Annotated in this window: 94 protein-coding genes, 1 tRNA gene and 4 pseudogenes (1 of these 99 only partly in view); 32 read left to right on the top strand and 67 right to left on the bottom strand. The window is 70.2% G+C overall.

The features are described 5' to 3' along the window. Positions 1 to 44 precede the first annotated feature (44 nt). The 4 genes from ACH492_RS03090 (at position 45) to ACH492_RS03075 (ending at position 4478) form a co-directional block, all read left to right on the top strand. The gene (locus ACH492_RS03090) at positions 45 to 776 is read left to right on the top strand and encodes a CDP-alcohol phosphatidyltransferase family protein (protein WP_398982149.1); all 732 of its coding nucleotides are present in this window, start codon (positions 45 to 47) and stop codon (positions 774 to 776) included. A 79-nt stretch (positions 777 to 855) separates the two neighbouring features. Then, positions 856 to 2718: an AMP-dependent synthetase/ligase gene (locus ACH492_RS03085; RefSeq protein ID WP_398982147.1), complete on the top strand. Its 1863-nt coding sequence runs from the start codon at positions 856 to 858 to the stop codon at positions 2716 to 2718. A 583-nt stretch (positions 2719 to 3301) separates the two neighbouring features. After that, entirely contained in the window at positions 3302 to 4228 is a 927-nt protein-coding gene (locus ACH492_RS03080; protein WP_398982145.1) for a trypsin-like serine peptidase, read from the top strand. Between the two features lie 22 nt (positions 4229 to 4250). Beyond that, on the top strand, positions 4251 to 4478 hold the full coding sequence (locus tag ACH492_RS03075) for a hypothetical protein (RefSeq protein ID WP_307660153.1): 228 nt from the start codon (positions 4251 to 4253) through the stop codon (positions 4476 to 4478). Positions 4479 to 4715: 237 nt separating this feature from the next. On the opposite strand, the gene ACH492_RS03070 is transcribed toward ACH492_RS03075, so the two are convergent. Together ACH492_RS03070 and ACH492_RS03065 are read right to left on the bottom strand one after the other, a co-directional pair. Further along, on the bottom strand, positions 4716 to 5711 hold the full coding sequence (locus tag ACH492_RS03070) for a zinc-binding alcohol dehydrogenase family protein (protein ID WP_398983271.1): 996 nt from the start codon (positions 5709 to 5711) through the stop codon (positions 4716 to 4718). Positions 5712 to 5826: 115 nt separating this feature from the next. Beyond that, complete coding sequence (locus tag ACH492_RS03065) at positions 5827 to 8757, bottom strand: ATP-binding protein (protein ID WP_398982143.1); 2931 nt, start codon at positions 8755 to 8757, stop codon at positions 5827 to 5829. Between the two features lie 327 nt (positions 8758 to 9084). Between ACH492_RS03065 and ACH492_RS03060 the strand changes: the two genes are divergently transcribed. Both ACH492_RS03060 and ACH492_RS03055 read left to right on the top strand, forming a co-directional pair. Continuing rightward, complete coding sequence (locus tag ACH492_RS03060; protein WP_398982141.1) at positions 9085 to 10203, top strand: isoafricanol synthase; 1119 nt, start codon at positions 9085 to 9087, stop codon at positions 10201 to 10203. A 765-nt stretch (positions 10204 to 10968) separates the two neighbouring features. Further along, on the top strand, positions 10969 to 12852 hold the full coding sequence (locus tag ACH492_RS03055) for a propionyl-CoA synthetase (RefSeq protein WP_398982139.1): 1884 nt from the start codon (positions 10969 to 10971) through the stop codon (positions 12850 to 12852). Between the two features lie 123 nt (positions 12853 to 12975). Here the strand turns inward: ACH492_RS03055 and ACH492_RS03050 are convergent. Further along, positions 12976 to 13060: transfer RNA gene (locus tag ACH492_RS03050), tRNA-Leu, on the bottom strand. 188 nt (positions 13061 to 13248) lie between these two features. Between ACH492_RS03050 and ACH492_RS03045 the strand changes: the two genes are divergently transcribed. Beyond that, complete coding sequence (locus tag ACH492_RS03045) at positions 13249 to 14559, top strand: DUF2254 domain-containing protein (RefSeq protein ID WP_398982137.1); 1311 nt, start codon at positions 13249 to 13251, stop codon at positions 14557 to 14559. Positions 14560 to 14567: 8 nt separating this feature from the next. Here the strand turns inward: ACH492_RS03045 and ACH492_RS03040 are convergent, their stop codons facing one another. From ACH492_RS03040 to ACH492_RS02940, 21 genes and pseudogenes are all read right to left on the bottom strand, one after another. Beyond that, positions 14568 to 16121: an aldehyde dehydrogenase family protein gene (locus tag ACH492_RS03040; RefSeq protein ID WP_398982135.1), complete on the bottom strand. Its 1554-nt coding sequence runs from the start codon at positions 16119 to 16121 to the stop codon at positions 14568 to 14570. A 220-nt stretch (positions 16122 to 16341) separates the two neighbouring features. Further along, positions 16342 to 16712, bottom strand: a pseudogene (locus ACH492_RS03035) (succinate--CoA ligase subunit alpha); the annotation flags it as partial. 65 nt (positions 16713 to 16777) lie between these two features. Next, positions 16778 to 17818 carry a sugar phosphate isomerase/epimerase family protein gene (locus tag ACH492_RS03030; RefSeq protein WP_398982133.1) on the bottom strand — a complete coding sequence of 347 codons (1041 nt, stop codon included), beginning with the start codon at positions 17816 to 17818 and terminating at the stop codon, positions 16778 to 16780. A 33-nt stretch (positions 17819 to 17851) separates the two neighbouring features. Then, the gene (locus tag ACH492_RS03025; RefSeq protein ID WP_398982131.1) at positions 17852 to 19252 is read right to left on the bottom strand and encodes a nucleotide pyrophosphatase/phosphodiesterase family protein; all 1401 of its coding nucleotides are present in this window, start codon (positions 19250 to 19252) and stop codon (positions 17852 to 17854) included. Beyond that, a complete protein-coding gene (gene eboE / locus ACH492_RS03020) occupies positions 19249 to 20436 on the bottom strand; it encodes a metabolite traffic protein EboE (protein ID WP_398982129.1) in 1188 nt (395 codons plus the stop codon). Before eboE ends, ACH492_RS03025 begins: the two co-directional genes overlap by 4 nt. A 12-nt stretch (positions 20437 to 20448) precedes the next feature. Further along, positions 20449 to 21297 (bottom strand): TatD family hydrolase, encoded by an 849-nt coding sequence (locus tag ACH492_RS03015; protein WP_398982127.1) that lies wholly within the window; start codon positions 21295 to 21297, stop codon positions 20449 to 20451. Next, on the bottom strand, positions 21297 to 21923 hold the full coding sequence (locus ACH492_RS03010; RefSeq protein ID WP_398982125.1) for an EboA domain-containing protein: 627 nt from the start codon (positions 21921 to 21923) through the stop codon (positions 21297 to 21299). The genes ACH492_RS03015 and ACH492_RS03010 overlap by 1 nt, the downstream gene beginning before the upstream one ends. Further along, positions 21917 to 22789 (bottom strand): sugar phosphate isomerase/epimerase family protein, encoded by an 873-nt coding sequence (locus ACH492_RS03005; RefSeq protein ID WP_398982123.1) that lies wholly within the window; start codon positions 22787 to 22789, stop codon positions 21917 to 21919. The genes ACH492_RS03010 and ACH492_RS03005 overlap by 7 nt, the downstream gene beginning before the upstream one ends. Beyond that, a complete protein-coding gene (locus ACH492_RS03000; RefSeq protein ID WP_398983269.1) occupies positions 22786 to 23754 on the bottom strand; it encodes an SCO3242 family prenyltransferase in 969 nt (322 codons plus the stop codon). The genes ACH492_RS03005 and ACH492_RS03000 overlap by 4 nt, the downstream gene beginning before the upstream one ends. A 326-nt stretch (positions 23755 to 24080) precedes the next feature. After that, positions 24081 to 25217: an inositol-3-phosphate synthase gene (locus tag ACH492_RS02995; RefSeq protein ID WP_398982121.1), complete on the bottom strand. Its 1137-nt coding sequence runs from the start codon at positions 25215 to 25217 to the stop codon at positions 24081 to 24083. A 70-nt stretch (positions 25218 to 25287) separates the two neighbouring features. Next, a complete protein-coding gene (locus tag ACH492_RS02990; RefSeq protein WP_398982119.1) occupies positions 25288 to 28977 on the bottom strand; it encodes a ThuA domain-containing protein in 3690 nt (1229 codons plus the stop codon). A gap of 340 nt (positions 28978 to 29317) precedes the next feature. Further along, positions 29318 to 30322 carry a sugar phosphate isomerase/epimerase family protein gene (locus ACH492_RS02985; protein WP_398982117.1) on the bottom strand — a complete coding sequence of 335 codons (1005 nt, stop codon included), beginning with the start codon at positions 30320 to 30322 and terminating at the stop codon, positions 29318 to 29320. Positions 30323 to 30331: 9 nt separating this feature from the next. Beyond that, positions 30332 to 31582 (bottom strand): Gfo/Idh/MocA family protein, encoded by a 1251-nt coding sequence (locus ACH492_RS02980; RefSeq protein WP_398982115.1) that lies wholly within the window; start codon positions 31580 to 31582, stop codon positions 30332 to 30334. A 46-nt stretch (positions 31583 to 31628) separates the two neighbouring features. Further along, positions 31629 to 32675, bottom strand: a complete 1047-nt coding sequence (locus ACH492_RS02975; protein WP_398982113.1) for a substrate-binding domain-containing protein — start codon at positions 32673 to 32675, stop codon at positions 31629 to 31631. 73 nt (positions 32676 to 32748) lie between these two features. Beyond that, a complete protein-coding gene (locus tag ACH492_RS02970) occupies positions 32749 to 33783 on the bottom strand; it encodes an ABC transporter permease (protein ID WP_398982111.1) in 1035 nt (344 codons plus the stop codon). After that, entirely contained in the window at positions 33780 to 35303 is a 1524-nt protein-coding gene (locus tag ACH492_RS02965; RefSeq protein WP_398982109.1) for a sugar ABC transporter ATP-binding protein, read from the bottom strand. The genes ACH492_RS02970 and ACH492_RS02965 overlap by 4 nt, the downstream gene beginning before the upstream one ends. Positions 35304 to 35421: 118 nt before the next feature. Continuing rightward, the gene (locus ACH492_RS02960) at positions 35422 to 36603 is read right to left on the bottom strand and encodes an ROK family protein (RefSeq protein ID WP_398982107.1); all 1182 of its coding nucleotides are present in this window, start codon (positions 36601 to 36603) and stop codon (positions 35422 to 35424) included. A 282-nt stretch (positions 36604 to 36885) separates the two neighbouring features. Then, on the bottom strand, positions 36886 to 38115 hold the full coding sequence (locus ACH492_RS02955; RefSeq protein WP_398982105.1) for an XdhC family protein: 1230 nt from the start codon (positions 38113 to 38115) through the stop codon (positions 36886 to 36888). Positions 38116 to 38154: 39 nt separating this feature from the next. Further along, positions 38155 to 39129 carry an FAD binding domain-containing protein gene (locus tag ACH492_RS02950; RefSeq protein WP_398982103.1) on the bottom strand — a complete coding sequence of 325 codons (975 nt, stop codon included), beginning with the start codon at positions 39127 to 39129 and terminating at the stop codon, positions 38155 to 38157. Continuing rightward, positions 39126 to 41711, bottom strand: coding sequence for a molybdopterin-dependent oxidoreductase (locus ACH492_RS02945; RefSeq protein WP_398982101.1), 2586 nt, complete (start codon positions 41709 to 41711; stop codon positions 39126 to 39128). The genes ACH492_RS02950 and ACH492_RS02945 overlap by 4 nt, the downstream gene beginning before the upstream one ends. Before the next feature lie 120 nt (positions 41712 to 41831). After that, positions 41832 to 41966 carry a hypothetical protein gene (locus ACH492_RS02940; RefSeq protein WP_398982099.1) on the bottom strand — a complete coding sequence of 45 codons (135 nt, stop codon included), beginning with the start codon at positions 41964 to 41966 and terminating at the stop codon, positions 41832 to 41834. Positions 41967 to 42105: 139 nt separating this feature from the next. Here ACH492_RS02940 and ACH492_RS02935 point away from each other — a divergent pair, with 139 nt between their 5' ends. Next, complete coding sequence (locus ACH492_RS02935) at positions 42106 to 42654, top strand: TetR/AcrR family transcriptional regulator (protein WP_398982097.1); 549 nt, start codon at positions 42106 to 42108, stop codon at positions 42652 to 42654. 76 nt (positions 42655 to 42730) lie between these two features. Next, positions 42731 to 45505 carry a LuxR C-terminal-related transcriptional regulator gene (locus tag ACH492_RS02930; protein ID WP_398982095.1) on the top strand — a complete coding sequence of 925 codons (2775 nt, stop codon included), beginning with the start codon at positions 42731 to 42733 and terminating at the stop codon, positions 45503 to 45505. 23 nt (positions 45506 to 45528) lie between these two features. Here the strand turns inward: ACH492_RS02930 and ACH492_RS02925 are convergent, their stop codons facing one another. The 3 genes from ACH492_RS02925 to ACH492_RS02915 all read right to left on the bottom strand — a co-directional run bounded on the left by ACH492_RS02925 (position 45529) and on the right by ACH492_RS02915 (position 47759). Beyond that, complete coding sequence (locus tag ACH492_RS02925; RefSeq protein ID WP_398983267.1) at positions 45529 to 46203, bottom strand: GntR family transcriptional regulator; 675 nt, start codon at positions 46201 to 46203, stop codon at positions 45529 to 45531. A gap of 92 nt (positions 46204 to 46295) precedes the next feature. Then, positions 46296 to 46772 (bottom strand): NUDIX domain-containing protein, encoded by a 477-nt coding sequence (locus tag ACH492_RS02920; RefSeq protein ID WP_398982093.1) that lies wholly within the window; start codon positions 46770 to 46772, stop codon positions 46296 to 46298. Between the two features lie 39 nt (positions 46773 to 46811). Then, positions 46812 to 47759, bottom strand: coding sequence for a beta-ketoacyl-ACP synthase III (locus tag ACH492_RS02915; RefSeq protein WP_398982092.1), 948 nt, complete (start codon positions 47757 to 47759; stop codon positions 46812 to 46814). A 210-nt stretch (positions 47760 to 47969) separates the two neighbouring features. Between ACH492_RS02915 and ACH492_RS02910 the strand changes: the two are divergent. Both ACH492_RS02910 and fdhD read left to right on the top strand, forming a co-directional pair. Then, positions 47970 to 48308, top strand: a pseudogene (locus tag ACH492_RS02910) (ketopantoate reductase family protein); the annotation flags it as partial. Positions 48309 to 48481: 173 nt separating this feature from the next. Further along, positions 48482 to 49321 (top strand): formate dehydrogenase accessory sulfurtransferase FdhD, encoded by an 840-nt coding sequence (fdhD, locus tag ACH492_RS02905; RefSeq protein ID WP_398982091.1) that lies wholly within the window; start codon positions 48482 to 48484, stop codon positions 49319 to 49321. 78 nt (positions 49322 to 49399) lie between these two features. On the opposite strand, the gene ACH492_RS02900 is transcribed toward fdhD, so the two are convergent. From ACH492_RS02900 to ACH492_RS02885, 4 genes are all read right to left on the bottom strand, one after another. Next, positions 49400 to 51079, bottom strand: a complete 1680-nt coding sequence (locus ACH492_RS02900) for a PHP domain-containing protein (protein ID WP_398982089.1) — start codon at positions 51077 to 51079, stop codon at positions 49400 to 49402. A gap of 31 nt (positions 51080 to 51110) precedes the next feature. Next, on the bottom strand, positions 51111 to 53015 hold the full coding sequence (locus ACH492_RS02895) for a LamG-like jellyroll fold domain-containing protein (protein WP_398982087.1): 1905 nt from the start codon (positions 53013 to 53015) through the stop codon (positions 51111 to 51113). A gap of 139 nt (positions 53016 to 53154) precedes the next feature. Next, positions 53155 to 53562, bottom strand: coding sequence for a (2Fe-2S) ferredoxin domain-containing protein (locus ACH492_RS02890; protein WP_398982085.1), 408 nt, complete (start codon positions 53560 to 53562; stop codon positions 53155 to 53157). A gap of 75 nt (positions 53563 to 53637) precedes the next feature. Further along, entirely contained in the window at positions 53638 to 54678 is a 1041-nt protein-coding gene (locus ACH492_RS02885; RefSeq protein WP_398982083.1) for a bile acid:sodium symporter family protein, read from the bottom strand. Between the two features lie 124 nt (positions 54679 to 54802). Between ACH492_RS02885 and ACH492_RS02880 the strand changes: the two genes are divergently transcribed. Both ACH492_RS02880 and ACH492_RS02875 read left to right on the top strand, forming a co-directional pair. Beyond that, positions 54803 to 55675 carry a LysR substrate-binding domain-containing protein gene (locus tag ACH492_RS02880; RefSeq protein WP_398982081.1) on the top strand — a complete coding sequence of 291 codons (873 nt, stop codon included), beginning with the start codon at positions 54803 to 54805 and terminating at the stop codon, positions 55673 to 55675. 340 nt (positions 55676 to 56015) lie between these two features. After that, positions 56016 to 57815, top strand: a complete 1800-nt coding sequence (locus tag ACH492_RS02875; protein WP_398983265.1) for an AMP-dependent synthetase/ligase — start codon at positions 56016 to 56018, stop codon at positions 57813 to 57815. Positions 57816 to 57960: 145 nt separating this feature from the next. Here ACH492_RS02875 and ACH492_RS02870 read toward each other — a convergent pair whose 3' ends face one another. From ACH492_RS02870 to pqqA, 11 genes are all read right to left on the bottom strand, one after another. After that, positions 57961 to 59079 (bottom strand): PQQ-dependent sugar dehydrogenase, encoded by a 1119-nt coding sequence (locus ACH492_RS02870; RefSeq protein ID WP_398982079.1) that lies wholly within the window; start codon positions 59077 to 59079, stop codon positions 57961 to 57963. A 267-nt stretch (positions 59080 to 59346) separates the two neighbouring features. Continuing rightward, positions 59347 to 61080 carry a CBM35 domain-containing protein gene (locus ACH492_RS02865; protein WP_398982077.1) on the bottom strand — a complete coding sequence of 578 codons (1734 nt, stop codon included), beginning with the start codon at positions 61078 to 61080 and terminating at the stop codon, positions 59347 to 59349. Then, on the bottom strand, positions 61081 to 63255 hold the full coding sequence (locus tag ACH492_RS02860) for a discoidin domain-containing protein (protein ID WP_398982075.1): 2175 nt from the start codon (positions 63253 to 63255) through the stop codon (positions 61081 to 61083). It lies immediately after the preceding gene. Then, the gene (locus ACH492_RS02855; protein ID WP_398982073.1) at positions 63252 to 65201 is read right to left on the bottom strand and encodes a glycosyl hydrolase family 28 protein; all 1950 of its coding nucleotides are present in this window, start codon (positions 65199 to 65201) and stop codon (positions 63252 to 63254) included. Before ACH492_RS02855 ends, ACH492_RS02860 begins: the two co-directional genes overlap by 4 nt. Positions 65202 to 65211: 10 nt before the next feature. Further along, positions 65212 to 65994 (bottom strand): heparin lyase I family protein, encoded by a 783-nt coding sequence (locus ACH492_RS02850; protein WP_398982071.1) that lies wholly within the window; start codon positions 65992 to 65994, stop codon positions 65212 to 65214. A gap of 6 nt (positions 65995 to 66000) precedes the next feature. Beyond that, positions 66001 to 67545 (bottom strand): glycoside hydrolase family 88 protein, encoded by a 1545-nt coding sequence (locus tag ACH492_RS02845; RefSeq protein WP_398982069.1) that lies wholly within the window; start codon positions 67543 to 67545, stop codon positions 66001 to 66003. Further along, positions 67542 to 68663: a pyrroloquinoline quinone biosynthesis protein PqqE gene (pqqE, locus tag ACH492_RS02840; protein ID WP_398982067.1), complete on the bottom strand. Its 1122-nt coding sequence runs from the start codon at positions 68661 to 68663 to the stop codon at positions 67542 to 67544. The genes ACH492_RS02845 and pqqE overlap by 4 nt, the downstream gene beginning before the upstream one ends. Next, on the bottom strand, positions 68660 to 68914 hold the full coding sequence (pqqD, locus tag ACH492_RS02835) for a pyrroloquinoline quinone biosynthesis peptide chaperone PqqD (RefSeq protein ID WP_398982065.1): 255 nt from the start codon (positions 68912 to 68914) through the stop codon (positions 68660 to 68662). The genes pqqE and pqqD overlap by 4 nt, the downstream gene beginning before the upstream one ends. Next, positions 68911 to 69609 (bottom strand): pyrroloquinoline-quinone synthase PqqC, encoded by a 699-nt coding sequence (gene pqqC, locus ACH492_RS02830; RefSeq protein WP_398982063.1) that lies wholly within the window; start codon positions 69607 to 69609, stop codon positions 68911 to 68913. Before pqqC ends, pqqD begins: the two co-directional genes overlap by 4 nt. Next, a complete protein-coding gene (gene pqqB / locus ACH492_RS02825; protein WP_398982061.1) occupies positions 69606 to 70502 on the bottom strand; it encodes a pyrroloquinoline quinone biosynthesis protein PqqB in 897 nt (298 codons plus the stop codon). Before pqqB ends, pqqC begins: the two co-directional genes overlap by 4 nt. Before the next feature lie 10 nt (positions 70503 to 70512). Continuing rightward, positions 70513 to 70623 (bottom strand): pyrroloquinoline quinone precursor peptide PqqA, encoded by a 111-nt coding sequence (pqqA, locus tag ACH492_RS02820; protein ID WP_307660192.1) that lies wholly within the window; start codon positions 70621 to 70623, stop codon positions 70513 to 70515. Positions 70624 to 70897: 274 nt separating this feature from the next. Between pqqA and ACH492_RS02815 the strand changes: the two genes are divergently transcribed. The 3 genes from ACH492_RS02815 to ACH492_RS02805 all read left to right on the top strand — a co-directional run bounded on the left by ACH492_RS02815 (position 70898) and on the right by ACH492_RS02805 (position 72991). After that, positions 70898 to 71734: an aldo/keto reductase gene (locus tag ACH492_RS02815; protein ID WP_398982059.1), complete on the top strand. Its 837-nt coding sequence runs from the start codon at positions 70898 to 70900 to the stop codon at positions 71732 to 71734. A 266-nt stretch (positions 71735 to 72000) separates the two neighbouring features. Then, on the top strand, positions 72001 to 72420 hold the full coding sequence (locus tag ACH492_RS02810) for a hypothetical protein (RefSeq protein ID WP_398982057.1): 420 nt from the start codon (positions 72001 to 72003) through the stop codon (positions 72418 to 72420). A 112-nt stretch (positions 72421 to 72532) separates the two neighbouring features. After that, entirely contained in the window at positions 72533 to 72991 is a 459-nt protein-coding gene (locus tag ACH492_RS02805) for an RICIN domain-containing protein (protein ID WP_398982055.1), read from the top strand. On the opposite strand, the gene ACH492_RS02800 is transcribed toward ACH492_RS02805, so the two are convergent. Genes ACH492_RS02800 through ACH492_RS02790 form a run of 3 tightly spaced genes read right to left on the bottom strand, consistent with a single transcriptional unit; the run spans position 72981 to position 75214 of the window. After that, on the bottom strand, positions 72981 to 73340 hold the full coding sequence (locus ACH492_RS02800) for a hypothetical protein (RefSeq protein ID WP_398982053.1): 360 nt from the start codon (positions 73338 to 73340) through the stop codon (positions 72981 to 72983). The genes ACH492_RS02805 and ACH492_RS02800 overlap by 11 nt on opposite strands. Before the next feature lie 20 nt (positions 73341 to 73360). Then, positions 73361 to 74224: a class I SAM-dependent methyltransferase gene (locus tag ACH492_RS02795; protein ID WP_398982051.1), complete on the bottom strand. Its 864-nt coding sequence runs from the start codon at positions 74222 to 74224 to the stop codon at positions 73361 to 73363. Positions 74225 to 74251: 27 nt separating this feature from the next. Next, positions 74252 to 75214: a cupin domain-containing protein gene (locus tag ACH492_RS02790; protein ID WP_398982049.1), complete on the bottom strand. Its 963-nt coding sequence runs from the start codon at positions 75212 to 75214 to the stop codon at positions 74252 to 74254. Positions 75215 to 75295: 81 nt separating this feature from the next. Here ACH492_RS02790 and ACH492_RS02785 point away from each other — a divergent pair, with 81 nt between their 5' ends. Further along, positions 75296 to 76132 carry an NmrA family NAD(P)-binding protein gene (locus ACH492_RS02785; protein WP_398982047.1) on the top strand — a complete coding sequence of 279 codons (837 nt, stop codon included), beginning with the start codon at positions 75296 to 75298 and terminating at the stop codon, positions 76130 to 76132. Between the two features lie 89 nt (positions 76133 to 76221). On the opposite strand, the gene ACH492_RS02780 is transcribed toward ACH492_RS02785, so the two are convergent. Next, a complete protein-coding gene (locus ACH492_RS02780; protein WP_398982045.1) occupies positions 76222 to 76527 on the bottom strand; it encodes a 4a-hydroxytetrahydrobiopterin dehydratase in 306 nt (101 codons plus the stop codon). 86 nt (positions 76528 to 76613) lie between these two features. On the opposite strand from ACH492_RS02780, the gene ACH492_RS02775 reads away from it, so the two are divergent. Then, positions 76614 to 77120 (top strand): FBP domain-containing protein, encoded by a 507-nt coding sequence (locus ACH492_RS02775; protein WP_398982043.1) that lies wholly within the window; start codon positions 76614 to 76616, stop codon positions 77118 to 77120. A gap of 14 nt (positions 77121 to 77134) precedes the next feature. On the opposite strand, the gene ACH492_RS02770 is transcribed toward ACH492_RS02775, so the two are convergent. The 3 genes from ACH492_RS02770 to ACH492_RS02760 all read right to left on the bottom strand — a co-directional run bounded on the left by ACH492_RS02770 (position 77135) and on the right by ACH492_RS02760 (position 79599). After that, a complete protein-coding gene (locus ACH492_RS02770; protein ID WP_398982041.1) occupies positions 77135 to 78670 on the bottom strand; it encodes an ATP-dependent DNA ligase in 1536 nt (511 codons plus the stop codon). A 168-nt stretch (positions 78671 to 78838) separates the two neighbouring features. Continuing rightward, the gene (locus ACH492_RS02765) at positions 78839 to 79075 is read right to left on the bottom strand and encodes an SDR family oxidoreductase (protein WP_398982039.1); all 237 of its coding nucleotides are present in this window, start codon (positions 79073 to 79075) and stop codon (positions 78839 to 78841) included. Beyond that, entirely contained in the window at positions 79072 to 79599 is a 528-nt protein-coding gene (locus ACH492_RS02760; RefSeq protein WP_398982037.1) for an SDR family NAD(P)-dependent oxidoreductase, read from the bottom strand. Before ACH492_RS02760 ends, ACH492_RS02765 begins: the two co-directional genes overlap by 4 nt. A gap of 313 nt (positions 79600 to 79912) precedes the next feature. Between ACH492_RS02760 and ACH492_RS02755 the strand changes: the two genes are divergently transcribed. The 5 genes and pseudogenes from ACH492_RS02755 to ACH492_RS02735 all read left to right on the top strand — a co-directional run bounded on the left by ACH492_RS02755 (position 79913) and on the right by ACH492_RS02735 (position 85371). Next, complete coding sequence (locus ACH492_RS02755) at positions 79913 to 80977, top strand: phosphatidylinositol-specific phospholipase C domain-containing protein (RefSeq protein ID WP_398982035.1); 1065 nt, start codon at positions 79913 to 79915, stop codon at positions 80975 to 80977. A 252-nt stretch (positions 80978 to 81229) separates the two neighbouring features. Next, a pseudogene (locus ACH492_RS02750) lies at positions 81230 to 81556 on the top strand (helix-turn-helix domain-containing protein); the annotation flags it as partial. Positions 81557 to 81964: 408 nt separating this feature from the next. Then, entirely contained in the window at positions 81965 to 83416 is a 1452-nt protein-coding gene (locus tag ACH492_RS02745; RefSeq protein ID WP_398982033.1) for a PHB depolymerase family esterase, read from the top strand. 28 nt (positions 83417 to 83444) lie between these two features. Beyond that, complete coding sequence (locus tag ACH492_RS02740; protein WP_398982031.1) at positions 83445 to 84845, top strand: tannase/feruloyl esterase family alpha/beta hydrolase; 1401 nt, start codon at positions 83445 to 83447, stop codon at positions 84843 to 84845. 88 nt (positions 84846 to 84933) lie between these two features. After that, positions 84934 to 85371 (top strand): hypothetical protein, encoded by a 438-nt coding sequence (locus ACH492_RS02735; protein ID WP_398982029.1) that lies wholly within the window; start codon positions 84934 to 84936, stop codon positions 85369 to 85371. 27 nt (positions 85372 to 85398) lie between these two features. Here ACH492_RS02735 and ACH492_RS02730 read toward each other — a convergent pair whose 3' ends face one another. The 5 genes from ACH492_RS02730 to ACH492_RS02710 form a co-directional block, all read right to left on the bottom strand. Then, the gene (locus ACH492_RS02730) at positions 85399 to 85560 is read right to left on the bottom strand and encodes a hypothetical protein (RefSeq protein WP_398982027.1); all 162 of its coding nucleotides are present in this window, start codon (positions 85558 to 85560) and stop codon (positions 85399 to 85401) included. 57 nt (positions 85561 to 85617) lie between these two features. After that, a complete protein-coding gene (locus ACH492_RS02725) occupies positions 85618 to 86001 on the bottom strand; it encodes a hypothetical protein (protein WP_398982025.1) in 384 nt (127 codons plus the stop codon). 102 nt (positions 86002 to 86103) lie between these two features. Next, a complete protein-coding gene (locus tag ACH492_RS02720; RefSeq protein WP_398982023.1) occupies positions 86104 to 87156 on the bottom strand; it encodes a zinc-dependent alcohol dehydrogenase family protein in 1053 nt (350 codons plus the stop codon). Positions 87157 to 87225: 69 nt separating this feature from the next. Next, a complete protein-coding gene (locus ACH492_RS02715; protein WP_398982021.1) occupies positions 87226 to 89331 on the bottom strand; it encodes a phage holin family protein in 2106 nt (701 codons plus the stop codon). 82 nt (positions 89332 to 89413) lie between these two features. After that, the gene (locus tag ACH492_RS02710) at positions 89414 to 89818 is read right to left on the bottom strand and encodes a hypothetical protein (RefSeq protein WP_398982019.1); all 405 of its coding nucleotides are present in this window, start codon (positions 89816 to 89818) and stop codon (positions 89414 to 89416) included. Between the two features lie 117 nt (positions 89819 to 89935). Here ACH492_RS02710 and ACH492_RS02705 point away from each other — a divergent pair, with 117 nt between their 5' ends. Both ACH492_RS02705 and ACH492_RS02700 read left to right on the top strand, forming a co-directional pair. Then, a complete protein-coding gene (locus tag ACH492_RS02705; RefSeq protein WP_398982017.1) occupies positions 89936 to 90718 on the top strand; it encodes an MBL fold metallo-hydrolase in 783 nt (260 codons plus the stop codon). Further along, positions 90715 to 91371: a DedA family protein gene (locus ACH492_RS02700; RefSeq protein WP_398982015.1), complete on the top strand. Its 657-nt coding sequence runs from the start codon at positions 90715 to 90717 to the stop codon at positions 91369 to 91371. The genes ACH492_RS02705 and ACH492_RS02700 overlap by 4 nt, the downstream gene beginning before the upstream one ends. On the opposite strand, the gene ACH492_RS02695 is transcribed toward ACH492_RS02700, so the two are convergent. From ACH492_RS02695 to ACH492_RS02680, 4 genes are all read right to left on the bottom strand, one after another. After that, positions 91351 to 92385: an MBL fold metallo-hydrolase gene (locus ACH492_RS02695; protein ID WP_398982013.1), complete on the bottom strand. Its 1035-nt coding sequence runs from the start codon at positions 92383 to 92385 to the stop codon at positions 91351 to 91353. The genes ACH492_RS02700 and ACH492_RS02695 overlap by 21 nt on opposite strands. Before the next feature lie 12 nt (positions 92386 to 92397). Continuing rightward, positions 92398 to 93615, bottom strand: a complete 1218-nt coding sequence (locus ACH492_RS02690; protein ID WP_398982011.1) for an aminotransferase class I/II-fold pyridoxal phosphate-dependent enzyme — start codon at positions 93613 to 93615, stop codon at positions 92398 to 92400. Positions 93616 to 93721: 106 nt separating this feature from the next. Beyond that, positions 93722 to 94210: a hypothetical protein gene (locus tag ACH492_RS02685; protein WP_398982009.1), complete on the bottom strand. Its 489-nt coding sequence runs from the start codon at positions 94208 to 94210 to the stop codon at positions 93722 to 93724. Between the two features lie 177 nt (positions 94211 to 94387). Continuing rightward, positions 94388 to 95674 (bottom strand): aspartate ammonia-lyase, encoded by a 1287-nt coding sequence (locus tag ACH492_RS02680; RefSeq protein ID WP_398982007.1) that lies wholly within the window; start codon positions 95672 to 95674, stop codon positions 94388 to 94390. Between the two features lie 361 nt (positions 95675 to 96035). Here ACH492_RS02680 and ACH492_RS02675 point away from each other — a divergent pair, with 361 nt between their 5' ends. The 5 genes and pseudogenes from ACH492_RS02675 (at position 96036) to ACH492_RS02655 (ending at position 100274) form a co-directional block, all read left to right on the top strand. Beyond that, positions 96036 to 97544 (top strand): bifunctional phosphatase PAP2/diacylglycerol kinase family protein, encoded by a 1509-nt coding sequence (locus tag ACH492_RS02675; protein WP_398982005.1) that lies wholly within the window; start codon positions 96036 to 96038, stop codon positions 97542 to 97544. 98 nt (positions 97545 to 97642) lie between these two features. Continuing rightward, positions 97643 to 98071 (top strand): annotated as a pseudogene (locus ACH492_RS02670) (GNAT family N-acetyltransferase); the annotation flags it as partial. Between the two features lie 69 nt (positions 98072 to 98140). Further along, positions 98141 to 98671, top strand: a complete 531-nt coding sequence (locus tag ACH492_RS02665) for a GNAT family N-acetyltransferase (RefSeq protein WP_398983263.1) — start codon at positions 98141 to 98143, stop codon at positions 98669 to 98671. Positions 98672 to 98776: 105 nt separating this feature from the next. After that, positions 98777 to 99586, top strand: coding sequence for a class I SAM-dependent methyltransferase (locus ACH492_RS02660; RefSeq protein WP_398982003.1), 810 nt, complete (start codon positions 98777 to 98779; stop codon positions 99584 to 99586). 334 nt (positions 99587 to 99920) lie between these two features. After that, positions 99921 to 100274: a VOC family protein gene (locus tag ACH492_RS02655; RefSeq protein ID WP_398982001.1), complete on the top strand. Its 354-nt coding sequence runs from the start codon at positions 99921 to 99923 to the stop codon at positions 100272 to 100274. A gap of 16 nt (positions 100275 to 100290) precedes the next feature. Here the strand turns inward: ACH492_RS02655 and aspA are convergent, their stop codons facing one another. The 5 genes from aspA to ACH492_RS02630 all read right to left on the bottom strand — a co-directional run bounded on the left by aspA (position 100291) and on the right by ACH492_RS02630 (position 107365). Next, the gene (gene aspA / locus ACH492_RS02650) at positions 100291 to 101739 is read right to left on the bottom strand and encodes an aspartate ammonia-lyase (protein WP_398981999.1); all 1449 of its coding nucleotides are present in this window, start codon (positions 101737 to 101739) and stop codon (positions 100291 to 100293) included. A 98-nt stretch (positions 101740 to 101837) separates the two neighbouring features. Beyond that, the gene (locus ACH492_RS02645; RefSeq protein WP_398981997.1) at positions 101838 to 102890 is read right to left on the bottom strand and encodes an asparaginase; all 1053 of its coding nucleotides are present in this window, start codon (positions 102888 to 102890) and stop codon (positions 101838 to 101840) included. A gap of 2 nt (positions 102891 to 102892) precedes the next feature. Then, a complete protein-coding gene (locus tag ACH492_RS02640) occupies positions 102893 to 104464 on the bottom strand; it encodes an amino acid permease (protein ID WP_398981995.1) in 1572 nt (523 codons plus the stop codon). Next, positions 104461 to 105198: a FadR/GntR family transcriptional regulator gene (locus ACH492_RS02635; RefSeq protein WP_398981993.1), complete on the bottom strand. Its 738-nt coding sequence runs from the start codon at positions 105196 to 105198 to the stop codon at positions 104461 to 104463. Before ACH492_RS02635 ends, ACH492_RS02640 begins: the two co-directional genes overlap by 4 nt. Positions 105199 to 105358: 160 nt before the next feature. Continuing rightward, complete coding sequence (locus ACH492_RS02630; RefSeq protein ID WP_398981991.1) at positions 105359 to 107365, bottom strand: DUF5107 domain-containing protein; 2007 nt, start codon at positions 107363 to 107365, stop codon at positions 105359 to 105361. Between the two features lie 372 nt (positions 107366 to 107737). On the opposite strand from ACH492_RS02630, the gene ACH492_RS02625 reads away from it, so the two are divergent. Both ACH492_RS02625 and ACH492_RS02620 read left to right on the top strand, forming a co-directional pair. Continuing rightward, on the top strand, positions 107738 to 108484 hold the full coding sequence (locus tag ACH492_RS02625; protein WP_398981989.1) for a GntR family transcriptional regulator: 747 nt from the start codon (positions 107738 to 107740) through the stop codon (positions 108482 to 108484). A 66-nt stretch (positions 108485 to 108550) separates the two neighbouring features. Continuing rightward, on the top strand, positions 108551 to 109666 hold the full coding sequence (locus tag ACH492_RS02620; RefSeq protein ID WP_398981987.1) for an adenosine deaminase: 1116 nt from the start codon (positions 108551 to 108553) through the stop codon (positions 109664 to 109666). A gap of 65 nt (positions 109667 to 109731) precedes the next feature. Here the strand turns inward: ACH492_RS02620 and ACH492_RS02615 are convergent, their stop codons facing one another. The 4 genes in view from ACH492_RS02615 to ACH492_RS02600 are tightly spaced (at most 12 nt apart) and all read right to left on the bottom strand, a layout consistent with a single transcriptional unit that may run on beyond the window. Then, positions 109732 to 110673 (bottom strand): LD-carboxypeptidase, encoded by a 942-nt coding sequence (locus ACH492_RS02615; protein ID WP_398981985.1) that lies wholly within the window; start codon positions 110671 to 110673, stop codon positions 109732 to 109734. Further along, complete coding sequence (locus tag ACH492_RS02610) at positions 110670 to 112685, bottom strand: prolyl oligopeptidase family serine peptidase (RefSeq protein ID WP_398981983.1); 2016 nt, start codon at positions 112683 to 112685, stop codon at positions 110670 to 110672. The genes ACH492_RS02615 and ACH492_RS02610 overlap by 4 nt, the downstream gene beginning before the upstream one ends. 12 nt (positions 112686 to 112697) lie before the next feature. Further along, positions 112698 to 114032, bottom strand: coding sequence for a M20/M25/M40 family metallo-hydrolase (locus tag ACH492_RS02605; RefSeq protein ID WP_398981981.1), 1335 nt, complete (start codon positions 114030 to 114032; stop codon positions 112698 to 112700). Then, a protein-coding gene (locus tag ACH492_RS02600; protein ID WP_398981979.1) for a M55 family metallopeptidase crosses the window boundary here: on the bottom strand, positions 114025 to 114266 show its 3' end. Its footprint extends 592 nt past the window's final position; 242 of the gene's 834 nt are visible here — the last part of the coding sequence; the start codon falls outside the window, past its right edge — the gene reads right to left on this strand; its stop codon occupies positions 114025 to 114027. Before ACH492_RS02600 ends, ACH492_RS02605 begins: the two co-directional genes overlap by 8 nt.

The raw sequence follows: 114266 nt of genomic DNA, 5'->3' as shown, positions 1-114266 counted from the left end.
ACGCGGCACCATTGACTCTGTCACGCAGCCGGAGGGCGGCAAGGGTGGCCCTGAACAACACGTATGACAGGCGGCTGCTGCGCCAGGAGACAGCCGCTGGAGCGGGCGCGCAGCTACTACTGCTGGCCCTTCTCGGCACGGCGATCGGCCTGGGGCCCGCGGGATGGCTGACAGGCCTGGCGTTCGCGCTCGTGACCTGGGCCGTGCTCACGCGCGCCGTGCACCGCTCGTGGCTCCGCTCCTTCGGGGCCGCCAACCGCGTCACCCTCGCGCGGGCGACGCTCGTCGGGGGCGTGACCGCCCTGGTCGCGGACTCTTTCGAGAGTCCGCCGCCGGTCACGCTCCTGGTCGCGCTCACGACGGTGGCGCTGATCCTCGACGCGGTCGACGGTCAGGTCGCCCGCCGCACCGGCACGGCTTCCCCCCTGGGCGCGCGCTTCGACATGGAAGTCGATGCCTTCCTGATACTCGTACTCAGCATTTATGTCGCCACGTCGCTTGGCCCCTGGGTCCTGCTGATCGGCACGATGCGCTACGCCTTTGTCGCGGCGGCCCGGGTTCTGCCATGGCTGAACGGAGCCCTGCCGCCGAGCACGGCCCGCAAGACGGTGGCGGCGCTGCAGGGGATCGTGCTTCTGGTGGTCGGCGCCGGAGTCGTCCCGCGCCTGCCGGCGTTCGCGGCGGTCTTCTCAGCGCTGGCCCTGCTCATCTGGTCCTTCGGACGGGACATCAGGTGGCTGTGGGGCGTGAGGGACCGGCTTACCCACGGAAACTAGGCAACACTCCCTCCAACAGGTACCTTTCGCTCCCTGAGTTGCACAGTGCGGCGCCCCAACACGGGGAGGGGAGAGCCCAATGCAAGGTTACGGTCCTCCATTCCGTGCCGAATCGCCGCGGTCGGGGGGTCTCGCCGACTCTGTGTACGAGACAGCTGAGCGCGATCCCTCTTTGGTGCAGCTCACCCGGACGGGGACAGGGCCGGAGGACTGGGAGCCGATCAGCGCGGAGCAGTTCCGCGACGAAGTCATGGCCGTGGCCAGGGGGTTCCTGGCCAGCGGCATCCGGTTCGGCGACCGGGTCGCGCTGATGTCCCGTACTCGCTACGAGTGGACGGTTCTGGCGTACGCCTTGTGGTCCGTCGGCGCCGAGGTCGTTCCGGTCTACCCCACGTCGTCCATCGAGCAGGTGCGCTGGATCCTGAACGACGCCCAGGTCCGGGCCATCGTGGTCGAGCACGAGAACCATGCGATGACCGTGGCGGCGGCCTCCGACGCGGTGACCCGGCTGTCCGCGATCTGGCAAATGGACCTGGGCTGTGTGGCGGCCCTGATCGACCAGGGCCTCGGCGTGGACGATGACCTGATCCACCGCCACCGCGCCGCTGTTCTGCCCAACCAGATCGCCGTGATCTGCTACACCTCCGGCACCACCGGAACACCCAAGGGCTGCCTCGTCACCCACGCCAATCTGGCCGCCGAGTGCGACATCCTGATCGAAGGCTGGGGCGGGATCCTCGCCGAGCCGGGTGTGCAGCCGTCGATCCTCAACTTCCTGCCCGTTGCCCATATTTACGGGCTGATGGTCGTGGTCGCCTGTCTGCGTGGCGGCATCCGCCTCGGCCACCAGCCCGATCTCACCCCCGAGGCGCTCCTCCCCGCTCTGGCGTCCTTCCAGCCCACCTTCCTCTTCGCCGTGCCGTACATCTTCGAGAGGATCTTCCACAGGGCCCGCCGCGTGGCCGAGGACGCAGGACATCTCGGCCTCTTCGACAAGGCCGCGGCCGTCGCGGTGCGCTACGCCGAGGCCGTGGAGCGACGCTCCATCGGCTCGGGCCATGGTCCGAGCCCGTCCCTGAAGGTCCTGCACGCTGTGTACGACCGCCTGGTGTACAGCAAATTGCGCGCCGTACTGGGCGGCCAGGTGCGCAACGCGGTGTCCGGCGGCTCGACGCTGCGAAGGGAGCTGGGGCTGTTCTTCGCGGGCACGGGCGTCACCGTCTACGACGGGTACGGCCTCACCGAGACCGCGGGTGCGATCACGGCCCAGCCGCCTGGATCAGTCAGATTCGGCACGGTGGGCCGGCCGATCCCCGGCTGCGCGCTGCACATCGCGGATGACGGCGAGGTGTGGGTCCGCGGCGACACGGTCTTCGCCGGCTATCTCAACAACCCCAAGGCCACCGAGGCGGTGCTGCGCGACGGGTGGTTCGCCACCGGCGACACGGGCCATCTCGACGGCGAGGGCTATCTCGTCATCACGGGGCGCAAGAAGGACGTCATCATCACCAGCGGCGGCAAGAGCGTGGCTCCGCTGCCCCTGGAAGAGCAGCTGCGCCACCATCCGCTGATCTCGCAGTGCCTGGTCGTGGGCGACGACCAGCCGTACATCGCGGCGCTCATCACGGTGGACCCGGAGGCGCTGGCGCACTGGCAGAGCCTCAAGGGAAAGCAGCCGGCGGACGTGTCTGCGATGACGGACGACGAGGATCTGCGGGCACAGATCCAGCGGGCGGTCTCCCGGGCCAACACCCAGGTCTCAAGGGCCGAGTCCATCCGCGCGTTCCGCATCCTGCCGAACGAGTTCAGCGTGGCGGAGGGGCTGATGACGCCGACACTGAAACTGCGGCGCCGGGCGATCACGGGAGCGTACGCGGCAGACATCGATGCGCTGTACGCACTCAGGAGGCCCTACGCGCCGGGGACATGGCCCAGCACCTGAGCTGTTTCGATCTGTTCTGGTCGCATGCTCTCACGAGAAACGACGCAACGCCCTTTCCGGAAGAGGCGGCTTTAGGTTTACGCCTCAACGTAATTAGAAATCTTCAGGCGTCGGGGGCATGAATCACTCGCCCGCAATGTGTCTCGTTTTCTGGCGGAATGAAAAACAAATCCTGCCACCGGCGGCGTATCAAGAGCATGCCCACAGGTCTGCCGGATTTCACAAAGTGCCACCAAGGCCGGAGAGTTGACCTGCCCCCCACCTGCTGACGCCGCGCCAAAGCCTCGTAAGCGACCTGCACTTGCCAGCATCCGGCACACAAGTATTCGGCAAGCAAGCGGCGGGCCGGACTGACCGAAATGCGACGCGGCACGGTGAGCGAATAGCGGAGGGACTCATTTCGGACTATCACGCGGGCACTTGCCAGACCTACGGTCGCTACTGCTCCGCACATTGACTGGCGAACTGCAGCAATGTGCGTCCGAATCGACCATTGGGGGTACCACTCGTGCGCAGTCTCAGACAGGCACTTCTACCGCTGGCCACTGCCGCAATGCTGGCATTGGTCGGGGCAACTCCCGCCATGGCGGGATCCGCGCCCAGCGGGCCCGGATCCGCCGCGGTCCCCGCCGGGGCCACCACCTCCAGCGCCACTCCGCGGCTCGCCAACGGTGCGCCGGTCGACTCGGCGTCCGCCGCCGCCGCGCTGGCCCGCTACTGGACGCCGGAGCGGATGAGGAAGGCCATCCCGCTCGACCGGACAGCCGGGTCGCAGCGCGCCGCCCAGAGCAAGGCAGGACCCACCGGAAAGCCGGGATCGACCCCGCCCGCCCAGGGGCGGGCGGACACCGTCAGGCCGCTGGTCACCGAATCCGCGGCGGTGGGCAAGGTGTTCTTCACCAACCCCAGCAACGGACTCAACTACACCTGCTCGGCCAGTGCCATCAACAGTCCCTCCAAGCAGATGCTGATCACCGCCGGGCACTGCGTACACGGGGGCCGCGGCGGCACCTGGATGACAAACTGGACCTATGCGCCGCGCTTCCGCTCCGGCGTCCGCCCCTTCGGCACCTACGCCGCCAAGCAGTTCCGCACCTTCAACGCCTGGATCAACAACAGTGACCTCGGCCGGGACGTGGCGATGGTGACCACCTGGCCGCTCAACGGCAACAAGATCGTCAATGTCACCGGCGGTCACGGACTGAGCTGGAACTTCTCGCGCACCCAGGCCATGACCGTGATGGGCTACCCGGGCAACCGCGACAACGGCCAGCTCCAGTGGGCCTGTCAGGGCACCACGCGAGCGGTCAGCGACGGCCGCATAGAACTCCAGTGTGACTTCGGCGGCGGATCGAGCGGCGGGCCGTGGCTGCGGGAGTTCAATGACTCCAACGGCCTGGGGTCCGTCAACGGGGCGATGAGCACGCTCGCCACAGGCGGCTGGAACCGGAGCTCGTACTTCGATGACTCCGTCAAGGCGATGTTCGACGCCCAGGGCAGCGTCACCTGACAACCTGACAAGGAGCAGTCCAATGCGTCGCAGTAGCTTGAGCCGATGGGGAACCGCCGCCGTCCTGCTCGCCGCTGTCGTGGCGGTGGCCGCATGGCGTACGGCCGCGGCCGCCTCGGCCCCCAAGCCGCAGCCGGACTCAGGGACCACCAGCAGCGATGTGCGGCAGGGCCCCGACGAGGTGCGGGACTACTGGACGCCGGAACGGACGAAGGGGGCCCGGCCGGCACCCATGCCGGAAGACAGCTGAGGACGGCAGGCCGGACCGGGTCACGCCCGGGTCAGAAAGCCGAAGAGACCCCACGCGAAGTGGGGTCTCTTCTGGTGTGCTGGTGTCCGAGGACGGAGTTGACCCAGAACCCCAACCGGTCGTGTTGCGGGCTGACCTGGAGTGTTCAGCTCATGTGGGTGTCCGGGCGCCAGGCCGCGAGCCCGACCACGAGCCCCGCCGCGAGTCCAATCGGAGCCTGGCGGCGCACCGCCGCCGTCAGGCGGGCATACACAGCACCGCTGCCCCGGTGATCCGGTCCGCCGCGAGGTCGTCCAGGGCGGTGTCCGCGCCCTTGAAGTCGTACGGGGTGACCGTGGCCCGGAGCCGGTGGCGGGCCGCCGCGGCGAAGAAGTCCCGTCCGTCCTGGCGGGTGTTGGCGGTGACGCTGCGCACGCTGCGTTCGCGGAAGAGATGCCGTTCGTAGTGCAGCGGCGGGATGTCGGTGAGGTAGATACCCGCGATGCTCAGTGTCCCGCCGCTGTCGAGTGCCTCCAGGGCTACGGGGACGAGGTCACCCACCGGGGCGAAGAGGATCGCCGCGTCGAGCGGTTCGGGCGGCCGGGCGTCGGCGTCACCGGCCGAGGCGGCGCCGAGTTCCAGGGCGAGTGCCTGGGCGGCCGGGGACCGGGTGAGGACATGGACGACGGCGCCCTCGGCGATGGCAAGCTGCGCGGTGATATGGGCGGAGGCTCCGAAGCCGTAGATGCCGAGTCGGCCGCCGGGAGGGAGGTCGGCCCGGCGCAGCGCCCGGTAGCCGATGATCCCGGCGCACAGCAGCGGGGCCAGCTCTTCGTCGGAGTATCCGCCGGGCAGCTCGTACGCGTAGGTCGCGGGCACGGTGGCGTACTGGGCATAGCCACCGTGCGCGTCCCAACCGGTGTAGAGGGACGAGGGGCACAGGTTCTCCTGTCCTCGGGCGCAGTACCGGCACACCCCGCACGTCCGGCGCAGCCAAGGAATCCCCACCCGGGTACCGGCCCTCGGCCCGGTGACCCGGGCGCCGACCGCGACGACTTCGCCGACGGCCTCGTGGCCCGGCACGACCCGCTCCCGGTGCGGCGGCAGATCGCCGTCGCGGACATGGAGATCGGTGCGGCACACTCCGCATACGTGCACCCGGACCAGCACCTCGTCAGCCTCGGGTACCGGGACGGGCAGCTCGACGGGCTCGATCGCTCCGCTGCGGGCGGCATCGGCCACCCATGCCCGCATCGTCGTAGGAATTCCGCCCACCCGGGCCACCTCCCTCCACACCATCAGACCGCGGACGGGGCCGATCCGTCGAGGCGAAGTACCGCCCGGGGACTTGAGCCGATCTACGATCGGTTCAGTCATGCGGTGTCGGCGACGTACCCCCCTGCATCCCGATCAGCCTCGGCAGTCCCGCCTGATCGGAGCCGACCTTGCGGTAGATGTCTGACAGCAGCCGGGTCACCACCTGGTCCTGGGCACCCAGAACCTCGGCGATGCGGGCGTTCGACCAGCCGCGAGCGGCCCATTCGGCCACGGTCCGCTCCTGCGCGGTGAGCGACTCGGTGGCTGCGGTGCGCAGCTGGAGCGGCCACAGACCGGCTGCGTCCAGTTCCTCGCGGGCCCGCGCCGCGAGGGCGTCGGCCCCGCCCTGCACGGCGCCTTCCAGTCCACGGTGAAGCTGCTCTGCGGCGTCCTGCGGCAGCCCGGCACGGCGCAGTGCGACGCCGTGGTCCACCAGTGCACAGGCCAGGTCGTAGCCGGAAGGGGAGCGCTCGAGGTGTACGACGGCCTCGGCGAGCAGGCTGACCCGCTCCGCACCGTGGGTCACCGACGCCTTGGCACGCAACGCCTGCCCGATGGCGGACTGGGTACCGAATCGGCGGGCCCTGCGAACACCTTCGGAGGCGAGCTCGAGGGCCCGTTCCGGATCGGAAACTTTCAGTGCCTGGGCCAGGTGGAGCTGCCAGGGGCACCAGGCGGGGTTGCGCATGCCGCGCGGTTCGAGCCGCTCGCCGACCCGGACGAGCTGCTGCTCGGCTTCCCGCCGCATGCCCAGGGCGAGCAGCAGCTCGCTGTAGACGGTCTGGGAGTCCGGGTACACCACGGCGCTGGGCACGACCTCGCCGTAGCTGTACATGGTGGCGAGTTCTTGGGCGTCCTGGGTGCGGCCGCGGGCGAGCAGGATCTCTATGAGGATGCCGATGGCGAAGTACTGTGCGGGCACCTGGTGCCCGACCCTGTCCGCGATCCGCAGTCCACCGCGGACAAGGGTCTCGGCCTCGTCAAGGCGTCCGCGACGATAGCGGATATAGCCCAGAAGCGTGTAACCGAACGAGAGATGGGCGCCGCGCCAGCCCTTGCTCTCGCATTCTGCGATGCCCCTGTTGAAGAGTTCCTCCGCTCGTCCGGGCTGGTCGCAGTACATGAAGGTGAGAGCAACCAGGACCGGGACCTCGAAACCCCACTGCTCGTCGGTCCACTTGAGGCCCTCGCCGAGGGCTTCTTCCGCGTAGTGGAGCGCGGTGGCCGCAGGCTCGCCGCGCACCATGGCGTCCCAGGCGCGCAGCCCCAGGATGTACCGCTCCGCCAGGCCCCGGCCGGTGAGGTGCTCGGCGAGCCGGGCCAGCCTGCGCGAGCGGGCGGGCGAGTCCTGTTCGTCGGCCCGGAAGGCGTTCCACATGAACTGCTCCGCCTGCATGCGCAGCCGCGTCCTTGTGTCGGTGGCCCCTCGGGCACCTTCGGCGACCGTCTCGGCGGCCTCGGCCATCCGGTCCGAGTGGCCGAGGGCCTGTGCCAGCCGGTAGACGATTGCCTCGCGCAGTGCCGGGTCGAGGACGGGCTCGTCCAGTGCGGCCCGCAGATGGTTGACCGTGGTCGCGGGTTCGGTCAGCAGGGCGGAGCAGCCGAGTTCGAACAGGAGGTCGGCCCGCTCCTCCAGGGCGGGTGGCTCGCGGAGCGCCCGGGCGAGGCAGCGCCGGGCGGCCTCGGGAGCACCTGCCCTGAGGTACTCGCGGGCGGCTTCACGGAGCTGTCGCACGGCCCAGGGATCGCTCTCGGGGTGCATCTCCAGCAGGTGCCGGGCAGCCGTGGTGGCGCCCAGGCCCGCGCTCGAGACGATCGCGGCGGCCTGGCCGTGCATGGCGACGCGGAACGCCGCGGGAATCGCCCGGTAGACGGCGGTGGCGACCAGTGGGTGGAAGAACTCCAAACGATCGTCTTCGGGGGCGTCCGGAGCTGCGTCGGCGAGGATGCGGGCCTCGCGCAGCCGGGCGACGGCGTCGGCGGACTCGGCCTCGCCCAGTCCGCCGACGCTCGCGGCCAGGCTCCGGGATGCTTCGGAGCCCAGCACGGCGGCACTCCAGGCGAACCGGACGGCGGAGGTGCCGAGCCGCTCCAGTCGCTCGACGAGCCCGTTGCCCTTCACCGCGGAGGCGAGCTCCCGCAGTTCGGGAACGTGTACGGTCTGCGGCTTCAGCCCGCGATCGGCGACCTTGGCGACCAGTTCGACGGTCTCGAAAGGGTTCCCTCCGGTGACCGCCCAGGTCTCGCGGCAGAACGCCTCATCGGCTTCCTCACCCAGAGTTTCCCGGACGATGCGGCTGACCCCGCTGGGGGTGAGCGGTACGAGGTCGAAGGGGCGCGATCCAAGGCGTTCGGCCAGCCTTCCGAACGCCACCGAGTCAGCGGGGAGTTCATCGGAGCGGTAGGCCACGACGAGCAGCATCGGGAGTTCGGTGACCCGCGGTGCGAAGCCGGTGAGCCAGGCCAGCGACTCGGCGTCGGCCCAGTGGGCGTCGTCCAGCATCACGACCAGCGGCGCTCGCTGCACGGCGAAGCGGGTGGCGATCCAGTCCAGGCCGTCCCGCACGCCCTGCGGATCGGGCGAGGCGTTGCCGTTCCCCGCCACCAAGCCCACAGCAGGGGCGACGATGTCGTACCAACTGCCAAGTATCTTGCGGTGTTCCTTCTCGGAACCCGCCGCAAGTACGGGCTGGACGAGCTGGCGTACGACATGGAATGCCACGCCCTGCTCCTGCTCTCCTCCGCAGGCGAAGAGCACTGTGCAGCCGCGGGCCACGGCCCTCCTGCGCACCTCGTTGAGGAGTGTGGTCTTGCCGAGTCCGGCCGGCCCGGCTAAGGCCACCAAGCCGCCCGTGCAGGGTGCGGCCGACCCTGTGAACGACGCGCCCAGGTCCGTCAACAGGGCATCCAGTGCCGCGAGTTCCGCGTCACGCTCCAGCAGCAGTCGGCGCGGTCGCCCCGGCCGGTCTCCTGTGTAGGCCACATCCGTTCCTTCGGCCGTGTGTCGGTCCCCGAGTATGCGAAGGGTACGCCCACGGAGACGGTCCGTAGTCCTTTGCGGAGGTCTTGCCCGCGGAGACGAATGGTTTCTGGTAATACCGGCGACCGCACGGCGGTTCCTCTGTCCCCACCTCCCGATGCGCCTCCCTAGGGGGCGCGTACGCGGTCGCGTACGCCGGTATCACGCCACATGACACCCGTCGCTCACGGTCGTTCGACTGATGCTGCGCCTAGCCTCGTAGGGCGGCGAGAACGCGTCACACCTGCACCGCCGAGCCGGCGGAACCGCCGCGACACCCAGGGGGTGCGTATGGCGAGAGCGATGGCTTCCGGCCTTCACCCGGGCCCGTCGGACCCAACCCGGCGTACCACGGCCATCAGGATTCCGTTCCCTGCCCGCTTCAGCCCGCACGCGGAGCGCGCACGGCGACACACACTGCAGTGGCTGCAAGGGACGGGCTTGCTGACGGGGGAAGCCGAGACGGCAGAGTACGACGCGCTGCGGCTCGAGCGGCTGATGGCGTATTTTTACCCCGACGCCACAGGCAACGACCTTGAGCTCGCGGCCGACTTCAACGCATGGTTCTTCATCTTCGACGACCAGTTCGACGGTCGGCTGGGGATGCGGCCCGAGGCGATCGAGCATGTGGTGGCCAGCCTCGTACGGACCATGACGGCGGATGGCGCGCCCTTGGTGCCCGGCGGGGCGGGCCCACCGCTCGTCCAGGGGTTCCGGGACATCTGGCGCCGGGCCACCGCCGGTACTCCGTACGGCTGGCAGCGTCGGTTCCGTACGCATTGGCAGGCCTACATGACCTCCTATCAAGCGGAAGCACACCACCGGAACGCGGACCGCCTGCCTTCTCTGGAGCAGTTCCTCAAGGTCCGGCGGGACTCCATAGGCGTACAGCCCTGCCTCGACTTGACCGAGCGCTGCGGCGGCTACACCTTGCCGGACGGGCTGCACGACTCTTCCCCGCTCCGGGAGATGTGTGAGATCACCGGCGATGTGGTGATCTTCGTCAACGACATCGTCTCGCTCGCCAAGGAACTGGCCGCCGGGGATGTGAACAACAGTGTCATCGTCCTCCGCGAACAGGAGGGTTGCTCCCTGGAGCGGTCCGTCGAGCACATCACCGCCCTCGCCAATGCGCGGACAGTCCGGTTCGCCCAGCTCACCGCCGCCCTCCCCAGGATGCTGAGCGAACGGGGTGTGCCTCCGGAGGTGCGCGGGCACATCGACCACTATGTCGAGGGCATGGGTCACCTGATGGCGGGCAACCTCGCCTGGTCCCTCGCGACCTCCCGCTACGACGAGGCCGGGATCGCCGCGGTCAGCGGCGGACGGCAACGGCCCTGGGCATACCTCGCCGCGGCAGCCGAGTCCTTGGCCGAACGCGTTACGCGGAAGGCGCCGACAGAGAGCTGAGCAGCCTCTTCGGCTACGTCGCAGCCTTCGCCGTCGCCCGAGACACCCCGGCCACCGTCGTGCAGAACAACGAGAAACGGGCCCCTACCAGGACTTTCATCACTGGTCGAGACCCGTTTCTTCGGTTTCTCTCTGTGTCCGAGGGGCGATCCGACCACTGACGATACGGTCATGATCGCGCAAGGACGGCTCGGGCTGCAATGTCCGCCGAGTGGGCCCACCGCCTCATCGTGAGAACGGACACGCAGCCACCACCGCACCTGTCAGCTCCAGGTATCCACCAAACATCGAAGTTGAGGGTTCATCGCCGGTTCCTGACCTGGCCAGAGTCGACGTGTGGGTCCGTCTGCACGAAGCGGTCCTGCACCGCCCGCCGCGGCCTCGACGACGCCAGCCTGATCAACGTGACCCGTGTGGTCCCGGACTCCGCCACGTCATGGCCAAGAGTGCCCTGACGGTCTTCGTCAAGCAGCCGCCGGAGTGAGCGTTTGACCGGCTGAGCACGTCTATCTGTACCTACCTGATCGCTTTCGCAAGTTCGCCGACGCGCCCCGGGCAGCTGATGGCGTCGATCGCACGAGCCACGCAGCTCGTGCAGTGTCCCCGGCGAAGTGTGCCCGTCCCGGGCCCGTTTCGGCCAATGGGCGTGTCGCGTGTCTGAGCCGTGTTTGAGTGTGAGGGAAATGGATCAAGCGGTACGCGTCACGGTCCCCGACCGCAGATGCGGCCACACTGGTCGTCAGGCCGAGTCATCAGGAGTGCGACGTGCCACGGTACGAGGACGCCCATCGCAGCAGTCTGAGCGACCCCGAAGAGTTCTGGCTGCGGGCCGCGGAGGCGATCGACTGGGAGAGGCCGCCCACACGGGCGCTGGACGCCTCGCGGCCGCCCTTCTACCGCTGGTTCGCTGACGGACAGCTCAACACCTGTCACAACGCTCTCGACCGGCACATCGCCGCGGGCCACGGCGACCGCACCGCGTTGATCCACGACTCGGCATACACCGGGGAGCGGTGTTCGTTCACGTACACCGAACTTCGGGACGAGGTGGCCCGGTTCGCCGGCGCGCTGCGCGGTCTGGGCGTTGGTGCGGGCGACCGCGTCGTGATCTACCTCCCCATGGTGCCCCAGGCTGTCGTCGCGATGCTCGCGTGCGCCCGGCTCGGCGCCGTCCACTCCGTGGTCTTCGGTGGATTCGCCCCCAAGGAACTGGCCGCCCGCATCGACGATGCGGGCCCCAAGGTCGTCCTCTCGGCGTCCTGCGGTATCGAGCCGGGCCGCATCGTGGAGTACAAGCCGATCGTCGACGAGGCGCTGCGGCTGTCCGCTCACCGGCCCGAGTCCGTCGTAATCCTCCAACGCGAACAGGCGCGCGCGAACCTCGGCGAGGGCGAGCTGGACTGGGACGCGTTGACAGCCGGCGCCGAACCGGCCGACTGCGTGCCCGTTGCCGCGACCGACCCGCTCTACGTCCTCTACACCTCCGGAACGACCGGACGCCCCAAGGGAGTAGTGCGTGACAACGGAGGCCATGCCGTCGCCCTGACCTGGTCAATGTCCGCGATCTACGACATCGGTCCCGGCGACGTGTGGTGGACGGCCTCGGACGTCGGGTGGGTCGTCGGCCACTCCTACATCGTCTACGCGCCCCTGCTGGTGGGCGCGACCACCGTGCTGTACGAGGGCAAGCCCGTCGGAACCCCGGACGCCGCGGCCTTCTGGCGAGTCATTGCCGAACACGGGATCAAGGCGCTCTTCACCGCCCCCACCGCACTGCGCGCGGTGAAGAAGGTGGACCCCCGGGCCGAGCTCCTCGCCGGCCACGACCTGAGCGGTTTCCGCACGCTCTTCCTGGCGGGCGAGCGCCTCGACCCCGAGACCTACCAGTGGGCCACGGACACCCTCGGCGTCCCGGTCGTCGACCACTGGTGGCAGACCGAGACCGGCTGGCCGGTGGCCGCCAACCTCCGTGGTCTGGAACCGATGCCGATCAAGCCCGGCTCCCCGACGGTTCCCGTTCCGGGCTACGACGTCCGGATCCTCGACGAGGCGGGCGCGGAGGTGCCGCGCGGCGGCGAGGGCGCCATCTGCATCAAGCTGCCGCTACCGCCCGGCACGCTGCTGACCCTCTGGGACGACGACCAGCGCTATGTGGACTCCTACCTCTCGCGCTTCGACGGCTACTACCTCAGTGGGGACGGCGGCTACGTCGACGAGGACGGCTATCTGTTCGTCATGGGGCGCATGGACGACGTGATCAACGTCGCCGGGCACCGACTGTCCACCGGTTCCATGGAAGCCGTCCTCGCCGCCCACCCGGCCGTCGCCGAGTGCGCCGTGATCGGAGTGGAAGACCGACTCAAGGGCCAGGTGCCGCGCGGCCTCGTCGTACTCAAAGCCGGAGCCGATACCGACCCGGAGCAACTGCGCGCCGAACTCATCGCGGCGGTCAGGTCCGACATCGGCCCGGTCGCCTCCTTCAAGGAGGTCGACATCGTCGCCGGTCTGCCCAAGACCCGGTCGGGGAAGATCCTGCGGAAGTCCATGCGGTCCATCGCCGAGGGCCGCGAGGAGCCGGTGCCGTCGACGATCGAGGACGCCTCCGTGCTGGACGCCCTGCGGCCGGTGCTGCGACCCGAGAGCGGGTGAGGCAGCGACAGCGGCAGGGTGCGATGACTGTACGAAGCCCTGGGCATCACCATCAGCTACGAAAACGCCACGAGGACCGCGACCGTAAGGTCGAGGCCCTCGCTTCCGTATCGTTATAGCGAGTGTCCGAGGGGGGACTTGAACCCCCACGCCCGATAAAGGGCACTAGCACCTCAAGCTAGCGCGTCTGCCATTCCGCCACCCGGACTAGGTGACCGCCCCGGTTTCCCGCGGCGACATGGACAACAATACCAGGGGATCGAGGTGCCCCTCACCTGCATATCCGGTGGTCAGTGGGGTGCAGCCGCCCCGATCGGGGTGTACGGTCCACGTCGCACCGGCGCCGGTGCAGCGTGTATCCACATGCAAACACACAGTGACGATACCTTCAGCTGTGTGAGTGATCGCAGGTATCGACGGCCCCGTGCGCTCTCCCCTCTGCGCGAGCATTTGCGGGACACCTTCTGGTTCGCGCCCACCCTGGCGCTCTTCCTCGTGTGCGTGCTGTGGAGCGCGGCGGACGCGCTCGACACCGCGATCCTGGAGGGGCTTCAGAAGGCCGGGGAGTACGACACCGTCCGGTCTCTCATCGGGGTCGCCGAGGACGCCAAGACCATCGTCACCACTGTCAGCGCGGCGATGATGACCTTCATCGGTGTGGTCTTCAGCATCTCGCTGGTGGCCGTCCAGATGGCCGCCGGGAACTTCAGTCCCCGCATCGTACGAATCTTCATCCGGAGCCGGATCAGCAAGCTCACCTTCTCCGTCTTCCTGGCGACGTTTCTGCTGTCGTTGCTGGTCCTGACGTCGTACGACAGCGAGACCAATCCGCGGCAGGTGGCCTCGGTCCCGCTCGTGCAGAGTGCGCTGACTCTCCTCATGGTGGGGCTCAGCCTGCTGCTGTTCATCGCGTATGTGACGCAGACGCTGCAGCTGATGAAAGTGGGGCCCGTGGCGGCGCGGGTGACCAAGGAGTCGTTCCATGTGCTGGCGAAGATGCCGGTGCAGAGGGCTGACGACACACCCCTGCCTCCCGAGGTCGCTCGCGTGCGTCATCAGGGACGGTCCGGGACGCTGCGGGATGTGCATGCCGCCCGGCTGATGCGGGTCGCGCGGCGCAAGGGGGTCGTACTGCGGCTGATTCCGCGGATCGGGGACTTCGTGGTGCCGGGCATGCCCGTGCTCGCCGTACACGGGGAGCCCGATCGGGTGCCGTCGCGGTGGGTCTTGCGGTCCACGGTGTCGGTAGGGGTGGAGCGTACGTTTCATCAGGACCTCGGGTTCGGGCTGCGCCAGCTGTCCGACATCGCGCTGCGGGCGCTGTCACCGGCCGTGAACGACCCGACCACCGCCGTGCAGTGCCTGGACCGGATCGTGCAGTTCCTGGCGGCGCTCGCCGCACGCCCGCTGGGGGCCGTGCACCATCGCGACGGCAAGGGCGACGTGCGGCTGATCCAGGACGTGCCCGAGTGGGGGGATCTCGTCGATCTCGGGTTCGCCGAGATCCGCGGGTTCGCCCCGGGGAACCCTCAGGTGTCCCGGCGCATGCTCGCCGGGATCGACGATCTGCTGGGGCTCGTACCGCCGGAGCGCCGCGAGCCGCTCGAGCGGCATCGGGCGCTGCTGGTGCAGGCCGTGGAGAGGGCCCTGCCCGAGGCGGCCGAGCGCGCTTTCGCGCTGGAGCCCGACCGCCAGGGCATCGGATAGGGACACAGTTACGCGTTGAGCTGGTACTCCGGGAAGTTGCCGGGCAGCCGCTCCCCCGCCGGTCCTTCCGTCACCGCGCGGACCAGCAGTTCGCCGCCGACGAAGGCGCCCCGCCAGGACGCGCCGAAGCCGCCGAAGAGTTCGTCGCGGTCACCGCGGGAGCGGGGCTTGCCGTGGCCGGTCTTGAAGGCCCGGATCTGGGGGGCCAGCCGCTCGTACGTCTCCGGTTCGTCCGTCGAGAGGGTCGCGACGAGCGCGCCGTTCGAGGCGTTCATCGCGGCGAGCAGCTCCGCCTCCGTGTCGACCAGGACGATCGTGTCGACTGGGCCGAACGGTTCCGCGTGGTGGAGGGGGGAACTCGGCGGCGGGTTGAGGAGGGTGACGGGCGGGAGGTAGGCGGAGGTGTCCTGGCCGGGGAGGAAATGGCCTTCGGCCAGCGTGCCCCGGTGGAGCGGGACCGCGCCGCGGTCGATCGCCTCGGCCACATGATCCCCCAGCTCCTTGGCCTTCGCCGCGTTGATCAGCGGGCCGAAGTCGAGGGTGGGCAGGGGGTCGGACGGGTTCTCGACGGCCAGGGGGTGGCCCGTACGGATGGAGCGTACGGCGGGGAGGTAGGCCGCCAGGAAGTCGGCGAACAGCTCGCGCTGGACGACGAACCGCGGGTATGCCGTACAGCGCTGCTTTCCGTAGTCGAAGAGCTTGGGGATCACGGCGGTGAGCGAGTCCCAGTCGCTGTAGTTCCACAGGCCCCAGGTGTTCAGGCCCTCCTGCTCCAGGATGTGGCGCTTGCCGAGGTCGGCGACCGCGGTGGCGATACGGGCCCCGGTGTCGCGGCCGCCGACGAAGGAGACGCAGCCGATCTCCGGGGAGCGGACGAGTGCCTCGGAGAGTTCGCCGCCGCTGCCGCTGACCAGAGTGATCGGGATGCCCTCGCGGGCGGCGAGGGCACTGGCCAGGGTGAGACAGGCGACGCCGCCGTCGGTCGGGGTCTTGGCGATCACCGCGTTGCCGGCCAGGGCCTGCACCAGCATGGCGTGCACCAGGACGGACATCGGGTAGTTCCAACTGGCGATGTTGGAGACCGGGCCGTCCAGCGGGGAGCGGTCGGTGAGCATGGGCTCGATGCCCTCGACGTACCAGCGCACTCCGTCGATCGCACGGTCGACGTCGGCCTGGGCGAGCCGCCAGGGCTTGCCGATCTCCCAGACGAGGAGGAGGGCAAGCAGCTCCCGGTGTTCGGTCAGGGCGTCGAGGGCGGCGCCGACGCGGGCGCGGCGCTCGGGCAGCGGGACGTGCCGCCAGGCACGGTGCTGGTCGAGCGAGGCGCGTACGGCCTGCTGCGCGGTGGCCGCGTCCAGACGGGGCGGTCCCGCGATGGGGCTGAGGTCGACGGGGCTGGTGGCGGGCAGGGCGCGGCCGTCGGCGTGCCACTGCGCGGCCCAGAGGTTGAGTACGCGGTCGTCCTGGAAGGACTCGGGCGCGGCGGCGATACAGCGCTGCCAGGCGTCGGACCAGGCGGTGCCCGGCTTGAGGGTGAGGTTGGGGGTGAGGGTGGGTGCCATGAGCTGGTCTCCGCTCGTCAGGGGCGGGAGGGTCAGGCCGTGTGGTGGGTGGGGCATCGGCCCGGAGTCATGGGCCGTGAGTCATGAGCGCTTGGTGGCAGTGAGTGTCCATGAGCCCTTGGTCTCGAGCCGTACACCGCGGGCCATGCCTCGTGAGCATGCCCGCCGAAGGGTGGGCGGCCGGCTCGCACACGCCGGTCGCCCCCATAGATGGTCGGTGTCAGCCGTCTGCCTCCGCAAGACGAGCCAGTACCAGCCCGGATGTCTCGGTCGGCGTCGCTCCGACGCGTACACCTGCCGCTTCGAGGGCCTGTTTCTTGGCGTGCGCGGTTCCCGATGAGCCGGAGACGATGGCGCCGGCTGGCCCATCGCCTTGCCCTCCGGAGCGGTGAAGCCTGCGATGTATCCGATGACAGGTTTGGTGATGTGGTCGGCGATGTACGCTGCGGCGCGCTCCTCTGCGTCACCTCCGATCTCCCCGATGAGCACTATGAGTTCGGTGTCCGGGTCCTTTTCGAAGGCGGCGATGCAGTCGATGCGGGTGGTGCCGACGACCGGGTCGCCGCCTATGCCGACCGCGGACAAGAACCCTGTCCTGACATGGTGGCAGCCCCGGGTGTTCGGCCCGGGGCTGCCACCATGTTTCAGGGCGGCCGCTAGCAGCCCTCACGCAGCGAGTGCAGGTGCTCACTGGACTTGCGGGCGAACGCGAACGACTCGACGGGGTTGTCGTGTTCGGCCTGCCAGTGGTGGTCGCGGTAGCCGCCGTGGGTCTTGTTCACCGCGGAGATGAAGCGCTTGTAGTCGATGTCTCCGTCCCCGACGTCGACCATGCGGTAGCCGTCGCGGGCGGACGCGTCCTTTTCGCCGTCCTTGACGTGGAAGAGCGGGTAGCGATGGGGCTGCCCCAGGACATAGCGCAGCGGGTCGAACGAGGCAGGGGTGCCGTCGGCGCGCTTGGAGAAGCGGAACTGGCCGGCGTACGCCCAGTAGATGTCCATCTCCAGGAAGACCAGGTCGGGGTCGGTCTCGGCGAGCAGGACGTCATAGAGGCGGACGTCGGGCTTGTCGGTGGCGAAGGAGAACTCCTCGGCATGGTTGTGCTGGTAGAACTTCATGCCGCGCTTCCTGGCGGCTGCTCCGTAGGTGTTGAACTCCTCGGCGGCCCGCTTCCAGCCGTCCACGGTGGAGCCGTAGCGGAAGGGTCCGGACGCGGTGCCGATGTGCTTGAGGCCGAGCGCCTGGGCGTCGTCGAGGACCTTGTCGAGGTTCTGGGCGAAGGTGTAGGCGTTCGGGTCGCCGGAGTAGTAGCCGACGTGACTGCCGATGGCACGCAGCCCGTGGTCGCGGGTCAGCTGCCTGAGCTGGGCGAGGGTGATTGCGCCCGCGGAGCCCTGGGTGTAACCGGCGTACTCGACCTCGTCGTATCCGTAGCGCTCCAGCTCGGCGAAGACCTTGGCGAAGCCGAGGGTGGAGACCTTGTCGCGCAGCGAGTACAGCTGGATGCCGAGGCGGCCGGGAGGAAGGACGGGGCGGCCGCGGCCCTTGGTCTGGGCGGCCTCCGCGGGGGCGGCGGAGGCGGGAGCGGCCGCGCCCAGGAGCGCGGCGGCGGTGGCACCGGCTGTGACGCCGAGCATGCCGCGTCTGCTGAGCCTGTCGGTGAGTTCGGGGTCGCTGTTCTTGCTCGTGCGGCTCATGTGGATAACTCCTCGTTGTCAGTGGCGTCTGGTTCAGTGGAGACCGGCGAGTTGAAGCAGCAGGGACTTCACATCGGTGGCCGCGACGCGGCCGCTTACAGCGCGGGGGGTGGAGCACAGGATGAGCGGCCCGTTCTCACAGTCGTCGCTAGCGGGGAGGCGGCCATGGCTGCCGCGAATAGGTGAGGGGTCGAGAGGCACGACCGCGAGGCGGTAGCGCATGCCGAGCTTCTTGCGAGCGATCGCCTTGGCCGCCTTGACTCGTACGTACGGATCGAGGGGATCCATGAAGAGCTCGACGGGGTCGTAGCCGGGCTTGCGGTGGATCTCGACGAGCTGAGCGAAGTCGGGGGCCCGGGCGTCGTCGAGCCAGTAGTAGTACGTGAACCAGGCGTCGGGTTCGGAGACGGCGACGAGTTCGCCGGAGCGTGGGTGGTCGAGGCCGTGGCTCTTCTTGCCCTCGTCGTCGAGAAGCTGCTCGACTCCGGGGAGGTCGGCCAGCGCTTCGCGGGTGGCTTCGAGATCCTCCGGTCGGCGTACGTAGACATGGGCGAGCTGGTGGTCGGCGACGGCGAAGGCGCGGGAGGCCATCGGGTCGAGGTACTCCATGCCGTCCTGGGTGTGCACCTCCAGGAGGCCGGCGCGACGCAGTGCACGGTTGATGTCGACGGGGCGGCTGACGCGGGTGATGCCGTACTCGGAGAGGGCGACGACCGTGCGCCCCTCCTGCTTTGCGTCGTCGAGGAGCGGGGCCATGGCGGCGTCGAGCTCGGCGGCCGCCCGGTAGGAGCGGGGGTCGTCGGGGCCGTAGCGCTGCAGGTCGTAGTCGAGATGCGGGAGGTAGCACAGGGTCAGATCGGGGTTGCGGGTGCGCATGATGTGGCGGGTCGCGTCGACGATCCACTGGCTGGAGACGATGTCCGCGCCCGGGCCCCAGAAGTGGAACAGGGGGAAGGTGCCGAATCTCTCGGTGAGTTCGTCGTGCAGAGCGGGGGGCCGGGTGTAGCAGTCGGGCTCCTTGCGGCCGTCGGCGTAGTAGACGGGACGGGGGGTGACGGTGATGTCGGTGTCCGCGCCCATGGCGTACCACCAGCAGATGTTGGCGACCGTGTAGCCGGGGTGGGCGCGGCGGGCGGCGTCCCAGATCTTGTCGCCGGAGACGAGGCCGTTGTGCTGGCGCCACAGCAGGACGTCGCCGAGCTCGCGGAAGTACCAGCCGTTGGCGACGATGCCGTGCTCGGCGGGCAGCGCGCCGGTGAGGAAGGTGGACTGGGCGGCGCAGGTCACGGCGGGCAGCACGGTGGACAGGGGGGCCTGGGAGCCGGACCGGGCCAGGGACTTGAGGTGCGGCATGTGGTCGAGGAGCTGGGGGGTGAGGCCTACGACGTCCAGGACCAACAGGGCAGTGGGTGTGGGGTGTGTGGCGTCGGTCATGGCAGCTCCTTGAGGCCGAGGTCCACCAGCAGGTCGCGGGCGAGGGTGAGTTCGGCGGCGATGCCGTCGGCGAGCTGGGTGCGGTTGCGGGGGCGCAGCTCGTGCGGCAGGGCCTGCCAGGTGTAGGTCTCGACCTCGAGATGGCGGGTGTGGGGGGTGGGTCCGCCGACGAGCTGGGTCAGCGTGTCCTGGAGTACGGGGAGGGTGGAGGTGAGCGGCGGGGCGGGCGGGGAGTGAAGGGGGACGTGGAAGTGGGCGCGCCAGGGTGCGCCGTCGGGCAGCGCGTCGCCGGCGAGGGCCTCGCCGAGGTCGTCGGTGCCGCGCAGTCCCGCGGCGGTACGCGTGCGGGTCTGGTGCAGGAAACGAGGCTCGGCGAAGGCGGCGAGCGCGGCGCGTACTTCGGGGAGGTGGGGTTCTTCGGCGTGGAGTGCGGCGGACAGCTGTGCTTTGGGGATGGTGACGCCTGCCGCTGTGAGGGCGGCGAGGGCGGTGTGCGGGTCTTCGAAGGAGGTGGCGAGATGGCAGGTGTCGATGCAGATGCCGATGCGGTTTCCGGCAGTTGCCGCGGAGACGTCGGTGAGCGGGGCGATCGCGTCGGCGGTGGTCTCGACGGTACAGCCGGGCTCGGGTTCGAGTGCGATCCGGATCGACTTGCCGGTGAGTTCCTCGAGGGCGTCGAGGCGCTCGGCGAGAGTGGTCAGCGCGGCGTGGGCGGTGGCGGCCGCGTCCGGGTCGCTGTCGAAGGGGGTGCGCCAGGCAAGCGGGAGGGTGGAGATGGTGCCCTCGGTGGCGTCGTCGGGCAGGAGGGCGGCGAGCAGGCGGGCCAGGTCCGTGGTGTGGGCGAGGCGTTCGGGGTCGGTCCAGTCCGGCTTGTAGACACGGTATTTGACCTCTTCGGCGCCGAACCCCTCATAGGGGAAGCCGTTGAGGGTGACGACCTCCAGCCCGCGGCGGTCGAGTTCGGCGCGCAGGCCGCGCAGCGCCGCCGGGTCGGTGATCAGCGCGTGGGCGGCGTCCTTGGCGAGCCAGAGGCCGATGCCGAGACGGTCGCGGCCGAGTCGTTTGCGTACCGGTTCACAGTGGTCGCGCAGTTGGGCGAGGACGCCGTCGAGTGTCTCCGCGGGGTGGACGTTGGTGCAGTAGGAGAGGTGGACGGTGGTGCCGTCGGGGTGGCGGAAGCGCATACGTCTGCCTCCTCATTCCCCGCCGCGGAGGATGGAGTTGCCCTCGTGCAGGGGATCCGGTTCGGCGATGGCGAGCTGGAGACGGCCGCTGAGGCCGTAGAAGGCGACGGGGTTGCGCCACAGGACCAGGTCGACGTCGTCCTCGGTGAATCCGGCGGCGAGCATCGCGTCAGCGACCTTGCGGGTCTTGAGGGGGTCGCTCTTTCCCCAGTCCGCGGCCGAGTTGACCAGTACCTTCTCGGTTCCGTACGTCTTCAGGACCGTGACCATGCGGTCCTCGTCCATCTTGGTGTCGGGGTAGATGGAGAAGCCGAGCCAGCAGCCGCTGTCAGCGGCGTGCTTTACGGTCGCCTCATTGAGGTGGTCGAGCAGGACGCGTTCCGTGGGGAGGGCGGATTCGCGGATGGCGTCGACGGTGCGGTGCAGGCCGGCCAGCTTGTCGCGGTGCGGGGTGTGGACGAGGGCGGGCAGGCCGTGTTCGGCGGCGAGCTGGAGCTGGGCGGCGAGCGCGGTGTCCTCGGCGGGGGTCATCGAGTCGTAGCCGATCTCGCCGACGGCGACGACGGAGTCCTTTTCGAGATAGCGGGGCAGGGCAGCGAGAACGGGTGTGCAGCGGGGGTCGTTCGCCTCTTTGGGGTTGAGGGCGATCGTGCAGTGGTGAGCGATGCCGTACTGCGCGGCGCGGAAGGGCTCCCAGCCGAGCAGCGCGTCGAAGTAGTCGAAGAAGCTGGCGGGCGAGGTGCGCGGCTGGCCGAGCCAGAACGCCGGTTCGACGACGGCGCGGACGCCCGCGGCATACATCGCCTCATAGTCGTCGGTGGTGCGGGAGGTCATGTGGATGTGGGGGTCGAAGATGCGCATCAGGACTCCTCGGACTGCTCGCCGGTCAGGGTCAGCACGCGATTGAGATCTGGAGGGACGTCGCGGCCGGCGGCGGTGCGCTCGGCGGCGTAGTCGGCGAGCATCCTGGCCAGCTCACTGTCGCCCGCGGCGCGGCTGCGCAGTCCGGCGACGGCGTCTACGGGCACACCGGTGAACAGGCACTTGAGGACGGCGTGCCGCCAGGAGTGCGGATCGAGGTGGGCCGCGGCGTACGGTCCGACGGCCGCGGCGACGAGCCGGGTGTCGTTGGTGCGCAGGGCATCCTCGACGAGGGGCAGGGCTGCGGGGCTCTCGACGAGGGGGTGCAGGGCGAGGAGCACGGCGCGGCGTTCGGCGGCGGTGCCCTGGTGGTAGAGGCGGGTGAGGGTGGCGCTGTCGGCCCGGGCCTCGGCGAGGAGCAGGGTTCGTACGGCGTCGGCGCGGTCCTGGCCGCAGTGGCGGCCCGCGGCCGCGAACCGGAGCTCCCAGGCGGGTGCGGCATACGGCGACGGGGCGGCCTGGGGTGCGTCGGCGGCGTGCGCGGCATCGGCGAGGGCCTCGTCGAGCCAGGCGCGGGCGGCGTCGGGGAGCTGTGCATCGAGTTCCTTGCGGGTCGGCGTCACCATGCCGGTGCTCCCTTCAGCGGCGTCTGCGAGCGGAGGAACTCGATGGAGACGCGGGCGAGTTCGGGGCCCGCGTGTGAGTGGCGGGGCAGTTCCACGACGGTCAGGCCCTGGTAGCCGGTGGCGGCGAGGGCTTCGAGTACGGGCGGGAAGTGGATCTCCCCGTCTCCGAACGGGAGGTGTTCATGGACGCCGCGGCGCATGTCCTCGATCTGGACATGGCGCAGCCAGGGTGCGGCCTCGCGTACGCATTCGGCGGGCGGCGCGGGTTCCAGGCATTGGCAGTGGCCGATGTCGAGGGTGAGCCCGAGGGGTCCGGGATCGCCGAGGACGGCGCGGAGGTGGTGGAAGTCGGCGAGGGTGGCGAGGAGGTGGCCGGGCTCGGGTTCGATGGCGACAGGGACGCGGGCGTCGTCGGCGGCGTCCAGGACGGGGGTGAGTGACTCTTCGAGCCGCTTCCAGGCGGTGTCCCGGGCGGTGTCGGCGGGGGTGATGCCACTGAAGCAGTGCACGGCGTGGGCGCCGAGGTCGGCGGCGACCTGGACGGCTGTGGTCAGCAGGGCGGTGCGGGCGGCGCGGCCGTCCGGGTCCCGATCGAGGAGGGAGGGGCCGTGCTTGCGGCGGGGGTCGAGGACGTAGCGCGCGCCGGTCTCGATGGTGACGTCGAGGTTCAACTCGAGGAGTCGCTCGGCCACTTGGCGGGTGCGGGCGGGGAGGCCGGGGGCGAGGGGGTCGAGGTGCATATGGTCGAGGGTCAGTCCGACACCGTCGTAACCGAGGTCGGCGAGGAGGGCGAGGGCATCGGTGAGGCGAAGGTCGGTGAGGCCGTTGGTGCCGTAGCCGACGCGGAGGGGGGCGGCGGGGCTCATGTCGGGCTCACCTTCCGTGCGAGCTTGCGGGCGAGCGGGACGAGTCCCATCACCGCGAGGGCGGTGGCGTCGGCGCCCGCGCGGGCGGCGAGGGTGGCCTGGAGCGGGATCATGGCCCGGATGCCGCCGCCGACAGCGCGCTGCGTGAGCGGGGGGGAGGGGTTGAGGGCGGCGTGGAGGAGGGGGGTGGCGGCGGTACGGATGTAGGTGGCGGCGAGGAGACGGGCGGGGGTGAGCGCGAGCCCGGGTGCGGATCCGGCTGCGGGTGCGGGTGCGGGTGCGGGTGCGGCTGCGGATCCGGCTGCTCCGGGGGACCGTTGGGGGCTCTCCCCTGCGCCGTCCCTTCCTGAAACCCGCCGCTCGCGGGCCGCGAGTGCGCCGAGCCCGAGGGTCGCTGCGAGGGCGGCGAGCGGTGCGATGGTCGAGCCGCCCTGCGCCTCGTGTCGCGAGACGGTGGTGACGGCGTAGGTATGCGCTGCGAGCACGGCGGCGGACGGCAACGCGACAAGCACTGCCCCGCGCGCGCCCGCGCCGCTCGCCGACTCCTGCAAGGGCCCGCGCCCCAGGCCCCCGCGCCGGAGCGCCGTGCCCGTTGCCACCGCTCCCAGGACCAGGTCAAGGCTCCGCGCCGTAGCCATCGCCGCTGGGCCACCGGGCGTGTGTTTGAAGTGGAGGTCGTACGACCAGACCGTCGCTGACAACGCTGTCGCCACCGCCAGGGCCGGGCGGCCCGCGCGGGACGCGAGGGCCAGGCCCGCCGCCGTCAGCGCGCCGGCCGCCGTGAGCGCGGCCGCCGGGGTAATGCGGCCCGAGGGGATCGGGCGGTGCGGGCGGTCCACCGCGTCCTCCCCGCGGTCCGCCCAGTCGTTGAGGGCCATGCCCGCCTCGTACAGGCACAGGGATGCGCCCACCGCGAGCGCCGTGCCGCGGTTGGGGCGGTTGCCCAGGGTCGCCGCGCCGGCCATGGCGTCGCCCGGGACGGTGAACAGGGCAGAGACGCGCAGCAGTTCCGTCCAGGCCTGGAGCACCCCGCCCCCGTCTCCGCCGACGGACGGAGTCCGTCGCAGTGACTCGAAGCCGGGAAGGCGCCCCAGCGCCGAGCCGCGCGAGAGGCACATCGAAAAAGGTGCGCGCAGCAGTTCCGTCCAGGCCCGGAGCACCCCGCCCCCGTCCCCGCCGACGGACGGAGTCCGCCGCAGTGACTCGAAGCCGGGAAGGCGCCCCAGCGCCGAGCCGCGCGAAAGGCACATCGAAAAAGGTGCGCGCAGCAGTTCCGCCCGAGCCCGTAGGGTCACTTGGTCTCCCGCAGCCGGTCGGCGAACGACAGCAGTTGCTCGAACTGTTCCGAGAGCCCCGCCGGGCCGCCGTCCGGGTCCTTGAAGTAGAAGCCGAGTTCGGGCAGCGGTCCCGACAGGCCCGCCTCGTGGGCCCGGGACACCAGTCGCGCCAGGTCCAGGACCAGCGGCGCCGCGAGCGCCGAGTCGCAGCCCTGCCAGATGGTCTGCAGGATCATCCGCGAACCGAGGAAGCCCTCGAACGCGATGTGGTCCCACGCGGTCTTCCAGTCGCCCAGCGCCGGTACCTCGTCGATGTGGACCTCGCCCTCCGGGGTGTGGCCCAGCGTGTCGGCGAGGACGCGTTCCTTGCCGGCGTTCTTCGCGGCCGCCGCGGCCGGGTCGGCCAGCGCCGCTCCGTCCCCGCCCCCCAGCAGGTTGGTGCCCGACCATGCCCGTACGGACAGGGCACGTTGCACGAACATCGGGGCGAGTACGGAACGGAGCAGCGTCTGGCCTGTTTTGCCGTCGCGGCCCGCGTGGGGAAGTCCACTTGCCGCGACGGCGTCCTTGAGGGCCGCGGTGCGCAGCCCGGTGGAGGGGGTGAAGTTGACGAAGGGGCAGCCGACCCGCAGTGCCGCGGCCGCGTACAGGGAGCTGGGCGGCAGCCGAACGGCGTCCGGCGCGGGCTGCGGCTCGGTGGAGGAGACATTGACGACGACCACCCGGGCAAGAACCCTCCGCGCCCGGAAGTCGACCAGGTCCGCGGCGAAGGCGGCGATCAGCTCTTCGTCGGTCCGCGTGTCGCCGGACTGCGGCCCACCGGGACGTATCTCACTGTCCGCGGCGGTCAGTTCGCCACGCACCGCCGCCGCCAGACCGTGCGGAAGCACCCCAGCCGCGGTGAGTTCCTCGGCCCGCTTGGGCAGCGGACAGTGCCCGGTGTCGTGACCGCCGAAGACCAGCGACGACAGGGCAGGGAGTCCGGATTCGGCAAACGGCGCCGTCTCGGTGACCATGCCGGTCGGCGGATGCAGCCCGGCGGTGACCGCCGCGCACCCCGCGACAGCCGTGGTGGCCACGGAGCCGCGGCCTCCGACGAACCAGACTCCGGTGCGTACATTCCCATTCGTCACGGACTGCCTCCCTGCCATTTCGGTGTGGTGGAGGACGGCGGGCGGGGGGTACGGCGCCACCCCGCCCGCCGTCGTCTGACGGGCGCGCCTAGGAGGGCAGCTCCCTGAGTTGGATGTTCCGGAAGGACACCTGGTCGTCGGCACCGTGGTTCTGGATGCCGATGTAGCCGTCCTCCAGGCTGCGTACCGGGTCGGTGTTGGTGAAGTCGTTGATCTTCACGCCGTTGAGGAAGACCTGGAGCCCTTCACCCTGCACCCGGATTTCGTAGCTGTTCCACTGGCCCGGCGGCCGCAGGACGCGGTCGCGTGCCTCGATGTCGGCCGACTTGAAGCCGTAGACGGCGCCGGTGGTGCGGTCGGCTGCATCCGTCGCGTCGATCTGCACCTCATAGCCGTTGTTCACCGCCGACCAGGGGTCGTCGGAGGCCGGGAAGCCCACGAAGACACCGGAGTTGTCGTCGCCCGCCAGCTTCCAGTCGAGCTTCAGCGAGTACGACTTCAGTTCTTTGGCCTGGTACCAGAGCATGCCCATGCCGCCCTCGGTGCGCAGTTCGCCGTCGACGACGTTGAACTTTCCGGGCCCGGCCTGCTTCCAGCCTTCCAGCGTCGTGCCGTTGAAGATCGGCCGATACCCGGTCTGCGGCTTGCAGTCGGCCTTGACCTGGCCCGTTGCGTAGCGCAGGCCGCCCAGCAGATGCCGGCGGAAGGCCTGCTCGGCGTACGACTCCTTGGTGTGGCCACCGCCGGTGTAGAAGGCGCGGCCGCCCTCGTACGTCTGGCACCAGGCGATCGGATGGTCGCCCTTCATCGTGCCGCCCTGATAGGTGGTTTCGTCCAGGGTCGCCAGCACCCGGGCCTTGCCACGCGGGTTGGTGCGGTAGTTGTACCACTCGTCGGTGCGCTCCCAGGCGTCTTCCAGGTGCGTGGTCGACGGGTGGGTGTGATCCTCGACCCGCACGGTGGCGGGCTGGATCTGCGGGTGGGAGGCGAAGTACGCGCCGACGAGCCCGCCGTAGAACTTCCAGTCGTACTCGGTGTCGGCCGCGGCGTGCACGCCCATGTAGCCGCCGCCGGTGGCGACGTAGTTCTCGAATGCCTTCTGCTGCTCGGCGCCCAGCACGTCACCGGTGGTGGACAGGAAGACGACCGCGTCGTACCGGGCCAGGTTGCTGGTGGTGAACTGGCCCGCCTCCTCGGTCGCGTCGACCGTGATGTTGCCGTCCTTGCCGAGTTCCTTGAGTGCCGCGACGCCGGCCGGGATGGAGTCGTGGCGGAAGCCGGCGGTCTTGGAGAAGACCAGGACGCGCTTGGCGGTCCGGTCGGGTGCGCTGTTGGAGAGCTCGAAGTCGTCCACGTCGTAGAGCGCTCCGTCGCCGCCCTTGAAGACCAGGAACAGTTCGGTGGTCCGCTTCGGCACCGCCCGCAGCGGTACGTCGATGTCCTGGAAGTTGTCCCAGCTGCCGGTGACTGGCACCGGTGCGGAACCGAGGATCTGGCCGTCCGCGGATCCGGTGCGCACCTCGAGGAAGCCGCCGACGCCTCCGGAGGAGATACGGGCGGTGAGCTTGGTGGACCCGGTCAGGTTGTAGGGCTTGAAGGAGATCCAGTCGTTGTTGTGGATGTCGCCGACCGTCTTGCCTCCGTGGGCACTGCCCTTGTTCTGGAGCGTGACGCCCGAGGAGTTGTTGTAGTGCTCGGCCTGCCGGTGGCGCGGCTGGAGCTGGGCCTGGTCGTGGCTGGTGAGCGCGGCCTGGCCGCCGCCCCCGCCGTCGGTGTACTCGGCGTCGAAGACTCCGAAGATATTGGCGTTCGGGTCGTGGCCGCCGTCGGCCGAGGTCTTGATGGTGCCGGTGCAGCCGTTGGCCGAGGTGACCGGGTGGCCGTGGCTGTCATGGCCGAGGATGTACGTCACCTTCACCTTGGCGCAGTCGATCGTCCCGTCCTCCGGGTCGGTGACCTTCACCTTGAAGGGGATCTCGTCGCCGAAGCTGAACAGCGCTCCCTCTGCCGGGAGTTCGAGGGTCACCTCGGGGGCGGTGTTGCCGACGACGACGTGGACGCCGGCGGAGCCGGTGCGGCCGCTGGGGTCCTTGGCGGTGACGGTCGCGGTGTAGGTGCCGTTCTTCTTGTACGTGTACGTGGGGTTGGCCTCGGTGGACCTGCCGCCGTCGCCGAAGTCCCAGGCGTAGGTCAAGGCGTCTCCGTCACCGTCGGTGGTGCCTGCCGAGGAGAACGCGACCCGCAGCGGGGCCTTGCCGGAGGTCTTGTTTGCGGCTGCCTCGGCGACCGGGGAGCGTCCGCCGGTGGCATTCTCGATGCGGTAGAGGCCGGAGTTCTCGTCGCCGCCGAACCAGGCGGTGCCGTAGTCGAGTACGTACAGCGCGCCGTCGGGTCCGAAGGCCATGTCCATGATCTGGGTGCCGGTCCACGGCACGGGGTTGATGGACTGGACCGCGCCGTCGGCGCCCTGCTCGATCCGCTTGATCCAGCGACGGCCGAACTCACCGGCGAAGAAGTCTCCGTCGTACGCCTCCGGGAACTTCACCCGGGACGGAGAGGCCGCGTCAAAGCGGTATACGGGTCCGCCCATCGGGGACTCTGAGCCGGTGCCGAACTCGGGCACGGAGCCGCCGTCGTAGGGGATCCAGGCCGGCTGCGCCGGCGGCAGGTCGACCAGGCCGGTGTTGTACGGCGATTCGTTCCTGGGGGCCGCGCAGTCGAAAGTGGTTCCGGACGTCTTGGTCGCGAAGTCGTAGTCGACGTAGGCGTTGTTGTTTCCGGTGCAGAAGGGCCAGCCGAAGTTGCCGGGCTTGGTGACCCTGGCGAACTCGACCTGGCCGCCCGGGCCGCGCTTGAGGTCGGCCGTGCCCGCGTCGGGGCCGTAGTCACCGACGTAGACGATTCCGGTCTTCTTGTCGACGCTGAACCGGAAGGGGTTGCGGAAGCCCATGGCGTAGATCTCGGGCCGGGTCTTGGCGGTCCCGGGCGCGAAGAGGTTGCCGTCGGGGACGGAGTAGCTCGCGTCGTCGTTGACCTTGATCCGCAGGATCTTGCCGCGCAGGTCGTTGGTGTTGCCCGAGGTGGGGCGGGCGTCGTACGCGGGGTTGCGGCCCGGCCGGTCGTCGATAGGGGTGTATCCGTCGGAGGCGAAGGGGTTGGAGTCGTCGCCGGTCGACAGATAGAGGTTGCCCTGCGCGTCGAAGTCGATGTCGCCGCCGACATGGCAGCAGATGCCGCGGGTCGCCGGGATGTCGATGATCTTCTTCTCACTGGCGTTGTCGAGGGTGCCGTCGGCCTTGAGCACGAAGCGCGACAGCCGGTTGACGCCGTCGAACTTCGCGAAGTCCTCGGCGGTGCCGTCGTTCGGGGCATCGCCCGCGGGGGTGCTCAGCGGGGGCGCGTAGTACAGGTAGATGAAGCGGTTCTCGCCGAACTTGGGGTCGAGGCCGATGCCTTGGAGGCCTTCCTCGTCATGCGAGTAGACGGGGATGGTGCCCACCACACGGGTGTTGCCCGCGCTGTCGGTCATCCGCAGCTCGCCGTTGCGTGAGGTGTGCAGCACGCTGCGGTCGGGCAGTACGGCCAGAGACATCGGTTCGCCGGTCTCCTCACCACCCTTGGCGAGGGTGACCTGCTGGAACTCCTCGGCTTCCGCGGCCGGCCCGGGGTCGGCGGCGGCCGCGAACTGCGGCGCGGTGAGGGCGAGCGAGGTCGCGGCGAGAAGACTGCTGGTGAGGAGTGCGAGTGCCTTGCGGGCTCTGAGCCTTTTCCTGTGCACGAATGTCCTCCGGGATGGGCCGGTCGAACGGGCGGGGCGGTGTTCTGCCCTCAATCGCCGGTCGGGCTGGGGGTGGAGCGCGTTCGTTCCGCTCTCTGGGCGGTGCTCGTCCTGCACCGCGCACCGGGCTGATCGCCGTGGGAACCGGAGTGCGCCGTCACACCGGGGACCACCTATGTCCTGTACACCTCATGGACCGTATCGGGGTTCGTCCGGGACGGAAAGCCCTTGTGCAGCAGGGAACTTCAACTTTTCCCTACCGCAGGACAAAGCCGTCACCGGGCAGGCCGGACCTGCCCGGCGGCGGATCCACCACCGGGCTCGGAGCTGGACCGATGCCCTAGTCGCCACCTCCGAAGGCCGCGTCGAAGGATGCCGTGGGCGGGTCGAAATCGAATCGCTTCAGATCGGCAAGCGCTTGTGGGGCGCCCGCCAGGCGGTCCATACCCGCGTCCTCCCACTCCACCGAGATCGGGCCGTCGTAGCCGATCGAGCGCAGCATCCGGAAGACGTCCTCCCACGGCACGTCACCGTGTCCGGCCGAGACGAAGTCCCAGCCGCGCCGGGGGTCTCCCCACGGCAGATGCGAACCGAGCCTGCCGTTGCGGCCGTCGAGGCGCTTGCGCGCCTCCTTGCAGTCCACGTGGTAGATCCGGTCCCGGAAGTCGTACAGGAATCCGACCGGGTCCAGGTCCTGCCAGACGAAGTGGCTCGGGTCGAAGTTGAGCCCGAAGGCCGGCCGGTTGCCGACCGCCTCCAGCGCGCGCTTGGTGGTCCAGTAGTCGTACGCGATCTCGCTGGGATGCACTTCGTGTGCGAACCGCACACCCTCCGCGTCGAAGACGTCGAGGATCGGGTTCCAGCGCTCGGCGAAGTCCTCGTACCCGCGCTCGATCATCCGCTCGGGCACCGGCGGGAACATCGCCAGCAGATGCCAGATCGACGATCCGGTGAAGCCGATGACGGTACGCACCCCGAAGGCGTCCGCAGCCCGCGCGGTGTCCTTGATTTCGGCGGCTGCCCGCTGCCGTACGCCTTCGGCCTCGCCGTCGCCCCAGATGCGGGCGGGCAGGATCGCCTCGTGGCGTTCGTCGATGATGCTGTCGCAGACCGCCTGGCCGACCAGATGGTTGGAGATCGCCCAGCACGTGAGGCCGTACTTCTCGAGCAGCGCGTGCCGCCCGTCGAGGTACGAGGGGTCGGCGAGCGCCTTGTCGACCTCGAAGTGGTCGCCCCAGCAGGCGAGTTCGAGGCCGTCGTAACCGAAGTCGCGGGCGAGCCGGCAGACCTCCTCCAGCGGCAGATCGGCCCACTGGCCGGTGAAGAGCGTGAACGGACGTGGCATTCGGACCTCCTAGACCTGTGCCTGTACGGATGCCTGTACGGACGTCTGTGCGGATGCTGGTACGGATGTCGGTACGGGTGTGTAGACGGCGCTCTTCTTCGCGCTTTCCTCCACCGCGGCGAGCACTCGCTGCACCTGCAGCCCGTCCGCGAACGACGGGGCGGGGTCGGTACCCGTGGCGATCGCCACGACCAGATCGCGCGCCTGATGGGCGAAGGTGTGCTCGTAGCCGAGCGCGTGGCCGGGCGGCCACCACGCCTCCAGATACGGATGCTCCGACTCGGTGATGAGGATCCGCCGGAAGCCGGACGAGGCGGCGGGCTCGGTGTGGTCGTGGAAGGACAGCTCGTTGAGCCGCTCCAGGTCGAAGGCCAACGACCCCAGCTCGCCATTGATTTCGAGCCGCAGCGCGTTCTTGCGGCCGGACGCCATCCGAGTGGCCTCGAAGGAGGCGAGCGCACCCGACGCGAGCCGCCCGGTGAACACGGCCGCGTCGTCGACGGTGACCGGCCCCCGCTCGGCGCCGCCCGAGGCGGAGAGACCGGCCGAAGCGCCGGCGAGCAGCGGACGCTCCCGTACAAAGGTCTCCGAGAGCGCCGAGACCCCGGTCAGCGGCTCCCCCGCCAGATACTGCGCCAGGTCCACGATGTGCGCACCCAGATCGCCCAGCGCGCCCGAGCCCGCGTGCTCGCGCTTGAGCCGCCAGGTGAGCGGGAACTGCGGGTCGACCAGCCAGTCCTGGAGATAGGTGAAGCGCACATGTCGCAGGATGCCGAGCCTGCCATCGGCGATCAGCCGGCGCGCGTAAGCGATCGCGGGCACCCGCCGGTAGTTGAAGCCCACCATCGCCAGCTGACCGCGTTCCCTGGCACGTTCTGCCGCCGTGACCATCGCCTCGGCCTCGGCGACGGAGTTGGCCAGCGGCTTCTCGCACAGGACGTGCTTGCCCGCCTCCAGTGCCGTGATCGCGATCTCCGCATGGCTGTCACCCGGTGTGCAGATGTCGACGAGCTGCACATCGTCCCGGGTCACGAGGTCGCGCCAGTCGGTCTCCGCCGAAGCCCAGCCGTGTCTGTCGGCCGCGGCCCGCACGGCTGTCTCGTCACGGCCGCCGATCGCGGCGAGGACCGGCCGCAGCGGCAGATCGAAGACGCGTCCGACGGTGCGCCACCCCTGTGAGTGGGCGGCGCCCATGAACGCGTATCCGACCATGCCGACGCCTAGTGTCGGCACAGCGGCCTCACTGTCCCTCTGTTCCATACGGGTTCCTCCTCGTCGGTCTGCTCGGTGGGGGCGGGCGCGCCCGTCAGCTGAAGCCGGTGGGCAGGTACTCGTCGACGTTCTCCTTGGTCACGACGGCCGAGTAGAGGGTGATCGAGGCGGGGATCTCCAGCTCGGACATCCCGCTGACGCCCTTGCCCTGCCCGAGCGCGCGGGCGAGATCGATGGCGGAGGCAGCCATGGTCGGCGGGTAGAGGACGGTGGCCTTCAGAACACTGTTGTCTGCCTTGATGGCGTCCATCGCGGACTTGGCTCCGGCACCGCCGACCATCAGGAAGTCCTTGCGGCCGGCCTGTGCGATGGCGCGCAGCGCGCCCACTCCCTGGTCGTCGTCGTGGTTCCACACTGCGTCGAACTGGCTCTGTGCCTGGAGGAGTTGAGCCATCTTCGCCTGGCCGGACTCGACGGTGAAGTCGGCAGCCTGGCGGGCCACTTTCTTTATGTTGGGGTAGTTCTTCAGGGCGTCGTCGAAGCCCTGAGTGCGCTGCTTGGTGAGCTCCAGATTGTCGAGCCCGGCCAGTTCGATGACCTTGGCGTTCGGCTTGTCCTTGAGCTGCTCGCCGATGTAGTTGCCGGCGTTGAGGCCCATGCCGTAGTTGTCGCCGCCGATCCAGCAGCGGTACGCCTGCGGGGAGGCGAAGATCCGGTCCAGGTTGATGACGGGGATGCCCGCCTTCATGGCCTGCAGGCCGACCTGGGTCAGCGCCTTTCCGTCGGCGGGCAGAATGACGAGCACGTCGACCTTCTTGTTGATCAGCGTCTGGACCTGGCCGATCTGGGCGGCGGTGTCGTTCGAGCCCTCGGTGATCTCCAGCGTCACCTCGGAGTACTTCTTGGCACGCGACTTGGCGTTCTCGTTGATGGCGTTGAGCCAGCCGTGGTCGGCCTGGGGTCCGGCGAAGCCGATGGTGACGGCCTGGCCGGGCTTGTCGTCGGCGGCCGGGGCATTGTTGGTGGCCGCCTCCGACTTCTTGGGCTCGTTGCTGGTGCAGGCGGTCAGCAGCGCGCCCGCCGAGACGGCGGCGGTGCCGAAGAGCAGGCCTCTGCGGCTCGTGGCCGGGATTTCTGGCATGACGGATCAACCCTTCAGCTGGGCGGTTCGAAAGATGGAGAAGTGGAGGGGTGGAGCGGGGGTGGGGCGGGGGTCAGGCCTCGCCGCCGCGCAGTGTTCGGTGCTGGACCAGGACGGCGGCGACGATGATCGCGCCCTTGGCGATCTGCTGGACGGCGCTCTCCAGGTTGTTGAGAGCGAAGATGTTGGTGATGGTGGTGAAGACGAGGACGCCGAGCACCGAGCCGACGATGGTGCCCCGGCCGCCGCTGAGCAGGGTGCCGCCGATGATCGCCGCGGCGATGGCGTCGAGTTCGTAGAGATTGCCGTTGGTGTTCTGTCCCGAGCCGGCCAGCACGATCAGCATGAAGGCGGCGATTCCGCAGCACAGTCCGGAGAGCAGATACAGATAGAGCCGCTGGCGGCGTACGTCGATGCCGGCGAGGCGGGCGGCTTCCGCGTTGCCGCCGACCGCGACGGTCCGCCGCCCGAAGGTCGTACGGTTCAGCAGCAGCCAGCCGATGACCGTGACCGCCGCGAAGACCAGGACCAGTGGCGGGATGCCGAGGATGTACGCGTCGTTGATGCCCAGGTCCAGTACGGAGTTCACGGTGACCATCTGGGTCTTGCCGTCCGTGATCTGCAGGGCGAGTCCGCGGGCGGATGCCAGCATGGCCAGGGTCGCGATGAACGGCACCATCCCGCCGTACGCGATGAGCAGTCCGTTCACCAGACCGCAGCCCAGTCCGACGATCACCGCGGTGAAGAGGATGCCCGCGAAGCCGTACTCCTGTGTGGCCACCGTCGTCGCCCATACCGAGGCCAGCGCCACGATCGCGCCGACCGACAGGTCGATGCCGGCGCTGGTGATCACGAAGGTCATGCCGACGGTGACGACACCGATGATGGAGGCCTGGGTGAGGACGAGTTGAAGATTGCTGATGGCGAGGAATTCGTCGGGCTTGGTGATGCCGCCGACCGCGATCAGTACGGCGAGGACGCCGAGGAGCGAGAGATTGCGGACATCGGCGCGCAGTCCGAGCGGGCGACGCCAACCTCCGCCTGCCGGTGCGGACTTGGCGGTGGGTATCGGCGCGTCCTGCCGCGCCGGAGAGGCTGGCTGCGTCATGCCGTCGGGCTCCCTTCCAGAACAAGGTCGAGTACGCGGTGCTCGTCGAGCTCCCGGGCGTCGGCCGTGTGCACGACGCTGCCCTCGCGGAGCACCAGCACACGGTCGGCGAGGCCCAGGACTTCGGGCACTTCGCTGGATACGAGAAGTACGGCGAGGCCTTCGTCGGCCAGCCGGCGGATCACGGCGTACAGCTCGGCGCGGGCACCGACGTCGACGCCGCGGGTGGGCTCGTCGAGGAGCAGCACCCGGCAGCCGCGCAGCAGCCAGCGGGCGAGCACGGCCTTTTGCTGGTTGCCGCCGGAGAGGGTGCGGATGCGGGCGTCGGGGTTGTCGGGGCGCAGCGAGAGTTCCCTGGTCGCCCGCTGTGCGGCGGTGCGCTCCTGGCTGTGGTCGAGCCAGCCGCCGCGGGAGAAGCGGGAAAGGGAGGAGACGGAGACATTGCGGGTGACGGACTCCAGCATCAGCAGGCCCTGCGCCTTGCGCTCCTCGGGGGCGAGTCCGACTCCGGCGCGGACGGCCGAGCGGACGCTGCCGGGGCGCAGCGGGCTGCCGTCGACGAGGACGCGTCCGGCGCTGGGCTTGCGGGCGCCGTAGATCGTCTCCAGGATCTCGGAGCGTCCGGAGCCGACGAGTCCGGCGAGCCCGACGATCTCGCCGGGTCGCAGTTCCAGGTCGACGGGCGCGAACTCCCCGTCTCTGGTGAGCCCTTCGACCCGCAGCACCGGTTGCTGGTCCGCCGCGCGGGCCGGGTCGGGACGATCGGGGAAGACGTACTCGACATTCCGTCCGGTCATCATGGCAACGATGTCGCGGGTGGGGGTGTCGCGTGCGGGCAGGCCGACGGCGACCGCCCGGCCGTCCTTGAGCACGGTGACCCGGTCGCCGATGCGGCGGATCTCTTCGAGCCGGTGGGAGATGTAGACGACGGCGACGCCCTCGGCGGTCAGATTGCCGACGATACGGAAGAGGTTGTCGACCTCGTCGGGGTCGAGGGCGGCGGAGGGTTCGTCCATCACGATGAGGCGTACCTCGTGCGAGAGCGCTCGGGCCATGGAGACGATCTGCTGCTGGGCGGCTGAGAGGTCGCCGACGTGGCGGGACGGGTCGATCTCCGGGTGCCCAAGTCGCTTGAGTATCACGGCAGTTGTCGACCGGGCTTCTTTGCCGCGTACAACGAAACCGGCCGAGGTCGGCTCGTGCCCGAGGAAGACGTTCTCGGCGACGGACAGCCCTTCGACCAGGTCGAGTTCCTGGTAGATGGTGGCGATGCCGAGGCGCATGGCGGCGATGGGCGATTTGAGGGCTACCGCGTCGCCGCGCCAGGTGATCTCTCCGGTGTCGGGTTGATGGGCTCCGGCGAGCACCTTGATCAGGGTGGATTTGCCGGCGCCGTTCTGGCCGAGGAGGCAGTGGACCTCACCGGCCTGGACCTCGAGGTCCACACCGTCGAGGGCGCGGACGCCCGGGAAGGACTTGGTGATGCCGGACATCGTGAGCAGGGGTGGTTCTGGTGCCATGACGAATCCCCTCGGCGGGTGCGGCCGGTGAGCGGGCAGGGCGCTGTGCTGTGCTGTTGCGGGTGGTGCTCACGCCTTGCGGCGCGCCTGGCGTGGTGCGATCGTCCGGCCCGGTGTGTCAGGCCGGCGAGAACAGGTGGTCGCTGATGAGTCTGGCCGCGCCGATCACTCCGGCGGTCGGACCCAACTCGCCCAGCACGATGGGGAGATTGCCGGTCGCGAGCGGCAGCGACTGGCGGTAGACCTGAGTGCGTACGCTCGCCAGCAGCGTGTGGCCGAGGCCGGTCACCCCGCCGCCGATCACCACAAGACCGGGGTTGAAGAAGCTGACCAGTCCGGCGATGACCTGTCCGACGCGGTTGCCGCCCTCGCGGATGAGGTCGAGCGAGGTGGCGTCGCCGGCGGCAGCGGCGGCCGCCACGTCGGCGGCGGTGAGCCGTCCCGCGCTCTCGAGCCGGGCGGCGAGCTCGTCCGACCGGCCGGTGCGGGCCGCGTCCTCGGCGTCGCGGGCCAGCGCGGCACCGCTGAAGTGGGCTTCCAGGCAGCCCTTGTTGCCGCAGGCGCAGGCGCGGCCGTCCGGTTCGACCTGGATATGGCCGATGTCGCCGGCGCTGCCCGTCGTACCGCGGTAGACCTCACCACCGACGACGATGCCGCAGCCGATGCCCGTACCGATCTTGATGCAGAGGAAGTCGCCGACGGAGCGTGCGACGCCCGCGTGCTGCTCCCCCATCGCCATCAGGTTCACATCGTTGTCGACCATGACCGGGCAGCCCAGGTCCTGGCTGAGCGCCTCACGCACCGGGAAGCCGTCCCAGCCGGGCATGATCGGCGGCGCGACCGGGACGCCTTCGGGGTAGCGGACCGGGCCGGGGACGCCGATCCCGGCGCCGTCGAAGCCTTCGGCGAGTCCGGAGGCCCTGAGCTTGGCCGCCATCGACAGCACCTGCTCGAAGACGGCGACCGGACCCTCGCGTACGTCCATGGGGTGGTTGAGGTGGCCGAGAACTTCCAGCTCGGCGTTGGTGACGGCCACGTCGATCGAGGTGGCGCCGATGTCGACGCCCAGGAAGCGCAGCGCGGGGGCGAGGCGGATGTTGTGGGAGCGCCGCCCGCCGCGGGAGGCGGCAAGGCCGTCCGCAACCACGAGCCCGGTCTCAAGGAGCCGGTCGACCTCCACGGCGAGCTTGGAACGGGACAGGTCCACCTGATCGCCGAGCTGGGCACGGGAGTTGGGCCCACCGTCGCGCAACAGCCTGAGCAGTCGCGCCTGGTGCGCGTTCGCGGGTCGAGCGGTCATGCGTCTCACGTGCCTCTCCCCGCCATTCCAGGCCGTCTCCGTCGGGCTTTCGAGGGGAACGTAGCAGCGCTTTCCCCGAGTGGGAAGAACTTGCGCAGTGTTCCAGCACAACTTTCTCCACACCCGGGACAAAGGTCGACGCCTTCTTCAGCTTCTACTCCTACGGCACGCTCGACGAGTCGCGGGTGCTGCCGACAGTGCGGGAGGTGGACGGGCAGGGAACCGCGTACGTTCCGGCAGTGGGCGGAGGCCAACGCGGCCGCGTTCGCCCAGGTTCCGGCATCAGCGGGCCGCTGTGTACACCGCCTCCGGACCGTTCCCGGCGGCGTCGGCATGGACGGCTTCGGCGGCTGTGGGGACATGCCGTACTCGGTGGATGGGGCCGACGCCACCGGTGAGCGGCAGGCAGCCTCCGCCGCGGTTGCGCGCGACGATCTCCGCCGCGATGGCGACGGCGGTTTCCTCAGGCGTGCGGGCACCGAGGTCCAGGCCGATGGGCGAGTGAAGTCTGCCGATCTCGGATTCGGTGAGGCCGGCCTCGCGAAGCCGGTCGAGGCGGTCGTGGTGGGTGCGTCGGGAACCCATGGCTCCGACGTAACCGAGCGGCATCCGCAGGGCCCGCTCCAGCAGCGGGATGTCGAACTTGGGGTCGTGGGTGAGAACGCAAACCACGGTGCGGCCGTCCAGCGTGCCCGCGGCGGCCTCGCGGTCGAGGTAGAGATGCGGCCAGCTGACCACGACCTCGTCGGCGTGCGGGAAGCGCGCCTCGGTGGCGAAGACCTCCCGGGCGTCGCAGATCGTCACCCGGTAGCCCAGGAAACTTCCCAGGCGTGCGACGGCGCCGGCGAAGTCGATGGCGCCGAAGATCAGCATCCGGGGTGCGGGCACGTGGGACTCGACGAAGAAAGTGACGGTCTGTTGCGTGTGCGGGTCGCAGGACCGGCCGTCCGGCGCGAGCTCGAATGTCGCTGTCTTTCCTGCTCCGAGGAAGGCGCGGGCCTGCGTCACTGCGGCGTGTTCGAGAGCGCTGCGCTGCACGGCCCGGTCGAGGCCGTCGGGGAGGCTCCCGACGTGGCGGCCGGGCTGAACCACGACTGCGGCCCCCAGCAGGAGGGCCGGGCCCTCGATGACCCGCAGCAGAGCTACGGGCTCGTCCCCGGTGATGGAGTCCAGTGCGGCGTCGAAGGCCGGCTCCGGGGCCGGCGGCACCGGCTGGACGAAGATGTCGATGATCCCGCCGCAGGTCAAGGCGGCCGCGAAGGCGTCCTCTTCGCTGTATCCGAAGCGCTGCAGCACCGGCTGTCCGGTGCGGAGCGCTTCGAGACACAGCTCGTACACGGCCGCCTCCACGCATCCTCCGGAGACACTGCCCACGGTCTGGCCGTCCGTGCTCACCGCCAGCGCGGCACCGGGCGGGCGAGGCGCGCTGCCCGAGACCGCCACCACGGTGGCCACGGCGAAGCCGCGGCCTGCGGCTCGCCAGGCGTGCAACTGCTGGGCAATGTCATGCATCGACGAACTCCGGCTCTCGGGACCAGTTCTGAGTGGTTGTCAGGTGCTTTTGGCCCCGATCGGGGGCTCGGCCCCGATCGCCTTTTCCAGCACGTCGAGCACGGTGTCGCGGAGCAGCTCCACCTTGTAGCGGGTCTGCGGCAGGGGCGAGCAGCGTTCAGTGGCCGCGGTCGCGGCGGTGAACAGGTTCTCGGGGGTCGGCTCACGCCCGAGCAGGCCCTCCTCGACTTCCGGCAGCCGCAGGGGGGTGTGGGCGATGCCGCCGGCAGCGACCGCGACCGAGGTGACGATGTCGTCGGAGACGGTCACGCGGGCCACCGCTTCGACCAGCGGCCATTCCGCCTTGGCGCGGCTGATGGCCCGGTTGTAGGCGGCCCGTTCGCCGGGGAGCGGAGCCGGCAGGGTGACGGCGGTGAGGATCTGCTGCGGGGCGAGCAGATGGTCCCGGGTGGGGTCGGATCCGTCGCCGTACAGGTCGGCGACGCTCAAGATCCCGAGTTCATGTACGTCGATCCGGGCGTCATAGCTGAGCAGGGCGATCGCGATCGATGAAGGGTTTGGAGCGATACAGGGCCCTTGGTCGATCACCGCGGCGTGCAGGTGGATCCCGGTGCGTGCGGGACAGCCATCGCCTCCGTCGCGGTAGCAGCTGAAGTGGGGATTGCGGTAGTACCAGCAGCGGTTGTGCTGGAGAAGGTTGCCGCCGAGCGTGCCGGCGGTACGGATCTGCGGCGTCGCCAGGGCACCCGCCGTGTGGGTCAGGGCGGGGTAGTCCGCCTGCAGCCCGGGGTCGGCGGACAGCTCCGCGATACCGGTCAACGCTCCTATTCGCGTGGTCCCGTCGGCTTGGCGGGTGGTGCCGTGCAAGGCGGGAAGCAGTGGAATCTGGACGGAGGCGCTGCGAGTGACTCCGCCGCGTCGGCGGGCGGTGGTGTCGGTGCCGCCGGCCCGCAGTTCCGCACCGTTGTCGAGAACGACGGCCGCGGCCTCGTCGAGAGTGAGGGGCTGGTTCACGGGCGCAGTCCTTCCAGAAGGCGGTCCGGTCGGATCGGCAGGTGACGGGGGCGCCAGCCGGTGGCGGCGTGGACGGCGTTGCCGACGGACGCGGCCACCGGCATCGTGCAGACCTCTCCCAGGCCGACGCCGCCACCGTCGACGTGATCGAAACCCTCCTCATGGAAGTGGATGTCGATCTCGGGAATGTCGCCGATCCCGGGGATGCGGTAGTCCTCCAGGTTGTCGCTCAGCACCACACCGGTTGCCGGGTCGGTGATGCGCTCCTCGTACAGGGCGTATCCGATGCCCTGGACGACACCGCCATGGCACTGACTGAGGGCCAGAGCCGGCGAGTAGAGGCGTCCGGCGGCGATCCCGCCCCAGACGCGCGTGACGCGTGTCTGGCCGAGGCGGGTGTCGACCTCGACCTCTGTGACATGAACGGCGCCGGTGAAGCCCCTGCCGATGATCACGCCGCCGACTCGTACGGGAGTGGCGTAGCCACGGCGGTCCCGTCGGCGTTTGCCGACAACCCGAAGGCCTTCGGCGTCGGCGAGAAGCTGTTCCACGGTGCCGCCGGTGCCCTGCGCCGGAGTCTTGGCGGCCAGCGCGGAGCGCAGGCGAGCGGCGGCGTCGAGGGCGGCGGGCGCGATCGAGGGGGTGGTCCGGCTGCCGCCCGAGGTGGGTCCGTGGACGGTTCCCGTACGGCCGATGTCGACGCGCACCCGATCCGGAGGCAGGCCCAGTTCGGCGGCGATCACGTCGGCGATGACGGACCGGGCGCCCTGGCCCATGTCCTGGGTGGCCGTGCGGGCTACCACGATGCCCTCTTCGACGGTGAGCTCGACCTGCGTACCCGGGTCGAGGAAGTACATCCAGTTGGCGGCGGCGACTCCCACACCGCGCCGGAAGCGGCCGGTCTGGGAGCCGACGGCGGGCCGCCCGGTCCACAGCGGCAGAGCCGCTGCCACGTCGTACAGGGCTCGCCGCTTGGAGTTGCCGTCCCAGCGGCGGCGCAGCGCGATGGGGTCTTCGCCCCGGCGGTGGGCCGTTTCGTCGACGGCTTGCTCCAGCACCCATGCAAGGGGCGGTCCGCCGGGTCCGCGGAACGGGGCCGCGGGAGGCCGATTGGTGACGATGTCGAAGTCCCGTAGCCGCCGCGGAGCGTTCCCGTAGATGAACCGTGCCAGCGAGGCGACGCCCGACCCGACGGACACGCCACCGTCTCCGTGCACATCGAGGGTCAGCGCGGCCAGATTTCCGTCTTCGTCGGTGAGCATGGCTATGTGGGCCCGGGTACCGGGGCGGTGGCCGCCGTCAGTGAGTTCCTCGGCCCGGCTCAGAAGGACCCGCACCGGGGCGGCGTGCAGCCTGGCCAGTTCCGCCGCGGCGACGATGTCGCTGGTCAAGTTGAGTTTTGAACCGAATCCGCCGCCGACGTGCACCGCGGAGGCATGCACCTGCTCGGGCCGCAGACCGAATCGCTCGGCGGCACGCTCGGCAACCTCGGCAACAGCCTGGGTGGATACCCAGAGATGAAGGTCGCCGGCTTCGTCCCACGACGCCAGGCACGCGTGCGGCTCCAGCGGTGTGTGCACCTGCGGTTCGGCCGTGAACGTGGCCTCGACCAGACGCCGGTCCTCGCCGTGCGCGCGGGCCTGCTCGATCCGCTTCAGAGCGAGAGGGCCACGCCAGTTCATCCGAACAGGGCCTCGTACGTTCCCGTTCCACTTGGCGGGCATCACAAGCCCCTCGGCAGAGGCGGGGGCCTGCTTCCGCTCCTCCTTGGTGGGATAGACCACCGGACTGTCCGGGAGCTCGGCCCGGCCCAGATCGACGGCAGCCGGCAGAACCTCGTAGTTCACTTGGACCCGCTCGGCGGCAGCCTCGGCTGCGGCCGGAGTCCCGGCCGCGACGGCGGCTATCGGCTGGCCGACGTATCGGACCGTACGGTCCGCGGGCAGCAGGTCGACCAACTTGTCGCCACCGGTCACGGATGTGACTCGGGCATGCGCGTGCCGGGAACGGATGATGACCCCGTCGAGGAGGCCGTCCGGCTGGACGTCCGTCGTGTAGAGGGCCTGGCCGGTGATCTTCTGCATCGCTTCCACGCGGGGCGGCGGAGCGTCGTCCGTGTCGTGTGCGCCGGTGCACGCCGCAGCGACAGCCGCGTAGATCCCCTCGTACGCACCGCAGCGACACAGGTGTCCCGCCAGAGCAGCGGCGATCTCGGCCCGCGACGGGGCGGTGTCTGAGTGCTCGGCCCGCCACCGGTCCACGAAACTCGAGGCTTCCATGACGAACCCGGGCGTGCAGTAGCCGCACTGCAGCGCGTCATGGGCCGCGAAAGCACGTTGCACCGGGTGCTTGCCCTGCAGACCCTCCACGGTGGTGACGGCCTTGCCCTCCAGGACTGCCGCCGGGGTCAGACAGGCGACCTTCGGGACACCGTCGATGTGCACCGTGCACGCCCCGCACACACCCGCCCCGCAGACCAGTTTGGTCCCCGTGAGGCCCAACGTCTCGCGCAAGAGCTGGACCACGGTGGCGTCTGGTTCACTCCCGACCTGACGCGCAGATCCATTGACCGTTACATCCATTTGTGAAAATCCTTGGAAGAGGGGCCGGTTACCTGCCGCTTGTCGCTGCCGTGCAGCCCGCTTGCTGCAGTCGAGACAACCCTGGTGGCTCGGGAGCGCAACGAGATGAGTAAAAACTGCTCATTTCCCGTTCCGGCGCGGCACTCGCATCAGCTTCGACTGCCACTTGCTCTTGAGTGTCAGTTTGCTGCCGCAGAGGGTTTCCGGCACGCCGCGCACAAGGTGAGCGACCCGTTGCACAATCTGACGTTTCATGCATAGAGTGTCAGTATGACAAGTCGGCAGCGGGAACGTCGCGAGTGCCCCACACCGAGGCCTACCGGAACCTGTTCACCTGTCAGAACCCGGCTTCGTCCAGTCCTGTCGCCGATCTGATGCTCAGCACAATGGAGCCATGAACTCCCGACTCGATCAGGTGCTCGACGCGGCGTACGCGACCTTCACCAAGCACGGCGTGCGCCGCACCACCATGGAAGACATCGCCCGGGCGGCGGGCATGTCGCGCGCCGCCGTCTACCAGTACGTACGCAACAAGGACGACGCCTTCCTTCGGCTCACCGAGCGCCTGCACGGGCAGGCGTTGGCCCAGGCCAAACAGGCCGCGGTCGCCGAGGGCACGGCCCATGAACGCGTCCGCGGGATCCTCGGCGCCAAGCTCGACCTCTTCCAGAAAGTCGTCGAGGACTCCCCGCACGCCTCGGAGCTGATCGACACCACCGACCGGCTCTGCGGGCCGACCGTTCAGCAGTTCACCAAGGACCTGCGCGACCTGCTCACCGAAGCCTTCGCCGCGGCCGGCACCACGACCGTGACCCCGGCGCAGGCCGCTGACATCGCCATCGCCCTTGTTCTGGGCCTGGAATTGACGCCGGACGGCGCCGCGCTGCTGCGCCCCGCCACCGAAGCCCTCATCGTCGGACTCACCGAGAGAGACACCCCATGAACGCATTGCCCGGGCCGCTCACACCTGATGCGCCACCCCATGCCGCCGCAGAGCGTCGCGGACCTTGAGGGGTGCTGTGACAGTGCATGGTTTTGCGGATGTGTTCGTTGGCCGGGGCGAACAGTTGGGGCTGTTCACCCAAGGGCTGGCGAATCGACGGTGCCAGGGATTCGTCGTGTCCGGGCCTGCGGGCGTGGGCAAGTCGCGGCTGGCCGAGGAGTGCCTGGCGCGGGCGGCGGGCAAGGGGTTCCGCGTTGCTCGGGCGACCGCAACCGCGGCGGCAGGGACGGTTCCGTTGGGCGCAATCGCTCACCTGGTGCCGACGGGGGTGGATTTGTCCGATCCGGTGACGGCCTTCGCCACAGTGGCACGGCAGTTGGCCAGTCGGGACGGGCGTGCGCTGGTACTGCTCATTGATGACGTACACCTGCTGGATGCCGTCTCGGCGGTACTTGTACGGCAGTTGATGGACGCGGGTGTGGTGCGACTGCTCGGGACGATCTGCTCCGGTGCGCCGGTGGGGGATGCGGTGGAGGCGCTGTGCCGCGGCGACGCAGTGGGGCGGGTGGATCTGGCGGAGCTGGACCGTGGCGACGTCGAGGAGCTGTTGAAGGCGGTACTGGGCGGGCCGGTGGCGCAAAGGACGCTGCGGGAGTTGTATGCGGCAAGCCGTGGCAATGCGCTGTATCTGCGGGAGCTGGTCATCGGGGCGCTGGACCGGGGTGCACTGGTCAGCGACGGGGAGATCTGGGAGTTGGCGACGGGCCCGGTTCGCGGGACAACCCGGCTCGTGGAGCTGATCAGTGCGCGGCTGGCCGCGGCCGGGGCCGAGGCCCGTCCGGTACTGGAGTTGCTGGCACTGTGCGAACCGCTGTCCCTGACCGACGCGGAGCAGGTCGCGTCACCTGAGGCGGTGACCGAGCTGGAGTACGCCGGGCTGGTGCGGGTGGGACAGGACGGACGGCGCACATCGGTGGCGCTGGCGCACCCGTTGTACGGGGAGGTGCTGCGAGCCGGCCTCCCCGTGACACGTCGGCGGGCGCTGCTGCTGCGGCAAGCCGAAAGGGTCGAGGTACGAGGCATGAGGCGTCGCGCCGACGCGCTGCACGTCGCGTCCTGGCGGTTTACGGCGACCGGCACGGCGGATCCTCCGGCGCTGACCGAGGCGGCGGCGCTGGCCCGGTACGCCCACGATTACGGGCAGGCCCGCGCGCTGCTGCAGGCTCTGCCCGAAAAGCACCACACCACCGCCACCCGCCTGATGCTGGGCGAGGCGCTGTTCGAGCTGGGCGAACCGCAGCAGGCCGAGACGGTGCTGGCCGCGGCCGTCGCGGGTGCCGGGAACGAGCAGGACAGGCTGGCGGTCACGATGGCGCGCACCTTCAATCTGTTCTGGGGGGCCGCGGAGGCGGACGCGGCACTGGCGGTCAACGACGCCGCCCGTGCCCAGGTCACGAGTGCTGACGCCCTGCGGATGCTGCAGTACTGCGAGGGGTCCATGCGGATCGCCTCCGGCGAGGCGGTACGCGGGCTGGCTCTGCTGGAGGACATGGAAGAAGACATCCACCACGCTCCCGACCCGGTGGCCTGGCTCACCGGCGCCCTGATGAAGCCACTCGGGCTGGAACTGGTCGGCCGCACCGGCGACGCAGTGGCCTGGGCGGAACGCGCCTACGCCGCCCACCTCACAGTCGACCACCACACCCTCTATCCCCACCCGGCAGTCCAGCTGATCTCGCTGAACCACGCTCTGAGCAGCCACGGACGGCTGGCCGAAGCCCGCGAGGTGGGCCGGCGCGGCTACGCCGAGCTCGCCCGGGTCACCTCGACTCCCGTACCCCAGATCTGGCTGGCCTTCAGTCTGGGCCGCACCGAGTGGCTGGCGGGGCATCCGGCCAGTGCCCGCCGCTGGTACGCCGAGGCCGCCGCCCTGGCCCGCACACATCACCACATCAGGCCCCTGGGCCCGGCGCTGAGCGGCCTGGCCGCCTGTGCGGCGGTACTCGGCGACCTCGAGGCAGCCGAACTTGCCTGCGCCGAAGCCCGGAACTACCTGTGGCCGGACGTCTTCGCGGCCGAGGAGTATCTGGGACGAGCCTGGCTGCATGCCGCCCGGGGCCACCTCGCCCAGGCCCGTACGGTCCTCACCGACGCCGCCCGGTGCGCCCGCACCGCCGGCCTGATCACTCCCGAGGCCCAGCTGCTCACCGACATCGCCCGCCTCGGCGGTGCCAAGAAGGTGGCCGGGCGGCTGGCCGAACTCGCCCGCCAGAGCGACGGCGCGCTCACCGGCGCCGGCGCCCGCCTGGCCGCCGCCCTGGCCGCCGACGCCCCCGACCGACTCCTCGCCGTCGCCACCGCATTCGAGCAGGCCGGCGCCGACCTGCTGGCCGCCGAAGCCGCGGCCGCAGCCGCGGCCGCATGGCAGCGCGCCGGTCAGGCCCGCCGCGCCACCGCCGCCACCAGCCTGGCCGCCACCATCGCCGGCCGCTGCGAAGACGCCCGCACCGCACTGCTGACCGCCGCCGCCCCCACCGCCCGGCTCACCGACCGGGAACGCGAAGTCGCCGTCCTCGCCGCCACCGGCACCCGCAGCAAGGACATCGCCGACGCCCTGCACCTGTCGGTGCGCACCGTCAACAACCACCTCCAGCATGCCTACGCCAAACTCGGCGTCACCACACGCCGCGAACTCGCCGGCGTCCTGGAACGATCCGAACCACAGCACGGACCCGCCCTCCGCCCCGCCGGACGGGACGCCCCAGGCCACCGCGACGACCTGTTGCTGGATCTCCGAAGCGAACGCCCCGGCGCCTGGGCCGAGTTCACCACGATCGGATCGCCCGGCTGAGCCGAGGGCGCGGGCGGCCCGCGCTACTGCTCGCGCTGGTGGTAGGTCTTGCGGGTGTGCTCCGTGTGCGCCCGCATGACCTCCGACGCCCGCTGCTCGTCGCGGGCCGAGATCGCCGCGATCAGCTCCCGGTGCTCGATCCACGACTGGCGGCCGCGCTGTCGCGCGACGGGCGTGTAGTACCAGCACACCCGGCGGTCCACCTGTGCCGCCAACTCGGCGAGTACGACGTTCCCGGCGAGCTCCATCACCTTGGCATGGAAGGCGGCGTTGGTGGCCACAGCGAGGTCGACGTCGTCGTCCGCGACGGCCTGTTCGCCCTGTGCGCACAGCTCTTCGAGCGCGGCGATGCCCGCGGAGCCGGAGTTCGCCGCGGCGAGCCGGGCAGCCTCGGTCTCGAGCAGCGTACGGACCGAGAGCAGTTGGTCCGCCTCCGCCTCGGCCGGCTCATGGACGAACGCGCCCTGCGCCGGGCGCAGATCGACCCATCCCTCGGTGTTCAGCCGCTGCAGCGCCTCGCGCACGGGCTGGCGGGACACCCCGAGATGGCCGGCGAGTTCACTCTCGACCAGATGCTGGCCGGGGCGCAGTGCGCGGGTCGTGATCAGTTCGAGCAACGCCTCGTAGACCCGCTCACGCAGCGGACCGGGGCGTTCCAACTTGGGCACGGTTCCCTGCGGCAGTCCTGCGGACAACATCACGGTCCCCCTCCTGGCCGGCAACGGTGAGCGACAATTGGCTATCGTCTACAGTCTACCGAGCGCAATCTCCTGGTGGGCCGAGATCCGCGTTACCTTCGGCCGGAATCGAGCAGCTCCTCCAGCCGGTCGAGGAAGACCCGCTGCCCCGTCACCAGCTTCTCCCTCGCCTCCGCCACGGAGATCCACTCGGCCCGGTCGATCTCGGGGAACTCCTGCATCCGGCCCGAGCCCCTCGGCCACTCCATGGTGAAGGTGCCCGGCACCACCAGGCCCGTGTCGAGGTCGCCGTCGACTGCCCAGACGGTGACAATCTTGCCGCCGCTCTGTCGTGCCTCGCCGAGCGGCAGCCATTCCCCGTCGGGCGGCGGGACACCGAGCTCCTCCACGAACTCCCGCCGGGCGGCGGTCACCGGCTCCTCGTCCGGGGTGTACTCACCCTTCGGCACGGACCAGGACCCGTCGTCGCGGGACTGCCAGAACGGCCCTCCCATATGGCCGATGAGCACCTCGGTGTCCGAACCCCGCCTGCGGAACAGCAACAGGCCCGCGCTTCGCTTCGCCGCCATGCGGTTCAGTCTGCCCCGGGGACGGCTGCACCGCCGCCCTCAGGGGCAGCGGACGACCTGACCCGCGTACGAGAGATTGCCGCCGAAGCCGAAGAGCAGCACCGGATCGCCCGACTCGATCTCGCCGCGCTCGACAAGCTTGGAGAGCGCCATCGGGATCGAGGCGGCCGAGGTGTTGCCGGAATGCACCACATCGCGGGCGATCACGGCGTTCACCGCACCGATCTTCTGGGCGACGGGCTCGATGATCCGCAGATTCGCCTGATGCAGGACGACCGCGGCGAGCTCCTCGGGGGTGACTCCCGCGCGCTCGCAGACCTTGCGGGCGATGGGCGGCAGCTGGGTGGTGGCCCAGCGGTAGACGGACTGGCCCTCCTGCGCGAAGCGGGGCGGGGTGCCCTCGATCCGTACGGCATGACCCATCTCCGGGACCGAGCCCCACAGGACGGGGCCGATCTCGCCGTCGGAGCCGGGACCGGTCGCCTCGATGACCGCGGCGCCCGCCCCGTCGCCGACGAGCACACAGGTGGTGCGGTCGGTCCAGTCGGTGACCTCGGCCATCTTGTCGGCGCCGATGACCAGGGCACGGACCGCGGCTCCGGCCCGTACGGCGTGGTCGGCCGTGGCGAGCGCGTGAGTGAAGCCCGCGCAGACGACATTGAGGTCCATGACTGCGGGCGAGCCCATGCCGAGACGGGCCGCGACGCGCGCCGCCGTGTTGGGCGAGCGGTCGATCGCGGTGGAGGTGGCGACCAGGACGAGATCGATGTCGTCGGGCACGAGTCCGGCGGAGGCGAGCGCCTTCGCGCCGGCGTGCGCGGCCAGCTCGTCGACCGGCTCGTCGGGTCCGGCCACGTGCCGGGTCTCGATCCCGACGCGGCTGCGGATCCACTCGTCGCTGGTGTCGACCATGGCGGCCAGGTCGTCATTGGTGAGCACCTTGGCGGGCTGGTAGTGCCCGAGCGCGACGATGCGTGAGCCGGTCATATGCGGTTCCCCCTCGATGCGGACAGTGGAATTACCCAGTCTTGGCTGCTACCACCCGGTACGACGGCATGTGATCCCACAGGTTCAGGGGCCGGACTTTGGAGCTTTCCCGAAGGATGTGACGACTCTTGAGCGCGAAAGGCATACTGTAGACAATATTCTGTCGACTCACCCCCCGGTGTCAACTCTCACCATCCCGCCCTCGCTCGGTCGCTCAACCGAACGGAGAGCCCTGTGAAAGTCGCAGTTGTCGGCGCCGGTGCCATCGGCGCATATGTCGGCGCCGCGCTCCATCGCGCCGGCGCCGAGGTCCATCTCATCGCCCGCGGACCGCACCTGGCGGCCATGCGCCGTGACGGCGTGCGGGTGCTCAGCCCGCGCGGCGACTTCACCGCGCGGCCGGCCGCCACCGACGACCCGGCCTCGGTCGGGCCCGTCGACTATGTCTTCCTCGGGCTGAAGGCCAATTCCTATGCGGCGTCGGGCCCATTGGTGCATCCGCTGCTGCACGACCGTACGGCCGTCATCGCCGCGCAGAACGGCATTCCAGGACTCCCGCACCGAAGCTGTGCGCCGTGCACGCGCTCGCCGATCGCTCGCGACGACCACCACCGCGACCGCGCCGCCAGGGACCACCGCAGCATGAGTCTGCCTGTGCAGGAGAATGAAGTCGTCAAAGGTCGCTTCGGCTTCCAACACGTACAGAATCGGAATTGATCGCCATGGGACGGGTCACCGAGCGCCGCCGCACCATCCGCATCAGGGACGGGGCGGTGTCGACCCGTCCCGACACCCTTGTGGCCGAGGAGCCGCTCGAGATCCGCCTCAACGGCAAGCCGCTCGCCATCACCATGCGCACCCCGGGCGACGACTTCGCGCTCGCGGCGGGCTTCCTGGTCAGCGAGGGCGTGATCGGGGCGGCCGCCGAGGTGCGGAACATCGTGTACTGCGCCGGGGCCACGGACGACGGATCGAACACCTACAACGTGGTGGACGTGCAGCTGGCGCCCGGCGTGCCCGTCCCCGACATCACGCTCGAGCGCAACGTCTACACCACGTCCTCGTGCGGGCTGTGCGGCAAGGCCAGCCTCGACGCCGTACGCACCACCACCCGCTTCCCGATCGCAGACACTCCACCGGTCCGCGTCGAGCCCGCCCTGCTCGCCCGCCTCCCCGACCGGCTGCGGGCGGCACAGCGGGTCTTCGACCGGACCGGCGGGCTGCACGCGGCCGCACTGTTCTCCGAGGAGGGCGAGCTGCTCGACATCCGGGAGGACGTCGGTCGGCACAATGCGGTCGACAAGCTGGTCGGCCGAGCGCTCCAGGACGGCCGGCTGCCGCTGTCCCGGGTGATCCTGCTGGTCTCGGGACGGGCGTCGTTCGAGCTGGCGCAGAAGGCGGTGATGACCGGAATCCCCGTGCTGGCCGCGGTTTCCGCGCCGTCATCGCTCGCCGTGGACCTGGCTACCGAGACGGGTCTGACCCTGGTCGGCTTTCTGCGCGGCGCCAATATGAACGTGTACGCGGGCGACGAGCGCATCGCCCTGAGCACCGGGGTCTGAAGCTCTCCCGCTGCACGGGATACGGGCCCGGGGCGGCGGGGAGCGCGCCCTGCGCCGGCCGGGCCCCTCCGTGACAGGTCAGTGGACCACGTCCACGAAGACCGGGTTGGTGTAACACCAGGTGTCCAGCCACGCATCGCCGTTGCCCGGCTCGTGCGGAATCGGCCCGTGCGGGTCGATCGCCGCACCCAGGAAGCCTGGGCCGTTGCGCCTGCCGTCGCTGCCGCGCAGCCGGACGTAGAAGGACTCCTCGGCCTTCCCCAGCGGGATGCGTAGCGTGTACCGGCCCGTGCGGCCCTCGACATCGGCCGTGTGCACGACCTTGGTGCCGGGTGCGCGCCACTCGTCACGGTCGGCGGCCGGGCCGCAAACCGCGCCGCGGATCACGTCGAGGTGGGCGAGGCGCGGCACTTCACCGTGATGGTTGGGGCGGGATGCGGTGGTGACGGTGACGTTGAGAACGATCTTCTCGCCGCGGCGTACGCGCAGTCGGCCGCCCAGCGTCACGCCACGGCCGATTCCGTGTTCCCTGTTCACGCGTACGTCGATGCCGTCGATCAGCTGGCCGTGGTCGACCCAGACCCGGCCTGCCCGCAGTCCGGCCATCACTTGCCGATAGCCGTAGCGGGTCACACCCACATGTGTACGGCTGAACTGGCCCGGCCAGAAGTCGCTGCCGGGCTGCGGCTCGGTGGTGTTGACGGGGTCCGGGAGGCGGCCGGTGTTGTCGAAGTTCTGGCCCGGCAGCCAGTCGCCGTTCTTCCAGGTGTCGAAGGTGACCCGGTGTACGTCCGAGTTGGACGTGACCGAGAAGAGTTTGCCCTCGGCGAGCATGGCGTCCCACAGTCCGCCGACGGTCGCGGTCGCCCAGTCGAATCCGCCGTGAGTCAGATAGGCCTCACGCGGATAGCCGGGAAAGGAGTTCGCCGAGGGAGAGTTCTCGTAGTCGCCGCGGATGCTGGTCGGGGCGTGCCGGCCGGGCGACGCGGCGGCCTGCGCGCCGGGAGCGCCCTCCATGCCGATCATGATGCCGGGAGCGGCGTCGCGCCAGGCGCGCATCTCGTGCGGGGAGTCGATACCCAGCCGCAGCGGGTGGTTGGCGAGGACGAGGACGTCGTCGACGTAGCCGCAGCGGCGCTGCTGGTCGAGCCACTGGAGGGCCTTGACGGCGTGGGCCTCGTTGCGCGCCGTGTCCGGATGGCCGGGGCCGCCCGAGGTGTAGCCGAGGAGTTTGCCGTCGTAGGCCTGCTCGAATTGGGTGAGCAGCTCGACCTCGTGGCGGCCGGGCGGGGAGAAGACGGTGGCGTGCTCGGCGCCGGGGATGTACCACTCCAGGCCCTGGAAGAGCAGCATGCGCCGGTTCTCGGCGCGGGCCTTGAGGATCTCCTCGTGCTCGGCCTGGGCGCCGCCCGCCTTGTGGTGGCCTATGTTGCTGTGCTCGGTGAGGACCATCCAGTCCAGGCCGTACTGGGAAGCCGCGGCTGCGAGCTGGGAGAAGGTGTACTTCGCGTCATGGCTGTAGACGGAGTGCACATGGTGGTCGCCGACGAGATACGAGAGGGCGGGGTCCCCCAGGGACGGGGTGTGCGCCTCGGCGGCGGTCGGCGCGAGCAGGGCGCCGCCGGCGAACGCGGCGCCGAACAGGCCCGCGCTGCGCAGCAGTCCGCGGCGGGAGAGTCCCTGCGGGTCGAGCGAGTCGGCGGGTACGTCGGGGTCCGCCCAGCGGGGCAGGTGCTGAATGGGTCTCTGGCTCGGCATGAGGTGCTTCTCCTTCGGCGGCGCCGGCAGGTCAGGCGATCATGAAGTCGCGTACGGGCAGGGCGCGTTCGACGATGCGCACATCGCCGAGCCAGCCGTGCAGCAGCTGGTCGAGGGTGCCGCCGTACTCGTAGCCGCCCACCAGCCAGGGCAGGCCGAGGGTGGCGAGGCCGCTGGTGCGGGTGGCGGGGTTACGGGCGACCGGGCAGCCGTCGACGTACATCGTGGTGTGCTTTCCGTCGTTGACGACGGCGAGGTGCCACCAGACCTCGCGATCCAGCTCATGGCCCCAGTTGGTGACGGCTCCGGGCTGGTTGAGCGGAGCGGCCGCCCACTGCGGGCCGGGTCCGTCGGACAGGGAGAGGGTGGCGACGGGCTCTTCCGGGTCGCCTTCGGTCTTTCCGGCGGCGCCGAGTGTGCCGCGGCGGCTGAGGATCGAACCCCAGGCGTGGTGCCCGGCGTCCCAGTCGGCGGGGAGCTTGATGAACGCCTCGATGGTGTAGCCGGAGCGGAACGTCTTGGCGTTGAGCGGTGCGTTGCCCGCCGTACGCAGATACGCGCCGCGCAGCGGGGGCTTGCCGCCGTCGAAGTAGAGGCTGCCGTGGCCCGGCTGGTCGGGGTGGTGGCTCTCGGACCAGCGCAGGGCATCGGCCGGGGTGCCGGGGACCGTCTCCCGCGTCAGGTCGTTGCGGTTGCCCGACAGGTCGGGGACGCGGAGCGCGGCGTCGGCCGGGGAGCCGTCCTGGTGCGGGCCGTCGAAGCGCCAGTAGGCGACGGTGCCGGGAAGGAGCATCTTCGCGGCGGGGCGGGGTCCCCGGGCGGGGACCGGCGCGAATCCGGCGAAGCGCTTCTCGAAGTCGATGGGGACGGAGAAGCTGTCCTGGGGGCCGGTCATTTCGATCTCGCGGCGCTCCAGTTCGTTGAGCCCGTCGCCCGCGCGGCCGAGGATCCACGGGGAGATCGTTTCCACGTCGATGGTGTTCCTGGCGAGGTCGAAGCGGTAGAGGCGGATCATCGCGCTGCCGCCGTAGTAGCGGTTCTGGTAGTTGGTGATGTGCAGATGCACGTGGTGGCCGGCGGTGTTCTTGCGGGTGGTGCGGGCGGCGGGCCAGTAGTGGCCGTTGAGCGTGAGGAAGATCTGGTCGTGGTCGGCTATCAGCTCGTCCCACAGGTGCTTGCCGTGCGGAGAGAACTCGGCCTCGTCGCCGTACTGGTCCGCGTACACCAGCTCGTGCGTGGTCAGGACGACCGGCGTCTTCGGGTGCTTGGCGATGACGTCCCTGGCCCAGGCGAGAGAGGCCGCCGACGGCCGCCAGTCGAGGGCGAGGACCAGCCACTCGCGGCCGGCGGCGCGGAAGAGGTGGTACGTGTTGTAGCCGTCGGGCGTGGCCCCGCCGAAGGTGGGCAGCCCGCGCATCCGCTGCGGGCCGAAGGCGTCCAGGTAGGGGGTGCGGCCGCGTTGGTCGTCGGTCGAGGACTTGATGTCGTGGTTGCCTGCGAGGACGCTGTAGCCGACGCGCCGCCGGTCCAGGAGCTCGAAGGCCTCGCTCAGCGGTCCGAATTCGCGCGGCTGCCCGTTCTCGGTGAGATCGCCCAGATGGGACAGGAAGACGATGTTCTCGTCGCGCCCGTGGTCGAGTATGTAGCGCAGGGATGCCTCGACGGGCGCGGAGTTGATGCTGGCGCCGTCGAAGAGGTACTGGGTGTCCGGCATGACGACGAGCGTGAATCTGGGACTGTCGGGATCGGGACGCCAACTGGCAACGTTGTCAGCGGACTTCTGCTGCGGCAGGGCCGCGGCGGGCGCCGCGGCGGCCAGTCCCCCGGCGGCTGCGGCAGCGGTGGCCGCGCCTGTGAGTCCGGTGGCACGCAGGAACGTACGACGGCTCGCGGCGGGTGCGAGGGGGCCGTTGGGCTGGTGGAGCGGACTGCACATGGACGTCTCCGCGGTGCGTTCGTCGGGGTGAACGTGTGCACGGTAGGCGAGGGTCCGGGGCGCGACGGGGCCGGGTCGGCGACGTCCCGGCGAAGAAACCATGAATGACTCAGGCCGCGCGGGGCGGGGTGACGGTGGCTCAGCGGGCACGGCGGCGCGCGTCGGAGGGCGGCGGGATCAGCTGGAGGGCCAGGGTGGCCGGGGGTTCGGCGAGTCCCGGGCCGCCGGCGATGACCCACGCAAGGACGTCGTCCGTGGCATCGTCGTCGAGCGCCCAGCCGACCCAGGCCGCGCGGGCCCCTCTGCGCCGGCCCTCGCTGGAGGGCTGGACCACGATCACATTGGCCTGCCCGCAGGGCCCGAGGCACTCACTGGTCCGGACGGCAAGCCGCCCTCCGGAGCCCGCGGCGGCGGCGCGCAGCCTGGCCAACTGCCCTTCGTGGTCGGTGCCGGGGTTCTTGCGGCCGTCGCCGCAGCAGCATCCGCGGCAGACGACCAGAGTGCAGGGGCGGGCATGGAAGGGGCGTATGGCGTACGTCGTCGTCACGGGGCGATCTTGTCAGACGAGGGGCGCGGTTGGCCGGGGTGCGTGGGCGGCGGCGCTCACTGGGGCACAGGGGCGTCAGCGCCCGCGTACTGCGGCCGGGGAGGGGGTCAGGGAGGGGATCGGGGAGGGGAAAGACACCGCCTCCGTATCCCGCGCCCGCCGCTTCGCGATCACCGCGCACACCATCAACTGCATTTGGTGAAAGAGCATCAACGGCAGCACGGCGAAGCTCGCCTGCGCCCCGAACAGCACGCTCGCCATCGGCAGCCCCGCCGCCAAGCTCTTCTTCGAGCCCGCGAACTGGATCGCGATCCGGTCCGCCCGCCCGAAACCGAGCCGCTTCGAGCCGTACCACGTCAGCCCCAGCATCGCCGCCAGCAGCACCGCCTCGACCAGCAGCAGCGCCCCCAGCCGCAGCGGCGTCACCTGGTGCCAGACGCCCGCGACCATGCCTTCGCTGAAGGCCGTGTAGACGACCAGCAGGATCGAGCCGCGGTCGACATACCCGAGCGCCTTCTTGTGGCGGGTCAGGAAGCCGCCGATCCACCGCCTCAGCAATTGCCCCGCCAGGAACGGCACCAGCAGTTGGAGCACGATCTTCAGCAGCGAGTCCGCTGAGAAGCCGCCCGCGCCGCCGCCCAGCAGCAGGGCGGCGAGCAGCGGTGTCACGAGGATGCCGGCGAGGCTGGAGAAGGAACCGGCGCAGATCGCCGCCGGGACGTTGCCGCGGGCCATCGAGGTGAAGGCGATCGACGACTGGATGGTCGACGGGACCAGGCAGAGGAACAGCAGACCGCTGTAGAGCTGCGGGGTGAGCACGAGCGGCTCGAGGCCCCGCGCCGCGAGGCCCAGCAGCGGGAAGAGCAGGAACGTCGCGGCCAGCACCGTCAGATGGAGCCGCCAGTGCCTGAGCCCGTCGAGCGCCTCGCGCGTCGACAGCCGCGCCCCGTACAGGAAGAACAGCAGCGACACCGCGCCGGTCGACGCCCCGCCGACCACATCGGCCGTCGCGCCCGAGGCCGGGAGCAGAGCCGCGAGGACCACGGTCCCGAGCAGCGCCATGATGTACGGATCGATCGGCAGCCAGGACGGGAACTGCAACGCGCGGCGGCTCATGTGCTCCACTTGCTCTCGGTTCAGATCGTGCCCTCCCCATGCTCCTCCGGATCGGCGCGATCGGGAATCCCACATACCACGCTGACTGTCATCACGAATCGCGATGGGCCGCTAACCTAGAAGAATGTACGACCCGGTCCAGCTCCGTACCTTCCTCGCGGTCGCCCAGACCCTGAGCTTCACCCAGGCCGCCCGCCGGCTCGGGCTGCGGCAGTCGACGGTGAGCCAGCATGTGCGGCGGCTGGAGGACGCGACCGGGCGGCAGTTGTTCACCCGGGACACGCACAGCGTGGAACTCACCGAGGACGGCGAGGCGATGCTCGGCTTCGCCCGGACGATCCTGCAGGCGCACGAGCGCGCGGCCGCGTTCTTCACGGGTACGCGGCTGCGCGGGCGGCTGCGTTTCGGGGCGTCCGAGGACTTTGTCCTGACCCGGCTCCCGGAGATCCTGGAGTCGTTCCGGCGTGATCACCCCGAGGTCGATCTCGAGCTCACCGTCGAGCTGTCCGGCACGCTGCACGAGCAGTTGGCGGCCGGCCGGCTGGATCTGGTGCTCGCCAAGCGCCGGGCGGACGAATCCCACGGCGAGCTGGTCTGGCGCGATCGCATGATCTGGATCGCGGCCGACGGCGTACGCATCGATCCGGATCGCCCGGTCCCGCTGATCCTCTTCCCACCGCCGGCCGTGACCCGGGCCCGTGCGCTCGACGTCCTGGAGCGGCACGGCCGCCCGTGGCGCATCGCGTGTACGAGTGGCAGTCTCAGCGGCCTGGTCGCCGCCGCCCGCGCGGGTCTCGGCGTGATGGCCCACACCCGCGGACTGGTCCCGCCCGGCCTGGTGCCGGTCCCCGACCGCGCCGGGCTGCCGGAGCTGGGCACGGTGGACTTCGTACTGCTGCACGGCCGCCGCCGGAACGCGGCGCAGGAGGCCGCGGACGCGCTGGCCGCTGCGATCCTGGCGAGCGGCGACCGACTGCACGGACCGGTCGGCCGCTGAGTACGACCATCGCCCGCACCGCCCGCACCGGTTGTCCCGCCCGCACCAGTTGTCCCGGTTGTCCCGGGCAGGTACGGACCAAGATCCCGTCCCCCGTACAGCGACAGTGATCGCACCGTACAGATTCGGTGGAGATTCTGGCGCAGCTTACTTACCCTACGGTCAGAAACTCGCCCGAGCCTTCCCCATGTGGCCGGATATGCGCCGCTGACCTGTGGTGATGCCATTCGTCCACAGTTCTGGAAGGCTCTCCCGCCCGGCGGCCCGGTGGGGTACCGTCACGGCGCTGTGCGGGGAGCGCCACAAGGAGCAGCCATTGCGCGAGTTCACTGTCCCACCCATGGCCGCGGCGCCTCAGGTAGGCGGACTTGCGGACGCGGTCTTCGACTACGCCGCGGACGATCCTGACCGGGTCGCGCTCGGCCGCAAGGACGCGGCGGGCAACTGGCAGAACGTGAGCTCCGCGCAGTTCCGCGACGAAGTGCTGGCGCTGGCCAAGGGACTGATCGCGCACGGTGTGCGGTTCGGGGACCGCGTCGCGCTGATGTGCCCTACGCGCTACGAGTGGACGCTCTTCGACTTCGCTCTCTGGACGGTCGGTGCCCAGTCCATCCCGGTCTACCCCACCTCGTCAGCCGAGCAGGTCTTCTGGATGCTGCACGACGCCGAGGTGTCCGCGTGCATGGTGGAGCACGAGGACCACGCCATGACCATCGGCTCGGTGATCGACCGGCTGCCGCAGCTGAAGCGGTTGTGGCAGCTGGACGCCGGGGCCGTCGACGAACTGTTCCAGGCGGGCGGCCACATCGACGACGAGGTGGTGCACCGGCACCGGCGGGCCGTGACCCCCGACTCGATCGCCACCGTGATCTACACCTCCGGCACCACCGGCCGCCCCAAGGGCTGTGTGATCACCCACGCCAACTTCATGTTCGAGACCGACACCCTTATCGACCGATGGGAGCCGGTCTTCCACTCCAAGCCCGGCGACGAGACAGCCACGCTGCTCTTTCTGCCGCTCGCGCATGTCTTCGGGCGGATGGTCGAGGTCGCGGCGGTACGCGGCCGGGTCAAGCTCGGCCATCAGCCGGTGCTCCAAGCGAGCGCACTGCTGCCGGATCTGGCGGCCTTCCGGCCGACGTTCATCCTGGCAGTGCCGTACATCTTCGAGAAGGTCTTCAACGCCGCCCGCCGCAAGGCCGAGGCGGAGGGGAAGACGGGCCCCTTCGACAAGGCGGTCGATGTGGCGGTGAAGTACGCGGAGGCGATGGAGCACCGGGCCTTCGGCCTCGGCCCCGGCCCGTCCGCCGGACTGCGGATACAGCACCAGCTCTTCGAGAAGCTCGTGTACGGCAAGGTCCGCGACGCGATGGGCGGCCGCGTCCGGCACGCGATGTCCGGCGGCTCCGGCATGAACCGGCAGCTCGGCCTCTTCTTCGAGGGTGCGGGCGTCACCGTCTTCGAGGGTTACGGACTCACCGAGTCGACCGCGGCGGCGACGGCGAACCCGCCCGAGCGCACGCGGTACGGCACGGTCGGCCAGCCGATCCCCGGCACCACGGTGCACATCGCGGAGGACGGCGAGGTGTGGCTGCACGGCGCCCATATCTTCTCCGGATATCTGGGCGACCCGAAGTCCACCGACGCCGTGCTGCACGACGGCTGGCTGGCCACCGGCGATCTCGGAGCGCTCGACGAGGACGGCTATCTGACCATCACCGGGCGCAAGAAGGAGATCCTGGTGACCTCGGGCGGCAAGAGCGTCTCCCCCGTGGGCCTGGAGGAGCGGGTGCGCAGCCATCCGCTGGTCGCCCAGTGCATCGTCGTCGGCAATGACCGTCCGTACATCGCGGCCCTGGTCACCGTGGACCAGGAGGCCGTCGACCACTGGCTCGCCATGCAGAACAAAGCGCCGCTTCCACCGGCCGAGCTGGTGCGGGACCCGGATCTGGAGAGGGAGATCCGCCGGGCGGTGGTGGCCGCCAACACCCTGGTGTCGAAGGCCGAGTCGATCCGTACGTTCCGGATACTGGCGCACCCCTTCAGCGAGGAGCTCGGTCTGCTCACCCCCTCGCTGAAGCTCAAGCGGAAGGCGATCGAGGCGGCGTACGCGGTCGAGGTGGACGCGCTCTACACCTGAGCACGCAGTGGCGCGGCGGCCGAGGTACGCGCCGACCCGAAGGACCTCGACACGTACCTCGACACGTACCTCGACACCTACCTCGACGCTTGCCTCGGTACGAACACCGCCCAGTTCTGTGCAGCAGGGCAGCAGGGCAGCAGGGCTAGCTGATCGTCACCCGGAAGATCTTGTCCGAGCCGGCCGGCTCACCTCCGTTCCCGTCCGCGTTGGTCGTGGAGAGCCACAGCTGGTTCGAGCCGGGCACCTTGGTGACCGCGCGCAGCCGCCCGTACGTGCCGACGTAGTGCGCCTTCGCCGTACCGACGTTCTCGTTGCCGGCGTTGATCGGGATCTGCCAGAGCCGCTCGCCCCGCAGCGCCGCCATGTAGACCGCGCCGTCGACGACGGCGATGCCGCTGGGCGAGGCCTCGGCGACGCCCCAGGTCTTCTTCGGGTTGGTCATGCCGGAGACGGAGCAGTTGCCCTCGCAGGTCGGCCAGCCGTAGTTCTTGCCGGACTTGATGAGGTTGAGCTCGTCCTTGGAGCTCTGGCCGAGCTCGGCCTCCCACAGGCGGCCCTGGGCGTCGAAGGCGATGCCCTGCGGATTGCGGTGGCCCAGGCTGAAGATGTGGTTGTTGAACGGGTTGCCCGGCGCCGGCTTGCCGTCCTTCGTCAGCCGGAGGATCTTGCCGTTGAGGGAGTTCTTGTCCTGGGCGAGGCTGGTGGTCTGGGCATCGCCAGTGGTGGCGTACAGATAGCCGTCCGGACCGAAGGCCAGCCGGCCGCCGTTGTGGTACTTCGCCTTCTTGATCCCCTGAAGGATGGCCTTGTAGCCGGTGAGCGACGTGCCGTCGTACGTCATACGCGCGATGCGATTGCCGTCGGACGAGGTGTGCATGAAGTACACGTAGTGGTTCGACGCCCAGTCCGGGTCGACGGCGACGCCCATCAGCCCGCCTTCGCCGCCTGTGGTCTGGGAGTTGGGGACGGAGCCGACCTGAGTCTTCGCGCCGGACGGCGTCACCTTGAAGACCTTGAAGGAATTGCGCTCGGTGACCAGGGCGGTGGAGCCGTCGGGCATCCAGTACGTGCCCCAGGGGATGGACCAGCCGGTGGAGATGGTGGTGATGGCGGTCGGCGCGCCGGCCGCGCCGACGTCCTTCGGCTCGGTGGTATTCGGCTCGGTGGCGCCCGCGGACTGGACGAGACCGGCGACGAGCGCCGCGGCACCTGCCGCGGCAGCCGTGCCGAACAGAGCCTTCTTCGACTTGCTGCGGTGCATGTATTCCTCCGTGGGGGGTGGGGGGTGTGTCGGCCCGTGCGGTGTCAGCCCGCGTACTGGGCGACGATCTTGGTGTAGGCGTACGGCTGCCGCGCGTAGGCCAGGATCGTCTTGAAGTCGTTCAGGGTGACCGTCTCGCCGGCCACGTCCGTCTTGCCGTTCATCGAGGAGACGCCGATGTGCTGGCAGGCGACGGTGTCGCTGTAGCCGTCCGCGCCGCGCCGAGCGCGGACCTGCGGAGCGCAGTGGTGGGGGGTCGCACGTCTGTTATCCCCTGTCGAGATAGTCGAGGTTGGGTGCGCCGTTGGCCGTGGTGGCGGTGACCCGGACGGTGTTGGCGCCTGCCTTGAGCGGGACGGTGAGGCTGGAGTCGGCCCAGGTGGTCCAGGCGCCCGTGCCGTTGAAGGCCCGGCCCGCAGAGACGACCGCGCCGTTGACGGAGACGTCCATCGGGCGGCCCGCCGTGGTGCCGTTGGCGTATCGGATGGTCAGTGCCGCGTCGCGTGCGGTCGCCGATTCGACCGTCCACTCCACATAGGCGCCCGCCGCGTTCGGGGTGTTGACGAAGCCGGTGCCGCTGAAGCCGCCGTGATCGGCGTCGACGGTCGATCCCGCGATGTACGAAGCGTTCTCGGCCTCGTACCGCGCGGTGGTGCCCGACTGCGGTGTGGCCCGGATCAGCCGGGTCTCCCCCGGCCGCAGGGTCACGCTGTAGGAACCGTTGACGGTGCCGCCGCTCTGGCCGGACCACAGGTCGGTGACGGCGGCGGCCCCGGAGAAGCCGACCTGCGGCCAGTTCACGCTGACGGTCTGGTTGCCCGAGGTGCCGGTGTTGAAGAGGGCAACGATGTAGTCACCGCCCGCCTCACGCTTGCTCCAGACCTGTTTCGGGCTGGAGTTGACGATCCGTTTGGCGGCGACGCCGTCCTGGTTGACCTCGATCAGCCGGTCGTTCGTCAGCATCGCCTTGTCGGTGGCGGTGAGCGTGGTGAGGTCGGTGCCGAGCAGCAGCGGGGACGCGGCCATCGCCCACAGCGTCATGTGCGAGCGCCGCTGGTCGGCGGTGAGGCCGACCTGGTCGCCGTTGCCGATCTCGAGGGAGTCCAGGTCGTTCCAGCCGCCCGGCCCCGCGTACTGCTGCCAGTTCGCGGCCGAGGTGAAGCGGGAGGTCACCTTGTCCCACGTGGTGAGCGGAAAGCCGCTGCCGTTGGGCCCCGGGCCGCAGTAGCACTCGACATCGCCCTGGGTGCGCCAGCTGTTGGCGAGCTGTCGCCAGGTGGGCGCGTCCGCGATGGCGAGGTTGTTGGAGAGCGCGTAGTTGATGGGCCGGCCCGAGGCGCGCAGAGCCTTGTCCCAGGCGCGGACGTCGGGGATGTCATGGCTGCCGACGCCGTCGATCTTGAGGTAGTCGACTCCCCAGGAAGCGAACTGGCGGGCCCAGGAGTTGATGAATTCCTGGGAGCCGGGCTTGCTGTAGTCGATGTAGTACATGTTCTTGCAGTTGTAGTTCTTCTCCTGCTTGGACGTGTCGGCGATGTCCTTCGCGCGGTACGAGGTCCCCTCGACCGGTGTGTTCCTGGTGACGGCGTTCTTGGCGATGCCGGGGGTGACGTAGAAGCCGAACTTCAGCCCTTTGGAGTGGATGTAGTCCGCGAGCGCCTTGATGCCGGAGGGGAATTTCGCCTCGTCGACGGCCCACCGTCCGTACTGGTCGACGACGAAGCCGTTGGAGTCGCACTTCTGGTAGAAGTCGTCGAGGTTGACATAGACGTAGCCGTGGTCCTTGAGACCGCTGCTGACCAGCGCGTCTGCCTGGGCCTTCATTTTGGCCTCGGTGGGCCAGCGGCGTACGAAACTCCAGCTGGACCAGCCCATCGCGGGCCGGACGGACAGTCCGTTGTCGGAGGCTGCAGCCTCCTGCTGCGGCGGTGCCATCAGGAATCCGGCCGTGGCGAGCGCGAGGCCGAGCGCCCCGGTGAGGAGAGTTCTCAGACGTTTCATCTACGGCTCCACGTCGAGGTGGTCGAGGTTGGGCGCGCCGCCCGCACTGGTGGCGGTGACCCGGATGGTGTTCGCGCCTGCCGTGAGCGGGACGGTGAGGGTGGAGCCGGTCCAGGTGGTCCATGCGCCGGTCGGGCCGAAGGATCTGCCCGCCTGGACGGCGCTGCCGTTGACGGACACGTCCATCGGGCGGTCGGTGGTACCGCCGTTGGCGTACCGGAGGGTCACGGCGGCGCTGCGCGCCGCCGTCGAGCTCACACTCCACTCCACATACGCGCCTGCCTCATTGGCTGTGTTGACGAAGCCGGTTCCGGAGTAGCCCGCGTGATCGCTGTCGACGGTGGACCCGGCGGAGTAGGTCCCGCTCTCCGCCTCGTACCGGTTTGGTGCGGGCGGCGTCCCGCCGCCCGCGTACGCGGTCCCGATCCACGCCTCGTCCATCCGCAGCCGCTTGTAGCGGGTCGAATCGCTTGACGCCGCATGGGTGTTGACGACTTCGAGGCGCACATGGCGGGCCGTGGTCGCCGGAATGCCGATGACGGCGACGCCTCGTCGGCTGGGCAGGCTGCCGCTCTTGACCGGGCTCCCCCAGTTGGCGCCGTCGCTGCTGACGTAGACGCGGTAGTCCCTTATCCGCGCGGACTGCTCGGTGCCGGAGCGTGCGTAACTCACCGAGTCCTCACGCTGGTTGACGCCGAGATACTGCACCCGCTTGGCCGATCCGAGATCGAAGCGGAGCGAGACCGGGGTGGTCTTGTTGCTGTCCCAGTAGGTGCGGTAGTCGCCGTCGGCCGCGGCCGCGGCGCCATGACCACTCGCCGACGCACTGGCGCTCATCGTGTACGAGGAGACGGGGATGATCCCTTCGCGGCCGCCGGTAGTGGTGACCTTGAAGACGGTGTCGTACGCATCCCAGCCGCCGAGGCCGGTCAGGCTGAGCGTGCCGCCGCCCTGGCTGTACGCAATGGGCGCGCCGGTACGGAGGTTGGTCACGCCCGTCACCCGGTAGCCGTTGTCCCGCAGCCGCAGGGTGGAGGTGGACGGTGGGGTCAGCACATGGATGTAGTGCTTGCCGGGGTCGGTCCTGCTGATGGTGGTGACGCCGTGCGCGCCGTCGTTCCAGAAGCCGGGCGCGAGACCGCCGTGCAGATAGCCGCCGCCTTCGGTGCCGTTCAGCGACTCCCAGATCTGGTCGAGATAGCCGTCGGCGAAGTTGTTGAAGCTCGCCTGGTTCGACGGGAATCTGCCGTTCAGCATCGCCGTCTCGGCCATCAGGGCCTTGACCGAAGACCCGGCGTTGGTGATCAGCCGGCCGAGGGTGAGCTTACGGTCGACGGACGAGTCGGAGCCGGTGTACCACCAGGAGCCGCTGGAGGGGAGCTTGAAGTCGGCCTCGATCAGCCGCGGGGCCGCTGTGTAGACCGCCTGCGGGTAGTCGTACGCCGGGGACATGCCGGTCTTCTGCTCATTGCTGATCATGTCCATGATCGGCGTGTCTTCGTTGTTGTTGCTGATGGTGTAGTTCGGTCGGCGCTCGTAGACCTTGGCGTAGAGGTTGTTCCGCTCCCAATAGGCGTTGTCGTTGTCGATCCAGAAGCCGCCGAGCTCCGGATAGCGGTCCATGACCTCGAAGAAGAGGTCGTAGGAGTACTCCCCGAAGCCGTCCCGGGTGTGCAGATCGACGGTGCGGCCCTTGTAGTCCGAGTACGCCTTGGAGTTGAGCCACTCGTTCCCGCCCTCGGCGTGCCACTGCGGGTCGTCGGTCATATAGAGGATCGTCTTGAGCCCCTTGGCCTTGGCCGCCGCGATCAGCTCACCGAGGAAGTCCCGTTTGGTGGCGCAGCTGCCAGGGACCTTGGACGGCCAGGGGCGTGCGTAGCCGAGCCGGCTGTGGAAGGTGGCGAGGACCAGATACTGCGCGTGCAGCTTCTGGGCCTCGGTCACCCAGTAGTCGGCGTTCCAGCCGCCGTTGGTCACATCCGTCTCCCAGCCGCTGCAACTGGTGTGGGAGGGGGCGGTGCGCTGGCCCCAGTGCAGGAACAGGCCGGATACGGAGGAGCGCAGGAAGTCCTGGCGCGGGTGCTGCAGGTCGGCGCGCGCGGGGCCCGGCAGGGTGAGCGCGCCGAGGAGAAGCGCGCCAACCAGCAGCAGACGCGCCCAGAGGCGTCTGGTCATGCCGGGCCGTCCAGGTAGTCGAGATTGGGTGCGCCGCTCGCCGCGGTGGCGGTGGCCCGTACGGTGTTGGCGCCCGCCTTCAGTGCGACGGGCAGGGTGACGGTTCGCCAGCTGGTCCAGGCGCCGGTGCCCGCGAAGGGGGAGGCGACGGCGACGGTGACGCCGTTGACGGTGATGTCCATCGGGCGCGCGGTGGTGGTGCCGTTGGCGTAGGCGAGGATGAGGTCGGCGGTGCCCGCCGTCGTGGCGTTCACCGTCCACTCCACATACGCGCCCACCGCGTTGGCCGTGTTGACGAAGCCCGTGCCGGAGAAGCCGGTGTGGTCGGAGTCGACGCTCGAGCCCGCGGAGTAGGCGGCGTTCTCCGCCTCGTACCGGGTCGGCGAGGGGCCGCCGCCGTCGCAGTTCTGGCTGGAGCCGGTCTGGCTGACGCGCAGCGCGCCGCCGCCGGTATTGGCACTGTTCGCGACGCAGTAGCCGTTCACGGTCTGGAAGAGGAGATCGGACGGGCTGTTGCTGCCGCGCTGGGCGGTGAAGCGGTCGAAGCGGATGCCGGTGCTGTTGTTGGCGATGACGGCGGGCCGGCCGTCGTTGGCCGCGAACCGCACCTCGCTGTCGGTGAAGCGGACGTTGTCGGCGTTCCGGATGTACCAGCCGTAGGCGGGGCGTGTGCCGATCGCCTTGGGGTTGTAGTCCTTGGGGTCGTTGCCCGGCGGGTTGGTGGACATGGTGCCGTTGCCGCCGGGCACGGTGATGTCGACGTTGGTGAAGGTGATGTCGTGGATGCGGCCGCTGCCGGACTCGCCCCACAGGGTCGGCGAGAAGGACGGGGTGGTGCCGTTGGCCTTGATGTTGGTGTACGTGATGTTGCTGATTGAGCCGACGCCGGGATTGTTCCCGCACCGTTTTCTCGTACCGACCTTCTGCATGATCGGCGAGCGGACATCGGTCATGGTGATGTCCTTGTAGTGGACGTCGGAGATCTTCGCGCCGTCCATGGAGACCAAACCGAGGCCGGACTTGTCCGAGCCCTTGATGGTGATCCGCTCGAAGCGGTAGTCGGTGAAGTCGCCGCAGGTCTCGGAGCCGAACATCAGCGCGTTGCAGCAGCCGGCGGAGAGATAGGAGTCGGTGACGGTGACATGCCCGTTGTTGAGCTTGGCGCCGAGCGCGTAGTCGCTCTTGAAGGCGAGCGCGTCGTCGTTCGCCTCCAGATGGGCATTAGTGATCTTGACGTTGGTTGTCGAGATGATGTTCCAGCCGTCGCGGTCCATGGCCGTGTCGATGACGAGCCGGTCGGAGACGACGTTGTCGCAGTTGTTGATGAGCGCCGCGAAGTGGCCGCCCTCGCGCAGGGTGATACCGCTGAGGGTGAGGTTCTTGCAGCGGGTGAGCGAGATGATCTTGTCGGCCTCGCCCGACTTCGGGTTGCCGGTGATCAGTGCGCCGTCGCCGTCGATGACGCCGGAGCCGGTGAATCCGATGTTGGTGAGGTTGTCGCCGTAGATCATGGCGTTGTGGAAGTGACTGTGGCCGTAGTCCTGGTAGTCGTCCCACTGGTTCGACTCGGGCGGGTCATAGGTGTCCGCGCCGTTGCCGCTGATCGTCGACCCTGCGTCCAGTTGCAGGGTGACATTGCTCTTCATCCTGATGGTGTTCTTGGACTCGTACGTCCCCGAGGGGAAGCGGACGATCCCGCCACCGGCCGTGTTGGCGGCGGTGATGGCCTTGTTGATGGCCGAGGTGTCGTTGGTGGAGCCGTTGCCCACCGCACCGTAGTCACGGACGTTGAATTCGGCCGCGGCGGGTGCGGGTGCCGTCGCGGCCGCCGGCGCGGCGAGCGGGGGTGGTGCGGCCGGTTCCGCCACGGCCGGCGGCCGGGCCACGCCCAGCGCGACCAGGAAGCCCAGTAAGGCGGTAGCGGCTGTTCTCCGTAATCTGGTCATGTCGTCCTCCTCAGACGAGCTGATAGCCGCGCAGATTGGTGAGGAGCATGTGGCAGTTCTGCAGGGAACCCGAACTGTCGCCGAGGGAGCGGTAGATGCCCCACTTGGGGCGCACCCGGTCCGCGAGGAAGGTGTCGACGCCCGACTTCGACTTGTCGATCACCGTGGTGCCGCCGCTCTTGAGGATCCAGCGGACGGAGCCCGAAGTGCCGTTGCCGATCTTGATCTGGAAGTCGACGTCGGTCCACTTGTTGTGCAGCGGTCCCAGGTTCGTACGGCCGACGAGGACATCCCCCTCGATGACCTTGAGCTCGATGGTCTGCACTCCGTTCACGCGTCGCAGCGACTGCACGACGATCGGCGACGAGCCGGTGCCCGGCTGCTTCATCTGCATGATGTGCGTGAAGCTGGTCGTCGCCTTCAGCGTGCTGGGTATGTACATGGAGTACGTGACCCGCCAGGTCTGGCCGGACTTCCACTGAAGGTAGGAGCTGCCGGTGCGGCAGCCGGTGACCTCGTGCCGCTGCCGGTCGGTGCTGGAGTCCCGGTCCTGGGTGTGCATGTTGAACCGGAAGTTGTCGCCCTCGGCGAAGATGTGCGGGGCCGCGGCCGGGTGGGAGTCCGCCCGGTCGTCCTCGATGGTCTCGAAGGCCTTGAGCTTGTCGCTGCTCGCGGACGGCGACCAGCGCAGTTGCCAGGAGGCGGCACTCGCCGGGGTCGCGAGCTGCGGCAGTCCCGCCGCGACGGCGCCGCCGATGGCTGCCCCCAGTACGGCTCTGCGTGATGCGGTCATTTCCCTCTACCTCGCCCGGAGTTGTTCGTTCATGATGAGAAAGGCGCCGAGACCGTGGAAATCATTGGTCTTCCGGTCGCGCTTGATGTAGTAGCTGTAGTTCCCGACATTCGTTCCGATGGAGATGTCGGTGAGATTGGTGCGGCCGTCGCCGCCGACCGAGATCTTTCCCAGCACACCCTGATATCCGCGCTGCGCGACCTGTGCGTAGCGCGCGTCGACATATCCCTGCCGCACCGAGCGGGACAGGGCGAAGGTGAACATGGAGGAGCAGGAGGTCTCGGTCCAGTTGTCGCCGTGCAATCCCTTGTCGACGACCTGGAACCAGCGGCCGGTGGCCGGGTCCTGGTACTTCTCGATGCCGGCCGCGAGATTCCGCAGCAGAGTGAGGAGCTGGGCGCGGCGCGGATGGTCCGCAGGCACGGCGTCCAGGACGTTGACGATCGCCATGGAGTACCAGCCGATCGCGCGGCACCAGTGCTCGGGCGCGACACCGGTCTTCGGGTCGGACCAGCTCGCGTCGCGCGATTCGTCCCAGGCGTGCTTCAGCAGCCCGTTCGCGACCTGCAGATGGCTTCCGTAGACGGCGAGCTGTTTGGTCGCCTCATTGCTCGCATACGCCGAGTCGCCGAATTCCTTTCCGTACTCGACGAGGAACGGATTCACCATGTAGACGCCGTCGGCCCACAGCTGGCTGCGCCGGGAATCCGATGTCGAATGCCAGAAGCCGCCCTCCGAGGTGCGCGGATAGCTGTTCAGCCGCTCCCGGATCTTCTTCGCCGCTTTCTGGTAGCGCGGCTGGCCCGTCTCGTGGTGGAGGATGTTCAGCAGCCGTCCCGCCTGCATGCTGTCGAGATTGTTGAAGCCCTGCCCGATGTTTCCGCCGCTGTCGACGAAGCGGTCGACATAGCTCTTGATGTAGGCGAGATAGCGGGCGTCGTGGGTGCGCTGATAGACGAGGTACTGGCCGTAGAGATACAGCCCGACCGGATAGGACCAGCCGCCGATGGAACTGGGTGAGTAGCGCGCCATCGTGGACTCGACCATCGCCACCGACCAGTCGGTGACGGACGGCCCGTCGCCGACGGTGAGCGAGTCGAGGTTGGGGCCACCGGTCGCACCGGCGGAGGTGGCTCGTACGGTATTGGTCCCGGCCTTCAGAGTGGCGGTGACGTTCCTGGTCTGCCAGCCGGTCCAGCTGCCGGTGGAGCCGAAGGCCAGGCCGCCTGCGACAAGTTGGCCGTTGACCGTGATGTCGAGGGGGCGGTCCGCCGACGTCCCGTTGGCGAATCTCAGGCCCAGCGCGGTGGTGCCCGCCCGGTCGGAGTCGACGGTGAATTCGACGTGACTCCCGGCCGTGTTCGCGTAGTTGACGAATCCGGATCCGGTGAAGCCGGTGTGGTTGCTCTCCACGACGCCCTGGTGGACGACGGCGTCCTCGGCTTCGTACCGTACGGCTGCTGAGGCGGCGGGCTCCGCCGCCGCGGGCACGGCGGACAGCGTGCTGCCGGCCAGCGCGGCCGCCAGCACCAGGGGGGCTAATCGCTTCATGGTCCTTCCTTGCGGTAGGCGTACGCGGGCGCGGCCACCGGCTCGGGGGTCCGCGTGCGGTCGACGAGGTCGCGCACGAGCGCGTGGTCCGGCGAGAGGTGGCAGGCCGGGTCCGTGCGGGTGGCGTCGCCGGTGAGGGCGTACGCCTGGCATCGGCAGCCGCCGAAATCCTTGGTGCGCAGCTCGCAGCTGCGGCACGGGTCCCGCATCCACTCCTCGCCGCGGTAGATGTTGAAGGTCTTCGACTCGCGCCAGATCCACTCCAGGCAGTGGTCCTTGACGTTCGGCGCGTCCAGTCCCGGCAGCGCGGCGGCGGCCGGGCAGGGATAGACCGTGCCGTCGGGCGCGACGGTGAGCGAGAGCGCGCCCCAGCCGCCCATGCAGGGTTTGGCGGTGCCGTCGACGTAGTCGGGCGCGACCCACACCAGCTCCATCCGGCCGGCCAGCCGTTCCCGCCACCGCTCGACGCCTTCGCGTGCCCGCGCGATCTGTTCGCGGTCCGGCAGCAGGGCATCCCGGTTGCGCAGGGCCCAGCCGTAGAACTGCGTGTTGGCGAGCTCCATCCGTTCCGCGCCCCAGGCCAGGCCGAGTTCGACGAGGTCGTCGAGCGCGTCGAGATTGGTCCGGTGGAGTACGACGTTGAGGCCCAGCGGCAGCTCCGCCTCCCGTACGAGCCGGGCCGCACGCTCCTTCGCGGCGAAGGAGCGGGCTCCCGCGATGAGCTCCGAGGTACGGGGGTCGGCGTGCTGGACGGAGAGCTGCACGCTGCGCAGACCCGCCGCCGTCAGAGCAGCGAGCCGCTTGACGTGCAGCCCGACACCGCTGGTGACGAGCTGGGTGTGGATGCCCGCTCCGTCAGCGGCTGCGACGATCTCGGTCAAGTCACGGCGCAGCAGCGGCTCTCCGCCGGACAGATGGGACTGTACGACGCCCAGGTCAGCGGCCTGCCGGAACACCTCGGCCCACTGTGCGGTGGTCAACTCCTCTGACCGACCGACCAGTTCGACAGGATTGGAGCAGTAGGCGCAGTGCAGCGGACAGCCGTGGCTGAGCTCGGCGAGCAGCGCCCACGGCGGCTGGACTCCAGTGACTCGGGTGACTCCGGTGAGCTCGGTCATTTCAGCCAGCCCTCCTTGCGCAACCGCCCCAGAAACACAGGGACTTCCTCGGCCACGGGCGCTCCCGGATGCTGCTCGGCGAGCTCCGCGACAATCGCGTCGACGTCGCGTACGCCGTCGCAGAGCCGCACGATGGATCCGGCGTTGCCCTGGAGCACGACCACCCGCTCGGGCAGTACGAGCAGATCGGCGCCGCGCACGCGGTCGTGCCGGAAGACCACGGACCGTGAGAGCACGGGCTTCCACGTCATGGCCGCTCCCCGGCGCAGTCGACGGCGTCGAGCAGCGACCACAGCACGTCGCACTTGAAGGCGAGCGCCGCGACGGCCGCCTCCTGCTGATCCTGGGTGCGCGCCCACTCGAGGACGAGCGCGAGCGCCTCTTCGCTGTCCCGGCTGCCCTGTCCGATCCGGTTGCGGAAGTAGGTGAGCCCGTCGGCGTCGATCCAGCGGTAGTGCTCTTCGAACGCGGCGATCCTGGTACGCATGATGCCGGGCGCGGACAGCTCGGTGAGCGAGGCGGCGACGGCCTCCAGCGGGCCGTGGAGCCGGCAGAAGTTGACGTATCCATCGACCGCGAGCCGTACGCCGGGCAGTACTTCGTCCCCCGATTCGAGCCGCGCCCGATCGATTCCGGCGGCCTCGCCGAGCCGCAGCCAGCGCTCGATGCCGCCGTCGCCGTCCTTCTCCCCGTCGTGGTCCTGGATCCTGCGCAGCCAGGAGCGGCGCAACTCGGAGTCGTCGAACTTGGCGAGGATCAGGGCGTCCTTGACGGGGATGTGGCGCTGGTAGTGGAAGCGGTTGAGAATCCAGCGGCGCAACTCGGCCGGCGTCAGGGCGCCTTCGTGCATCCGTACGTTGAAGGGGTGGCGGTCGTGGTAGCGCTCGGTGGCCACGGCGCGAAGCCGCGCCGTGAACTCCTCCCGGCTCCAGATCGTGGTGCTCACAGCTCGATCACCATTCGGTCGGCGGCGACCTCGAGTCCCCATTCGCCGAGCAGCGCGTGCTGCGGGGCGTCCGGGTCGGCGAGGGGGTTGGTGTTGTTCAGGTGCGTATAGAGGCAGCGGGCGTTCAGCCCGGAGAGCCGTCGTGCGGTGCCGTTCGGCCCGGCGATCGGCAGATGACCCATTCCGGTTGCGGTCTTGGCGGAGATCGACGTCCGTACCGGCTCGTCGTCGTCCCAGAAGGTGCCGTCGAGGATGACGCAGTCGGCTTCCCCGACCGCTTCCTGGAACTCGTCGGTCCACTGGGCGAGGGCGGGCGCGTAGAGCAGGCTGCGGCCGGTCGTGGTCTCGCGCAGCCGCAGCGCGACCACCCAGGTGCGCTCGTCGGGTCCGCTGCCGGCGGCGTACCGCGGCCGTTTGGCCGAAACGGGTACGGCATCTATTTCCACGGTGCCGCCCTTGACGAGCGGTGCCGCTTCGCGGCCCAACTCGCGCCATTCGATATGGGTGTACGGGGCGAGTACCTCGCCCAGGCGCAGCCGGCCGAGCAGTGCGTCCCGTACCGGCCGGGTGGCGAGGATGTCGAAGCCGTCGGCCTCGCGCAGCCGGGCGATGCCGAGGGTGTGGTCGAGTTCGGCGTCGGTGAGGATCACTCCGGCCACGGGGGATTCGCGTGGCCCGGGCCCGGGCCGCAGCGCGTGGCTGTCCTCGATCTGGTCGCCGATGTCGGGGGTGGCGTTGACGAGATACCAGCGGCCCTCGTCCGCGCGCAGGGCGAGTGAGGCATGACGACGGCGCCGGTGCGGGTGTGCGCGTGCCCCGGCACAGCCGGGACACGCGCAGTTCCACTGGGGCAGTCCGCCGCCCGCCGCGGTGCCGAGCACCTGCAGCAGCATGGCGGCGGGTCTACCGGTCGGTGAGCGCGTAGGCGGTGACTTCGAGCGCGGTCTCCACGACCTCGAACTCGGGAGTCTGCCAGTTGATGGTCTCCTCCGATGTTTCCTTGCTGTCGTGCATGAGCTGTACCTGCCTTCCTGAGATGTGGGGGTCAGGAGTGATTCAGGAGTGATTGCTCTGTAACGCATGGTTGAGCAAGGCTGAACGCCAGTTCACATGAGTGTCCGGCGTTCAGTTATGTGCCATAGAGTTGCGTCTTGATGAGACGCGGTCAATGGTCCGGACCGATAAGGTCGGAGCTGTATCAGGCCAACTTCGGGGTCGGGAATGCGTCCGCACGGGTGATCGTTGATCCTGGGGGAGTACCAATCGACAACGTAAGGATCGACCGCTCGTGAGCAAGGTCCCCTCCATCTCCCTCAACAATGGCGTCGCCATGCCGCAGCTCGGCTTCGGTGTCTGGCAGGTACCGGATGACGAGGCGGCGAAGGCGGTTGCCTCGGCCCTGGAGGCCGGCTACCGCAGCATCGACACTGCGGCCATCTACGAGAACGAAGAGGGCACCGGCCGTGCCGTCGCCGCCTCGGGCATCCCCCGCGAGGAACTCTTCATCACCACGAAGCTCTGGAACAGCGACCAGGGTTACGACGCGACCCTGCGCGCCTTCGACGCCTCGCTGGACAAGCTGGGTCTCGACCACATCGACCTGTACCTCATCCACTGGCCGCTGCCGTCCAAGAACGCCTATGCGGAGACGTACAAGGCCTTCGAGAAGATTTACGCGGACGGCCGCGCCAAGGCGATCGGCGTCTCCAACTTCCTTCCGGAGCACCTTGAGCGCCTGATCGGCGAGACCTCGGTCGTCCCGGCCGTGAACCAGATCGAGCTGCACCCCCAGCTCCAGCAGAGCGAGCTGCGCGCCTTCCACGACAGGCACGGCATCAGGACCGAGGCCTGGTCCCCGCTGGGCCAGGGCAAGGGCCTCCTGGAGGTCCCGACGGTCGTCGCCGTCGCGCAGAAGCACGGCCGCACCCCCGCCCAGGTGGTGCTGCGCTGGCATCTGCAGATCGGCAATGTCGTGATCCCCAAGTCCGTGACCCCGTCCCGGATCAAGGAGAACCTCGACGTGTTCGACTTCGAACTGGACGCCGACGATCTGGCGGCGTTCGCCGCGCTGGACGAGGGCAAGCGCCTTGGTCCCGACCCCGCGACGTTCGCCTACGGCGCCTGATCGCCGCCCGAACGACCCCGTCGCCGCCCGGCTCGTGCCGGGCGGCGATGTCGTTCCCGCGGGCGCGCTCCTGCGTGCCGAGTGGCGGAATCCAGTCGGCAGGGCACGTCGATGACGGTGACGCACCCAAGCCATGCGCAGCTTGCACTGTTGATCCGTAATGCAACCAAAGGTCGTTTCGGGCTGAGCGCGTCGATTCCTAATATTTACGAGCAATATGCCTAGGGTTGGTGATCCGCAGTCCCTTCCCCATGGAGAGAGTCCAAATGGAGCGTTTCAGACGCGCGTCGGTGACAGGAATCGCGACGGCCGTTGTGCTGGCCGGGTCGGTCGGCATGGCCATGCCTGTGGACGCCCCGACACCTCCCGTACAGACGGCCGACGGCTCGGGCAATGAGCGACCAGCGCCCGAACGACCAGAGCTGTCGGCGAGAGTCGCGGTGAGCGAAGTCCCGGCGTGGCATCAGTTCCGGGTGTACGGGGCCACCAAGCTCCTGCCCCCGGGTACCAAGGTGACCCTCCAGCAGAAGCAGGGCACAGAGTGGGTGACCCTGCCGGCGTCCATGAACACGACGCACGAGTCGACCTTCAAGATGCGCGTCCTCCTCGGCATCAAGGGTTACAACACCCTCCGGATCACCGGCGGCGGCACCGTCTCGCCCGAGTTCACGGTCACGGTGCGCTGAGGCCGGCCCGGCTCATCGCGCGGGACACAGCCCTCGCCGAACGCCTTGCGGCGGCGAGGGCTACGTTCATGGTGTGCGCGAATGCCACACAGCTGACCGAGGAGTACGGACATTGAGCGGGGCACTGACACCTGGCCGCTACCTGGTGCGCAACATCGGCAGCGGGCTGCTGCTCGAGGTGTACGGCGGTGCCAAGGGCAGCGGCGCCAATGTCCAGCAGGGCAAGGAGACCGGGGCCCCGGCCCAGCAGTGGCAGATCGACCCCGTACCGGGCGGCAGCGGGCTCTACCACTTCGTGAACGCCGGGAGCGGCAAGCGGCTGGACGTCGCGGGCGCCGCGACCGAGAACGGCGTCAACATCCAGCAGTGGAAGGCCAATAACTTCGGCGCCCAGGAGTGGATCATCGAGCAGCACCTGGACGCGCCGGGCACCGTCGCCATCGTCAGTTTCATCAGCGGGCTGCTGCTCGAGGTCGCCGACGGCAGCACGGACGACGGCGCGAACGTGCAGCAGTGGGAGGACACCGACTCACCCGGTCAGTGGTGGCAGTTGGAGCCCGTCAGTCCCTGACCAGGAGCACCGCTCCGGCGACGGCTACGGCGAGCGCACCCGCGCCGACCGCTCCAGCGGCCAGGAAGCCGTGGGAGGAACGCCAGGAGAGCGCGGACCACCGCGACTGGGCGGACAGCAGCGACCCCGTGCTCATCCACGACCCCGCCGAGAACAACGACTGGGTGGATCCGATCGAGCCGACCGACAGCGCGCTGCCGACCGAGCCGACCGACAGCGCCGAGCCGACGGAGCCGATGGAGAGCACCGACCCGACGGAGCCGATCGACAGCACGGAGTCCTGAGACCAGAGGGACAGCAGCGAGGTGGACCTCATGGACTTGGTGGACTTCTTGCACTTCTTGGCCATGAGGTCATCCTGCCCCTGATTCAGCCCCGGCGGGCGGTGTGCACCGTGCGCGTGGTGAGCAGATACGCGTCCGGGCGATGCCGCAGTCCCTGCGGGTCCTCCGGGTCCAGCAGCCGGTCGAGCAGCGCGAGGTCCTCGGCCGGCAGCAGGCCGTCCAGGATCTTGCGCTGCCAGGCGAAGGCGGAGACCAGCTGTTCGCGTACCACCTCAGGCACCGGCGCGGGGATGTCGAGCAGGAAGGAACGGGTCCCGCTCGGCGTGAGACCTGCCGCGCCGAGCAGCGCCCGCCAGTCCTCGACCTCGTCCTTCGTGCCGGACAGCTCTGCCCGCATCCGGGTGAACCACTCGCCCGCGGCCGCGTCAATCCGGCCCTCGAGCCCCGGTCGGCCGATGCCGATGTCGCGCGGGAGGTGACGCGAGGGCAGCCCGCCCTCGACCACCGCGGCCAGCCCGCCCGGGCGCAGCAGCCGGGCGAAGCCGGCGAGCGCGGCCCGCTGGTCGCCCATGTGGTGCACCGCGTTGCCCGCCCAGATCAGGTCAGCATCGCCCAACTCCTCAATCCCGTCAGGGAGTTCGGCATGGCGTGTACGGATGCGGTCGCCGAGCCCGGCGCGCTCGGCCCGTGCGCGGGCCCGGGCGAGGAGCGGCTCGGTGGCGTCCACGGCGACCACTTCGGCGTACGGGAACGCCTCGGCGAGCAGCGTGGTCAGCACTCCCGGGCCACTGCCGATGTCGAGGATCCGCCGGACGCCTGCGGCAGGCAGCAGCTCCCCCAGCCAGGCCGCCGCCTGGCGGTACAGAGGACTCTGGAGCTCCGCGCCGCGCTCCAGCAGCGGTCCGAGTTCGTCCCAGTCGATATGCGTCGTGTCGTGGTGATGGCTCATGGGCTCAAGGTTCGCGCGGCGGTGCGGTTACGGCGACTGTTGTTGCGGTTTCGGCAAAACGACGCCTCCACGGTGTTCCTGCGGACTGATGCCGCGTACCCGCTTGAATGCCGCACTCAGCGCGAACGAGCCGCTGTAGCCGACCTTCCTGGCCACCGCCTCGACCGTCGCGTCCGTGTCCCGCAGCAGGTCCGCGGCGAGCGCGAGCCGCCAGCCCGTGAGGTACGCCATCGGGGGCTCCCCCACCAACTCGTTGAAGCGGCGGGCGAGTCCGGCTCTGGAGACCCCGCACTTGGCGGCCAGCGAGGCCACCGTCCACGGGTGGGCGGGATCGTCCTGCAGCAGCCGCAGCGCCCGGCCGACCACCGGGTCGGCCATCGCCAGATACCAGGCCGGGGCCGCGGCGTCCGGGCGCGAGAACCAGTCCCGCACCGCGGCGATCAGCACCAGGTCCAGGATCCGGTCGAGCACCACGCTCTGGCCGGGCTCGTCACGGGAGATCTCGTCGTCGAGCACCGGCATCAGCGGGCAGTTCCACACCCCGGCGGGCAGATGGAGCAGCTCGGGCAGCGCGGCGAGCAGCTGCCCGCTGACCTCGCCCTTCATCTGGTACGTGCCGACCAGCATGGTGGCCGAGCCCGCGGGGTCGTTGCCCCAGCTCCGTACGCCCAAGTACATGGACTCCGCGAGCGGTTCTCCCTGCAGGGTGTGGCAGGTGCCGCCGGGGCGGATCAGCGCCGTTGGTTCACGGGTGATCTCATCCGCCGTGGTGTACGAACCCGGGCCGCGGGCGATCGCGACATCGCCCGGGCGCAGCAGCACCGGCTCACCGGCGTCGGGCATGATCCAGGCCTCGCCCGCGGTCATGCAGAGCAGAGAGAGCGGGGCGTGGTCCTCGATGCGTATGGACCACGGCGGTTCCATCACCATCCGCAGCAGAAAGGCTCCCCTGGCGCGCGGTCCGTCCAGAAGCCGTGCGAGAGCGTCCATGAACCACAGCGTAGACGCACGCATATGGCATTGAGCCTCTGGAGCATGGAGCGTCCACGCCGCAGCCGTGAACCTTGAGGCATGACAGAGAACCTCAAGCAGGAAACGGTGTTGGTGACGTCGGCCACGGGCAAGACAGGCCGTCGGGTGGCGGAGCGGCTGGCGGCGCGCGGCGTGAATGTACGGGCCGGATCGCGCAAGGGAGAGGTTCTCTTCGACTGGGAGGACGAGTCCACCTGGGGGCCCGCGCTGCGGGGCGCGGACGCGGCGTACGTCGCGTACTTCCCGGACCTGGCGGCTCCGGGCGCCCCCGAGGCGATGCGGTCCTTCGGCCGGCAGGCGGCCGGGCACGGAGTGCGGCGTCTGGTGCTGCTCTCCGGCCGCGGTGAGCCGGAAGCCGTGGTGGCCGAGGGCGCGCTGCGGGAGTCGGGCCTGGACATGACGGTTGTGCGGGCCAGTTTCTTCGCGCAGAACTTCAGCGAGGGCGTCATGTCCGAAGGGCCGCTGACCGGGGAGATCCCGTTCCCGGCGGGCGAGACCGCGGAGCCGTTCATCGACGCGGACGATCTGGCGGACGTGGTGGTCGCCGCGCTCACCGAGGACGGTCACATCGGTCTCGTCCATGAGCTGACAGGGCCGCGGCTGCTCACCTTCGCGGAGGTGGCGGCGGAGATCGGCCGGGCGACGGGCCGCGATGTGCGCTATGTCCCGGTGTCCGGGGAGGCGTACGCGGAGATGCTCCAGCAGTACGGGCTGCCGGCGCCGGACGCGGAGTGGCTCGCGGGACTGTTCGGCATGCTGCTCGACGGGCACAACGCCTCGCTGACGAACGGTGTGCGGCAGGTACTGGGCCGCGTGCCGAAGGACTTCGCGGACTTCGCGCGGCGCACGGCGGATTCGGGCGCGTGGAACGCCTGACTGGAGGGTGCAGGGGCCCGGGCCCGTACTGGCCCGGGCCGCTGACCGTCATCCGGAGGCATACCGGCTCGGCCGGCGCGTGCGGCTCGTCAGTTCGCGCCGTGCCCGGAGGCAATCTGCTCCACCCGCTGGGCGAGCTCGAAGTCCTTCTCGGTGACCGCGCCGCCCGCGTCATGGGAGTTCACTGACAGAGCGAGCGTGTTGTAGCCGAGGGTCAGATCCGAGTGGTGGTTCAGCTCGTCCTGGATCTGCGCGATGTGCACGACCATCGCGGTTGCCGCGAAGTGCGTGGAGAGGCGGTACGCGCGGGCGATGCGGTCGCCCTCCAGGGACCAGCCTGGAAGTTCGCTCAAGCGGTCCTCGATGTCCTTCTGCGACAGCGGCTCTGTGGACATGACCAGGATCCCTTCAGAAGACGGCGGCGGCTTCGGCCACCATAAATGGGATGCCCCTCCGACGGCGCTCTGTGTACGTTCCACCGGTGGAAGCTCTGACCGAAAAGCAGATACGCGGATCCTTCGTCAATTGCACGAAGGGTGAGGCGACCCGCTTGAAACTCCCCATGGACTTCGCCGAACTCCCTTGGAAGGACCTCGATTTCCTCGGCTGGACCGATCCGGGTGCCCCGCTGCGGGCCCATATCGTCCTCCCCCGGGCAAACGGCCCCGTCGGCGTCACCCTGCGGGTGCCGTCGACCGGACGGACCAGCGCCGTCAAGTCCAGCATGTGCCATGCCTGCCTCACGGGACACGCCTCGTCCGGGGTGACGCTCTTCGCCGCCCCGCTGGCCGGCGCGGCGGGGCGGGAGGGGAACACCGTGGGCACGTACCTCTGCGCGGACCTCGCCTGCTCGCTGTACATCCGCGGCAGGAGACAGCCCAAGCTGCGCGGTGGCCTCCACGAGGAGACCCTCACCCTGGATGAGCGGATCACCCGTACGGTCGGCAACCTGAGCGCCTTCGCCGACAAGGTGATGGGCCTGCGCTGAGTCCGGGGGTGCGGTCAGCGCGTGTCCAGGACCTGCTCGATGGTGTCGGCCTGCTGAGCCGGCTTGTCGGGGCGGTGGCGCAGTACCCGGGCGAAGCGCAGGGTGACGCCGGCCGGGTAGCGCGGGGAGCGCTGCACGCCGTCGAAGGCGATCTCCACGACGAGTTCGGGACGGACCGTGACGGTGAACCCGTCGTCGTCGACGGCCAGTTCGCGCAGTCGCTGCGTCTGCCAGCGCAGCATCTCGTCGGTGAGGCCCTTGAAGGTCTTGCCGAGCATGACGTACGTACCGTCGGCGGCGCGTGCGCCGAGGTGGAGGTTGGAGAGCAGGCCGGTGCGTCTGCCGTGACCCCACTCGGCGGCGAGGACGACGAGGTCGAGGGTGTGGACGGGTTTGACCTTGAGCCACGAGCGGCCGCGGCGGCCCGCGACGTACGGCGCGTCGAGGGCTTTGACGAGGACGCCCTCATGGCCACGGTGCAGTGTCTCGGCGAAGAACTCCTCGGCGGCAGCGACCTGTTGGGCGGATGCGGGGTCCTCGACGACCACGCGGCGCACGCGCATCGGCTCGGGGACGAGGCGGGCGAGGGCGGTGCGCCGTTCGCTGCCGGGCAGGTCGAGCGTGGGCTCCCCGCCGGCGGCGAGGACGTCGAAGAAGACTGGCGACAGGGGCAGCGCGGCGCGTGCCGCATCCACGTCGACGCGGGAGCCGACACGGGAGGCGATGTCCTGGAAGGGGAGGGGTCGGCCGGTGGCGTCCAGGGCGATCACCTCGCCGTCCAGAATGAACCGGTCGCCCGTCATCTGCCGGGCGGCGTCCGTGACTTCTGGGAGGCGGTCGGTGATGTCGTCGAGGGACCGCGTGTAGATCCGGATGTCCTCACCGCTGCGGTGCACCTGGACGCGGATGCCGTCGAGCTTCTCCTCGACCACGCAGGCGGTGCCGAGCGCCTCGACCGCTTCGGTGACCGATTTCGCGGTGTGGGCGAGCATCGGCAGCACGGGGCTGCCGACGCGCAACTGGAACCGCTGGAGCGCGGCGGGTCCCTCGGCGAGCAGGTCGCGGGCGACGCGGGCCAGCGACCCGTCCAGCATCACGGCCCGCCGCACATCGGCGGCCTGCGCGCCGGCGGCCCGGGCGACGCCCTCCAGCGCGATCGCGTCGAGCGCGCCCTGTCGTACCTCGCCGATCAGCAGCCGCATCACAAACTCCTGCTCCTCGGCGGTGGCGCGGGCCATGAGCTCCCGCACGAGGCGCTTGCGCTCGGCCTGGGACCCGGATCCGGTGACCTCGGCGAGACGGGTGAACGCGGCGTCCGTGTCGGCGACGCTCAGACTCGGGACGCCGGCGGGCGGTACGGCTTCCTTGAGCAACCTCCAGCCGACGCCGATGCGGCCTTGCGGGACGCGCCCGGAGAGGTACGAGATGACGAGGGCGACGTCGTCGGGCTGCGCGTCGGCGAACAACCCGGCGAGAGCGGCGATCTTCCGCGACCGCGCGGAGGTGGCGGCGACTTCTCGGGACACGTCGACGAGCCGGGCCAGCAGCATGTGGCCCATGGTGGCACGACGGGGGCTGGGGGGCGCATGTGTTGCGTGGGCCTGGTGAGCGGGCCGTGCTGCCCGGCGGGTGTTACGGGGTAGCTGGGCCGAAGACGTGGCGGGCGGGGCCGCCGGTGCCCCGAACCGGAACCCGGTCGGCTTGCGGGAGCCGACGCCTCACACCTGCGCCATGCCGCCGTCCGCGAAGAGCTCCACGCCGGTGATGAAGCTCGACGCGTCGCTGGAGAGGAACACCGCGGCCTCGCCCATCTCGCGGGGATCCGCGATCCGCCCCGTCGGGTTGCCCTCCCCCATGGTTGTGATGGCGGCGTCGACCTGATCAGCTCCCTGCGCCATCCGCAGAGCCCGCCGGAGAGACTCGGTGTCGACGGCCCCTGGACTGAGGACGTTCATCCGGACGCCTGATCCCTTGATGTCCTGGATCCAGGCCGGATGAAATTGCGCACCGCGGCCTTCGCGCCGCCGTACATGCTCATCCCGCGCGGAGGCTGGATGGACGCCGTCGACCCGATGATGACGACCGTTCCGCCGGACGGCAGCAGCGGCAGCGCCGGCTGGACGGTGAACAGGACGCCCTTCGCGTTGACGTTGAAGGTCCGGTCGAACTGTTCCTCCGTGATCGAGCCGAGCGGGGCGTGAGCACCGATACCGGCGTTGGCCACGACGGCGTCGAGCCGTCCGTGCCGCTCCAACACCTCCCCGTACATCGCCTCCATGTCGGCGAGCTTCGTGACATCTGCCACGACTCCCGAACAGTTCGGTCCGATTGCCGCGACTGCCTCGTCCAGCTCTGCCTGCTGAAGGTCCGTGATGACCACGCTGGCGCCGTGCTCCACGAACTCCTGGGCGATGCCCAGGCCGACCCCGGACGCGCCGCCGGTGACAACGGCGACCTTTCCTTCGAGCGCGAGACTCATTTCGTTTTCTCCTGTCATCTTCTTGGTGTGCACCCAACAGCGAGAGCAGGCCGAACGCCTCCTCGACCTCACCCTGGACGGACTGAGCACCAACAGGCACTGACGCCGTGGCGGTCTTGAGTTCCTGACGCGCCGCCCTTCACCCGGCCGCGGCCGGGCTCGTGACGCTCGCCGCGACGAATTCCTGGACCCCGGCTCACGTTCAGCCCATCCGTAACGGCCGAGTCCAGTCTCCCCAGGGTTCACTCAACTCCCCTAGTCTTCCGTCGACTTGACCGATCAGACGATCGAACCGACGTGAAGGCAGGGGACCATGGGGAAGCTCACGCGCGCGGCCGTGACGACGACAGTCGCGGCCGGGCTGCTCGCCGCCGCACTCGCCCCGGCGGAGGCGGCCACGCCCCTGTCGGCGGACCCGGGGCAGCTGCCCTACTCCTCCGCCACCTGGGTGGGCGTCCACAACGCCTACGAAAAGGGGAAGTACTCGTACTTCGCCGATGCGCTCGACTCCGGCGCCGGGATGCTCGAACTCGACGTCTGGACCAATGTGTTCGGCCGGTCCTGGCGGGTCTCGCACAACAATCCTCTCGGCAACAACAACAACAACTGCGAGAACGCGGCGAACGCCGCAGAACTGCGCACCAAGTCCAGAAACCAGGACCTCGGCGGCTGCCTCGCGGACATGAAGGCGTGGCACGACGCCCACCCCGGCCATCGTCCGATTCTGATCAAGATCGAGATGAAGGACGGTTTCCAGAACAACAACGGACGCGGTCCCGCCGCGCTCGACGCACTGCTCTCCGCCCGACTCGGCAACGCCCTGTTCCGCCCGGCCGACCTGGCGGGCTCTCACCCTGAACTCGACACGGCGGTACGCACGAACGGCTGGCCCGCCCGGTCCGCCCTCGCGGGCAAGTTCGTGGTCGAGCTGATCCCCGGCACGGTCGAGGAGGGCAACCCCGCCGACACCCTGTGGACCGACCGCGAGTACGCCACGCACCTGCGCAATCTCGCGGCCGCGGGCAAGCTCCGGGATGCGGCCGCCTTCCCTGCCGTCCATGGCGCGGCCACCGGCGACCCCCGCACCCGGTACGCCGATGCCGGTATCCGCCCCTGGTTCGTCCTCTTCGACGGGGACGCCGGTACGTACGCGGGCGGCACCGTCGACACCGGCTGGTACGACCGGAACCACTACCTCGTCGTCATGACGGACGCACACAATGTGGCGCCCGCGATCGACGGCACGAACCCGACCGAGACGCAGGCCCGGGACCGGGTCGCGCTGCTGGCGGGCCGCCACGCGAGCGTGGTCTCGGCCGACTGGTACCCGCTGCCGTCGGTTCTGGCGACGGTGGTGCAGCGGGGCGGCGGCCGGTAACGGGCGTAACGCCTGTCACAGCGGGGCCTGGGGGTCCCGCGGAACACAGCACGATGGTTTACCGTTCATCTACACGGGGGTGTGGATGGGACAGTGTCCCCGGGCCTCACCTTTTGCCCACAGGGACGATCGTTCGGCTGAAGCCCTGTGGAGCGTTTCGCCGAGAGGCGACCGCCATCGGGCCCACCTCTTGCCGCCCCGGCCGGAAACCCCCGTCCGGCCGGGGCTTTTCCTGCCGTATTACCGTCGGGTATGACAACTGTCGGGTCCGGCACGGGAGCAGGGCGGCTGCTGCGCGGCTGGCGCGAGCGGCGCCGGATCAGCCAGTTGGAGGTGGCCCTGCGTGCCGATTCGTCGGCCCGCCACATCAGCGTCATCGAGACGGGACGCTCCCGCCCGAGCGCGGAGATGATCCTGCGCCTCGCGGAGCACCTCGATGTCCCCGTACGGGGGCGCAACGCCCTGCTGCTGGCGGCCGGTTACGCGCCCCGGTATGCCGAGACCTCCCTCGACGACCCGGCGATGGGGCCGCTGCGCGAGGGCATGGAGCTACTTCCGGAAGATCGCCGCGTTCACCCTGGAAGGACACAGCGACAGCATCCCTTGCCCCGTGCTCGGGTCCATGGCCGACGCCGACCCTCTCGCCCGGAACGCCGAAGCCACCCTTGCCCGTCTCAAGGCGCCCACGACCCTCCAGAAGTTCACCGCGGCCGACGGAGCCGGCGACCACCAGGAACAGCCGACGGAGCCGGCGACCACCAGGAACAGCAGAACCGCGCCCTGGCCGAAACCGTCATCCTCGACTGGATCGACGACACCCTCCGGCCTGATCGGCGAGACACCCCTAGGTAGCAGGCGTACGCCGCACGGGCAACGGTCCGCGCACAGCCGTCCGCGGCCCTCGCTATGGGTCGCGTCACCATTCCGCGGGCAACCGGCCGGTTCCTACTGTGACCGGCACATCGGTACGCCTGCGGGAGGTCTCGGATGCTGTCATGCAAGTACCCCAAGCCGGCCGGCATGGGCACAGTCCTCGCGCTGCTCGCGGCCGTTGTGTCGTTCGCCCCCGCGCCCGCCGCGCATGCGGCCGTACCCCTGGAGAAGGTGGGCAACTTCGGTGCCAATCCGGGCGGTCTGAACATGTACGTGTACCGGCCGGCCGCCCTCCCCGCGCATCCCGCGGTCGTGGTCGCCCTGCACGGCTGCACCCAGAGCGCCCAGGTCTACGCCGACAACTCCGGACTGACGACGTTCGCCGACCGGCACGGGTTTGTGCTGGTGCTCGCCGAGACGACGTCGGCGAACAACATCAGCAGCTGCTTCAACTGGTTCCAGACGGCCGACAACCGGCGGGGGCAGGGCGAGGCCGCGTCGATCCGGCAGATGGTCGTCCATGCGGAGAGTGCGTACGGGGCCGATGCGGCGCGTACGTACGTCACCGGGCTCTCGGCCGGGGGCGGCATGACCACGGTCATGCTCGCCGCCTACCCCGACGTGTTCGAGGCGGGCGCGGTGATCGCCGGGCTGCCGTACGACTGCACCAAGGACACGGGGGCCCTCACCTGTATGGACCCGGGCGTGGACCGTACGCCGGCGGTGTGGGCGCAGCGGGTCCGCGGCGCCTATCCCGGGTACGCCGGGCCGTGGCCCCGGGTGGCGGTCTGGCACGGCGACAATGACCCGAAGGTCGTCCCGAAGAACGCGGATGAGCTGCGGGACCAGTGGACCGCTGTGCACGGGGTGGACCAGAATCCGGACCGCACGTCCACGATCGGGCCCGACCAGACGCGCCGGGAACAGTATCTGGGGACCGACGGCAGGGTCGTGGTCGAGGTCGACCGGGTGCCCGCCATCGGCCACGGCACGCCGGTGGATCCGGGCAGCGGACCGCAGCAGTGCGGGCAGACCGGCACCGCGAACTTCATCGCTTCGATCTGCTCCAGCTACTGGATCACCGATTTCTTCGGTCTGGGCGGCTCCACGCCGGATCCCGGTGGCCTGCCGGCCCCGGCCGGGCTCGCCGCCACCGGAGCCACCGACACCTCAATCACCTTGAATTGGAATGCGGTTGAGGGCGCGGCGTCCTACGCGGTGTACCGGGACGGGTCGCGTATCGCCACTCCGGCGGGCTCGCCCTTCACGGACACGGGGCTGAGCCCGGGCACGGGCCACGGCTACAGCGTGGCCGCCCGCGACGCGACAGGGACCGAAGGCGCACGCTCCGGCCTGGTCACTGCTGCCACCACGGGCTCCGCGGCGGCCTGCTGGACGGCCGACAACTACCGCCAGGTGGCGGCAGGGCGGGCCATGACCGACGGCAGCCATGCGTACGCCAAGGGGTCCGCGCAGAACATGGGCCTCTACAACACCTTCGTCACCCACACGCTGAAGGAATCCCCGGCCGGCTACTACGTCGTCGCCGACGGCAACTGTCCCTGACGTCCGTACACCTTCAGGAGGTTTCCCCGTGCGCTTCGCCCTTCCGTACGCGGCCGCGCTGCTGCTCGCCGTCACCGCCGCACCGGCCGTCGCCCGGCAGCAGCCGGAGACGGAGACCCACTGTGCGCGGATCGCTCGACTGCACGTGCCCGGCGCCGAGCACCAAGAGGCCTCCTGCCTGGGCGAGTTGACGACGGCGGGAACCGTCGCCTCCGGCCACACCGATCAGGCCGACTGGGCCGGGCTGACCCCGGCGGGACTGGCCACACCCAGCGGGGTGCCCGGCATCCAGATCGACGGCTATTTCTCCGACACCTCGACCGGCAATGCCAACCGCGGCTGGAGCCATGACTCGCAGTTCGTCGTCCGGCTGCCCGACCGATGGAACGGCGGCCTGGTCGTCGCGGGCTCCCCCGGCGTGCGCGAGCAGTACGCCAACGACCGCGCCATCGGCGACTGGGTCCTCTCCCGCGGCTACGCGTTCGCCGCCACCGACAAGGGCAACACGGGCGCGGGCTTCTACCGCGACGGCGTCGCCCCGGGCGCGGCGATCACCGAATGGAACGAGCGGGTCACGCAGTTGACCAGGGCCGCCCGCGCGGTCGTCGCCCAGCGCTACCACCGCCCGCCGTCCCGCACGCTCGCCACAGGCATGTCCAACGGCGGCTATCTGGTGCGCTGGCAGCTGGAGAACCACCCCGAGCTGTATGACGGCGGCGTCGACTGGGAGGGGACACTCTGGCGGGCGAGCGGACCGCATCTGCTGACTTTCCTGCCGCCCGCGCTGCGCCACTATCCCGTGTACGCCTCCGGCGGCCCGGGTGCGGACGAAGCGCACAGAGCAATGGTCGCCGCCGGGTATCCGGCGGGGTCGGAGTTTCTGTGGCCCTTCCACCATCAGTACTACTGGGACCTGACCCAGCGGATCTACCGGGAGGAGCTGGATCCGGGTTACGACGGCACGACCGAGGCGGGGACTCCGTACTGCGCACCCGGCACGCCCGCGTGCGACGCGGACTACGACTACGCGTCCCGGCCGCCCAAGGTGCGCCGGGCCGTCGCGTCGATCGGGCTGACCGGCCGGATCGGCAAACCGCTGATCACCCTGCACGGCACCCTCGATGTGCTGCTGCCCATCGGCCGTGACTCCGATGTGTACGCAACGATGGTGCGCGAGGCCGGACGCGGCGGGCTCTTCCGCTACTACCGCGTCGAAGGCGGCACGCACGTCGACTCGCTCTACGACGTCTTTCCGGACAGGCTGCGGCCGTTGACGCCCTGCCACCGATCGGCGTTCACCGCCCTGGAGGGCTGGATCGGACACGGCAGGCAGCCGGTGTCCAGCCGCACGCTGGCCCGCCCGGAACCGGCCGATCCGCGCACGCTGCTCACCGGCTGTCCGCTCGGCCGCACAATGGCCGGATCCTGAGCAATCCGGAGCTCGCCCGGCCCCGAATACCAGTCGTGCGGCAGCGCACCGGTCGGCGGTGCGCCGGACCCGACTGCTGGGGGCACAGGTGCGAGCGACCATACGGGTACGAGTACTGGCGGTGGACGGGCCACAGGTGTGGATCGCCGTGAGCGGCCGACTGGCCAGGTCCACGGCTCCGATGCTCAGGCAGTTGCTGCGGCTCCGTGAGGCCGAGGGGTTCAGCGCGCTCTTCGTGGATGTCAGCACCCTCGCCGACGGCTGGGAGCTGACCCTCGATGAGACACGGGACGTGTTTCCGAGCGGCAAGAAGCTGACGTTCCACGTCATCGGCCCGGCCGGCGGCCTCCGATGGGAGCCGAACCACGATTCACGGTTCATCTTCCATACAGGAGCCGCCGCTGCGTGGCATGCGTGGGAGAACGGGCCCTCGACGTGGGGAGTGGCCACGGCAGGGGTGTGGTGGCCACTCCCCGGCTTCAGGCTGCCGGCGGTGGGCGCGAGAGGCGCCGCGACCCCCGGGTGAGGGAGTACCCGCCGATGGCCGCAGGGGTCAGGGGGCGCCGTCGTCGGATGTCGCGCGGCGTTCGTCGGATGCCGATCCGCCCGCTTCGGCGTCGGGACCGGCGGTATGGGGCCCGTCCTCAGGTTCCGTGGAGCGGGCGGCTTCGGCGCGGATCATGGCGTTGAGCGCTGCGAGAGGGTCGATGGGCATGGCTGTGCACCTCGCGGTGGGAAGTGGCTGATGGCTGCGGACGGCTGTCGGTGGTTGTCAGCAGCGCAGGACCACACAGCGCACGGCGCGCAGCGGGAGGGCGAGTTCCGCCAACCGGCTCCTGCCCGGGCGGTACGGGACGGGCTCGGCCGTCGCCGGATCCGTATGGGTGTCCGGCGCGACGTACCGTGCCGCGGGACGGGCCCGGACCGGGCCCGAGGGCGACACGTCGGTGTCGGCCTCCTCCGGCTGGTCGCCGCCCGCCGGGTCGGACGGCACGGAGGCGGGCGCCGAGGTCGTGGCGCCCCCGGCCGCCGCGACGCCGGAGCCGAATGGCGTACCGAGAAGAGCCAGCAGCACCAGCACGACGACCGCCACGGTCCGGCGCGTGGCCGCGCGGGCCGCGAAGGCGACGAGAGGCTTGGAGTGGGGCTGGTTCATGGCGACGCGACCTCCTGGATGCGTCCACTGCCCCATGCCTGCCCGGGAAGCGCCCCGCCGTGCCGCGGTAGGGCCGAGATCCGCCCTACCGGGGTACACCCATTACGCCGAATTCACCGCCGCGTGCGGGGTGATCACGGTGACGCCGGTCCCCGAGGCGCTGCCCAGGGCCGCCAGCGCCGCGGGCACATCGTCCAGGCCGATCGCCGTCGTCACCAGCAGGTCGGGGCGGAGAGCGCCGGAGGCGACCATCGCCATCATCTCCGGGTAGGCGTGCGCCGCCATGCCGTGGCTGCCGAGGATCTCCAGCTCCAGCGGGACCACCCGGTCCATCGGCAGGTGTACGCCCTGGGGCAGCAGGCCGACCTGCACATGGCGGCCCTGGCGGCGCAGGCTCTGGACGGAGTTGACGCAGGTCACCGGTGCGCCAAGGGCGTCCAGCGAGAGATGCGCGCCGCCGCCGGTCGCCTCACGGACCGCGTCGGCGACGCTTCCGGTCAGCGCGGAGGCGTCCACGCACACCTGGGCGCCGAACGTACGGGCCAGCTCCAGCGCGCCCGGCGAGACGTCGACAGCGACGACCCTGGCCCCGCACCCCGCGGCGATCATCACCGCGGACAGGCCCACTCCGCCGCAACCGTGCACAGCGACCCACTCCCCCGGCCGCACCCGGCCCTGGCCCACAACGGCCCGGAAGGCGGTCGCGAACCGGCAGCCCAGACTCGCGGCCGTGGCGAACGACATCGACTCGGGCAGGGCCACCAGATTGGTGTCGGCATGGTGGACGGGGACGTACTCGGCGAAGGAACCCCAGTGGGTGAAGCCGGGCTGCTCCTGGCGCTCGCACACCTGCTGGGCGCCGCGCGCACACGCCGCGCACCGGCCGCAGGCACAGATGAACGGCACCGTGACCCGGTCCCCGGGGAGCCAATTGGCGACGTCGTCGCCCACGGACTCGATCACTCCGGACAGTTCGTGGCCGGGGACGTGCGGGAGGGTGATGTCGGTGTCGTGCCCCATCCAGCCGTGCCAGTCGCTGCGGCACAGCCCCGTCGCCTCGACCCTGATCACGGCACCGTCGCGAGACGTCACGGGCCCGGGCACCTCTCGTACCTCGAGCGGCTTCCCGAACTCCTCGAACACCACAGCACGCAACGGGCCAACTCCTTCGTCCGCGGATCCTGCCTGGGCTCAGCCCTCTCAACGTATCCGGACGGATGGGTTCTACGGCAGCCCCTGGCCTGGCCCGTCCTGCCTGGCCGGCTCCAGCGGCACGATCGGCACCTGCGGACCCTGGCACTCGCGCAGCCAGCGCCGCAGCACCCGGTGCACCCGCTCGGCGCCGACCAGTTCCGCGCCCGCGCCCGGCGCACCCGCCGAGAGGGGCACCGACAGGTCGAGCGGCGACAGCAGGAAGGGCTGGGACTGTTCGCCTCCGAGCCCGCCGTGCGAGCCGATCTGCTCCTCGAAGGCGTGCACATCGCCCCTCCCGGGGTCGTACATCGAGTTGACCATGATGTCGGCGACGTGCGGGAAGCTGTCGGTACGGCGTACGGCTTCGGCCGCGCCCGGGCCGAAGGCCGCCAGCGGCCCGTCGTCGGACAGCTCGGTGACGGGCACCTCCGCGCCGCCCGGGCAGAGCACCAGCGAGCCGTGCTCCTCGCTGCCCACCAGCAGGAAGCCGATGCCCGGGTGGTTGGCGAGCGTGCTCAGCAGCGCCGGGTGACGGCGCTCGATCTGTTCGCGGCTGAGGCGCTCGGTCGCGTCGGGGAAGGAGATCAGCGCGAGGTTCCCGGAGGCGAGCACGATCGGGTCGGAGCCCGGCTCCGGATGCTCGTCCTCACCATCCGCAAGCCGCCGGTGCAGCGCGCTCCGCAGGGCGTCGCCCGCCGCGTCGCGGGCCTCCGCGCCGCTCTTGGAACGTTCCGCCCGGCGCGAGACGGGCAGCCCGCAACCCGCGCGCACGAGGTCCTTGAGGGTCAGTCCGTAGGCGCCCTCGAAGGGCTCCCCCGGGCTCTGGCCGTGGTCGGAAAGCAGCACGATCCGGTAGCTGCGGGGCGCATGTTCGGCGACCTTCGCGATCAGCGCGATCGAACGGTCGAGGCGTTCGAGCACCAGCGACGCGTCCCGGCTGTGCGGCCCTGAGTGGTGCGCCACTTCGTCGTACGCGACGAGGTCGGCGTAGACGGCAGTGCGTCCGGCGAGCATGTCCCCCATCACCGCGGCGACCACCACATCCCGCTCGACGACTGTCGCGAACGCCCGGATGAAGGGGTAGAGCCCGCCGCGCCCGACCCGCGGCCGGTCGCCGCGCAGCCGCGACCGCGTCGACTGCCCGATCTCACGGGCTACTTCGGCGACGAACGACAGCGCAGTGCGTACGGCGTTGGCGGGGTCGGAAAAGTACGCGAAGTAGCCGGCTCTGGAGCGGTTGGCCCGGCCGCGTCTGGCGGCCATGGACAGCACGAGCGCGAGCTCATCGGCGCCGCCGCTGAAGAGATTGCCGCGGCTGGCGCCGTCGACGGTGAGCAGCCCGCCGTCGCCGGTGCGCGCGATGGCGCGGCGCTGGAGTTCGGCGGCGCTCGCGGGCCGGTTGCAGACCATTACCCGGCCGCTGTCCTTCTCGTACCACCGGAAGGCCGGGACGTCGTGGTTGGAGCCGTGCAGGATGCCGAGCTGGCTGGCGCCGGTCTGGCTGGACCAGTCGGTGCGCCAGGGCGTGAGCCGGTGGGTCGTGCCGATCCAGCCGGCGACGGTGGGCATCACACCGTCCTCGGCCGCGCCGCGCAGGACCTCGTGCCCGACCCCGTCGAGCTGCAGAAAGACCGTGCCGGGCGGTCCCGCACGGCTGCCTTCCTCACCGCGGCGCCGTCTGCGCCGGTCGGCGAGCCGGGAGAGCCTGCGCCGGTAGGCGTTGTCGTCGCGGACGGCGAGCGCGGTGGAGGTCGCGGATGCGACGGCGGACATCACGGCGGCGACGACGACAGCGGTCTCCGGGTCGGCCGCGCCGCGCCCGTCGGGGATCAGCCAGAGCGCGATCAGCAGCAGCGAGCCGTTGAGGAAGAACACCAACAGGCCGAGCACCAGGGCGGATACGAGCAGCAGGGCCCGTACGACGACCGGCCAGACCAGCGCGGTCAGCAGACCGAAGGCGCCCGCGCCCCAGGCGGCGGTGACGGCGGTCCTGGTGATGCTGTCGCCGTCGTCGGACTGCAGCTGGAAGTCGGGCAGCAGCCCGGCGAGCGCCAGCATCGTCAGTGTGGACACCGCCCACACCACGATCACGCGCAACAGGGCTCTGCCGGCCGTACGCCATCGCCCTTCGCCCACGCTGTCTTCACCTCACCCTGTGATCAGGCCTCCAGCCTGGCACAGGGGCGGGCGCGATCCGGTGGCGCGCCCGGCGGCACCTTCAGCAGCCGTTGTAACCGGCCGTCGGCATGGAGAGTCTGCGATGGACACTGGCCTTCATCGCCGCGTCGTACGCCGGCTCGTCCAGGCCCGCGGTCTCCAGCGGCACGCCTCTGCGCTCGCACTCGGCGACGAAGCCCCGCACCGACGTCAACGCCCGTGCGAGCACTCGCTCGTTGGGCGCGACGAACATGTCCACGTGGCCGGCCGCGACATCGGTCCACAGCCCGCAGTGGTCGGGCCGCAGCCCGTAGAAGAGCAGCTGCCGGGTGACGACGAAGCCCTTGTCGGCGGCCCAGCGGGCGCACATCGCGTGCTGCCTGCGGGTGTCCACCAGAAATGGATCGCGGTCGAGTTCCTCGAGGGGCGTCAGGCTGGCGATCGCCGCCACTTGTAAGCCGCCCATGGACATTCCCCCGTACGCTCGCCGTCGCCGCCGACCCTACTCCGCATCTACGCTCGTACGAGTACGAGGAACGGGACGGGCGAACGGGATCGGCGAGCGGGAACGAGGAGGCACTGCGTGCCGGTGGAGGTCACCTGGTGGGGTCATGCCACCTGCACGGTCGAGGACTCCGGCGTCCGGGTGCTGACCGATCCGCTGTTCGTTCGCCGGCTCGCGCATCTGCGCAGGCGGCGCGGTGAGCTGCCGCCGCCCGAGGCCGCGAGGGCAGAGGCCGTCCTCGTCTCCCATCTGCACTCCGACCATCTGCATCTGCCGTCGCTGGCCCGGCTCGCGCCCGGAACCCGTCTGGTGGTGCCGAGCGGTGCGGGGCGCTCGGTGCCGGGGCTGCGGCGGCTGGTCAGCTCCGCCGGGCTGCGGGTCACCGAGGTGGCGCCGGGCGACGAGGTGCGGGTCGAGGACCTGGTGGTGCGGGCCGTGCCGGCGCTGCACGACGGGCGGCGGCTGCCGGTCGGGCCGCACCGTTCGCCCGCGCTCGGCTATGTGATCAGCGGTGAGGCGCGTACGTACTTCGCCGGGGACACCGGGCTCTTCGACTCGATGGCCGACGAGGTCGGCCCGGTGGATGTGGCATTGCTGCCGGTCGGTGGCTGGGGGCCCTATCTCGGGCACGGGCATCTGAACCCGGACCGGGCGGCGCGGGCGCTGGCCTCGCTCGCGCCGTGCGCGGCTGTGCCGGTGCACTACGGCACGTACTGGCCGATCGGGATGGACGGGATCCGGCCGCACGAGTTCTACGCTCCGGGCGAGGAGTTCGTACGCAAGGCGGCGCGGGTGGCTCCGCAGGTGGTGGTGCACCGGCTGGTCCATGGCGAGCGGGTCAGACCGGAGGCCGCCCGGTGAGCTCGAAGCTGTCGGATGTCCTCGGGCAGTTGTCGGAAGTCGTGGGCGGGCTGCCGCCGGAGTCGACCCAGCGGGCCGTCGGCTACCCGTCGCTGTTTCTGCTGGTGGCGCTGGGATCGCTGGTGCCGGTGGTGCCGACCGGGGCGGTGGTGAGTTCGGCGGCGGTGGTGGCCTTCCATCAGACGGCTCCGCTGTCGTTGCTGTTCGTCTTTCTGGTGGCGTCGTTCGCCGCGTTCCTGGGGGATGTGACGCTCTACTGGCTCGGGCAGCGCGGGACCCGGTCCAAGAACGGCTCCCGGTGGCTGGCCGCGCTGCGCGACCGTGCCGCGCCCGAACGGATCGAGCAGGCGCAGCGCAAGCTGGACGAGCACGGGGTGACGGTGCTGGTGGTCTCCCGGCTGGTGCCTGCCGGGCGGATACCGGTGATGCTGGCCTGTCTGCTCGCCAGGATGCCGCTGCGAGGGTTCGTCCGTGGGGACGTCCCGGCGTGCCTCGCGTGGGCGGCGATGTACCAGCTGATCGGGATTCTGGGCGGCTCGCTGTTCGACGAGCCGTGGAAGGGCGTGGTGGTGGCCGTGGCGCTGACGGTGGTGATCAGCGGGGCTCCGGCGCTGTGGCGCAGGGTGCGGCGGTCACCCGGCCAGCAGGCGTGAGCCGCCGACCGGCAGATCCCACAGTTGCTCGCGCGGGCGGCCGGTGCGCTCCCAGGCGGTCCGCACCCGGGTGAGGGGCTCAAGGACCGGCTCGGCCGAGAGCACGAACGTCGCCCAGTGCATCGGGGCCATGTTCCGCGCTCCGAGGTCCTCGAAGGCGCACACCGCCTCCTCCGGATCGGTGTGCACATCGCTGAGCCACCACCGCGGGTCGTAGGCGCCGATCGGCAGCAGCGCCAGGTCGAGGTTGGGGTGGCGGAGGCCGATCTCCTTGAACCAGTGGCCGTAGCCGGTGTCGCCCGCGAAGTAGACGGACTGGCCGAGCGGGTCGGTGAGCACCCAGCCGCCCCACAGCGAGCGGCAGGTGTCGATGAGGGTGCGCTTGGACCAGTGGTGGGCCGGTACGAAGTCGAAGCGGACGGCGGCGAGTTCCGCGCCCTCCCACCAGTCGAGTTCGGTCACCCGGGTGAAGCGGCGGTGCCGGAACCAGCGGCCGAGCCCGGCCGGGGCGAACACCGGCGTATGGCGCGGGAGTCTTTTGAGGGTGGGGGCGTCCAGATGGTCGAAGTGGTTGTGGCTGATGACCACCGCGTCGACGGGCGGCAGGTCCTCCCAGCGCACCCCGACGGGCGTGATCCTCGCCGGGGTGCCGAAGATCCGGCGTGACCAGACGGGATCGGTGAGGACGGTCAGCCCGCCGATGCTCAGCACCCAACTGGCGTGTCCGGCCCAGGTGACGGCGACGGTCGTGGTGTCCACGACGGGCAGCGGTCCCGGAGCGAAGGGCAGCTGCGGAATGTCCCTCAGCCCATCGGGGCCGGGGCGCACCGCGCCCTCCCTGGCGAGGCGGGCCATGGCCCGTACGCCGGGGAGCGGAGCGGTCAGCCGGTCGGCGAAGGATCGCGGCCAGCGGCGGATCTCGCCGAGGGGGCGGGGGCGGGAACGGGGCCGTACGCCGCCCGGTGTGCTTGTCGTCTGTCCCGAGTGCTCTGTCTGCTCCGTCTGTTCCGTCATCCGGGGCTCCGTTCAACGCAGTTCGTCGAAGGCCGTTCCAAGAATGCTCAACGCCCCGGCCACATGCGGCAATTCCAGTGGTGCCGGTGAGGTGAGAGATTCCAGCCGCTGCTCGGGAGTCGCTCCCAGCAGCGGTCCGGTGGCCAGCCGCACCCGCAGCGCGCCCAGTTCGTCGCCGAACCGGTGTCCGCCGGGCACGGGCGCCCCTAGGCGGTGGGTCAGATACTCCTCCAGCTCCATGGAGTCGGTGACGCCCCGGTCGGCGAGACGGGCGCGCAGCGGCCCGAGGTCCGCGTACAGATGGCGGCCGGCCTGCGGAGGGCGGGCCAGCGCGCCGGCGACGAGCACCGCGTGGTGCGCCGCGGCCGCCACGCGCGCGTGCAGCGCGGCCGCCTGCTCCGCCCTGTCGGTGACCGGTCCCGGCTCGTCCAGTGCGTGTGCGGCGGCTGCGGCGATCGGTTCCGCCACCACCGCGCCGAGTGCGGTGAGGATGTCGAGGGTCCTGGCCCGCCGGACGGCGCCCTCCTCGGTGGGCGGGAATCGGGCAACGGCCACCGGCCAGGAGTCGGGCGTGAGCCCGCCCGCCAGATCGCTGATGACGGTGACGTCGCCGGGGCACATCTCGGCGGGGCTGACCAGCACCGTCTCGTGCGGCTGGTGGATGGTGTCCCGCCAGGTCTCGTCGCTGATGATGTGCAGCCCCTCGCCGACCGCGGCCTCGCACGCCTCGCGCACGGTCTCGGGCGGGGCGACGGTCGCGGTGGGGTCGTCGGCGACGGAGAGCAGCAGCAGCCGGGGTCTGCCGCCCTCGGCGCGAACTCTGCGTACGGTCTCGAGCAGCGCGTACGGATCGGGCACGCCGCCGCACTCCGCCGGGGTCGGCACATGGTAGGCGGGCCGGCCGAGCAGCCGGGCCTGCGGAGTCCACCAGGCGGGGCACGGGCGGGGCATCAGCACATCCCCGCCGTACGCGCCGATCAGCGCGAGCAGCAGGGGCTGCGCGCCGGACGCCGCCGCCACCTCCTCGGGGTGGGAGCGCAGCCCGCGCCGCCACCAGTAGCCGCAGGCCGCCTCGCGCAGCTCGGGGCCGCCGCCGGGCGGCTCGCCGACAGCCCGGTCCGATGCGGCCGCGAGCACCGCGGCGAGCTCGGGCAGCACGGGCAGTCCGGACTCGGGGGCGTGCGGTCCGTATCGGACGGGGCCGCGGTCTTCCGGATCCGTCCGCTGCATGCCGTCACCTCCGCTGCTCGCATCCCGGAACCACTGCCCGGCCCACGAGCCCTTTATACGGAGGTTTGCGCGACCTCGCCGCGCGGGAGCGTCGGACGGGCGGGCATCAGACCACCGGCCGGGTGCGGTAGGTCGCCAGCCCCCACTGCTGATCCACGATCAGCGCCAGTCCGTTGTCGGCGAAGACGGGCAGCAGCCGTTGGATCCGCGCCTTGAGTGCCCGAAGCGTCATGGGAAGGCAGGGTGTTCCCAGGAGCAGTCTCAGATGGTGGCAGCAGACGGGAGTCTGCGCTCTGGTGATCACGTTGAACAGGAGGCGCTGGCTGGCGGTGCCCCCTGCGGACGTGCGCGGCACCGGCATTGGCGGGCAGCGTCTCAGGTCGGCATGGATGCGCCAGGCCAGCTCAGCGGCCGGCTTCTGCCGGTCGAGGACATCGAACGCCCCGGCGGTGAATGCGGCGACGGCATCCCGCCCTTCGTGCCGCAGGACGGCGACGGGGGCGATCAAAGACGCTGCCCGGACGAGCCTTGCCAGCCCGTCGGCCTCCGTCGTGGGCAGATCGAGCAGGATCATCGCCGGTCTTCGTTCCAGCATGGAGGCGCAGGCCGACTCGCTTCCCCAACGCGCAGCGGCGCCGAGGGCGAGACCCGCACGCTCCACTCTCCGGGCCAACGTCGAACTCGAGGTCTCATCAACCGATACGAAGGCCGGCAGGTGTGCACGGACCGGTGGGTCCGGATGGATGTGCCGTATTGTCTGGGTTTGCATCGTTTACGGGGCGATGTCGGTGGCGGCGGTGGAACCGGTGTGCGGGTTCACGGCGGTGACTAGGCCGATGGAGTGCTCGACCGCAGCGCCCATGGCGCCGGTGCCGACCGAGATTCCCGCCGCACAGCGTTCGGCGAGCATGAGGCAGGCGGCCCGGTGGCGGGTAATGGTCTCCGAGAGCGAGTGGAAGATGACCGGTTCGAAGACGTCGAGCTGGAGCTGTCCGGCCTCGGCGGCCATCGCGATGGTGGCGTCGTTGCCGATCACTTCGAAGCCGACCTGGCCGACGACGTCGGGGGTGACCTCGTCGACCTCGCCCGGCATGATGCTGGAACCGGCCTGTATGGCTGGGAGGTTGAACTCGTTCAGCTCTGCGCGGGGGCCCGAGGAGATCAGGCACAGGTCGCCGCAGCTCTCGGAAAGCGTCACGGCGATGCGCTTGAGCACGCCGGGCAGACGGCCGAAGACAGCGCAGTCCTGGGTAGCTGCCACCAGGTTGCCGGTGGTCAGCGCGGGCAGGCGGGTGATGTCGGCCAAATGGCGGCGGGCGGCCTCGGCGTACCGGGTGGGAGCTTTGAGCCCCGTGCCGATGTCGGTGTATCCCAGGTTGATCTCGTGCACCGGGCTGACGGCCTCGGCGAGCAGACTCCGATTCTCCTCCAGCATGACCGCGTACGCCGAGAATTCCTGGCCGAGGGTCGTCGGCTCCGCGTCCTGCGGCTGGGTGCGCCCCGTCTTGGGTACGTCACGGAACTCCTCGGCCTTGGCGGTGAAAGCCTCACAGAGGACGGACATCGCGGCCAGCAGTTCACTCACGGCGTTGATGGTGGCGACCTTTATCGCGGTCGGGTAGGCGTCGGCGGCCGAGTGACTGAGGTTGACGTCCTCGGTCGGGTGCAGGCTCTCGTAGTCACCCTTGGCGTGACCGAGGATCTCCAGCGCCCGGTTGGCGATCACCTCGTTGGCGTTCGTGTTCGCCGAGGTCCCGGCTCTGCCCTGGATCACGTCGACGACGAATTGGCCGTGCAGGTGCCCGTTCCGGATCTCTCGGCAGGCGGCGACGATGGCCTGTGCCTTCTCCGGGGCGAGCAGGCCGAGTTCTTCGTTGGCGCGGGCTGCGGCCTCCTTCACCGCTGCCAGCGCGTCAACGAGGTGAGGGTAAGCGGAAATCGGCGTTCCGGTGGTGGGGAAGTTCTCGCACGCGCGCAGAGTCCGGATGCCCCAGTACGCGTCGGCGGGCACCTCGCGGTCCCTGAGCGGGTCGCGTTCGGTGCGGTGGCCGGGAGTCATCGGTGCAGTCCTCCTTGATCGGGTGTAGTGCGAGTGCTGCGCGTGCGGTGCTGCGGGCGGGTCCTGCGCCCGCGGGTCCGTGCCTACGTCCAGAGGCCGGCGGTACAGCGGGGCGAAGGGCCAGTGCCCCGAGAGCCCTCAGGCTGCCGACCGTGGCCGCGCTGCTCACAGGGGAAGCGCCGACTGCGCACCGGCCCCCACCTGTCTGGCTGTCTGACAGGTTTAGGGGCGATCCTGCGGGTCATCAGGAGGCGCTGTCAAGGGCTACGGCGGCGAGATCACGCCATCTCGGACCTCGGCGCCGCGGTGGCTGCTGCACCCGTCCCGCGTGGCGGCCGCGTCGACGGGGTACCCGCGATGCATGTCCGACGCTTACGTACACACAAATCCGCAGGTCCGGGCGCGCGTTGCGGCGCTGCTCAGCGGCTGGGACCGGCAACTCCTGCACGCCGTCGCCTCCCGGCACTGGCCCGGCGCCGAGCCGGTGCTGCCCCGGCTGAGCCGCAGCGCCAACCACGGCCTGCTGTGGTTCGGCGCGGCAGCTGGCATGGTGGCGCTGGGACGCGGGACACGTTCGCGCCGCGCCGCCGTACGGGGTGTGGCGTCCCTCGCGCTCGCCTCCGCCACCATCAACACCGTCGGCAAGCGTTCGGTGCGCAGGGCGCGGCCGGTACTCGACGCGGTGCCGGTGATACGGCGGCTGAGGCGACAGCCGTTCACAACGTCGTTCCCGTCCGGGCACGCCGCATCGGCGGCGGCCTTCGCGACCGGCGTCGCGCTGGAGTCGAAGGGCTGGGGCGCGGCCGTCGCGCCCGTGGCCTCCGCCGTCGCCCTCTCGCGCGTCTACACGGGCGCGCACTACCCGAGCGATGTGCTGGTGGGCGCGGCGCTGGGCGTGGGTGCGGCCTTCGCGGTACGGGGCGCAGTACCGACCAGGTCGCAGCTGCCCACCCCGGGCCGGCCGTTGGCCGACGCGCCCGCGCTGCCCGGCGGGGAAGGGCTGGTGGTCGTGGTCAACCGGCATGCGGGTTCGGCCGGTTCGGCGGGTTCGGCGGTTCTCGTGCGCGAGACGATGCCGCTCGCCGAGGTCGTGGAGTGCGCGCCCGACGAGCTGTCGGCGGAGCTGGAGAAGGCGGCGGGCCGCTGCCGGGCGCTGGGCATCGTGGGCGGAGACGGCACGATCAACAAGGCGGCGACCGTCGCGGCCGCGCAGGGGATTCCGCTGGCCGTCTTCCCCGGCGGCACGTTCAACCACTTCGCGTACGACCTGGGCATCGAGTCGGCCCACGACACCTGCCGGGCCGTCGAGGGCGGCGAGGCAGTCCGGGTCGACCTGGGGCGCTTCACACCGGGCCCGGCAGGCAGGCAGGCGGGCCACTTCCTGAACACCTTCAGCCTGGGCGTCTATCCGGAGCTGGTGCGCATCCGCGAACGCTGGTCGCCGCGGATCGGCGGCTGGCCCGCCGGGGTGCTCGCGGCGGCGATCGTGCTGCGCGGCGAGCATCCGCTGGAGGCCGAGGTCCAGGGTCGGCGACGCCCGATGTGGCTGCTGTTCGCCGGGAACGGCATCTACCACCGGGTGGGTCCGACGCCCGGCCACCGGCTGGATCTGGCGGACGCCCTGCTCGATGTCCGGGTGGTGCACGGCGGCCGCTGGCCGGGGCTGCGGCTGCTGGCCGCCGCCCTCGCCGGTCCGCTGAGCCGCTCGCCTGTGCATGCGGCGCAGAAGCTGCGACATCTGCGGATCTCCGGGCTCGCGCCGGACACTTTGCTGGCCTACGACGGTGAAGTCGCGGTGGCTCCGCCGGAGTTGGTGGTGGACAAGGAGGTCGAGGCGCTCACGGTCTACCGCCCGCAGGCCCTGCTCTGAGCGCTTGCAAGCCCCGCTCCGAGCGCTCACACGGTCGCTGCGGACTTTCGCGGAAAACCCGATCGACGGGCTCAGGCTGCTTCACGCACCATGAGCGCATGCAGATACGCCGCGCACAGACCCATGACGCAGCGGGCATCGCCGCGGTCCACGTACGGTCCTGGCAGGCGGCGTTCACCGGTCTCGTACCGCAGGAGCATCTCGACGCGCTCGCCCCCGCGCGGGAGGCCCTGGTCTGGACGGGCCGGCTCACCGAGCCCCGCAGGCCGGACGCGGGGGTTCTGGTCGCCGAGACCGAGCAGGGGATCGTCGCCTTCGCCGGTTACGCACCGGCCCGCGCCGAAGGCACAGCGGAGATCGGCACGCTCTACGCCCTGCCCGAGCTCTGGGGCACGGGGGTCGGCAGGCGTCTGCTGGCGGCCGTCGTGGACGAGCTCACCACGGCGGGCTGCACGCGCGCGCAGCTGTGGGTGCTGGAGGCCAATGACCGCGCCCGGCGGTTCTACGAGGCCGCGGGCTGGCGTGCGGACGGCGCGGTCGAGGTGGACACGACCGGCGGCCGCCCGCTGATCAAACTGCGTTACCAGCGGCCCCTGTTGCGGGCCGTCAGGGCTGAGCCCATCCGTAGCGAACGGCTCGCTCTGCTGCCGCTCGCCGTCGCGCACGCGGACGAGATGGCGAAGGTCCTCGCCGACCCGGCCCTGCACACCTTCATCGGCGGCGGGCCGGAAAGCGCCGATGCGCTGCGCTCGCGGTATGCCGGCATGCTCGCGGGCGCGCCCGATCCCGCCGTGTCCTGGTGCAACTGGGTCATCAGGCTGGAGGCCGAGTCCTGTCTCACGGGCACGGTCCAGGCGACGGTCGGCCCGTCAGGACGCGGCCGCAGCGCGGAGATCGCCTGGCTCGTCGGCACGCCATGGCAGGGGCGGGGCATCGCCAGCGAGGCGGCGCGGGCGCTCGTCGGCTGGCTCGCCGGGCGGTCGGTCCACACGGCGGTCGCCCATGTGCACCCGGACCATCTCGCCTCGGCTGCCGTCGCCGCCGCGGCCGGGCTGACACCGACCGACCGGGTACAGGACGGCGAGGTGAGGTGGCAGGCGGCTCTCCCGGTGCGCACCCAGGCCTAGAGCCGTCGGCCGCGACGGGGCTGTCCATATTGCAAGACACGGGTCTTGCAATGCGGAACACCCGCGTACCGTTGCCGTACCCGCTTCAGCAGAAGGAGTCCGGCCATGTCCAAGGAGACCGCCGTCTACACCCATGGGCACCACGAGTCGGTGCTGCGTTCGCACCGCTGGCGGACCGCCGCCAACTCCGCGGCGTACCTCATCGGTGAACTCCGCCCGGGACTGGACGTGTTGGACGTGGGCTGCGGGCCCGGCACCATCACCGCGGATCTGGCCGAGCTGGTCGCGCCGGGACACGTGACGGCCGTCGACGCCGCCGAGGGCGTACTGCACCAAGCGCGCGAGACCGCCGCCGAACGCGGCCTGGGCAATGTCCACTTCGCGATCGCCGACGTCCACGCACTGGACTTCCCCGACGACTCCTTCGATGTCGTCCACGCCCACCAGGTGCTGCAGCACGTCGGCGACCCGGTGCGGGCGCTGCGTGAGATGCGGCGGGTCTGCCGGCCCGGCGGCGTCGTCGCGGCGCGCGACAGCGACTACGGCGCCTTCACCTGGTTCCCCGAGGTCCCTGCGCTGGACGAGTGGCAGGAGCTCTACCAGCGGGTTGCCCGGGCGAACGGCGGTGAGCCGGACGCCGGTCGCCGACTGCTGTCCTGGGCGCGCGCCGCGGGCTTCACCGACATCACCGCCACCGCCGCCGCCTGGTGTTTCGCCGCGCCGGACGAGCGTGCGTGGTGGAGCGGACTGTGGGCGGACCGTACAACCGCGTCGGCGTACGCGAAGCTCGCGGTCGACGGCGGTCATGCCACCACCGGGCAGCTGGCGGCGATCGCCGACGGCTGGCGGGAGTGGGGCGGCCGGGCCGACGCCTGGTTCATGGTTCCGCACGGCGAATTGCTCTGCCGCGCATGACCGCAGCGTCAACGGCGTGCCGCGTGGGGACCGCTACGCGTCATGGCCGACTGACGTCGGCCGGTTTGTGTGCCAGCAGGAATGCCTGTGGAGTCTTCTCCGGAAAGTCGCCGTCGTCGTCGGGCTCGCGCATCAGCCGGGCGCGCACGACCAGCCCGGAGCGAGTACCACGCCGTGATGCCGACGCGAGCGCCGTCCGGCAGGTCCAGGACCGGCGTCGAACCCGCGTCGAAAGGTTCGGTCACGGTCGGGCACCCTAATGCGCGGATGCCCGAGCCACCCGCAATCGGGCAACTTATTTCGCCTCCCGCCACCGCCAACTACGCTCGCCCGTATGGAGATCCTCGGAACCACGCTCCGCATCTGCGTCGACGACCTGGAGGCCGCGGCAGCCTTCTACGAACGCCTCACCGGCGCCACACCACTGCGCTTCGAGCGCGGCGGGGTCTCGGTCGCCGCGGTCGGCTGCTTCCTGCTGATGAGCGGCCCGGAGTCGGAGCTGGAGGTGCTGCGCAAGGTGACGGCGACGATCGCGGTGAAGGACGTGGACGAGGCGTACGCCACGCTCTCCGAGGTCGGCGCCAGAATCGTCGCGGGCCCGGTGCCGACCCCGGTGGGCCGCAATCTGATCGCCGTCCACCCGGACGGGTCGGTCTTCGAGTACGTCGACCGGAAGGCGGCCGAATGACGACTCTGGGCGCCCCTCAGCTGTGAGAGGCCGTTGCCACTGGCTCGTTGCCGGTTGCCGGAGGACGCGTGCCCGCGACCTCCTCCGGGCGCAGCAGGGCAGCGAGCCGATCTGCCGGGAGTAGCCCGCGCTCCAGCACCAGTTCGGCGACGCCGCGCCCCGTGGCGAGGGCTTCCTGGGCGATTCCGGTCGCGGCGGTGTAGCCGATGTGCGGGTTGAGGGCGGTGACGAGCCCGATGGAGTTCTCCACGGTCGCGCGCAGGGTCTCGGTGTTGGCGGTGATGCCGGATACGCAGCGTTCGGCGAGGGTGAGGCAGGCGGCCCGCAGGTGGGTGATGCTCTCCGACAGTGAGTGCAGGATGATCGGTTCGAAGGCGTTGAGCTGCAGCTGCCCCGCCTCGGCGGCCATGGTGATGGTGACGTCGTTGCCGATCACCTCGAAGGCGACCTGGTTGACGACCTCGGGGATCACCGGGTTGACCTTGCCCGGCATGATGCTGGAACCCGCCTGGACCGGCGGCAGGTTGATCTCGGCCAGGCCCGCACGCGGGCCGGAGGAGAGCAGGCGCAGGTCGTTGCAGCTCTTGGAGAGCTTGACGGCGATGCGTTTGAGCACACCGGACAGATGGACGAAAGCCCCGCAGTCCTGGGTGGCCTCGACGAGGTTGGCCGCGGTGACCAGAGGGAGGCCCGTGATGGCGGCGAGGTGGCGGCGGGCGGCTTCGGCGTAGCCCGTGGGGGCGTTGAGACCGGTGCCGATGGCGGTCGCGCCGAGGTTGATCTCGTGCACCAGACTGACGGCCTCGGCGAGTCGGCTGCGGTCCTCCTCCAGCATCACCGCGTACGTGGAGAACTCCTGGCCCAGGGTCATCGGCACCGCGTCCTGCAGCTGGGTGCGCCCCATCTTGAGTACGTCGCGGAACTCCTCGGCCTTGGCCGCGAAGGCCTTACGCAGGACGCCCATCGCGTCGAGCAGTTCACGTACGGCGATGATCGTGGCGACCTTGACGGCGGTCGGGTAGACGTCATTGGTGGACTGGCTGAGGTTGACGTCCTCGTTCGGATGCAGGTGACCGTAGTCGCCCTTGTCATGGCCCAGAATCTCCAACGCCCGGTTGGCGATCACCTCGTTGGCGTTCATATTGGTCGAGGTGCCGGCGCCGCCCTGGATGACGTCGACGACGAACTGGTCGTGCAGGTGGCCGTCGTCCCGGATCTCCCGGCAGGCGGCGGCGATGGCGTCGGCCTTCCCCGGTGTGAGCAGCCCGAGTTCTTCGTTGGCGCGGGCCGCGGCTTCCTTGACGGCGGCGAGCGCGTTGATCAGATGCGGGTACGCGGATATCGCCGTACCGCTGATGGGGAAATTCTCCGAGGCACGCAGGGTGTGGACGCCCCAGTAGGCATCAGCGGGTACGTAGCGGTCGCCGAGCAGGTCGTGTTCGCGGCGGTGGCCGACGGGATTCATGGTGCTGGTGTTCCTTCGTGAGGTGATAAGGATGGTTCCCGCGGATGCAGGGTGGCACTGCACGAGGGGCACTGCGCGAGGGCGTTACGCGAGGGGCGTTACGCGGCGGAAGAGGGCACTGGAGCGGACGGGTCGGAAAGGGTGGCCAGCGCGCCCACCGCCCGCAGGCTCCCGACCGCCGTCCCGCCCCCGGTGACCGGCGTTTGGGCGAATCCGGCAAGAATCCGGGGGTCGACTCCGCACAGCGCGAGGGCTGCTGCTGTCACCGGCATCCGGGCACGGTCGGCGCCGTCGGCTATCTTCACGCCGACGGCCCGCCCATCCGGCAGCGCCGCGACCTGCACACCCTCGAACCCGTCCTTGGCAAGCAGGCCCGGCACCGCTTGCATCAGCCTGGCGACGTCCCGCCCGCTGCCGGAGGCCATCTCCGGGTGCTCGCGCATGGCGCGGGCGACCCGGCCCTCGTGAGTGTCGGGCTCGGCGGTCGCCAGCCGGGCGATGGCTCGGGTGAGGCCGTGCAGGGATACGGAGAACAGCGGCGCACCGCATCCGTCGACCGTCACCCGTGCGATGCCCTGCCCGGTGAGGTCCTCCACGGTCGCGGCGATGGTCCACTGCAACCGGTGCCCGGGGTCGAGGTAATTGTCCAGCGGCCAGCCCCGGGCCCGGGCCGTAATCAGCATGGCGGCGTGCTTGCCCGAGCAGTTCTGAGCGAGCCGGGTGGGGCCGAGGCCACGGCGGATCCACTCCTCGCGCACCGCCGGGCCGTACGGCAGATCGGGGACATTACGCAGGTCGTCCTCGGTCAGCCCGGCGGTGTGCAGCATGCGCCGGGCTGTGGCCAGATGCCGTTCCTCACCGGAGTGGCTGGCCGCGGTGAGGGCCAGCGACTCGTCGTCCAGCGGCGGCAGTCCCGCGCGCAGCAGGCCGACTGCCTGGACCGGCTTGAGCGCCGAGCGCGGGTAGAACGAGGCCTCGATGTCGCCCGCCCTGAACTCCACGCTGCCGTCCGCCGCCAGCACGACGACCGAGCCGTGGTGAACTCCCTCGATGATGCCTCCGCGCACTACATGGGCGAGGGGGACATGGGCGGGTTCGCGGACGGCGGGCGGCTCTGCCGGGGTACGGCGCGGCGTGGAGATATGACTCATACTCAGCTCTCGGTGCTATCGGTGCTGTTGTGCTGGGTGTTGTTGTGCTGGGTGTTGTTGTGCTGGGTGATCTGACGCTCATGACGCTCGTGCGCCGCCGACTCTCGTACAGTCCCGACCCGGCCCCGTACGAGGAACCAGCCCCCGACCAACGCTGCCCCGATCACGGGCAGGGACAGGACAGTCGTGCGGCCGGCCCCGCCGTCGGCCCACATCAGGACGAGTACCGATGCGAGGAAGACCAGCGTGACGATCTCGGTCCACGGCGAGCCGGGGAGCCGGTAGCCGGGGCGGCGGAGCTGCCCGGCCTCGGTCTTCCGCCAGAAGAGGAGATGACAGACCATGATCATGGCCCAGGTGCTCAGAATGCCGATCGCCGCGAAGTTCAGCACGATCTCGAAGGCCTCGCTCGGCACGACGAAGTTGAGGCCCACGCCCAGCACGCAGAAGGAGGACGTGAGCAGGATGCCGCCGTACGGGACCTGGTTGCGGTTCATCACGCCGGTGAACCTCGGCGCGGATCCGGACATCGCCATGGAGCGCAGGATGCGCCCGGTGGAGTAGAGCCCTGAGTTGAGGCTGGACATCGCGGCGGTGAGGACGACGAGGTTCATCACGCCACCCGCCGCCGGCACCCCGATGTTGGACAGCACGGTCACGAAGGGGCTCTCGTCGGACGAGTACGCGTTCCAGGGAAGCAGCATCGTCAGCAGTACCACTGAGCCGACGTAGAAGAGAGCCACCCGCCACATGATGGAGTTGATGGCTTTGGGCATGATCTTCTCCGGTTCCGCCGTCTCACCCGCCGTGACGCCGACCAGTTCGACCGAGGCGTAGGCGAAGACGACGCCCTGGATGACCAACAGCATCGGGAGCGTCCCGGCCGGGAAGATGCCGCCGTTGTCCACGATCAGCGAAGGGCCGGGGGTGTGGCCGTCGACCGGCTGCTGGGTGACCAGCAGAGCGATGCCGATCAGCATGAACAGGACCAGCGCCCCGACCTTGACGATCGCGAACCAGAACTCCAGTTCGCCGAATATTTTCACGGATATGAGGTTCACGGCCAGCACGACCGCGAGCGCGATCAGTGCGATCACCCACTGCGGGACATCAGTGAACATGCCCCAGTAGTGCGTGTAGGTCGCCACCGCCGTGATGTCGGCGATTCCGGTGGTCGCCCAGTTCATGAAGTACATCCAGCCCGCGACGAACGCCCCCTTCTCGCCGAGGAATTCACGGGCGTACGAGACGAACGCTCCGGACGACGGCCGGTACAGGACCAGCTCGCCCAGGGCGCGCACGACGAGAAAGGCGAAGACGCCGCAGAGCGCATACGCCACGGCCAGGGACGGCCCGGCGCTCGCGAGCCTGCCGCCCGCGCCGAGAAACAGCCCGGTGCCGATGGCCCCGCCGATGGCGATCATGTTGACGTGCCGCGATTTCAGGGACTTGCTGTACCCGGCGTCGCCCGCGTCGACGTGCACACCGTCGCGCCGCTGCCCTTCGCCCTGCCCTTCCTGCTGTAACTCCTGCTGCCGTTGCTGTTCCGTCTTTCGGAGGGATTGCTCGCTCACGCCTGATCTTCGCCTTCCGTGAAGGGGTCGGTGCGGTGTGGCGGCCGCACGATGCTGGTCAGGGTCGACTCGACGCGGGCCAGATGGTGGGTCATGGCTTCCACGGCGTCTTGCTCGGAACGGTCGACAAGCGCCTCGACGATCGCCCGGTGCTCCCCGTTCGACTGCTCGCGCCGTCCGCCGAGCTCGTTGAGGAACGCGGACTGGCGGGCCAGTGCGTCGCGGATCTCCTCGATGACTCTGCGGAAGACAGGGTTCTGGGCCGCCTGGGCGACGGCGAGGTGGAAGAGGGTGTCCATCGCCACCCACGCGGTGGTGTCGGTCTCCTGCTCCATCCGTTCCAGCAGGTGAGAGAGGTGGTCGAGGTCTTCGGGGGTACGACGCGTGGCCGCGTACCCGGCCACCGGGATCTCCACGTGCCGACGGACCTCGAGGAGGTCGCTCGCCGAGTAGTCGCCGAAGGTCGGGTCCTCCACCGGGCCGTTGGAGAGCACGAATGTGCCCTTGCCGGTACGGGAAGCCGTGAGCCCCATCGTCTGCAAGGCGCGCAGTGCCTCACGGAGCACAGGTCTGCTCACTTCCAGGCGGCGGCAGAGCTCCGCCTCGGAGGGCAGCTTCTCCCCCACCGCGTAGTCGCCCCGCTCGATGGCGCCACGGAGATGGCTCAGCACCGCTTCCATCGCGCTGATCCGCCGAGGAACATCGCCAGCTGTCTGGCTGTCTGACAGGTTCACTCGGGGATCGTCTTCCGTACGAGGGAAAACTGTCAAGGGCTGTGGACGAAGTCGAGTGAGCCTGATCGCGACCCACTACCCTCTGCGCGCCCCCACTACCCTTCGTGACCACGCAAGGGAGAGGGCGGGGCGAGGCACCGCCCCGCCCCACCCTCTCCGGCTACGGCGTCCGAGGCCGCATCCGGTAGTCGTACGCGTCGGGCAGCGGCTCGTCGGTGAGCTGCGACCACACCTCGCCGAGGATTTCCGCGCCCTCGCGCAGGTCCGCCACCTCGAACCCCGCGTCGAAGACGGCGCGGGCCTGCTCCGAGCGGCCCTCGGCGATGAGCAGTCGGGCGTCGATCAGGCGGAAGCGGCCGCGCTGCTGGACCGCTGGGCGGAGCCGGTCCCAGACCGCGCGGGCGTCCGCGGTGCGGTGCACGGCGAGCAGGGCGTCGATCGCCTCGCGGCCGAGGGCGGCCGTGGCCGACGTCCAGGTCTCGCCGTCGTCGCGACGCTCCTGGCACAGGTCGTCGAAGGCCTCCGCGTAGCGGTCGGCGGCGCGCTCGGCATTGCCGCCCTCCTGGTCCGCGACGGCGAGGCAGCGCAGCAACGGCCAGCGGGATGGGGCGAGCCCGAGGCCGCGCTCCCAACTGCGTACCGCCTGGGCGAGGTCGCCCGCGTGCCACTGGGCGACGCCGAGGTGGTACTCGGTGAGCGGCTCGGCGGGAGCGGTCTCCAGCATGTCGCGCCAGTGCGGCGCGACGAGCGAGGGGCCGGGCGGGGTCACCTTGCGGGGTGCGGGGAAGACACCGGTCTTCAGCAACTCCCGCCAGGGCTCCTGCTCTTCGCCGAGCGTTGCCTCGCCGAAGGGCGTGCCGGGCAGCTTGTGTCCGCCGCGCAGCACCTCCAGCGCTCCCCACCCGGATCCGGTGGCGAGCAACTCGCCCGGTTCGGCGTCGGCGCAGGTCCGCCATGCCTCGTACGCGGCGTCCACCGCCGCCCGCGGCAGGGCGTCCGCCAGCCGCGCCTCGGCCTCGGCGCGCGCCGCCCCCCAGTCGTCGCCGTGCACCGCCGTGGGGTCGGCGGCGAGCGGTCCGTACGACTCCAGCCAGCTGAACTCCCCGCCCCCGTCCAGCCGTATGTGCTCCAGCTGTGTGCGCGCGAGCCCCGCCTGGATCTCGGCGTAGCCGCCCGTGCCCGGCTCGGTCAGCCACTCCTGCCAGCGCCGCCCGCCGCGCCCCGAACCCCAGAGGAAGAGCTTGCGGCCGCGCAGCACATCGGTCGAGGTCTGTACGAGGCCACGCCCGTCCGCGTCCAGCGAGGCGATCCACTTACGTGCCTCGGCCGGCACCTCGTAGAAGTAGTCGGCGGGAAACTCGCCGCGCAGCGGGTACGTACGGTCCGCGCCGCGGAACTCCGGCACGGGCACCCGGCGCAGGCTCCGCTCGTAGCCGATGGGGGTACCTCCCAGGCCCGCAGGGCTGTGGGGGAGCCAGGCTTCCTCGGCCGGTGCGAGCACGCGGGTCGTCGCATGCTCTTCGACGGCGATGTTGGACCACCAGTAGACCGGCGCGGGCCGCTCGTGCGGATTGCGTATCCGTATACCGACATGGAGGAAGTCGGAGTCGCCGGGCAGCCACAGGTCCACCTGGAAGGGCAGATCGCGCAGCCGCTCCCACTCCCAGAGCCTGACCATCTCGCCGCCGTCGGGCGCGGGCACGAGGGCGGCGTGCAGCGGGGCGCAGGACAGGGTGGTGTGGCCGGTCGCGCCGATGTTCCACTCGATGCCGCCGGAGTACCAGGCGCCGTTGAGCGCGAAGTCGGCGGGCTGGAACACCGGGTTGCGGTAGAGAAGTTCACGCCCGGTGGGCTTGTGGTGCAGCGAGTGGATGCGGCCGCCGAGGCCCGGCAGCACGGTGACCCGCAGTCTTTCGTTCTCGATCACGATCACGTCGAGACCGGTCTCGGTGCGTTCGCGGCCGTAGCCGTCGAGCACCCGCACCGGCAGCAGCGTGCGCAGCGGCTCGTACCCGATCTGCCGTGCCATCTCGCGCGGCAGTTCCTGCTTGGCGCGCTCGTCGATCGAGTGCGTCTCGTCCAGCGGCCGCAGGGCGGGCAGCGGGTTCGGCGGCCCCACCGGGGCCGCCGGCAGGGTCAGTACGGTACGCCGCACGGTTGTGGCCAAGGCAACCTCGCTCCTCGCGCGGGCCGTCGGCAGCTCCTTTGGCCGGCGCCCCCCGGCTGACCATGGAACACGGTGGGCTCCGGCCTGGCCAGGGGCTCCGTGGGTCAGCGTTCGGCAAAGGCGGCCGGCGGGCCGCACGGGTGAGGCGTGTGGTGCGTCAGCCGATCGCGAGGGGCGCGAGAGCCGCACACCTGGTCCACCTTGTCAGACAAGTCTGAGCACCCCGACTGCGGTCTACCCGCGTAGAGCATCAAGCCCTTCACACCGTGAATTGCCGATGAACAACAAATCGCAGGTCATCCCGGGTCCAACCAACGTTGCCCTGCCGCGCGGGCTCGCATAGCTTGCTGACAAGTGAGCCGAGGAGGGCCAGTGGCAGTCAGCGGGCAGCAGCGGAGACCGGTCGTCGTTCTGTACGAGCGGATCGCGGACGCCATCCACAAGGGCACCTATCCGCCCGGCTCCACACTGCCGTCGGAGCCGCGCCTCGCGGCCGAGCTCGGGGTCAGCAGGCCCGCCCTGCGCGAGGCGCTGCTGCTGCTCCAGGAGGACGGGCTGCTCTCGGTACGCCGGGGGGTCGGCCGGACCGTCAACGACCGCCCGCCACGGCGTGGTTACGAGCACATCCAGCCGCTGGAGGAACTGCTTTCCACCGGCTCGCCGCTCCTGGTGCGGCCGCTGCTGCGCGCCGTGGAGGAGCCCACCGACTTCACCACCCAGCACCTGCTCGCGCCGGCCAGGTCCGAGCTGCGGTTCTGGGAATCGCTGCTGGCCGGGGACGGCACTGCGGCGGCGCTCAGCCAGGAGTGGGCGGCCGCCGAGGAGGTCCTGGACCGGGCCCATCCGTCTTTCGCCGAGGCACTGCGGACCACGCCCGCGCCGGCCACCTCGATGCTCGCCGTACTGGTCGCGGCCTCCCGAGGGGTGGCGCTCACCGGTCACAGCGGGGTGACCGCGACCCTGCTCGGACAGCGGCGCGGCGAGCAGCTGGGCCGGGCGCCCGACACCCCCGCGGTGCTGGTCACGCAGGTGGTACGGGTCGGGGACACCCCGATCCTGGCGGCCAAGCACATGCTGCCGACGGGTGCGCCCGCCATGCCCCTACTACAGTCGAACTGAGCGCCGCGCCGGAGCGGAGACCGCCGTCACGGCGCATCCCTCAGACGTGCCGTACACTTCCGGCGCATGCACTTGTCTGACATCCTCCGCGCACCCAAGGCGGTCCTTCACGACCACCTCGACGGCGGCCTGCGCCCCGCCACGATCATCGAACTGGCCCGGGAGTGCGGCTACCGCGAGCTGCTCACCGAGGACCCGGCCGCGCTCGCCACCTGGTTCCGCGACGCCGCGGACTCCGGCTCGCTGGAGCGCTACCTGGAGACCTTCGCCCACACCTGCGCGGTGATGCAGACCCGCGAGGCGCTGGAACGGATCGCGGCGGAGTGCGCCGAGGACCTGGCGGCGGACGGCGTCGTCTACGCGGAGGTGCGGTACGCCCCCGAGCAGCATCTGGAGCGCGGCCTGACCCTCGACGAGGTCGTCGACGCGGTCAACACGGGCTTCCGCGAGGGCGAGCGCCGCGCCGGCGGCCGGATCACGGTCCGCGCCCTGCTCACCGGCATGCGCCACACCGAACGCTCCCTGGAGATAGCCGAGTTGACGATAGCCCACCGCGAGCGCGGCGTCGCCGGCTTCGACATCGCGGGCGGCGAGATCGGCAACCCGCCGGCCCGCCATCTGCCGGCCTTCCAGCATCTGAAGCGGCACAACTGCCACTTCACGATCCACGCGGGCGAGGCCGTCGGCGCCGAGTCGATCCACGAGGCGGTGCAGATCTGCGGCGCCGAGCGGATCGGGCACGGCGTCCGCATCACGGATGACATCACGGTGCACGACGACGGCACGGCGGACCTGGGTCATCTGGCCGCGTACATTCGCGACAACCGCATCACCCTGGAGGTCTGCCCGACGTCCAACCTCCAGACGGGCGCGGCGAAGGACTACGCCACGCACCCCATCGATCTGCTGCGCCGCCTCGGTTTCCGTACCACGCTGAACACGGACAACCGCCTGGTCTCCGGCACCACCATGAGCGAGGAGTTCCGGCACATGGCGGATGCTTTCGGCTATGGCCCCGAGGTCTTCGAGGAGTTCACGGTCGCCGCGGTCGAGTCGGCATTCCTGCCGCTGCCGGAGCGCCGCCGACTGATCGACGAGGTGATCCGGCCGGGATACGCGGCACTGCTGGAGCAGGGTGCGGTCCAGGAGCAGGGCACAGTCCAGGACCCGGGCACGGTCTAGGTGTATTGACCTGGAGGGTTGTTCACGCGGCTGATGGGTGGCTGGCCTCCGGCCCGCAACCGGCTTCAGAGCAGCGCGGGCTCGTCCAGCGTCAGCGTCCTCGCTTCCGCGTCCAGCACCGCCGCCACCCCCAGCGGCATCGTCAGCGCCGTCTCACTGTGCCCGAACCCCAGTTCCTCGATCACCGGGACGCCCAGCCCGCCGAGCTGGTCGAGCAGCACCGCGCGCACCTGTTCGTACGGACCGCACTCGGCCCAGGAGCCGAGCGCGACCCCCGCCACCCCGTCCAGCCAGCCGGAGCGCAGGAGTTGGGTGAGGATGCGGTCGAGGCGGTAATCCTCCTCGCCCACATCCTCGATCAGGAGCAGGCCGCCGCGGGCGGACGGCCTGGCGTTCGGGGTGCCCAGATCCGCGGCGAGTAGGCTGACGCAGCCGCCGAGAGTGATGCCCCGGGCGCGTCCCGGCACCATCGTGCGGGCGGTGTCCAGGCCGAGAGTGCGTACCGACTCGGGCGCGAAGAGGGTGGCCCGCAGCGACTCCTGGGTGGGGGCGTCCTTGAGGAAGGTGGCGGCGCCGACCATGGGGCCGTGCAGGGTGGCCAGGCCCGTCCGGACGGCGAAGGCCTCGTGGAGGGCGGTGACATCGCTGTAGCCGACGAAGACCTTGGGACCGGCCGCGCGTATCGCGGTCCAGTCGAGCAGGTCGACCATGCGCTGAGCGCCGTAGCCGCCGCGGGCGCAGAAGACGGCGGAGACCGACGGGTCGCACCAGGCCTCCGTCAGATCGCGGGCGCGGTCCCGGTCGGCCCCCGCGAGATACCAGAACCTGGGGTGCTGGTCGCGGACATGGGGCAGTACGACCGGGTCCAGGTCCCAGCCGCGCAGGATCTCCAGGCCCGCGTCGAGCCGTTCGCCGGGTACGGGGCCGCTGGGCGCCACGACGGCGACCTTGGCCCCGGGCCGCAGTCGCGCCGGGCGGGTCAAGGGCGTCAGGGGCGTGTGGATCACTTCTTGAGCTCCAGCAGCGGGACGTCGGGACGGCGGATGCCGAAAGTCTGGGCGTACAGCGACAGTTCGGACTCCAGGGCGCGGATCACGGTCTCGGCTCTGCGGAACCCGTGGCCCTCGCCCTCGAAGGCGATGTACGCGTGCGGGATGCCGCGCCCCGCCATCCGCGCCAGGAACCGCTCGCACTGCACGGGCGGGCAGATCACATCGTCCAGGCCCTGGAGCAGCAGGAACGGTGTGCTGATCCGGTCGCTGTGCTGCAGCGGCGAGCGCTCGCGGTAGCGGCCCGGGACTTCGGCGAGCGGACCTATCAGCGACTGAAGATACTGCGACTCGAAGTCATGGGTCTCGTCGGTGGCCCAGCTCACCAGGTCGAGGACGGGGTAGATGATGGTGCCGCAGGCGTAGACATCGGTGGTGGTGAGGGAGGCGGCGGTGGTCCAGCCGCCCGCACTGCCGCCGCGGATGGCGAGCCGCGCCGGGTCGGCCGTGCCCTCGGCGGCCAGCGCCTCTGCCACGGCCGCGCAGTCCTCGACGTCGACGACGCCCCACTGCTCACGCAGCCTGTCGCGGTACTCCCTGCCGTACCCGGTGGAACCGCCGTAGTTGACCTCGGCAACGCCGATGCCTCGCGAGGTGAAGTAGGCGATCTCCAGATCGAGGACGAGCGGGGCATGGCTGGTGGGGCCACCGTGCGCCCACACCACGAAGGGCGGCAGCTCCTCGTCGGGCGCGATCCGGTCGGGGCTGTGGGGCGGATAGATATGGGCGTGGATCTCCCGGTTGTCGGGGCCGGTGAAGGTGCGGATCTGGGGCTCCGGGTAGTACACCGGGTCCACCGGGTCGTCGTGTGCCGAGCCGATGACCCGGGTCCGCCCGGTGGCGGTGTCGAGCTCGACGACCTCGTACGCGCTGCGGGGGCTGGCAGCGACCCCGATGACCCGGTCGCCGTGCACGGCGAGGGTGGACGCCCATTCGGTCCATGGCCCCGCGGCGTCGACGAGCTCGCCGGTCTCCGGGTCGAGTATCCCGAGGGCAGTGGCGCCCTTGCCGTGGATGACGGCGATCAGCCCGTTGTCCAGCGGGTGGAACCACTTGAGGCCGATCTTCCACAGCGGCCCGCCGAACTCCTCGCCGCGGCCCGGGCACAGGCCGGTGCTCGGCACGACGCCGGACGCGACGCCGGGGATCAGCGCCTCCGGCCGGATCCGCTGCAGCTCCCACCAGTTGCCGAGATCGGAGACGAAGAGCAGCGAGCCGTCCGGGGCCCAGTCGACCTGCGCCACCGACTCGTCCGTGTCCCCGACGACCGGCCGCACGCCGCTGAACGGTGCGCCCGCCGTCACCTCGCCGAGCATCACGACCGTGCCGTCCCAGGGCATCTGCGGATGGTCCCAGGCGATCCAGGCGGCGTGCCTCCCGTCCGGCGAAAGCCGCGGCCCGGTGACGAAGCGGTGCCGGTCGTCGGCGAGCTCCCGCACCGCTCCCCGGTCCTCGGCGGCCGAGCCGTCCAGCGGCACGGCTGCGATCACCCGGCGTACGTCCGTGGGTGCCTCGCCGGTGAACTCCTCCAGTACGCACCAGACTTCGCCGCACTCCAGCCGCAGCTGCGGGTCGACCCAGCGCAGCCCGTCGCCGACCGCCGACACCGGGGTGAGCGGACGCGGCACGCTGTCGGGCACGTCGGGCTCATAGGCATACAGCCGCTGGTCGGGGAAGTGGACGAAGACGACGAGCGGGCCGCCGTCGGCGCGGCCGGCCCCGGCCCAGGGGTGCCCGCCGTACTCGATGACTCTGCTGCGAACATTCCACGGGGCGGGGAGCACCGACTCCTCGCCGCCGTCGGCCCGCCGGCGAATCAGGGCTCGTCTGCCGCCCTCGGTTGGGCGTGGCGCGGTCCACCACACCTCGTCGGCGACCATCCCGAGGAACTCCGGGCGCCCTTCGTGCGAGGCGGCAAGCGCCGCGTCGATGGGTGACGGCCAGGTTCCGTAGGCTCCCGTGGGTACCATTACCGACTCCCCCTATGCGGACCGCAGATAGTGGTCGAGAACCTTCACGCCGAAGTGCAGCGCCTCGACCGGAACGCGCTCGTCAACCCCGTGGAACAGTGCCGCGTAGTCGAAGCCGACCGGGAGCTTCAGCGGCGAGAAGCCGTAGCCGGTGATGCCGAGCCGGGAGAACTGCTTCGCGTCGGTGCCGCCCGGCATGCAGAACGGCACGACGTGCCCGTCCGGGTCGAAACGCTCGACAGCCGCGCGCAGCTTGGCGAATGTCGGAGAGTCGACGGGAGCCTGAAGGGCCACCTCGCCGTGGTGGAACTCCCACTCGACGTCCGGTCCTGTCAGCCGGTCCAGCGTTTCGCGGAACTCGGCCTCGCCGCCGGGCACCATCCGCCCGTCGACGTACGCGGTGGCATGCCCCGGAATCACGTTGATCTTGTAACCGGCCTCCAGCATGGTCGGGTTGGCGCTGTTGCGCACAGTGGGCTCGACCAGTGCGGCGGACGGCCCGAGCTTCGCCATCAGAGCGTCCACGTCGAAGTCGTCCGCGCCCACATCGGTCTCGATGCCGTGCAGCACGGCGAGTTCGGCCAGAGCGGCCCGCACCGTCGGCGTGAGCCGCACCGGCCACTGGTGCTCGCCGATCCGGGCGACGACAGCGGCGAGCCGGCTCACGGCGTTGGCCCGGTTGACCTTGGAGCCGTGTCCGGCCCTGCCGTGCGCGGTGAGCTTGAGCCAGGCTGTGCCACGCTCCCCGGCCGCGATCGGGTAGAGCACCATCCCGGGTCCGGCGTGGAAGGTGAAGGCCCCGGACTCGCTGATCCCTTCCGTACACCCCTCGAAGAGACCGGGGTGGTGGTCGGCGAGGAAGCCCGAGCCGTCGATGGCGCTGGCCTCCTCGTCGGCGGTGTACGCGATCACGATGTCGCGCCGGGGCCTGATGCCGGCGCGCGCCCAGGCCCGGACGACGGCGAGGACCATCGCGTCCATGTTCTTCATGTCGACCGCGCCGCGGCCCCACACCACCCCGTCCCGGACCTCCCCGGAGAAGGGGTGCACGGACCAGTCGGCGGGCTCGGCGGGCACCACGTCCAGATGGCCGTGGACGAGCAGGGCATCGGCGGACGGGTCGGTGCCCTCGATCCGCGCGACGACATTGGTACGCCCCGGGGTGCGCTCCAGCAGGGTGGGCTCGATGCCGGCGCCGGCCAGCCGCTCGGCGGCATACTCGGCGGCGGGCCGCTCCTGGCAGTCGCCACCGCCGCGGTTGGTGGTGTCGATGCGGATCAGCTCGGAGGTGAAGGTCACCACCTCGTCGAGTGCCTGGCCGTCGATGTGCGTTGTCACGTCAGCCATACTGCTCCTCCACTGCCGCCGAGACGATCGTCGTGACCGCTTTGAAGGTGCGAATGCCCTCATACATGGTCTCGCTGGTGTACGCGACGCGCCGCTCGCCGCTGCCCGCCACGCCCGGCACTACGGTGGCGGCCGCCGCGAGATGCTCCGCGTCGAACTCCAGCTCCACGGTGAACGGGCCGCCCCGCACCGGCTCGTGCCGTATGGCGAGAGCCGCCGCTTCCTTCGCGGCGC

It is taken from the genome of Streptomyces sp. NPDC019443 (genome assembly GCF_044389785.1).
In the GTDB taxonomy this organism is placed as follows: Bacteria; Actinomycetota; Actinomycetes; order Streptomycetales; family Streptomycetaceae; genus Streptomyces.
Note: the sequence above shows the minus strand (reverse complement) of the source record. Positions and strands in the feature narration are given on the sequence as shown.

What these genes read in the sequence shown, in the direction of transcription:
- ACH492_RS02655 (WP_398982001.1), top strand. Translation starts at nt 99,921, where the DNA reads ATGGAGATCCTCGGAACCACGCTCCGCATCTGCGTCGACGACCTGGAG.
- ACH492_RS02855 (WP_398982073.1), bottom strand. Translation starts at nt 65,201, where the DNA reads ATGACCAGATTACGGAGAACAGCCGCTACCGCCTTACTGGGCTTCCTG.
- fdhD (WP_398982091.1), top strand. Translation starts at nt 48,482, where the DNA reads ATGGGACGGGTCACCGAGCGCCGCCGCACCATCCGCATCAGGGACGGG.
- ACH492_RS02875 (WP_398983265.1), top strand. Translation starts at nt 56,016, where the DNA reads ATGGCCGCGGCGCCTCAGGTAGGCGGACTTGCGGACGCGGTCTTCGAC.
- ACH492_RS02895 (WP_398982087.1), bottom strand. Translation starts at nt 53,015, where the DNA reads ATGTGCAGTCCGCTCCACCAGCCCAACGGCCCCCTCGCACCCGCCGCG.
- ACH492_RS02865 (WP_398982077.1), bottom strand. Translation starts at nt 61,080, where the DNA reads ATGAAACGTCTGAGAACTCTCCTCACCGGGGCGCTCGGCCTCGCGCTC.
- ACH492_RS03075 (WP_307660153.1), top strand. Translation starts at nt 4,251, where the DNA reads ATGCGTCGCAGTAGCTTGAGCCGATGGGGAACCGCCGCCGTCCTGCTC.
- ACH492_RS03060 (WP_398982141.1), top strand. Translation starts at nt 9,085, where the DNA reads ATGGCGAGAGCGATGGCTTCCGGCCTTCACCCGGGCCCGTCGGACCCA.
- ACH492_RS02945 (WP_398982101.1), bottom strand. Translation starts at nt 41,711, where the DNA reads ATGGATGTAACGGTCAATGGATCTGCGCGTCAGGTCGGGAGTGAACCA.
- ACH492_RS02920 (WP_398982093.1), bottom strand. Translation starts at nt 46,772, where the DNA reads ATGGCGGCGAAGCGAAGCGCGGGCCTGTTGCTGTTCCGCAGGCGGGGT.
- ACH492_RS02965 (WP_398982109.1), bottom strand. Translation starts at nt 35,303, where the DNA reads ATGGCACCAGAACCACCCCTGCTCACGATGTCCGGCATCACCAAGTCC.
- ACH492_RS02680 (WP_398982007.1), bottom strand. Translation starts at nt 95,674, where the DNA reads ATGACTCCCGGCCACCGCACCGAACGCGACCCGCTCAGGGACCGCGAG.
- ACH492_RS02675 (WP_398982005.1), top strand. Translation starts at nt 96,036, where the DNA reads ATGTCCGACGCTTACGTACACACAAATCCGCAGGTCCGGGCGCGCGTT.
- ACH492_RS02790 (WP_398982049.1), bottom strand. Translation starts at nt 75,214, where the DNA reads ATGGACGCTCTCGCACGGCTTCTGGACGGACCGCGCGCCAGGGGAGCC.
- eboE (WP_398982129.1), bottom strand. Translation starts at nt 20,436, where the DNA reads ATGCGCTTCCGCCACCCCGACGGCACCACCGTCCACCTCTCCTACTGC.
- ACH492_RS02850 (WP_398982071.1), bottom strand. Translation starts at nt 65,994, where the DNA reads ATGACCGCATCACGCAGAGCCGTACTGGGGGCAGCCATCGGCGGCGCC.
- ACH492_RS02795 (WP_398982051.1), bottom strand. Translation starts at nt 74,224, where the DNA reads ATGAGCCATCACCACGACACGACGCATATCGACTGGGACGAACTCGGA.
- ACH492_RS02980 (WP_398982115.1), bottom strand. Translation starts at nt 31,582, where the DNA reads ATGGAACAGAGGGACAGTGAGGCCGCTGTGCCGACACTAGGCGTCGGC.
- ACH492_RS02685 (WP_398982009.1), bottom strand. Translation starts at nt 94,210, where the DNA reads ATGCTGGAACGAAGACCGGCGATGATCCTGCTCGATCTGCCCACGACG.
- ACH492_RS02900 (WP_398982089.1), bottom strand. Translation starts at nt 51,079, where the DNA reads ATGCCGAGCCAGAGACCCATTCAGCACCTGCCCCGCTGGGCGGACCCC.
- ACH492_RS02845 (WP_398982069.1), bottom strand. Translation starts at nt 67,545, where the DNA reads ATGAAGCGATTAGCCCCCCTGGTGCTGGCGGCCGCGCTGGCCGGCAGC.
- ACH492_RS02730 (WP_398982027.1), bottom strand. Translation starts at nt 85,560, where the DNA reads ATGCCCATCGACCCTCTCGCAGCGCTCAACGCCATGATCCGCGCCGAA.
- ACH492_RS02940 (WP_398982099.1), bottom strand. Translation starts at nt 41,966, where the DNA reads ATGAAACGTCAGATTGTGCAACGGGTCGCTCACCTTGTGCGCGGCGTG.
- ACH492_RS02610 (WP_398981983.1), bottom strand. Translation starts at nt 112,685, where the DNA reads ATGGTACCCACGGGAGCCTACGGAACCTGGCCGTCACCCATCGACGCG.
- ACH492_RS02870 (WP_398982079.1), bottom strand. Translation starts at nt 59,079, where the DNA reads ATGCACCGCAGCAAGTCGAAGAAGGCTCTGTTCGGCACGGCTGCCGCG.
- ACH492_RS02810 (WP_398982057.1), top strand. Translation starts at nt 72,001, where the DNA reads ATGGAGCGTTTCAGACGCGCGTCGGTGACAGGAATCGCGACGGCCGTT.
- pqqE (WP_398982067.1), bottom strand. Translation starts at nt 68,663, where the DNA reads ATGACCGAGCTCACCGGAGTCACCCGAGTCACTGGAGTCCAGCCGCCG.
- ACH492_RS03040 (WP_398982135.1), bottom strand. Translation starts at nt 16,121, where the DNA reads ATGGCACCCACCCTCACCCCCAACCTCACCCTCAAGCCGGGCACCGCC.
- ACH492_RS03015 (WP_398982127.1), bottom strand. Translation starts at nt 21,297, where the DNA reads ATGCGCATCTTCGACCCCCACATCCACATGACCTCCCGCACCACCGAC.
- ACH492_RS02760 (WP_398982037.1), bottom strand. Translation starts at nt 79,599, where the DNA reads ATGAGTCTCGCGCTCGAAGGAAAGGTCGCCGTTGTCACCGGCGGCGCG.
- ACH492_RS03025 (WP_398982131.1), bottom strand. Translation starts at nt 19,252, where the DNA reads ATGACCGACGCCACACACCCCACACCCACTGCCCTGTTGGTCCTGGAC.
- ACH492_RS02710 (WP_398982019.1), bottom strand. Translation starts at nt 89,818, where the DNA reads ATGGGCGGCTTACAAGTGGCGGCGATCGCCAGCCTGACGCCCCTCGAG.
- ACH492_RS02860 (WP_398982075.1), bottom strand. Translation starts at nt 63,255, where the DNA reads ATGACCAGACGCCTCTGGGCGCGTCTGCTGCTGGTTGGCGCGCTTCTC.
- ACH492_RS02725 (WP_398982025.1), bottom strand. Translation starts at nt 86,001, where the DNA reads ATGAACCAGCCCCACTCCAAGCCTCTCGTCGCCTTCGCGGCCCGCGCG.
- ACH492_RS02605 (WP_398981981.1), bottom strand. Translation starts at nt 114,032, where the DNA reads ATGGCTGACGTGACAACGCACATCGACGGCCAGGCACTCGACGAGGTG.
- pqqB (WP_398982061.1), bottom strand. Translation starts at nt 70,502, where the DNA reads ATGCTGCTGCAGGTGCTCGGCACCGCGGCGGGCGGCGGACTGCCCCAG.
- ACH492_RS03000 (WP_398983269.1), bottom strand. Translation starts at nt 23,754, where the DNA reads ATGGCCGGCGCGGCGACCCTGGGCAACCGCCCCAACCGCGGCACGGCG.
- pqqD (WP_398982065.1), bottom strand. Translation starts at nt 68,914, where the DNA reads ATGACGTGGAAGCCCGTGCTCTCACGGTCCGTGGTCTTCCGGCACGAC.
- ACH492_RS02660 (WP_398982003.1), top strand. Translation starts at nt 98,777, where the DNA reads ATGTCCAAGGAGACCGCCGTCTACACCCATGGGCACCACGAGTCGGTG.
- ACH492_RS02800 (WP_398982053.1), bottom strand. Translation starts at nt 73,340, where the DNA reads ATGGCCAAGAAGTGCAAGAAGTCCACCAAGTCCATGAGGTCCACCTCG.
- ACH492_RS02975 (WP_398982113.1), bottom strand. Translation starts at nt 32,675, where the DNA reads ATGCCAGAAATCCCGGCCACGAGCCGCAGAGGCCTGCTCTTCGGCACC.
- ACH492_RS02645 (WP_398981997.1), bottom strand. Translation starts at nt 102,890, where the DNA reads ATGAGTCATATCTCCACGCCGCGCCGTACCCCGGCAGAGCCGCCCGCC.
- aspA (WP_398981999.1), bottom strand. Translation starts at nt 101,739, where the DNA reads ATGAATCCCGTCGGCCACCGCCGCGAACACGACCTGCTCGGCGACCGC.
- ACH492_RS02785 (WP_398982047.1), top strand. Translation starts at nt 75,296, where the DNA reads ATGACAGAGAACCTCAAGCAGGAAACGGTGTTGGTGACGTCGGCCACG.
- ACH492_RS02970 (WP_398982111.1), bottom strand. Translation starts at nt 33,783, where the DNA reads ATGACGCAGCCAGCCTCTCCGGCGCGGCAGGACGCGCCGATACCCACC.
- ACH492_RS02985 (WP_398982117.1), bottom strand. Translation starts at nt 30,322, where the DNA reads ATGCCACGTCCGTTCACGCTCTTCACCGGCCAGTGGGCCGATCTGCCG.
- ACH492_RS03030 (WP_398982133.1), bottom strand. Translation starts at nt 17,818, where the DNA reads ATGAGCCGCACGAGCAAGAACAGCGACCCCGAACTCACCGACAGGCTC.
- ACH492_RS02915 (WP_398982092.1), bottom strand. Translation starts at nt 47,759, where the DNA reads ATGACCGGCTCACGCATCGTCGCGCTCGGGCACTACCAGCCCGCCAAG.
- ACH492_RS02925 (WP_398983267.1), bottom strand. Translation starts at nt 46,203, where the DNA reads ATGTTGTCCGCAGGACTGCCGCAGGGAACCGTGCCCAAGTTGGAACGC.
- ACH492_RS02695 (WP_398982013.1), bottom strand. Translation starts at nt 92,385, where the DNA reads ATGACGGAACAGACGGAGCAGACAGAGCACTCGGGACAGACGACAAGC.
- ACH492_RS02880 (WP_398982081.1), top strand. Translation starts at nt 54,803, where the DNA reads ATGTACGACCCGGTCCAGCTCCGTACCTTCCTCGCGGTCGCCCAGACC.
- ACH492_RS02935 (WP_398982097.1), top strand. Translation starts at nt 42,106, where the DNA reads ATGAACTCCCGACTCGATCAGGTGCTCGACGCGGCGTACGCGACCTTC.
- ACH492_RS02755 (WP_398982035.1), top strand. Translation starts at nt 79,913, where the DNA reads ATGGGGAAGCTCACGCGCGCGGCCGTGACGACGACAGTCGCGGCCGGG.
- ACH492_RS03005 (WP_398982123.1), bottom strand. Translation starts at nt 22,789, where the DNA reads ATGAGCCCCGCCGCCCCCCTCCGCGTCGGCTACGGCACCAACGGCCTC.
- ACH492_RS02780 (WP_398982045.1), bottom strand. Translation starts at nt 76,527, where the DNA reads ATGTCCACAGAGCCGCTGTCGCAGAAGGACATCGAGGACCGCTTGAGC.
- ACH492_RS02995 (WP_398982121.1), bottom strand. Translation starts at nt 25,217, where the DNA reads ATGGCAGGGAGGCAGTCCGTGACGAATGGGAATGTACGCACCGGAGTC.
- ACH492_RS02620 (WP_398981987.1), top strand. Translation starts at nt 108,551, where the DNA reads ATGCACTTGTCTGACATCCTCCGCGCACCCAAGGCGGTCCTTCACGAC.
- ACH492_RS02960 (WP_398982107.1), bottom strand. Translation starts at nt 36,603, where the DNA reads ATGACCGCTCGACCCGCGAACGCGCACCAGGCGCGACTGCTCAGGCTG.
- ACH492_RS03070 (WP_398983271.1), bottom strand. Translation starts at nt 5,711, where the DNA reads ATGCGGGCATGGGTGGCCGATGCCGCCCGCAGCGGAGCGATCGAGCCC.
- pqqA (WP_307660192.1), bottom strand. Translation starts at nt 70,623, where the DNA reads ATGCACGACAGCAAGGAAACATCGGAGGAGACCATCAACTGGCAGACT.
- ACH492_RS02770 (WP_398982041.1), bottom strand. Translation starts at nt 78,670, where the DNA reads ATGCTGCTGGCCCGGCTCGTCGACGTGTCCCGAGAAGTCGCCGCCACC.
- ACH492_RS02745 (WP_398982033.1), top strand. Translation starts at nt 81,965, where the DNA reads ATGCTGTCATGCAAGTACCCCAAGCCGGCCGGCATGGGCACAGTCCTC.
- ACH492_RS02690 (WP_398982011.1), bottom strand. Translation starts at nt 93,615, where the DNA reads ATGCAGCGGACGGATCCGGAAGACCGCGGCCCCGTCCGATACGGACCG.
- ACH492_RS03080 (WP_398982145.1), top strand. Translation starts at nt 3,302, where the DNA reads ATGGCGGGATCCGCGCCCAGCGGGCCCGGATCCGCCGCGGTCCCCGCC.
- ACH492_RS03085 (WP_398982147.1), top strand. Translation starts at nt 856, where the DNA reads ATGCAAGGTTACGGTCCTCCATTCCGTGCCGAATCGCCGCGGTCGGGG.
- ACH492_RS02885 (WP_398982083.1), bottom strand. Translation starts at nt 54,678, where the DNA reads ATGAGCCGCCGCGCGTTGCAGTTCCCGTCCTGGCTGCCGATCGATCCG.
- ACH492_RS02765 (WP_398982039.1), bottom strand. Translation starts at nt 79,075, where the DNA reads ATGAACGTCCTCAGTCCAGGGGCCGTCGACACCGAGTCTCTCCGGCGG.
- ACH492_RS03010 (WP_398982125.1), bottom strand. Translation starts at nt 21,923, where the DNA reads ATGGTGACGCCGACCCGCAAGGAACTCGATGCACAGCTCCCCGACGCC.
- ACH492_RS02955 (WP_398982105.1), bottom strand. Translation starts at nt 38,115, where the DNA reads ATGCATGACATTGCCCAGCAGTTGCACGCCTGGCGAGCCGCAGGCCGC.